Below are 108,168 nucleotides of genomic sequence, written 5' to 3' on the forward strand. Positions count from 1 at the left end.
ACACTAATCCACAAAAATCAAAAGGTGTTTTTTTATTTGCTTCTTTTCCAAACATTTGTTCTTCAAATTGTGGAACACCTTCAAAGAATGCAGGAGCAGTATCTCTGTTCGCACATTTATCCAATTCAATTAACCATCTAGGATCAATTTTAAAGTTTTCAGGGTCTTCAGCGTAACGATCGATCACTTTTCGATATACTGATACGACTGTCGCAATGTAATGAATAGATTTCATACGACCTTCAATCTTTAATGAATCAATACCAATGTCCATCATTGTAGGGATAGATTCAATTAATTTCAAGTCTTTTGGACTCATTGCAAATGGTGTAATGTCTTTACCATCGAAATATGGCTCTAAATCGCCATCATTTTCTACTGAAATTAGATCATAATCCCATCTACAACTTTGGCAACATCCACCTCTGTTAGAGTCTCTTGCAGTCATATGATTACTTAATGTACATCTTCCAGAATAAGCAATACACATAGCTCCGTGAATAAAGGTTTCTATTTCTATATCAACTTTTTCTTTCATTTCTCGCATTTCTTCTGCACTTGTTTCACGCGCAAGTACTACTCTTTCAAGACCTTCTTCTTTCCAATACTGTACAGCACGGTAATTAGATAAAGATTGTTGTGTGCTCAAATGAATCTCTAGATTAGGTGCCACTCTTTTACATGTTTCTATAATAAGTGGATCAGCTACAATGATTCCATGTGCTCCAGTTTCATTTAAATTTTTTAAGTAGTCTTCTAGCCCTGGTATATTTTCATCATGAGCAAAGATATTAGTTGTGACATATATCTTTGCTCCATATTTAGCAGCAAATTCTACACCTTCTTTAATTTCATCCATAGTGAAATTATCGGCATTTGACCTTAATCCATATTCTTGACCACCTAAAAAGACTGCATCTGCTCCGTAATGGACAGCAATTTTCAGTTTTTCTAAATTGCCTGCTGGTGCTAGTAATTCTGGTTTCTTTATTTTGGTCTTACGACTAGCTCCAATAGGTTCTAAAACCTTCATTTTTATCATTCCTTTAATTTAACTTAATAAACAGTTTGTTTAAACATGAATCCTTGATCCATAGGACGATGATCTTTTTGAACTTCTTCAATTGGTTCGAGTAACATAAATTTTTCATCTTCATACAATTCAGGGTCTTCATTAAATAAATCAATGGCTTGTCTGTATTGTTCAGTCACAATATTAATATATTCTTCAGATTGAAGAACACCATCAATTTTAAAAGAGTCGATTTGAGCAGTTAACAAATCTTCTAAATCTTCTATTAAACAAATATCATTAGGACTCATAATATGTGTGCCATTACCATCTTCATAAATTGGATATTTATTACTTCTCTCTTCATCATATAAAAGCATATCTTTATTTTCATTTCTATTTTCAATTTTCATTACTTGATCTTGATACATAAAATAATTTCCAAGTAATTTTCTTTTTGATTGGAACATGCAAGTCATACCGTGGACTTGAACTTCAATTTCAACATTGCTTTTTTCTTTAATTTCTAATACTTCATCAATACTTAATTCACGAGCCAGAACAGCACGTGAAGAGCCTCTATCTCCCCAATAATTACATTGGAAGTGGTTCGTTACAATAGTTTCAGCACTCCAGTTTAATGGGATAGGATTTTCACGATGTTTCATTGACATAACAACGGCAGGATCGCCAAATATAATTCTATCTGCTTTCAATTCATGTAATAAGTCAATATAAGCTTCTAAGTCTTTTATGTGCTCATTATGAAAAATACCATTTACAGCAACGTATGCTTTTTTGCCATGTGCATGAATTAATTCTATAGCTTCTCGAAGTTCAGGTTCTTTAAACTCACCAGCAAGTCTTAAGCCGAATTTTTCTTCACCTATGACAAATGCATCAGCACCTAACTCTATTAGTTTCTCGATATGTTGGACCGATTTAGGTGTCACTAATAATTCTGTCATTTCGTATTCTCCTTTTTAGAAATAGCCATACCATCACCTATGTTTATCAATGTAGTATTAAAGTCAGAACGATTCATTAACCATTGATTATATTGTTGAACTTTCTTAACCATTTGTTTAACATTTCTATTTCTAACAATATCTATATCACTAACAAATCCATGATATAAAATATTATCAGTGATGATAATGCCATCATCATTAAGAAATGGTTCATATATTTCAAAGAATTTCTTTGACTGCGCTTTTGCAGCATCAATAAATATTAAATCAAACTTTTGATTATTAGGTAATAATTCGTATCCCACTGAAGCATCAGCAAACACAACTTGAACTTGTTCTTCAAAATCATATTGTTTAATATTTGTTAATGCTTGTTCATACATTTCTTCACTTCTCTCAATAGTCCAAACTTTAATATTAGGATGACATGAAGCAAAATGCATTGCGCTATAACCAATTGCTGTTCCTATTTCAAGAATATTACGTACATCTTTAATTCTAATCATTTGTTTAACAAATTCTGTTGATATTTTGTCCATTATTGGAACGTTATGCTCTGTAGCATATGCTCTTAGTTCATCTATATTTGATGAATCTTGAAAAAGCAATTGTTCGATATATTCTATATCTTTTTCCATGTTACAACTTCCTTACACTTGAATATAATAAAAAACCCAACTAGTGCTTTGACTAGTTAGTAATTTCAATCATACCATTAATATGTTTTCATAAACATTAGATATTTTACCATATTTCCAGATAAATAGTAAGTATAATTACAAAACAAGAACGCTTATAAATCTTACAATAGCGTTCTTGTTTTACATTTTACTATTTTTCTCTATTCTTTTCTTGTTCTTTTAATGTTTCCGCAAATAATATTTTACCACTTTTCGTGATTGTATAATAATAATATTCTGTATCAGGTGGGTTAATTGTAGAACTTGCAGTTTCATCTGACACGTTACTAATTGGTCCAACTGGAAAACCTTTGTATTCATAGGTATTATATTTAGAATTATTTTTGTAATCTGCATCAGTTAAAGTTTCATTTGGTTCTTTTTTTGTTGCATAACGTACCGTTTCGTCTGAATTTAATGCAATTTGTGGATTATTTTCTATTCTATTCAAGAGTAAAGAAACATACCTAGATTTATCTGTAATTTTTTTCATTTCTAACTCAACCATTGATGACAATGTCAAATACTCATGGAAAGTAATTTTCTTTTCTTCATAATTTGCACGATATTTAAAACCGCCGTTGTCATTGTAAACTTTATATGTGCTATTATAAGTCTCTTTGAGCATAGCTTTCGTTAATTCATCAATTGATACATCATTATTTGAAAATTGATACGTAGATGGCGCTAAATAGCCTTCTAATGGATAACGGATATCTTTATTTAGTACTTCATCAGTAAGCATTTTAGGATATTTTTTCTGTAATTCTTTAATATAATCTTGATCACGCATTTTCTTCAGAAAGTTTTCACGAGTAATTGAAGTATTCTCCTCTATTATACCTGCAATAAGTTCAATATTAGAACCTTCCCTAATTTCAAATTGAACCGCCGTTTTTTGAAATACCTTTCCAGATTCTAAACTTTTAGCTATTTCTTTAGGTGACATAGAAGGTGAAAATTTATATTCTCCAGCTTGAAAACTCGAAATATTATTTAATTTTAAATAATATTTGAAAATAGTAGCATTTCTTATGATTTTCTTGTCAGATAGTTGATGGCTCAACGATTCAATGTTTGTATTTGGGTTCACATTAACGATTATTTGTTCATTGCTATCCGCATTTACTGGTCTCACATTTACTCCTACAACTATTAACCCAACAATAGTTATTAATAAAAATAATAAAAAGAGGATACTGATTATAGTTAAACTAATATACTTCGATAATAATCTAGCATCTTTATATATACTATTTTTTCCCATATGTAACTCCTTATGTAAATTAAATACCCCTAATGATTATATCACATTAGGGGTAAAGTGTACTATTACATATTAATTTTTAAGCTTCATCCATTTCAGTATTAACGATTTCTTCAATCATGTCCCACTCTTCGTCAGTTTCAACAGGTAATAATTTACCGCCTTCACCGTCGTCATTAGCTTCATTAATCATAGGGATTAATTCGATTTCTTCTTCATCATCAGTGCCTTCTTCAGCTAAAATGATATATTCTTTCTTGAATTCAGGATGATAAAACTCTAAAACTTTACGATATAGAACTTCATTTTCATTTTCGTCGATTAAAGTTAATAATTCTTCCTCATTGTTGATTTCTAAGTGTTCTTCATGGTTATGTTCAGTCATTATTCATTCTCCTCATCTTTATTTAATAGAATCTAAATATCCTTGTAAAATAAATACAGCGGCCATTTTATCTATAACTTTTTTTCTTTTTTTACGGGAAACATCTGCTTCTAATAATGTGCGTTCTGCTCCGACTGTGCTCAGTCTTTCATCCCACATCACCATTTTTAATTCTGGTCTTTCTTGTTCAAGTAAGTCCTTAAAATGAATTGATGCCTCACCACGGGGGCCAATAGAGTTATTCATATTTTTAGGCAATCCAATAATTACAGTATCAACATCATATTGATCTATTATTTTAATTAATTCATCAATTCCAAACTCTTCTTTTTCTTCGTTAATACGGAGCGTATCAATTCCTTGAGCTGTCCAACCCATCGCATCACTAACAGCTACACCAATTGTTTTACTTCCTACGTCTAAACCTATTATCCTATTTTTAAGCATTGAGTTCATTTTCTTGCTTTAAATAATTCGATACTAATTCTTCCATAATATCATCTCTATCTAAGCGTCTAATTTGATTTCTTGCTTCGTTATGTCTAGGAATATAAGCTGGGTCGCCAGACAGTAAGTATCCAACTATTTGGTTAACTGGATTATATCCTCGTTCTTCTAAAGTGCGATAAACATTTTGTAGTACTGTTTTGACATCTTCATTCGGAAAATCATCATAGTTAAACTTCATTGTTTTATCAAAATTATTCATCTATTTTTACACTCCCTAACTCCATTAACTTAGTATTGATTATATCATATTCTATTAACACTTAAAATTATAGAGTTTTAATGTAGTTTTTAACAAACTGTAAAGCTTCTGTTACTTTTGATGGATCTGTTCCGCCCCCCTGAGCCATGTCAGGACGACCGCCACCTTTACCATTAGTTATTTGAGCAGCTTCTCTAATAATATCTCCAGCTTTAACTTTATCTGTTAAGTCTTTCGGTACTGAAGATACTAATGAAACTTTTTCACCATTAACACTTGCTAATAATAATACAGTATCTTGTATTCTTGATTTATAATCATCCATTATTGATCTTAACACTTTAGCATTTTCCGCTTCTACTTGTACAGATAATACTTTAATACCGTTAATTTCTTCTACACTATCTTCAATATTACCTGATTTTAATTCAGTAATTGTTTTATTTTTTTGTTGAAGCTCTTTATCTAAGTCTTTATTTTGTTGTTGTATTTGATCAATTTTTTCAATTGTTCTCGCTTGATCTTTAACTTTAACATGTTTCATTACATCTTTTAAAATTTCTTCTGTAGCTTTTAATGTTTCATAAGCTTTTTTACCAGTAACTGCTTCAATTCTTCTTACACCTGCACCAGTACCTGATTCTGAAAGAATTTTAAATAAACCAATTTCGCTAGTATTTCTAACATGTATACCACCACAAAGTTCGATTGAATAAGATGACATTTCAACAACTCTAACTACATCTCCATACTTTTCACCAAATAGAGCCATTGCACCTTTATCTTTAGCTTGCTCAATTGGCATTTCTTGAATTGAAACGGGAATATTTTCCCATATTTTTTCATTAACAATTTGTTCGATTGTTTCAAGCTCTTCTGCTGTTACTTGTCCAAAATGTGAGAAGTCAAAACGTAGCCTTTCACTTTCAACTAATGAACCAGCTTGATTTACATGTGAACCTAGCACTTCTTTTAATGCTGCATGCAATAAATGCGTTGCTGAATGGTTTTTAACGATTGATTTACGAGCTACCTTATTAACAACCGCTTCAACTGTTTTACCAATTTGCACTTGTCCAAATGTAATACGTCCAGCATGTAAGTTTTGACCATTTGGAGCTTTAATAACTTCTGTTACTTCAATTTCAAACTCGTCATGGCTAATAACACCTTTATCTGCTACTTGCCCACCAGAAACAGCATAGAATGGTGTTTCTTTTAAAATGAACTGGATATCTTCTCCACTTTCAGCATGATCGACTAATTGTCCGTTTAAAATAATATCAGTAATTTCTGATTGAATTTCAGATTGTTCATATCCAACAAACTTGCTTGGCGTCGTAATTTTACCTAAAACTTCATTTTGAACTTGCATGGATTGAGTTTTTTGACGTGCTGCTCTTGCTCTTTCACGTTGTTGACGCATTTCATCTTCAAATCCATCATTATCAATTGTGATACCTTCCTGAGCTGTAATTTCCTCAGTAAGTTCAATTGGGAAACCATAAGTGTCGTATAGTTTAAATGCATCTGAACCTGAAAGTATATTATCTTTTTGTTTTGCTGAATTCATCATTGTATTTAGAATTGCTAATCCATCTTCTAGTGTTTCGTGGAAACGATCTTCTTCAGATTTAACAACTTTTTTAATGAAATCACTTTGTGCTTTTACATTTGGATAATAAGGTTCCATAATTTCTGCAACTATATCTACTAATTTATATAAAAATGGCTCATTAATATTAAGTGTTTGACTAAAACGTACTGCTCTTCTTAGTAATCTTCTTAATACATATCCTCTACCTTCATTTGCAGGTAAAGCACCATCTCCGATAGCAAAGCTTATTGTTCTAATGTGATCGGCTATAACTTTAAACGCAATATCTTGTTCTTTAGATTGTAAATATTTCACTCCACTAACTGCTTCAACTTGTTCAATAATTGGAATAAATAAATCTGTATCATAATTTGTTGGTACATCTTGTGCAATTGAAGTCATACGTTCTAGACCCATACCAGTATCAATATTTTGATTTGGTAATGGTGTATACGTATGGTCAGCATTATGATTGAATTCACTAAATACTAAGTTCCATACTTCAAGATAACGTTCGTTCTCTCCACCTGGATACATTTCTTCAGCTGGATCTTCCTTGCCGTATGTTTCGCCTCGGTCATAGAAAATTTCTGTATTTGGTCCAGATGGTCCTTCACCTATATCCCAGAAGTTACCTTCTATTCTTATAATTCTGCTTTCCTCTAAACCAATCACTTCATGCCATAAATCATATGCTTCAGTATCTTCTGGATGAATGGTTACATATAATTTTCCAGGATCCATAGCCATCCATTTATCACTTGTTAAGAATTCCCATGCATATTCGATAGCTTCTTTTTTGAAGTAATCGCCAATTGAAAAATTACCTAACATTTCAAAGAAAGTATGGTGTCTTGCTGTAAAACCAACATTCTCAATATCATTTGTTCTGATTGCTTTTTGTGCATTAACTATTTTTGGATTTTTGGGTACTTCTCTACCATCAAAATATTTTTTTAATGTAGCAACACCTGAGTTAATCCATAATAAAGTATCATCATCAATTGGCACTAAAGGTGCTGAAGGTTCTACCATATGTCCTTTTTCAACGAAAAAGTCTATATACATTTGTCTAATTTCACTTGCTTTTAAATTTTTCATTATATTCACTCCTCAAATAAAATAAAAAACGCCCATCCCTCGTAAAAGGGACGAACGTATCGCGGTACCACCCTAGTTATGACAAAATGTCATCACTTTAAGTTTATTCAATTTCTATAAAAGAAGTAGCGTTCAATATATATTGTCATGTTTCGCACCAACCAACATGTCTCTTGTAGCAATATATGATTTACTCGGCTTCTTTATTAGTATTCTATTAGATTATAAGCACTGCGTTTTTAGATGTCAATTATTTCATAAAATCATATGGTGTTTTATCTTTCATATTAATCATCGGATCAATTTCATACATAGTCTCTTCAGTTAAAATCAAATTTTTCATTTGTATAGGCTCGTTTGTATTTTCATTATCTTTGTCATCTTGAAAATACATTTTTAATTTAGTATCGAATGAAGTCATCCGACCATGCCCTAGTGTTTGTATACCTTGGTTAAATGCTTTCTCTTCACCACAAATAACTAATGATTGTTTAGCACGTGTAAGTCCTGTGTATAAAATGTTCTTCTGCAACATTCTAAAGTATTGTCTGACGATAGGCATAATAACAATTGGAAATTCAGAACCTTGTGATTTGTGTATAGAACAACAGTAAGCATGCGTTATTTCTGATAAATCTTGTTTAGTATAAGTAATTTCACTTCCTTCATAATCTACAATTACGACATCTTTACCAAGTGCGTTTTCTTCTGCTTTATACACACCGATGACAACACCTATATCACCATTAAACACATTGTCATCTGGACGATTTATAAGTTGTAGTACTTTATCATTTTCTCTATATTCAATATCACCATACTCTAAATACCTAGTCGATTCATCTTTAGGATTCAGTATATCCTGTAACAGCTCGTTTAATTTATTAATACCAGCTGGGCCACGATAAATTGGCGCTAACACTTGAATATCTTGCATATTATAGCCTTTGTTGACTGCACCTTGTACAACTTTTTCTACGACTGTTGCAATTTGATTACTGCTACATGGAATAAATGATCGATCATGATGTTTCTCATTAATTGAAACTGTCATACCATTTTTAATTTTATGAGCTAAATCAATAATTGAAGACCCTTCTTGTTGTCTATATACCTCAGTTAAATTAACTCTTGGTATTACTTCAGAATCAATCAAATCTTTAAATATTTGGCCAGGACCAACTGAAGGTAATTGATCTTCATCTCCAACGAAAATAATTTGAGCATAATCAGGTACTGCTCTTAAAAATTGATACATTAACCAAGTATCTACCATAGACATTTCATCCAATATAATTAAATGTGCATGTATATCATTATCTAGCACATCATCAGGCTGAGTATCTTTGCTCCACCCTATTAATCTGTGAATCGTCATAGCCTCTAAATCAGTTGATTCACTAAGCCTTTTAGCTGCACGTCCAGTTGGGGCAGCTAATACTATTGGAAAATCAGATCCTTCTTGATAATCGTCATAATTTAAACTAACACCGTGAATTTCAGAATATAATTCACATATTCCTCTTATAACGGTTGTTTTACCAGTACCAGGACCTCCAGTTAATAGCATCATTTTATTGTTAATTGCAGTTTCTAATGCTAATTTTTGTCCATCCGCATATGATACATCATTCATTTCTTCTATTTGCCCAATATGTAGTTGTAAATCACTTTTTTCAATGTCTTTCAATTCATCTTGATGTTGATATAGGCGATGTATAATTTGAACACTTTTAGCTTCCGAATAATATAAAGAAGGTAAAAAGCAGTTATTATCTTCGATTATAAGCTTTTTATCTTCATTCATTTCAATTATCACGCCATTTAATTGATCTTTATTTACCACTTCTGATTGATTATGATTTAACAGTTCGTATGCACCATTTATGAGAATATCTATCGGTAAATACGTATGACCATTTTGTAAGGACTGTTGATCTAAGAAATAGCTTAATCCAGCAATAAGTCGATCATGATGGTCTTTAGATATACCAACTTGTTCAGCAATTTGATCAGCTCTTTGGAAACCTATACCATTTATATCCATAACTAATCTATAAGGTGTTTGTTTAAGAACATTCAGTGTTTCTTCTTTATAGACTTGATATATAGACATTGCTAATTTAGGACCAAATCCAAGTTCATTAAGTTTAATCATAATGCGTTCTATAGCTTGATTTTCTCGTATAGATGCTGCAATCGTATCTCTTTTTTGTTTATTAAGCTTTGGTATTTCTTTCAATACATCTGGTTCATCAATAATTTTTTGAAGTGCATCTTCACCTAGTTTATCAACTATTGTTTCAGCAGTCTTTTTGCCTATACCTTTAAATAAATCACTAGATAAATAATGGATTACACCTTGTTTAGTTTGAGGTAGTTCTTTTTCAAAAGTTTCTGCTTGTAATTGCTTACCATATTTTGGATGGTTTGTAACTTTACCTTTAAAAAGATATGTTTCTCCTTCAACAATTTGAGGAAGATAACCAACAATTGTGACTTCTTGGTCAAAATCTTCATTTGAGTCCATCACATCTACTTTTATAACGGTATAGTAGTTATCACTATTTTGAAATAAGATTCGAATAACTTCACCTTTTACATGTGAAAGATCAAATAAAGATAAGTTTTCCAATGTTAGTCCTCCTCTTCTTGTAATTGTTCAAACATATTTATCGCATGACCACTTAGTAAATGATCTGGCTGAATGTTGACTGCTTTTCTAAAATAAATCAATGCTTCTTCTGGATCTTCATTTTTCATATACTTAGCTAATCCTAAATTGTATAATGCATCAACATGATTAGGGTCTTTTTCAAGTACATTTTCTAATTGTGAAATTGCTTCTTCAAACATTTCCAATTGGCAAAGTGTTAAACCATATTGAAAACCTATTTCTACATCATCAGAATTCAATTCATTTGCTCTCATAACGTAAGGCAATGCTTCAGTATGCGCACCTAACTCATTAAAACACATACCTAACATAAAGTTAGTATCAGAGTCATTTAACCCTTTTTGTATAGCAAATTGATATAGTTTAATCGCTTCGTCAAACCTTTGTTGATTGTAATATAAATTTGCAAGACTATAATATGCTCCACCGTGCTCTTCATTTACTGTTATTGCCTTTTGGAAGAACTTCTCTGCCTTTTCAAGTTCATCCGCTTCTGACAAAATAGTACCTGCATTAATATAATTTGTTGCTTCATTTGGATTCTCTTCAATATTTTCAAATAAAAATTTGAGTGCTTGATCAAATTTTTTATTTTCTATTAATTTTACGATTTCATTTTCACTATGCATGATTTAACTCCTTTAAATATCATTAATTGTAATTATAACAAAAATAAATAGAGGTGCATCAGAAAAGATAGCACCTCTATGAATTTATACCATATAATCTAATTGTTTTTCAGTTTTGTAAACTTCATCAATAGTTGCGCCACCTAGACAAACTTCGCCATCATAAAGTACAACTGCTTGGCCGGGCGTGATTGCACGGACAGGTTGATCAAATGTCACTTTAATTTGATTGTCAGAAATTTTTTCAACTGTAACGTCTGTATCTTTTTGTCTATATCTAAATTTAGCTGAGCATTTCACAGGTTGTGAGAAATCTATGTCATTAACAAATGATATATCAGATGCAATTAAGTAATTACTATATAAAGCATCATGATGAAAACCTTGTTCTACATATAGAATATTTTCTTTTAAGTTTTTGCCAACTACAAACCAAGGATCACCGTCTCCGCCAATACCGAGTCCATGTCTTTGTCCAATAGTGTAATACATTAAACCTGTATGTTCACCCATATCAACACCATCTAAAGTTTGCATTTTACCATTTTGTGCAGGTAAATATTGAGATAGAAATGTTTTAAAGTTTTTTTCACCTATAAAACAAATACCAGTTGAATCTTTTTTCTTAGCAGTTGCTAAATTTTGTTCTTCTGCTATTCTTCTTACTTCACTTTTTTCTAATTCGCCAATTGGAAACATTACTTTAGATAATTGTTCTTCAGTAAGTTGATTTAAGAAATACGTTTGATCTTTATTATTATCTACTCCACGCAACATTTCTACTTTATCACCTTCACGATTTACTCGTGCATAGTGTCCTGTCGCTACGTAGTCAGCACCTAATTTCAAAGCATGATTTAAAAATGCTTTGAATTTAATTTCTTTATTACACATAACATCCGGATTAGGCGTTCTTCCTTTTTTATATTCATCTAAGAAATACGTGAATACTTTATCCCAATATTCTTGTTCAAAGTTCACCGCATAATATGGTATATCTAATTGGTTACAAACTTCTATTACATCGTTATAATCTTCAGTTGCTGTACATACACCATTTTCATCTGTATCGTCCCAGTTTTTCATAAATATTCCTACAACATCATAACCTTGTTCTTTCAATATATGTGCTGTTACAGAACTATCTACGCCCCCGCTCATTCCTACGACTACACGGGTAGATTGATTATTCATTTTCTTCCTCCTTAAATTGATTATATATTTTCATAATTGCATTTACGATATAGTTAATTTCTTCTTCTGTTGTTAATGAGCTAAAGCTAAATCTAACTGATTGCTTCACTCTTTCGTCCTCACCATACATAGCCTCTAATACATGTGAAGGTAAAGTTGATCCCGCTGTACAAGCTGAACCACTTGAAACGTATATATTAGACATGTCTAATAAAGTAAGCATCGTTTCAACTTCGATAAATGGAAAGTACAAATTCGTAATATGACCTGTTGTTTCAACCATGCTACCATTTAATTCAAATGGTATTGCTCGTTGCTGTAAGCCGACTATTAATTTTTCTTTTAAGTTCATTAAGTGAATATTATTCTCATCCATATGTTCATATGCATCCGTTAAAGCTGTAGCCATTCCACAAATATATGGAACATTTTCAGTACCAGCTCTTCTCTTAAGTTCTTGTTCTCCACCATGAATAAAGGTATCTAGTTGTAATCCTTTTTTTACTAATAGTGCGCCGATTCCTTTAGGACCACCAAATTTGTGTGCCGTAACACTTAACAAATCTATAGGCATTTCATCAAATTCAATTGGCATATGACCTATTGCTTGAACTGCATCAACATGAAAGGTAATATGACGCTCTTCCAAAATTTCAGCTATTTCATATAACGGTTGTACAGTACCAACCTCGTTGTTTACTAACATAATAGAAACTAATGTCGTTTCAGAAGTAATCGTTTGTTTTAATTCTTCTAAATCTATACTTCCTTCAGCATTCACATTTATATATGAAACATAAAAGCCATCACGTTCAAGTTCTTCAAAAACATGTAATACAGAATGATGCTCTATTCTACTCGTTATAATATGGTTGCCCAAATGTTTTCTTTTTTTCGCGATTCCTTTAATTGCTGTATTATTAGACTCTGTTGCACCGCTTGTAAAGATAACTTCATTTGGAGTAGCACCTAATATCGATGCAATTTCTCTTCTAGCTTGATCTAAATACTTCCTTCCATCTCTTCCAATAGAATGAATTGACGATGGATTGCCATAGTGTTCAGATAGTATTTCTGTTATTTTCTCTGTAACAATCGGTTTAACTGGAGTAGTTGCTGCATAATCTGCATATACTTTCATGTTGAACGTCCTTTCTTAGTTTTCAATGTACCTATTCTAGCACCAATTTAAGAAAATGACTAGAACTCTGTTTCTCTATTTCTTTCGTCGGTATATTGCTCTAATTCATTTAATTGATTTTTAATAGAATCAGCATTTAATGGATTCTCAATTTTAAGATTTTCATGTACCAAATCTAGATTCTTTATTGTCCAAATTTGATCTTTAAGCTTTTCTTTAAAATATTTATCATGTGAAATGATAAGTGTTGATCCTTGAAAAGATTGAATTAATTGTATGATTTTTTCTTGCATTTCAATATCAAAATAGTTAGTTGGCTCATCTAATATGAGTATATGTGGATTTGAAAAATACAATTTAACAAACTGTATTCTACATTTTTCACCCATTGATAAATTGGCAACAACATCATTAATTCTATTTTCATTAAAATAAAAATTCGCTAAAATTGTTCTTGATTCCGCTTCTTTCATTTCTTGAATAGACATTATTTCTTCTAACACAGTATTTTTCATATTTAAGTTATTAAAATCTTGTGAAAAATAACCTATTTCTAATTCAGGATGTACGATTACTTCTCCCTCATCAGGTGTCAGTTGACCTAGTATCAACTTGATCAAAGTAGATTTACCTGAGCCATTTTGACCTTCAATGATAACATTTTGATTTCGCTTAATATGAAAAGAGACATCATTAAAAATAGGCTTTTCATTATATGAAAATGTCACATTTTCAAATTTAACTAAATAATGAGATTTGAAGGCGTGATGTTGCATTGAAAATGTTTTTCCTTCCTCTTCAGGATCTGATAAATTGGTTTGTTCAAGTTTTTTATTCATTTGATATTCTTTCGATTTAAACTTTTTCGCAAGCTTGCTAAGTTGTTTTTGTTGATAAGGATTTCTTACTGAAGCTTTTTGTGAAGCTTTTTGATACCATTCTTTATATTTTTTAATTGTTTCTTCAATTGCTCGTTGCTCTTTTTCTTGTTTTTCGTATTGTTGCTTAATCGTTTTATATTCTAAATCTTTTTGTTGCTTGTAATTGTCATACTGACCTGAGTATTTTGTTGCACCACTACTACTCAGTTCCAAAATTGCGTCTGGTGTTTCATTTAAAAAAGTCTTATCGTGAGAAACAAATAATATTGCACGTTTTTCTTGTTTAAATGCATTAGTTAACCATACTTTCATTTCTTCATCCATATGGTTAGTTGGTTCATCAATTAATAATAATCGTGCTTTATCTAATTTAACTTTCAAAAACGAAACTTTTGTTTGCTCACCACCACTTAAAGTAGAAATTAATTGATCAAAGTGCCTTTCTGTTAATCCTAACTTTTTACCTTCAATTGTAATGTTTTGCTCAATTTCGTAACCGTCTAATTCAATATATCTATTTATATTATCCAAATCACTTAGATTTTCTCTTAACGATGATAATTGTGGATAAGTTAACATAATATACTCCATGACATTTAAAGTTCCATATTTAGTTAAATCTTGTTCCATCATTGCTGTTTCAATATTTTCTTTATGATGGATTTTATTTAAAAGTGTAGATTTTCCGATACCATTTATGCCGACTATTGCCAAATGTTCATTTTCTTCAATAATAAATGTTAGTGAAGGTATGAGCAGTTTATTGTCAATCTCTAAAGACTTTTTTGCAAATAAAAATAGCATAATGTTGCCTCCTTATTCCATGCATTACACAGTAAGACACACCATTACACTATTTTAAAATATAATGGTAGCATCAAAATGTAGACATATTTATCCAATCATCATTGTGTAACACAATGGTATTTTTACGTTTTAACATGACGTCGTAAAAATTATTGGATATCCATGCCTATTATTGATGCCACCTCTCTTTAAATTTGGGTTTATTATAACTATAACTATGAAAATAGTCAACTTTTGTTGAGCAGTTAAATAGTGCAACAAGATTACGCTTGATATACTTGCCAATATACAATTAAGTAAGGAGAGTCATATAAATGAAATCTAATTTCCCAGTCTCTGCATTGAACCTTGTCCCATTAAGAAAAGGAGAAACAGAGCAAGACGCTATTAAAAACATGGTCACATTAGCACAAAATGTAGAGAAGTTAGGCTATGAAAGATACTGGATTGCTGAGCATCATAATGCACCTAACCTTGTAAGTTCAGCTACAGCTTTACTCATTCAACATACTTTAGAACATACTGATACAATACAAGTTGGTTCAGGTGGAATAATGCTACCAAATCATGCACCACTCGTTGTAGCAGAACAATTTGGCACAATGGCAACGATGTTTCCTGAAAGATTAAATTTAGGATTAGGACGAGCACCTGGTACTGATATGATGACAGCCTCAGCATTGAGACGTGACTCACATAAAGGTGTTTATACTTTTGGAGATGACATTAAACAATTACTACAATATTTTGGTCCAGAAGAAAATCAATCTTATGTTAGATCTTATCCAGGTGTAGATACAAACATACCCATTTATGTACTAGGATCTTCAACTGACTCTGCTCATTTAGCAGCGCGTTTAGGATTACCTTACGTTTTCGCAGCTCACTTTGCGCCAGAGCAAATGTCACAAGCTATAGAAATATATAGAGATTTATTTGAACCAACAGATTATTTAGACAAACCTTATGTAACAATTTGTTTAAATGTTATTATAGGAGAAACAGATGAAGAAGCAACATTCCTTTCATCAACAATGCATTTAATGTTTTTAGGAATTGTTAGAAATTCACGTTTACCTTTACAACCACCAACAGACCAATTAGAAAATATATGGTCACCACAAGAACAATACATGTCACAATCTAAGACAAACACTTCGTTTATTGGTAGTGAAGAAACAGTTAAACAACAATTTTTAGACTTCCAAGAAAAATATAACGTAGATGAAATAATGGCAGTTAGTTATATTTATGATTTAGATAAACAATATAAATCATTTGAATCATTCAAAAATATCGTTGATGATGTATATGGAGAATAATTAAGAGTAGACAAATTAAAAGAGTCCGGGGCCACAAAGCCCTGGACTCTTTTAATTTATTTCAAGTTACTATTTATGAATTCCTGAATACTACTATTAAATAATACACCACTATTATGACTATCTGGAACGCCACCATAATGTAGTCCAATTACTTGATTATGAGCATTAAATATTGGAGATCCTGAGTTACCACCATATGTACTTAAGTCATATGTTAAGTCACTACCTGAAGCAGACAATACATTACCTTTACTTTCCCATAATGTTGCGATTGGTTTATCTCCAGGATAACCTGTTACTGTAATGTCATCGCCTTTTTGAACAGTTGATGTGTTAGCTAATGTGGCTGGTTGTACCGCATCACCTATAGATTGTCCTTCACTATTTTTACCAACTGTTACGACAGCTAAATCTTCTCCACCTGGTGCTGTTTTATAATCAGTTGCTGTAAATGTTCCAGCTGGGTAATTTCCATTTCCATTTGCTGCTGGAGAAAATTTTAATACTGAAGCATCTCCATTTGTAGCATTTACAACGTGCTTATTTGTCAATACAGTATTTTTACCGATTACAACTCCAGAGGCTATCGATGTTCCACCAATTTCAGTAAAAGCAATTGATTGATAATGTGCTGATGTTGTATTAGTTATTTGTTCACGATCATTTTTAGGTAATATGACTCTTGATGAAGGATCATCTGTTTTGGCATTTGCTTCTAAAGGTAATCCTACAAAACTTAATAATAAAACTGCAACTACGGTTAATATGTAAGCTTTAATATTTTTCATATAATCTCCCCTTTTTTGTAGTGTACAACTATCTTAATATGAATATTAAATCAAAGGAGAAAATTACACTACTTAACCAAATTTCATGCCTAACTGTCATTACAATTCTTTTTAAAGTACAGTTAGGCATGAAATTAAAACAGTTAGGAATTTTTTCCATAAAAAAAGTAGAAATTCAAAGGAAACTGAATTTCTACTTTTTTATATCCCTTTCTGGTATTATTCTGCATACTGTACCAGATTTAATTGTTAAATGATTATATATAGAACATATACCCTTCTAATTCATCTTGATTTGTATAGTTTGCTAAATATTCTAAAGTTGTATTGTCTAATACTTCTTTAACAGCATCACGAATACGAATCCACAATTGTTGTTGTGCTGGTGGTTCATCTTCTATACCTTCAACTGGTGTAATTGGTCCTTCTAACAATCTAATCACATCACCAGCTGTTATATCTGATGGTGCTTTTTGTAATTGATAGCCCCCTTTGGCACCTCTTACACTTTTAATAAGACCAGCATTACGTAATGGTCCTACTAATTGTTCTAAATATAAATCACTTAAATCATTTTCTTCTGCGATAGACTTTAACGATGTACATCCTTGACCGTAACGCTTAGTCAACGATATCATAAGTGTTAAGCCATATCGGCCTTTAGTTGATATTTTCATGTACTACACCTCTTATTTTCTTTAAAAAATATTGTTAACTTATTTTATCATTTTTTATACAATTTGAGTAATTAGAAAGGTTGATCACAAATGAAAAACGAACCATTAGCATATAGAATGCGTCCTAAAACGATCGACGATGTTATAAGTCAAGAGCATTTAGTAGGTCCTAAAGCCATTATTAGAAGAATGGTCACTACTAAAAGATTAACTTCTATGATTTTTTATGGACCTCCAGGTATTGGTAAAACAAGTATTGCTCAAGCTATAGCTGGCAGTACTCAATATAAATTCAGACAACTAAACGCCGTTACTAATACGAAAAAAGATATGCAATTAGTAGTTGAAGAAGCGAAAATGTCTGGTCAAGTCATCCTTTTATTAGATGAAATTCACAGACTTGATAAGGCGAAACAAGATTTTCTCTTACCTCATTTAGAGTCTGGCAAAATCGTTCTTATTGGGGCAACAACATCAAATCCCTATCACGCCATAAATCCAGCAATAAGAAGTAGAACGCAAATCTTTGAACTTTTCCCATTAGAAGAATCTGATATTGTGATTGCTTTAAATAGAGCTTTGGAAGATGCAGAAAACGGTTTGGCAACATATGCACCCGAAGTAGATGATGATGCTATTCAGTATTTTGCAAAAGCTAGTTATGGGGATGTTAGAAGTGCTTTAAATGCATTAGAACTAGCTGTATTAAGTGCTGAAATACTCGATGAAAAGCGTCATGTTACAATTGAAGATGCTCAAGTGTGCATTCAAAAAAATGCTTTTCAACATGATAAGGATGGCGACCAACATTATGACGTTATGAGTGCATTCCAAAAATCAATAAGAGGTAGCGATGTTGATGCTGCTTTACATTATTTAGCTAGACTAATTGAAGCAGGCGATTTACCTACCATTGCAAGACGTTTACTTGTTATTAGTTATGAAGATATTGGCTTAGCTTCACCAGGTGCAGCTGCAAGAACGTTATCTGCTATTGAGGCAAGTGAACGTCTAGGCTTTCCAGAAGCACGTATACCACTTAGTCAAGCTGTAATCGAATTATGTTTATCTCCTAAATCGAACTCAGCGATTGTATCTATAGACGAAGCTTTATCTGATATTAGAAATGGCAAAGCTGGTTTAGTTCCTAAACATTTAAAAGATGGACATTATCAAGGCGCTAAAGAATTAGGAAATGCCATTGGATATAAATATCCACATAACTATGAAAATAGTTATGTGGAACAACAATATTTACCTGACACCCTAAAAAACAAGCAATATTATCATCCTAAACTAACATCCAAATCTGAACAAAAATTTGCTGAAATATATAAAAACTTAAAAAAATGAGGCTGGATATGTCCAGTCTCATTTTTATTTCAAAGTCTTTATTATTTATCTTTGACTCTTTTTACTGGTATATCTTTTAATATATTATTAACGACATAACTCGCACAAATTAAACCTACAACACTAGGCACAAACGCATTTGATGATGGAGGCATTTGAGCTTTTCTCACTTTTGCATTTTTATCTCCAACAACTTCTTTAACATCTTCACGAATCATAATTGGACTTTCATCACTAAAGACTACATTAATTCCTTTATGAATTCCCATCTTTCTTAATTTAAGACGTATAATTTTCGCCATTGGATCAGTATGTGTTTTAGAGATATCTGCGATTTCAAATTTAGTTGGATCTGTCTTATTAGCAGCACCCATACTTGAAATAACGTCTATACCTCTTTCTAAACATTCTTTCATTAAGTGAACTTTATACATAATAGTATCACTCGCATCTACAAAATAATCAATATCATACTCATTGAATAACGCTTCATATGTTTCTTCTGTATAAAACATGTGAAGTGACGTTACTTTACAGTCAGGATTGATTAATTTGATACGCTCTTCCATTAAATCAACTTTAGATTGGCCAATTGTAGTTGTTAAAGCGTGTAATTGTCTATTTACATTTGTTATGTCTACATCATCTTTGTCTATTAATATTATATGTCCGATATTTGTTCTAGCTAATGCTTCGGCTGCAAATGATCCTACGCCGCCAACACCAAGTACAACAACTGTTTTACTTTTCAGTAGGTCTAAACCTTCTTTTCCTACAGCTAATTCATTTCTTGAAAATTGATGTTTCATAGTTTAATTAACTCCTTTACACAAAAATACGCAAGACATAAAGTCTTGCGTACCGATAGAATCCAATTGTGCCGTAATATTAAGTGCTCGATCATTTTGGCCTGCTATATACAGGTGGGTGCCCTGTTTCTTATTTTGCATGTCCTCCTTACGAGGCGTATGCGCTATTAAGAAAACCAATTAAGCTCCCTTGATCAAAAGTGTTAGGTCAAAATATAAAAAGCTTATTACGAACACTTCAGATGACTACCTTATAAATTTATTTTATCATAACTCTTCTAAATAACAAGTATTTAAACTTTTAATTATTTTTCATCTAAATCAAGTTGCAAATGTAATTCATGTAACTGACTATCAGATACTTTACTTGGTGCATCTGTTAATAAACATGAAGCACTTGCAGTCTTAGGAAATGCAATTGTATCTCTTAAGTTTGTTCTGCCTGATAAAAGCATTACTAGTCTATCAAGACCCAATGCGATACCACCGTGTGGAGGCGCACCATATTTAAATGCTTCAATTAAGAATCCAAATTGTTCTTGAGCTTGTTCTTCAGTAAATCCAAGCGCTTTAAACATTTTTTCTTGAAGTTCAGATTTATGAATTCTAATAGAACCTCCACCTAATTCAAAACCATTAAGAACAATGTCATAAGCATTAGCTTCAACATTAGTTGGGTCTGTTTCCAACATTTCTTCATGCTCTTTTTTAGGAGCTGTAAACGGATGATGAGCAGCTACATAACGATTTGAATCTTCGTCATATTCAAATAATGGCCAATCTGTTACCCATAAGAAATTATATTTGTTAGGATCGATTAATCCACGTTCTTTACCAAGTTTGTTTCTTAATTGTGCTAAACTTGCTGCAACAACATCTTTCTTATCTGCTACAAATAATACTAAATCTCCAGCATTTGCTTGTGTATTACTTAATAATTCAGCAGCATGTTCTTCGCTAAAGAATTTACTAATAGGTCCATTTAATCCTTCGTCTGTTACTTTCAGCCATGCTAATCCTTTTGCTCCGTAAATATTTGCGAAAGCTTGTAATTGATCAATATCTTTTCTTGAATAATCATTTGCTGCACCTTCTACAACAATTGCTTTAACTTCTCCACCATTTTCAACAGTAGATTTAAATACTTTAAAGTCCATTTTGGCTGCAAGTTCAGATAAATTTATTAATTCCATACCAAATCTTGTGTCTGGTTTATCAATTCCGTATCTATCCATCGCTTCAGCATAAGTCATACGTGGGAATGGAGTAGTAATATCAATACCTTTGACATCTTTCATAATACGTTTCATTAAACCTTCATTCATTTTGATAACATCTTCTTGATCTACGAAACTCATTTCAATATCAATTTGAGTAAATTCAGGTTGTCTATCTGCTCTTAAATCTTCATCTCTAAAACATTTAACAATTTGATAGTATTTATCAAATCCACCAATCATTAATAACTGTTTAAATATTTGAGGTGATTGAGGTAAAGCATAAAATTCACCATCGTGAACTCTTGAAGGTACAAGATAGTCTCTAGCCCCTTCAGGTGTTGATTTTGTTAATACAGGTGTTTCAACTTCATAAAATTCACCTTCATCTAAATAATTTCTGACTGAACGTGTAATTTGATGTCTCATTTTGAACGTTTGAGCTAAACTTTCTCTTCTTAAATCTATATAACGATATTTCAAACGTACGTTTTCATCAATATCATTCATATCTGTAATAGAAAATGGTGGTGTTTCTGACTCATTTAAAATAATGATATCAGATACTTGTACTTCTACTTTACCCGTTTTGATTTTGTCATTAACTGACTTTTCATCTCTTTTAGTTACTAGTCCTTTTACTTGAATAACGTATTCAGAACGAACCTTTTCAGCAACATTCAACGCTTCTTGAGAGAAATCAGGATTAAAGACAATTTGTACGACACCTTCACGGTCACGTAAATCAATAAAAATTAATCCACCTAAGTCACGTCTTTTTTGAACCCATCCATTTAAAGTAACTGTTTGTCCAATATATTCTTCCGTAATTTTTCCAGAGTATGTTGTTCTCTTATCCATTATGATTCCACCTTTAAATAATTCTCTAATTCTGATAATGACACAAGTGTCTTCTCACCTGTCTCCATATTTTTCACTTCAATTTCTTCTTTTTCTAATTCATTGTCACCAATAACTATTGTATTTCTAGCATTCAATCTATCTGCTTGTTTCATTTGGCCTTTTAACTTTCTGCCAAGATAATCTTTATCACAACTTATACCAGCAATTCTTAGTTTGTTGATTAGTTGAACTGAGAATTGATCAGCTTTTTCACCCATAGTCGCAATGAATAAATCAATCGTATCTTCTTGTTCTATTTCAATTCCTTCTGCTTCAAGTGCAAGCAATAATCTTTCAATACTCAATGCAAATCCTATACCTGTCTCTTTTGGACCGTCTAGTAGTTCTAATAAGCCATTATATCTGCCACCACCACATAACGTAGTAATTGCCCCAAATCCTTCAGCATTACTCATTACTTCAAAAGCAGTGTGTGTATAATAATCTAATCCTCTAACAAGATTCGTGTCAATTTCATAGTCAATACCTATTTCATCTAATAAGTATTTAACATCATCAAAGTATTGTTTAGAATAATCATTTAAGTATTCTGTAATTTTCGGTGCATTTTTAACCGCTTCTTTATCTCTATCAACCTTACAATCAAGGATACGCATTGGATTAGTGTATAATCTACTTTGACAATCACTACAGAAAGTATCAATCACTGGCTCAAAGTGAGCTTGTAATGCTTTCGTATAATCTGCTCTCGATTCAGCATCACCAATACTATTTATAACGAGTTTCAAATCTTTTAATCCAAATGATTTATAAATGTGAACAAGCATAGATATGATTTCAACATCTATTGACGGATTTTCTGAACCAATTGCTTCTACACCAAATTGAACAAATTGGCGATAACGTCCTTTTTGTTTTCTTTCGTATCGGAACATTGGACCATTATAATATAATTTTACTGGTTGATTAGGTTCGCCTTGCATTTTATTTTCAATGTAACTTCTAACGACACCTGCAGTGCCTTCAGGTCTTAATGTAATACTTCTATCACCTTTATCTTTAAAAGTGTACATTTCTTTTTGTACTACATCAGTTGAATCACCTACACCTCTACTAAATAACTCAGTACTCTCAAAGATAGGCGTTCTAATTTCTTTATAATTATATAATCTCATTAATTCGTGCAATTTATTTTCAATGTATTGCCATTTATAAGTATCTTTTGGTAATAAATCTTGTGTTCCACGTGGTATATTTATCATAAAAATTCCTCCTTTAAAATATAAAAAGTCCCTTGTATGTATTTACATACAAGGGACGAATTCTCCGTGTTGCCACCCTAATTAGTATTCAATTAGTTTGAATACTCACTTAACAACATGTTAACGGGTGTTAACCGATCTTACTTTCATAAGATTCCCTCTTCTTGTGTTCAAAAGTACACTCGGTATCCTTATAACTCTCAGCAACTGTTATAATCTCTGTCCTCTACCTGAATTGTATACTATTCAAGAATATACGGTATATAAGATATTTAATAATTTATATTAATATTAAACCCATAAGTAGAATCAGTCAATATCTAATTTGAAAAGTAAACTTTCAATCCATCTACTATTCCAGATTCAACTATATGTCGATATTTTCGATCTACTATTAAATCTTCATCAGTTGGATTACTAATATATCCTAATTCTAATAATACACCAGGCATTTTAGTTTGACGAATAACTTGGAAGTTTTCGTTTCTAACGCCTCTATCTGAAAGAATTGATTTTTGATTAATGGATGTGTGTAACGTTTTTGCAAAATCTTGTTGACTATCATGATGATAATAAACAGTTAAGCCATGAGGTCCAGATGAATCAAGAGCATCATTGTGAATGCTTATAAATACATCCCCATCTTCTTGTCTGTCTTTTAATTTAATGTACTCATCTTTATCTCTTGTCATTTTAACTTTTGCGCCTTCATCTTCTAGCATCTTTTTAAGTTCTTTAGCTGTTTTTAAAGTAATTTCTTTTTCAGTTACATTTTTATTTTTAGAACTCGACGCACCTTGATCACTACCGCCATGACCAGGATCTAACACAATAACTTTATCTTTTAACGGTTTTAAAACTGGATTTACATCTTCTTTTATATCTAAATTAGTATGCCATCCAGCTATCCAGCCTTTTTCATTATTATCATTTTTAACTTCAAACCATTTATCTTGTCTATCCGTAATTTCAAAATCATCACCTTTTTTGACATCAAAAATGATTGGATAATATGCTGCTGGTCCAGTCCTTAGCTCATTATCTTCTTTCATGGTTAATGTCTTAGGTTCACCTTCATTAGGTATTATTAAATTTATAATAATAATCAATAATACTAATAGTAAAACAGCTGCACTTATAACTGGTACTGGCTTTATCTTTCTTTTTTTAAACCATAAATTAATTCGGTTCATTGAATGTTACCATCCTTACTCTCAAAAATAATTGTAATAGGTCCATCATTCGTTAAAGCCACTTCCATATGTGCGCCAAATTCACCTGTTTTTACTTTAATATTATATGCTTCTAATTGCTCATTAAAATATTCGTATATTTTTAAAGCTTCGTCTGGACTTTTCGCATTCGAAAATCCTGGTCGATTCCCTTTCTTAACGGAAGCATAAATCGTAAATTGTGATATAGATAATATTTCACCTTCGACTTGATGAATATCTAAATTCATTTTTCCATCACTATCTTCAAATATTCTAGTTTTTGCAATTTTCTTAGCTAGAACTTCTGCATCTTTATAAGTTGATTCTTCTCCTACACCAACTAATAATAAAAAACCTTTATTTATTGCATTTTGAGTATTATCAGATGTTACTTTTGCTTGGCTGACTTTTTGCAAAACAACTTTCAAAAACATTCACCTCTTAATTCCATACACGACTAACTGTATAAATATCACCTAATTGTTTAATGCGATCAACGATTCTATAGACATCATTGACATTTTTAACCATAACACTAATGTTTATAACAGCATTTTTATCTATATCAGCTTTTCCAGAAACTTTTACTAATTGTACTTTAATTGCATTAACAACTTGTAATACTTCATTGAGTAAACCATTTCTGTCATATCCGGTAATTTCTAAATCTACTTGGTAATTCTTTTGTTCATTGATGTTCTTAACCCATTCGACATTTATTAAGCGTTCTGTTTCGTTTACAATGTTAGGACAATCTTTGCGATGTACTTTAACACCATGACCTTTTGTAATATATCCTATAATTTCATCACCAGGTATTGGATTACAACATTTTGAAAGTTTGATTAGCATATTATCTAAACCTTCAACATAAACACCGGTTTCAGTTCGAATATCTTCTTTAATCGGGATTGATTTACTCACTTCTTGAACTTGGTTAAGTGATTGTTTTTTACGTTCTTGTCTAATTTTCTCTGAAAGTCTATTCACAGCTTGTAATGAAGTAATACCTCCAAAACCTACTGTTGCATATAAGTCAGATTCATTTGAGAAATTGTATTTGTCATTTACGATTTTGATATTTTCTGAAGTAAGTACTTCATCAACATTAAATCCTTGTTCTTTAATTTCTGCTTCTATCATAAATTTACCTTTTTCAATATTGGCAGAGCGATCTTGCTTTTTAAAGAAACTACGAATTTTACTTTTTGCACTTGAAGAACGGACAATCTTTAACCAATCTCGACTTGGTCCATAAGAATGTTTGCTTGTCCTAATCTCTACAATATCCCCAGTTGATAATTTATAATCGATCGGTACTATTTTTCCGTTCACTTTTGCACCGATCATTTTATTGCCTATCTCACTATGTACAGAATATGCAAAATCAATTGGCACTGCACCATATGGTAATTCAACAACATCACTTTCTGGTGTGAATACATAAACTTTATCACTCTGTAAATCATACTTTAATGACTCCATAAATTCTTCTGCATCTGGAGACGTGTTGTCTGTTTCAGCTATTTCTTGTAACCAGCTCATTTTTTGTAAATATTCTTCTGATTTATTGCTTAAATTTTTTCCTTCTTTATAAGCCCAATGCGCTGCAACACCATGCTCAGCTATTTCATGCATTTCATATGTTCTAATTTGAATTTCTAGAGGGTCACCATTCGGACCAACAACTGTTGTATGGAGTGACTGATACATATTTTGTTTGGGCATAGCAATATAATCTTTAAATCTACCAGGCATAGGTTTCCATAATGTGTGTACAAGTCCTAGCACTGCATAACAATCTTTAATAGATGGCACAATTACTCTAATAGCCAATAAATCAAAAATTTGTTCGAATTGTTTTTTTTGCTTAACCATTTTTCTATAAATGCTGTAAATATGTTTCGGTCTACCACTAATATCGCCAGAAATATTCATAACTTCCATTTCTGAACTAATATCTCTAATAGCATTTGAAATATATGTTTCACGTTCACTTCTTTTCTTTTTCATGAGATTAACAATTCTGAAATATTGAACACTGTCAATATATCTTAATGAGATATCTTCTAATTCCCATTTAATTGTATTAATCCCTAACCTATGTGCAAGTGGTGCATAGATTTCTAACGTTTCTTTAGCAATTCTTTTTTGCTTTTCTTTAGGCATTGCCTTTAAAGTTCTAACATTATGTAGTCTATCAGCTAATTTAACTAAAATTACACGGACATCTTTAGCGATAGCTATAAATAATTTACGATGATTTTCAGCTTGTTGAGTTTCTTTCGATTTATATTTAACTTTTTTTAATTTAGTAACACCATCAACGATTATTGCAACTTCTTCGTTAAACATTTCTACTAAGTCATCATACGTATAAGGTGTATCCTCAATAACATCATGAAGGAATCCAGCAACAATTGTCGGACCATCCAATTTCATCTCTGTTAAAATACCAGCAACTTGTATAGGGTGCATAATGTAAGGCAAATTATTCTTTCTAATTTGTCCTTGATGCGCTTTAAAAGCCAAATCATAACTTTTTTCAACTAGACGATATGCATCTGCAGATAAATAGCTTTTAGCTTTATATAATACATCATCAGCACTATAAGGATATTCTTTATTCATAGGGACACCACCTCATCATATTAAATCTCTTTAATATTACTATTATAGCAATTTTTAATAGTAATACGCCACCGTTAATTGTGACTATTTTATTTTATTTTCGTAGCTATCCTTATCAGCAAGTTTGCTAGAATCTGCTTTTAACGCAACGCTTATCAGCACTATACAATAATTATAAATAAAAAACTGCCAACAAAGTTTGAGTTTGTCGACAGTCAGAAACAAAATATTCACATAGTGACTATTTTGTTATTATTTTATTCATCATAAGAAATTAGGGAAACAACATCATAACCTTTAAGTTTATCAATACCATTTAAATATTTTAATTCAATTAAGAAAGCTATTCCTACTACTATACCACCTAATGATTCTACTAGATGTATAGCAGCCTCAATTGTGCCTCCTGTTGCTAATAAATCATCTGTAATTAATACGCGTTGTCCTGGTTTAATAGCATCTTTGTGCATAGTTAATACATTAGATCCATATTCTAAATCATATTCGTAACGAATCACTTCACGAGGTAATTTACCTTCTTTACGTACTGGAGCAAAACCAATACCCATAGCATATGATACTGGACAGCCAATGATAAATCCTCTAGCTTCTGGTCCAACTACTAAATCCACTTCTTTATCATGTGCATATTGAACGATTTGGTCTGTAGCATATTTGTAAGCTTCACCATTATCCATTATTGTAGTGATGTCTTTAAAATTGACGCCTTCTTTCGGCCAATTCTGTACTTCTGAAACATATTGCTTTAAATCCATTATATTTCCTCCTCAGTGTTGCTTAACAACGATTGAACCCAGTTAATTAGAGACTGACTGTCATTGTACAACAATGTCTTTTCTATTTCTATTTGTTGTTTCCTTGCTTGATATAACGGTGCGTTTTGTATTTCATTTTTTTCCGCATCTTTATTTATTTCAATTATACCATTTTTTATTGTAATAAAGTTCAGCTCATAAAAGCAATTTAAAATGAATTTTAATTGATTAGGTTTAATTTTTAATGTTTCACATATCTTCATACCATCAGTTTGAATGTTAGTTTCTTTTTTGCTATATAACGCTTTGTATACCGCTTTAAACTTCTGTTCATTAGGTATGCCCTCAAAATAAGAATTTGATTGTCCTTTAAATACTAAATAATATTTTTCAGCCTTTATTCCATTCAATGTACGCTTAAACGCTTCAATATCATCTGGTAAATCTCTTAAAACACACGTTTCGATTTCATTATCAAAAGTTTCACCATAATGAATATACTGATCATTCACTTTTTCTTCTGATTGATTAATAATAAATAAAGCATTCTCTTGATTGATTTTTAATAAATCATGTTTATTTTTGCTTCTATAATCAAAAACAGTATGGTCATTACTTAATTCTAAATCTTTAAGTATTATTTGAGGTGACTGATGACTGTTCCATTCATTAACATTTAAGCTTCCAGCAACATTAATCAATGTATCATTTGATATATCATGGACCAATTGTCCAAAATTCCAATGTAAAGCTGCTATATTTTTATCAGTTAAAGTTAGTTTAAGATGTTTCTCACCTTGTCCGATTCCTTTTGCAGATTTAACTTGCACATTCTTTATAGAAAACAATGGTGCAGCTATATCTGTTCCAAACGGTCGTAATCTTTCTAAATCAAAAATATTATCTACAGTTATATCTGATGTTTCTATCTCAGCATCAACAATTAATTGTGGCAATAACGGTTTACCATCAGCTAGCTTAGCCATTTCTTCATTCAAAGCTTTTTTTAAAGGTTCTACCGCATCAATTTCTAAAGTCATCCCTGCTGCCATATGATGGCCACCGAATTTTTGAATAAGTTCTCCATGTTTTTGAAGAAATTCAAACATTGAAACTTGTTCGATACTTCTTGCAGAACCTTTAGCATGATTCTTATCTATATCCACATTGAGTACGATTGTTGGTAAATGATATTTTTCAACTATTCTTGAAGCGACAATACCTAGTACGCCTTCATTCCAATTTTCTTTTGCAAGAATTAGAAATTGTTCATTTTGTTGTTTTTCTATTTCAGCTAACTCCATCGCTTCTTCAGTAATCGTTTCAACTATAGATTTTCTTTCTGTATTAAATTGATCCACTTCTTCAGCAAGGAAAGTTGCTTCATCATAATCTTCACTCATAAGCAATTCACCAGCTAACCTAGCATCATCAAGTCGGCCAACAGCGTTTAATCTCGGTCCAATAATAAAGCCTACAGTTTGTTCAGTTACTTCGTCATGATAATCAGCAACTTCTAATAAAGCTTTAATTCCAGAAGATGGATTCTCATTTAATACTCTTAATCCTTGTTTTACCATATACCTGTTCTCGTCTGTTAAGCTCACTAAATCGGCAATCGTACCGATTGCGACTAATCCAAGAAATGATTCTGGCAAATCATTTTTAAGCGCTTTTGATAGTTTATATGAAACACCGACACCAGCTAAATACTCAAATGGATAATTAAAATCTGGATGCATCGGATGCACGATTGCATATGCATTAGGCTTTGTTTCGCCAAACTCATGATGATCTGTAACAATAACATCTATGCCTAATTCATTTGCTATATCAATTTCATGATGTCCTTGAACACCATTATCTACAGTAATAATTAAAGTCACGCCTTCATCATGTGCATTTCTAAAAGCTGCTTCACTTGGCCCATATCCTTCTGTAAATCTATTTGGAATATACCATCCAACTGTTGCACCAAGTGATTCTAAAGTCTTCACAAGAATAGTAGTTGAGGTTACACCATCAGCATCATAGTCACCATAGACTAATATTCTTTCGTCATTTTCTATTGCTTTATGTATTCTTGTAGTTGCTTTTTCCATATCACTTAACAGCATAGGATCATGGAATAAAACTTCTTTAGATAATAACTTTTCAATTTCATCTTCAGTTGTATAACCTTTAGAAATTAATGTTTTTTCTAACAGTGGGGAAATATTAAATTTTTTTATTATTTGTTGATCAATACCTTGATTACTATCAGATACAAGCCATTGATAACGCGCTTTAGTCATAACAAATCTCCTCATTTCTACTCAAAACATTATACATGAAATATCTTACTTTCTCTACTAAACAATTTAAGCATAACAAAAGCAAGCATCTACAACCAATGATTACGATTCATAAAATATATTCAATTTTTAGCATAAAAAAGCCTGCCCTCTTTTGAGGACAGGTTTCAACAATGATTAAACTAATATTTTTTCGTCGTTTGATTTTTTCTCTTCATAAACAACTAATTTACCATTCTCTGATTTCTTAAGTTGTCGTTTTTTCAATATACCCCATAATGGGACTGCAACGAATACAGATGAGAATACACCTGAAACTAAACCAATTAATAAGGCTAGTGAGAAGTTGAAGATACTTGAAGAACCAAGTATTAATAATGCTACAACAACTATTACTACTGTTAATACTGTATTAATCGATCTCGTCATTGTTTGTCTAATTGAAGAGTTAACAATCATATCAATTGTTTCTGGTTTTGTAATGACTTTAACTTTACGTAAGTTTTCTCTTACACGGTCAAACGTAACGATCGTATCGTTAATCGAATAACCAATAATTGTTAGTACTGCAGCGATGAATGTTATATCAACTTCAAGTCTGAATAAGCTGAATACTGCAACAATCATGAACACATCATGTAGTAAGGCTAATACGGCTGTTGTACCCATTCTCCATTCAAACCTGAATGTTACGTATAAAACAATACCTATAGCCGCGTAAAGCATAGCTTTTAGTGCGTTCATTGCCAACTCTTGGCCGACAACTGGTGATACAGTACTAACGTTCGGATCATGTCCTAATTTATCTCCAAAGTCTGATTTAACCTTTTTGATTTCAGACTTATCTAAAGCATCTTTAAATTGGACTGTTGCCATCTTATTACCTGATCCACTCGTTGTAACTTGTGAAGGTTCTAATCCCATATCTTTAAATTGTTTAGACACTTGTTCAGTTTTGATTGCTTGATCTGATTGTAAATCAACTCGAGTACCACTTGTAAAGTCGATACCTAAATTCAATCTAAATATAGATACAATAATCGCACCAACAATGATCGTGATAATACTAAACGTTAATAATGGTTTAGCTAACTTAACAAAGTTAACTTTATCATATGGTGTTTTTAAGTCGTGAATATCCAATCTTTCACTTATATCATGTCTATCTTTCTTAGAAACACCAAACCAATTATATTTTTTCTTAAAGTAGTTTGAGTTAACAAGTAATGACAATAAGATTCTAGTAAAGAATACAGAAGTAACGAAACTCATTAAAATCGCTAATAATAACATAGTTGCGAAACCTTTTACGGAACTTTCACCAAATACAAATAATACTAATGCCGCTAAAATTGTTGTTAAGTTAGCATCAAGTATTGTAATGAATGAAGAACCAGAACCTTTTTTAAAGGCTTGTTGTAATGTCCTTCCTATACGCAACTCATCTTTAATCCGCTCATACATAATAATATTAGCATCGACTGCCATACCTACACCTAAAACTAAAGCTGCAAGTCCAGGGAGTGTTAACACACCTGAAATAAAGTTGAAAGCTAGTAATGTTAAGTACACATAAGCACTTAGCGTTATTACAGCAACAATACCTGGTAATCGATAATAAATGAGCATAAATAAGAATATAATGCCTACACCAATTGAAGAAGCAAGCACTGTTTCATTTAATGCATCTTTACCAAATTGAGCACCAACAGATGTAGAATAAACTTCATCTAGTTTAACAGGTAATGAACCTGAATTTAATAAATCAGCAATTTGTTTAGCTTCTTTAACACCTTTTTCTCCATCGAAGCCACCAGAAATTTCTACATTTTCTGAATTAATTGGCTTACTAACAGATGCTGCTGAAATATACTTAGGCTCTTTACCTTCTTGCTCTTTTTTAGCCTCTTTAGCGTAACTATCTCCTTTTTCATAATCCATCCAAATAACCATTAGATTAGGATTCATTTTAGAGACTTTTTCAGTTACTTCTTTAAATTTCTTAGCATCTTTCAATTTCAATGTAACTGCAACTTCGTTTGTATTATCTTTAAATCCTTGTTTAGCGCCACCTTGAACTAAATCTTTACCAGATAATAAAACTCTGTCTTTAGCATCTCTGATTGTTAAATTTGCTTGTGTAGAAAGTACTTCACGAGCTTCATCTTGGTCTTTAATACCAGCTAATTGAACGCGTATTCGGTTACCTTCTTCAACTTGAATCTTCGGTTCAGAGACACCTAATACGTTAACACGTGACTCTAATGTTTTTGCAGTTGATTTAACAGCTTCAGTATCTATCTTGTCATCCTTATCTAAAGGATTAACTTGATATAATACTTCAAATCCACCTTGTAAGTCTAAGCCTAAATTTACATTCTTTGTTATATCTTTTGTAGTTGATCCTATTAAACTAAAAACCAACACTGCAAGAAGTAAAAAGGCTACAATTCTACTCCGCTTTTTCACGATAACACCTCTTACGTAATTTGATTCACTATATATGTTATAGCATACATTAGCAGTGATTGAATAGCCATATCATTCATATATCAAAAAAAGACATGGATAACCATGTCTTTTAACATTAAATATGATAAATAATAATAAACCAATTTTCTTAAAAAGTAAACAATTTTATGAAGGGTCTACTTGTTTAATAGCTGGTTTTTCAAATGTGATTTCTTGACCTTTATCATTAACAGAAACAACAACGATTGATTCGTCAACTGCTCTAACTGTTCCTTTAATTCCACCGATTGAAGTTACTTTTTGACCTACTTCTAAACGGTTTAATAATTCACGATGCTCTTTTGCTCGTTTTTGTTGTGGTCTAATCATTAAGAACCAAACAAGTGCAAAAATTAAAATAATAGGTAATAGTTGTACTAATACTTCCATATTCAAGCTCCTTTAAAAGTTTTTGGGGTTATCTACATTTAGTCCATACTGTTCAAAAAATTCATCTTTAAAATCAAGTAATCGATCTTCTCTTATTGCTTGGCGTATATTCTCCATAAGTTTTAATAAGAAATACAAATTATGATATGTAGTAAGACGAATTCCAAATGTTTCATCTGCTTTAATCAGATGACGCAAATATGCTTTAGTATAGTTTCTACAAGTGTAGCAATCACACTCAGGATCTAGTGGTGATAAATCCTGCTGATATTTAGCGTTCTTAATCACGACTCTACCTTGAGAAGTCATGCATGTACCATTTCTTGCTATACGCGTTGGTAATACGCAGTCAAACATATCGATACCTCTTATAGAGCATTCAATCAATGCATCTGGAGAACCAACTCCCATTAAATATCTTGGTTTATTAAATGGCATTAATGGCGCAGTGTGTTCAACCATTCTGTACATTACAGGTTTCGGTTCACCTACTGATAAGCCACCAATTGCATAGCCAGGAAAATCAAGTGAAACTAAATCTTTAGCACTTTGCTCTCTAAGATCCTTGTATTCTCCACCTTGGATTATGCCGAATAAAGCTTGATCTTCTGGACGTTGATGAGCTTCAAGACATCTTTCAGCCCATCTAGAAGTTCTTTCAATAGAATTTTTTACATATTCATATTCAGAAGGCATAGGAGGACATTCATCAAATGCCATCATTATGTCTGAACCAAGATCATTTTGAATATGCATAGCTTTTTCAGGACTTAAAAACAATTTAGAACCATTTAAATGATGTCTAAAATGCACTCCTTCTTCTTCAATCTTTCTCATATCACTTAAACTAAATACTTGAAAGCCTCCAGAATCAGTAAGTATCGGTCCATCCCAATTCATAAACTTATGTAATCCACCCACTTTAGAAATGATATCACTTCCAGGTTGTAACCACAAATGATAGGTATTACTTAAAATGATTTTAGCTTCCATTTGTTTAAGTTCTTCAGGACTCATTGTTTTAACCGTTGCTTTTGTTCCGACAGGCATGAACATTGGTGTTTCAAATGAACCATGTGGCGTATGAACAATTCCTAATCTTGCACCAGACTGTTTACAAGTCTTTATGTGCTCATATGTTACTGCAGGCATGTTGTTACTCCTTTTCTATATTAATATCATTGCATCTCCAAAACTAAAAAATCTATATTTTTCATCTACTGCATGTTGATATGCATGAAGTATATTTTCTCTTGTTGAAAGTGCTGATACAAGCATTATTAAAGTAGATTTTGGTAAATGGAAATTTGTAATAAGTCCATCAATTGCTTTAAACTCATATCCAGGATAAATAAAGATATCTGTCCATCCACTTGCTTCTACAAATTCATCATTTTTAGATCGAATCGTTTCTAAAGTTCGTGTAGATGTTGTGCCAACCGAAATGATTTTATTACCTTCTGATTTAACTCTATTTAATAAATCAGCAGTCTCTGCTGTCATCTGGTAATATTCAGAATGCATTTCATGATCATCAATATTATCAACACTTACTGGTCTAAATGTACCTAAACCAACATGTAAAGTAATGAATGCAATATGAACACCTTTCGCAGCAATTTCTTGTAATAAATGTTCAGTAAAATGTAATCCTGCAGTTGGTGCTGCAGCAGAACCAACTTCTTTTGCATAAACAGTTTGGTATCTATCTTGATCTTCCAAGCGTTCTTTAATATATGGAGGTAGAGGCATTTCGCCTAGTTCATCTAATCTTTCTTGTAGAATTCCTTCATAGGAAAGTTTCATAATTCTTCCGCCTTGCTCTAATTCTTTAACGCAAGTCGCAATTATTTTCCCTTCACCGAAAGACACAGACTGACCTACTTTTATTCTTTTTGCAGGTTTAATTAATACTTCCCATTCATTATCTTCATGTTGAGTAAGCATTAGCATTTCAACCTTTGCACCTGTTTCTTCTTTTAAACCAAACAATCTAGCTGGCATCACTTTAGTGTCATTTAAAACTAAACAATCGCCTGGCGCAAGTTGGTTTACAACTTCTTTAAATGTTAAATCTTCTAATTCACCTGTTTTTTTATTACATTTAAGTAACCTACTGCTTTCTCGATCTAACAGTGGTGTTTGTGCAATTAACGATTCAGGTAAATCAAAATCGAAATCTTCAATATTCACAAACTTTGCCTCTTTCCTAATGCTTTTTATACTCGAAGTGATCATAACTAATTGCAGTAGCACGACGACCACGAGGTGTTCTTTCTATAAAGCCTTTTTGTATTAAATACGGTTCGTAAACATCTTCTAATGTAATACGTTCTTCACCAATTGTTGCAGCTATTGCATCTAATCCAACCGGTCCACCTTTATAATTATTCAAGATACATTGCATAATTTTATAATCTATATGGTCGAGACCTTCTTTATCAACTTGCAATAAATCAAGCGCATGCTTCGTTATATCTATTGATATAGACTGATTACCTTTAACTTGAGCAAAATCACGAACTCTACGCAATAATCTATTTGCTATACGTGGTGTACCTCTACTACGTTTAGATAGTTCATTGGTACTTTTATCGTCTATCTCAACATTGAAAACTTCTGCAGTACGTTTAATAATTTCTTCTAAGCTTTTATCATCATAATATTCTAATCTCAAATGAACACCGAAACGATCTCTTAAAGGCGCTGATAAACTACCTACTCTAGTAGTTGCACCGACCAATGTAAATGGCGGCAAATCAATCCTAATACTTCTCGCTTCTTCACCTTTACCTACAACAATATCTAAGAAAAAATCTTCCATAGCAGGATACAAAACTTCTTCAACTACTCTACTCAGACGATGTATTTCATCTATAAATAACACATCTCCAGGTTGTAAAGCAGAGAGAATTGCAGCTAAATCTCCTGGTCTTTCAATTGAAGGACCACTCGCAGTTCTTAAGTTTACATCCATCTCATTAGATATAATATGAGCTAAAGTTGTTTTACCTAACCCTGGTGGTCCATAAAGTAGACAATGATCTAAAGGCTCTTCTCTTAATTTTGCAGCTTTAATAAAAATATCTAAATTAGATTTAATATTATGCTGACCTATATATTGACTTAAAGTGTCTGGTCTTAACGACAATTCATTTTGGATATCATCGTTATGTTCATGCTCATCCATTAATCGCTCATCCAAAAAATCACCCCATTTACTGAATAAGTAATGCTAAACCTCTTTTAACACATGCATCGACTGTATCAAATGATTCTTTTTCTAGACCTTTTTTAACTTTACTTAATTCACGTTTTGAATAACCTAAAGCTTCTAAAGCTAATAAAGCTTCTTCTAACAAGTCGTTATCTGAATGACTATTATTAGAAAATAGCTCTGACTCTTCGGTAATTATTAATTTTCCTTTTAAGTCTAATATAATTTGTCTTGCTGTTTTCTTACCAATTCCAGGGAATTTAGTTAAATAAGCTTCGTTCTCATTTTCAATAGCAATTGCCACTTCATTTGGTGTGCTAGATGCCAAAATAGCTAAAGCTGATTTAGGTCCTATCCCAGTAACTTTGATCAAACTTAAAAACATATCTTTCTCTTCAAGATTAACAAATCCATACAATAATTGAGCGTCTTCACGAACAATTAATTGTGTATATACTTGTGTTTCTTGATCCAGTTTTGACTGAAAACGATATGAATTTGGTGTTTGAATTTCATACCCTATACCATTCGTTTCTACAACAATATGTGACGGATATAACTGTGTAACTTTTCCCTTAATATATGCATACATTTAAATAACTTCCTTTACATGCTCATTCCGATGACTTCTACTTCATCTACATACGGACTTTCTTTTATTGCATCCATTAGTTCATCTAATGATAATTCAATATTTGTTGCATTTAATGAAATTGTAATAGTTGCTCTATTTTTCATTGGTAAGCTTTGATGAATCGTAAGAACAGAGCCTTTAACTTCAGCAATTTTATTTAAAACTGTAGCAAGCATACCAATTTCATCTTGCACATATAAAATTAAAGTTAAATTCCTCGTCTGTTCTTCCAATCTATCTATAGGAAATATCGTATCTTTATATTTATAAAACGCACTTCTTGATAAATTAAATTCTTTAACTGCATCATAAATTGTTAGATTGTTATTTTTTAATAACGCATTTTTAACTTTAATAGTTTTTTGAACAGATTCTGGTAAAACATCTTCTCTAATTAAATAAAACCTTTTTGTTGATTCATTTGATTTTTTCAATTGGAACACGCCCTATTCGACAAATTCAAATTCTCCACCTAATATTCTAACTATATCACCATTTGATGCTCCACGTTCTCTTAATGCATCATCAATACCCATTGAACGCATTTGTCTTGCAAATCTTCTTACAGCTGCATCACGATTAAAGTCAGTCATCTTGAATAATCTCTCTATAGAGTTACCAGATACTACATATGCTCCATCATCATCTCTTGTAATTACAAAATGATCTCTAGATTTCTCATGTTTATATACAACTCTATGAACACCAGTTTCTTCTTCAACACTATCAAAATCCATGCCTTCTGTTTCATCCAGTAAATCTGCAATTTCATACAATAACTGGTCAACATTTTTTCTAGTAACAGTACTTATTGGAAGTATTTTGACATCTTCTTCTAACTGTTCTTTAAACATGTCTAATTGTGTCTCTGAATCAGGTAAATCCATTTTATTAGCTACAACAATTTGTGGTCTTCTAGAAAGATTCTCGTTATATGATTTTAATTCTCGATTAATTGTAACATAATCATCATATGGATCTCTTCCTTCCATTCCACTCATATCAATAATATGAACGATTACTCTCGTTCTTTCAATATGTCTTAAAAATTGATGTCCTAAACCGACACCTTCTGATGCACCTTCAATTAAACCTGGTAAATCGGCCATTACAAATCCTCTACCATCATTTGTTTGAACGACACCAAGATTTGGTTTAATCGTTGTAAAATGATATGCACCAATTTTCGGTTTAGCTTTAGATACTATAGATAGTAATGTAGACTTACCAACACTTGGGTAACCTACAAGCCCTACATCTGCCATTAATTTAAGTTCTAATGTGACTTCTAGCTCTTCGCCTGGTTCACCATTTTCACAGAAATCTGGTGCGGGATTACTAGCAGAAGCAAACCTTGAATTACCTCTACCACCACGTCCACCTTTTGCGACTGTAGCGCGTTGACCATGTTCAACAAGGTCAGCTAAAACTTCTTCATTTTCAATATTTTTAATAATTGTACCAGGTGGCACTTTTAATATTAAGTCATCTGAGCCACGACCATGCATGTTACTACTTTGACCATTTTCACCTTTTTCTGCTTTAAACTTACTTTGGAATCTAAAGTCTAATAAAGTACGTAAACCTTCATCTACCTCAAATATAACGGAAGCACCTTTACCACCGTCACCACCAGCTGGACCACCAAATGGAACATACTTTTCACGACGAAAAGCAACTAAACCGTTACCACCATCACCAGCTTTCAACGAAATCTTGACCTGATCTATAAACATGTTTACACCTCTAATTCATTTATATTGATAAAAAATTCTATTTCTTTTGCATTATCGTTTCCTGATAAAATTTCAAAATTATAATCGGAAAACATTGTATTTAATTGATTGTCATTTAACGTCAATTCATTAAGAAATACATCCAAAATGACAAATTCTTCTTCTACATTTAAACATAATCTTATTTGAATATCATCTTGTTGACTTTTAATTATTGTTTTTAAATATTGGTAAATTTCCAATAAAATGTTGTCTGCTAATTCTAGATTGTTCTGATAATAGTTATGATTTGAGCATTCAATTTCAAATGTCCATTTAGAGCCTGACGTAGATATTTTGTGTTCAAATACTTCACGCACAAATTTTCTACAAGGTGCATTTAAAAACAACTGTTCTTGCTTTAAATCTTTGTATAACTCATCAAGTAATGAATTAACCTCTTCATCTTTGCCTAACTGTTTATATGTATATAACAATTGGAATTGATTCACAAAATCATGTCTCGACTTTAAATACACATCTAAATTATTCATTTTATCACCTATATTATCAATATTCATAACATTAATTATAACATTATCACTATACGATTAAAAAAAGAAACACCAGAAAAAATTCTGGTGTCTCAATATAGTGATTATTCAGCAGCTGCGTATACAGATACTTTCTTTTTGTCACGACCAAAACGTTCGAATTTAACAACGCCGTCGATTTTAGCGAATAATGTATCGTCTCCACCGCGACCTACGTTTTCACCAGCGAAAACTTTAGTTCCACGTTGACGATATAAGATAGAACCACCTGTTACGTATTGACCGTCAGCACGTTTAGCACCTAAACGTTTTGATTCAGAGTCACGTCCGTTTCTTGTAGAACCTACCCCTTTTTTCGATGCGAAAAATTGTAAGTTTAATTTTAACATGAGTTACACCTCACTTGTAATTTAGTTTAATATATTGTCCATATTCTTCTTCAATTGTCTTCAAAGAAATTATGAGACCTTGTAATAATGTTTGTGCTTGTTCATTTTCTAAGTTTACACTACGTATATGAAAATATCCACCGTCGTCACTGTAATCTATATCAGGTGTTTCATCAGTTAAGCCAATGATTGCATTTGTTGCACCAAAGACGACTGCTGAAGCTCCAGCACAGACTAAGTCTTTGCCATATTCACCTGAATCAGCATGTCCAGACATCTCAACATCTGTAACTTGCCCTTCTTGATTCAAACTAATATCTACATTAATCATTGCTTACGCGTTGATTTTTTCGATAGTTAATTTAGTGTAAGGTTGACGATGACCTTGTTTACGTTTGTAGTTTTTCTTTGCTTTGTATTTGAAAACAGTGATTTTTTTACCGCGTCCTTGTTTTTCAACTTTAGCAGTAACTGAAGCACCTTCAACAACAGGTGATCCAACTTTAACTGAATCTCCACCTACAAATAATACTTGGTCAAAAGTGAATGAATCACCTTCATTTACGTCTAATTTTTCAACCCAAATTGTTTGACCTTCTTCTACTTTAACTTGCTTTCCGCCAGTTTCAATTATAGCAAACATACTTGCACCTCCTAATTTTTTAAGTCACGCCATTCATAGGTGACATTCGTACTTTATATACCTATGATCGAGCGGTTGTATGTAGCCTGAAACTACTCAACTTCAATAGATTACCACCTACAGCCTATGATGTCAATATTCTTTAACTAATTTGTATTTCTTTCTAATAATTTTAGAACAAACGGAAAAATTATGATTAAACAAATTAAATTAAAGAAAACTGTTGGTATAAATCTAAATAGAATAATTTGGATAATATTAATTGAAGCAATTCCTAAAAATCCATAAAAAATCATTACCCATATTTCTAACAACACAACTGAACATATTAAAAGTATTACCATCATTAATATGTCTCTATAAAATACTTTGAATAATTTATCCATCATTATTACAAAAATAGTATAGCCAAATGTATATACCCCGTATATGCCACCAAAATAAATATCAGTGAATATTCCAGTTACGATGGCTAAAATTATTGCTACTTTAGGATTTTTGTACACTGCAATAATTAATAAATATAAAAATGTTAATCTTGGTACGACTATAAATGTTTCATTAAAGACATTTATTGGAGATAGACGCGTTAATATGATATCTAAATAGAATAATATAACGCCAATTAAAGGAATAACGTAAAATCTCATTATTCCTCACCACTTTCTTTTGAAGAAGGTATTGTTTCCGGATCTCTCTTCGCAACGTATACGTGGTTCAAGTCTTTAATGTTTGTAGATGTTTTTATGTATGCAACTTTAGATAATCCATACTCATCATTTTCTACCTTTTCAACTTTCCCAACTAGTAGTCCTTTAGGAAGCTGATCGCCTAAACCGTTTGTAACTACTTTAGATCCTTTTTTTATATTGTATTTATTATCTATATCACTGATAACTAATAAATCTTTATCTTCATCATATCGATTTATCATACCGAAAATATTTTCTTCATCTTGTTGAATATCGACTGATAGTTTACTTGTCTTCACGCTAGTAGATATTAACTCTACTTGTGAAGAAAATTGATTAGCTTTTTTAATTCTTCCAACTAAACCTTCACTCGTAATAACAGCCATATTTTCTTTCATTCCACTTTTTTTACCTTTATCAATAATGATTGTATTCATCCATTGATCAGGACTTCTACCAATAACAGTCGCTGAAATTGGATTAAACTGTGAAATATCTTTCATATCTAACTCTTTTTTCAATGATTTATTTTCTTTTTCTAATCTTGCTTTATCAGCTTTAATTTGGTCTGTACTTTTAACTTCTTCTTTTAATTTGTTGATGTCTTCATCCGATGTGAAGATATTTGAGAAAAAGTCTGATACAAAAGTAACTGGATAAGAGATAATTCTTCCACCAAAAGAAGATGTATCACTCGCATATTGTTCACTAAGCGATGCTGATTGTGCTCTCACTGAATAACCAACTATTACAATTAATAAGACCATAGAAATAAGAAAAAACATTAATTTATTATTTTTAAAAAAATTCGACAATCTAAACACCTCTTAATCTTCAAATGTCTAAATAACAATGATATTACTATTTTAGCTTACAGTTCACTTTAAATAAAGTGAGAGACCGTCGAAATTAAAAATTAATATGAAGTTTTTGGTAATAATTTTATATCTGAGTTCATTTCACTTAAATCATTAATTAAATCTTGCTCAGTTTGATACACATACATTTTCGATTCACCAAACTTATACAAAATATACTCAGTACCACGTTGACCAGCTACATAATCGTCATCGTAACCCATACGCTCTAATCCCGAAACATCCATAAATTCGCTTTTATTTATCCATTTAAATGCATGCTTTGTTTGACTTAAAGGAACATTTTGTAACAATGGATTGTCTTCTACTTCATATGTAGCATTTGCTCGTTGTGGCGCAATTTCTTCAGTTTCTTGATTATCACTATTTTCAAATGGATTCAAATCGCTAATAGCAGGAACATTTCTGTACACAATTACGACTATAATTACAATTGCCAATAATGCTAATAAATTTCTAATTAACCTAAATAACCATCTCAATATTATAGACACCTCTCATTCATATATATTATACAAAAATATAATATAAATCATCATCGGGCTTTGGACTGAACTCTATAATCATTCTGTAGTCTGATGTATTTTTATCAATTCTCATATATAATCTCATTAAGAGGTGAAAATAATGGAATTAATATATATATTCTTAGCTATCTTGTTTTTAATTATCTTTTTCCGATTTTTTGTTGGGTTACTAAGAGTTGTCATAAAATTAGCTATTATTGCTTTAGTAATTTACTTCATATATCAAGGTGTTCTTTACTTTATGTGACCCTTAATGAATATCACTTGATTTTTATTAAAGAAGAAGCCGAGACAATAATTTGTCTCGGCTTCTTCTTTTTATTTATTTAGTAATTTTTTTAACAAGAATAAAGTAAGTGATACTAAAATACCCCACACTATGCCTGCACCAATTGATCCAAGAATAACACTAAATGAAAGTGATGATTCACTATTTGTTAATGTAAGTAATATTGATGAAAGAAATACACCTATAACACCTAATGCCATTATAATTCCATAGTCTTTTTTTACAATCGCTCTTTTCTTTCGTTGAAAAATAGATATTATGAATAACAATGGTAAAACAACTAAAATAAATGTAATGATTTGCAAATCAAAAACTCCTGACTCATTTTTATTTATATTATACCATTGTATCATTCATAAACATCATTAATTTCTATGTCTTCACGCATAATATAATCATTTTCAAAAATACTTATAAATTCTCCATCCCCAATAATGATATGATCAAGTAAATCTATTCCCATTAATTCACAGCAATATAGAATTCGTTTAGTCGTTTTAATGTCTTCTATAGATGGTGTTAAATCTTATCAAGAGTAAATTATGAAAAAAATGGTTTAAATCAATGTTCTTACTTTAAGTACATGTGTTTAACGTAAATGATAATTAGTTAAATATAAAAAGGTTATCCCAATCAATAGGATAACCTCTTTATACTTTACTTTATGGTTTGGTTTCGCCACTTCAAAGAAGAAATGAAATCAGAGCATTGAATGTTCCATTTTCAAACAATATATAAATACCTAGCCCAATGAATACAATTGGTACAATCCAACGTTCATATTTCTCAATTGTTTCCGATATAAAATCGAAGGAAGCTAGACGGTAACTGACATAGCACAAAACTCCAACCATAATTAGAAAGACAATAGTGACAATAAAGATTTCAGACATACTTAAGGTCGTGAAGTACGGTATATAAATGGAAAAGTCATCCGCACTGGAAGCCAATACGATGAAAGTCATCGTCAAAAATAACTGATTAAATTTTCCAGAGGAGAATAAGGATAAAATGCTACTTTCATCTTCATCCTCTTCTCCTTTAATCCATATTTTCACGCCTAGGTAAAGTGGTAAAAGTCCAAGTAGTCCGATAACCCATTGCTGAGGAATTAAATTTACAACCCCCTGTGCAACTAAAAGACTTGCTCCTATCACAATTGCAGTCCCTATATATTGTCCTATCCAAATATGTTTTACCTGACCTTTTTTTATTTGCGAAAACAAAAGAATTAATATGACGAGATAATCAATTCCTGTTGCTACATATACCGCAGTAGCCGTCAGTATCGTCGCGATCATTTTATCATCTCCAATATTTTAGGGATAGGACTTTTCTTCAAAATGAAAAGTCCTTCCGTAAATTGCACACATATAGTACCTATTTATCCTTCACTCTCATCAGTCGCAAACTATTTAATGCTACCAAAATAGTGGCTCCCATATCGGAAAGAATCGCAATCCAAAGGGTTAGCCAGCCTGGAATAACCAATAGTAAGGCAATTATCTTAATTCCGATGGCAAACGTGATGTTCGCTTTGATGATATTTAGCGTTTTCCTGCTAAGTCTTACTGCAAATGGAAGCTTACTTAAATCATCTCCCATTAATGCAATATCAGCTGTCTCGATGGCAGTATCTGTTCCAGCACCGCCCATTGCAATGCCAACAGTGGATGCAGCAAGTGCAGGAGCATCATTGACGCCATCGCCAATCATAGCTACATTACCATGCTCGGCTTTCATTTTTTTAATATAGTCCAACTTATCCTGTGGCATCAATTCGGACTGAATATCAGAAACGCCTACATGAGCACCGATTGCTTCTGCGGTACCTTGATTATCACCTGTCAGCATAATTGTTTGCTTGATTCCTAACTGATGAAGTTTTTGAATCACATTTTTACTTGTTTCGCGGACCTCATCTGCTACAGCAATCACGCCGAGGATTGTTTGGTCCGTTCCAATAATCATGGCCGTTTTCCCTTGGTTTTGTAAAACTTTCACTTTATTTTCAAACTCAAGGCTAAAATCGGAAACATTTAATTCTTTAAAAAGCCTTGGACTGCCAATGTAATAGGTTGTTCCATCTATATTCCCTTGAATGCCCCGACCTGTAATAGAAGTGAAGTCCTTCACTCTAACATCGGAATAAGTAATATTATCTTGCTCTGCTTTCTTCATTATTGCTGAAGCAAGTGGATGTTGTGATCGATATTCTAAAGCTGTAATAATGGAAAACAGCTCTTTTTCTTCCACTTGATCATTTAACACTTTAAAATCTGTTACCACTGGTACACCTTTTGTCAGTGTTCCTGTTTTATCAAATGCGATTGCCTTAATGGCTCCTAATTCCTCTAGATAGACACCGCCTTTAATCAACACACCTTTTTTAGCTGCATTTCCAATTGCCGAGACAATCGAGATTGGAGTAGAAATAACTAATGCACACGGACATCCAACTACAAGTACCGCTAATCCTTGATAAACCCAAGTATCCCAACTTCCACCAAAGAATAAAGGTGGAACGACTGCAACGAGCGCCGCAATAACCATAATGATCGGCGTATAATATTTCGCAAATTTATCTACGAATGCTTGCGCTGGAGCGCGCTCCCCTTGTGCTTCCTCAACCAGATGAATAATCTTGGAGATAGTTGTATCCTCTACGTATTTGGTGATTTTTACTTCAAGTAGTCCCTCTTCGTTAAGCGTGCCTGCAAATACTTCATCATCTACCGTTTTGGCAACAGGGACAGATTCTCCTGTTATAGCAGCCTGGTTGACAGCCGACACACCATTTATAATGATCCCATCCATGGCAATTTTCTCCCCTGGTTTGACGATCATAATATCACCCACGGCAATATCGTCCACATGGATCATTATTTCCTGACCATTCCGCCTAACAAGTGCTTCTTTTGGGGCAATATCCATCAATGAACGAATGGACTGTCTTGCTCTATCCATAGAAAAACGTTCAAGTGCTTCACTGATTGCAAAGAGAATGACAACAATGGATGCCTCTGCCCATTCACCAATGATGGCAGCTCCAATAACTGCAACGGTCATCAGGGTTTTCATGTCGAAATCAAAGCGTATCAAATTTTGAAAACCAACTTTAAATAGTGAATATCCGCCAATTACAATCGAACTTACAAATAACATGGACGTTACAAGGTTATCTTCTCCATTTACAAAGTGAGAAAGGTAACCAAAAGCAATCAGTAATGTGGCAAACAGCAATGTGCTGTGTTTTTTATAAAACGGTATTTTCTCTTCTTTAGGAGCCTTAGTGTCTTCTTTGACCGATTGTATCGATGGATTCGACAGTTTTTCAGGAATTACCTTAAGATTCTCGAAAGCACCTGCTTTTTCAAGCTCTTCAACCGATGCGTTTCCATATACATCAATTTTAGAAGCGCCAAAGTTCACTTTTGCATCCTGAACTCCAGCTAGTTGTTTTACATTTTTTTCAAACTTCCCAGCACAGTTTGCGCAAGAAAATCCCTCCACACGGTAAACATTTTTATCTTCTGTTACCACTGGTTCGACCCTTCTTCTAGCCTTCTCTGGTGCCACTTTAAGATTCTCGAAAGCACCAGCCTTTTCCAGATCTTCAACGGTTGCACTGCCAAAGACATCAATTTTGGAAGCTCCGAAATTGACTTTAGCATCATGCACCCCTGATAGTTCTTTTACATTTTTTTCAAACTTCCCAGCACAATTCGCACACGAGAAACCCTCCACACGGTAAACCTGTTTATCTTCTGTTAATGTTTTTGTTGAACTATCCAATACTAGCAACCTCCCTTTGATGCAAGAAAGCTTTTTCTACAAGCTGTTTAACATGCTCATCATCTAGTGAATAATAGACTAATTTTCCTTCTTTACGGTATTTTGCTATACCTAAATTTTTCAATAATCTTAAATGATGGGATGCCGTAGCCGTTGAAGATTCAATGATATTAGCTACATCACAAACACATAACTCTCCCTCTAAAGACAAAACATAAGCAATTTTAACTCTTGTATCATCTGATAGAGCCTTAAAAACTTTCGCTACATCCATAGGATTCTGTTTAGCAAGGTCTTTTTTAGCCCTGTTTACCTTATCTTCATGAATATAGGTAACTTCACACATATCTTTTGTCATAATTACCCTCCTTATTCAAATGACTGTTTGTTTGATGATTATAATATATCCCACTATAAACAAATAGTCAAATGATTGTTTGAATGATATATAATTAATATTAAAAAGGATTGGTTTCTAATGTTAGAAACCAATCCTTTCGGAGATTTTAACCAAATTTTAAAGTATCTTAAACATAACTGCCCCGTTAGTTTAAGTGCATCCTTTCACAATCTGTCTACAGATTAATAATAAAAACTACTCTTTATTATACAGATCTCCATATAATTTTTGAATTTGGTTCTGTAATTTTTTATTTTCTTTTTCTAATTCCATAACTCTTCTTTTTAAGGTTTTTATAAGGATTTCCTCCGAACGAGAACTTTTCTTGGGTTTTGAGACTACATTTGATGTTATTTGACGCTCACGAAGGGATTCGATTCTTTGCCTAATATCGTGTTCCTTATAAAGCCATGATTTAGAAACATTAGCTTCCTTTGCTATTGAATTAAAATTAATAGCTTTACCTTCAATCGAAAATTTAGAAATCGCTTTGTCTACTTTTTCTCTTGTCTTTTGTGATTTCTGCTTCGCCAAACGTACAATTTCTGTTGTATTTCTAACTTGTTTATTCATTGATAATTACCCCGTTAAACTTCCAATGATTTGTTCTAAACGCTCTTTAACACGGCTATTAGTCTCTATTTGTCTTTGCCATTGTTTATCCTTTGCTATGGTTAATAACTCTTCTGTACGCTCTAACTGTTCTTCGTGCTGTGGTAAGAATTGCTTACTGGTACAGAAGTGAGTGCAATCTAAGCATGCATTCGCATGTGGACAACCACCTGCTATTACTGGCAATCTACAATAACCATTTGGAAGCACTTGTGCATTTATATTTTTCTTGAACCATTGAAGCTCTACATCATCGACTTCACTATCATCATCTAGATTGAGCACATCTCCATTATTGGTAACCAGTTTTTCTTGAAATTTAGTAAATTCATTTTTTAGAGTTTCATCAAAGATATGAGCGTATCTGCTTGTCATTTCTGGGCTTTCATGTCCCAAAAATTTCTGCACAATATGCTGGGGCACCCCGTTGTTAATCATTCTTGTTCCTACTGAATGGCGAAAGGCATGGGCATGGAATCTATAAATCTCGCCTAATTTATCCACTATATTTTGCTCATAAGCTAATTTATTTAATTCGCCTCTAAATGTTTCTTGTTTTAATGGCGATCCATCTTTTCTTGGAAAGAGGTATTCACTATCTGGAAATTCCTCTGAAACTTTATCTTCCCGAACTTTAATAAGTAAAACTACCTCTTTAGATATTGGAACTATATGCTCCTTTTTCATTTTCCATTGATAATACTTTAAAAAGTAATCTCCATCTTTGTCCTCTAATAAACAGCCTTTTTTCAAGGTGCACAATTCACTTATCCTCATTCCACATTCTTGAACAATCATAGTCATCGTAGCTATATATTCGGGTAATTTATCAAGATGACTGTTCAATTGCTCTAGAACGAATTCGTCTATAAAGCGAGGTTTTGCTCTTGGTATTGTCGGATAGTCCTCGGGATAAATTAATAATTTGGAAGGAACATCATCCCATTCTAGCCTATGAAGGGTACTAAATAGTCCTTCCAATATAGAGATCCTCCCAGTTATTGTACTAGGTTTTATCCCCATCATGTTTAGTTCACTTAAATATGCTTCAATTTCCACTCTCGTTAATTGGTGTACTCTCTGAACGTGTTTAAACTTTATGTCCAGAAAATTAAAGAACTCTTTAAGTTTTTGGGCAATATCACTTACATAGGAAAAGCTATCCATGTTCAATCTTAACTTACAATATCTTTTTACAAGCTGTTTAAAATATGTATTCCGAAACCCTTTAAAGTTAATTGTATATTCATATTGTGTTGGGTTAACCTTATCATCTGGCAAAGGTAAGTTTCGTCTATCCCAAACGTCTTTATCCCACTCCTCTCCATCAAAATAAAAATCCTCATAAAACTCAATAAATTGTTTAAGATTAGTAACATAGTAAGAATTAGCTTTTACAGGTGTTTTTTCTTGATTAGCAGTAATCTTATAATTAGTGGTGGTAATTCTAACACCCTGTTTTGTCAAATATGTTCTATACTCCGTCATTGCTTTATCAATAGGAACTTCAGTAATTGAAGTAATGCTGGGATACTTTAAATCTAAAAAATCCAACATTTTATTAATTACTGTTCCTTTTCTAATCCAGACAGTTTTTGCATTCCATATTCCATTGTTTAAATGGTAAAAATAAAAATATTTCAATTCTGTTCTTAACCACAGATTTTTAACACGTTCAAAACGAACCCAACGATTTCTTAAAGCAGGATTCTTACTTAATTCTATGGCAGAAGGATGTGGACATTTTCTTATATCCCAACTATTATTAGCCCAAAACCCTTGCATTTCTTCATTCATTACAGCTATTTTTTTGCTGATCTCACTCTGACTGATAATTTTCCTTTTACTAGAAGCATTCATTTCTTATGCTCCTTTCTCTCAAGGTATTTATTAAACTCATTTTTCATATCCTGATCTGAAAGATGAACGTAGGTATTTAACGTTGTCTGAACATGTGCGTGACCTAATCTCTTTTGAACGAACGCAACATCCCATCCTTCCCTAATTAGCTGCGTTGCGTGAGTGTGGCGAAGCATATGCGATGTAAATTCTATTCCAGTCCTTTTAACTATTCTTCTAACTAGATCAAGAACACTTTGGTACTTTAGTGGTTTCCCAAAATAGCCTTCTTTTAAGGAAATAAAAACATAGTCATGCTCCAATTCCTCACTATACTCATATACCAAGTAATCTGTATAAAGTGACATCAGTTCTTTACTCACATGTATTGTTCTTTCCTTCCTTAATTTAATATAAGCTTCATTAACATTAACATCTCTAGGTGTTAAATGAATTTGATTGTCCCAAGTGGCAATATCTTCAAGCCTAAGCGATAACACTTCACCGATTCTTAAACCACCTTCATACATAAGCATTAAAATTAACTTATCTCTTTTCGTATGACAAGCGTCAATAATTTGCTTAACTTCCTCTGCTGTCAATGTTCTTATCTGTTTCTTTTTAACCCTTAACTTTAAGACATTCTTTTGGTATCTACCCTTATTAACATGATGTAAAAATCCTTTGAAGTTTCTTCCCTTTGCTTGTTTAAATACATCAATTGATTTAAATTCTCCTAATCTACTTAAATAATCAAGAAAACTCATAACGGCATTTAAAATTGTATTCACTGTCGTTTCTTCTCTTATGGCTTCTTTTGGCTGAAGATCAATTACATTATTTGCTGTTGGATATCTCAACCAACCTACGAAGTCTGCTAACAACTCAAAGTTAATATCATTAAGAATAACGCCTCTCTGTTCCATGAACTCATACAGCAACTTTAAATGATAGCAGTATGCTTTAATGGTATTTGGAGACTTACCAGTGTTATCTAAGTATTTAATAAATTTCATTACTGGTTCAATTAGCTGGTATTCTTTATCTAGTAATAAATACAATGGATACGGCTTATTCTCCACTTCCATCCTTTGAACCCTCACACGCGCCCCCCTCTTTAAACACTTTAAGTACTACAAATTATAAACCTTGTTAATTTTTATTTAAAGTAAAATCTCCCTTTAACATCTCCTCCTGAACTACTTTAACTACTATTATTTATTATACTATGGTTAATGGATCTCCGCTCGGATGATTATGAGCTATTACAATGGATGCCGCCGAATGTTTGATTGCCTCTCTTAATAAATCTCTCGGATGTACTACTGCCATATTCAAAGAACCTATAAATATAGATTGTTCATGTATAATTTGATTTTTAGTGTTTAATAGCAACGCAACAAAGTGTTCTTGCTTTAAATATCTTAGTTTCTCCATCAAGTAATTTGCTACATCTTGTGGCTCATTTATTTCAAATTTATCCAATACTGTATTACTATGCATTCTTTTAGCTAATTCAATGACAGCTAAAATAGTAATGGCTTTAGATTCTCCTATTCCATTTACTGTTAATAATTCAGGCAAAGTAAGGTGCCTTAATTCTCTAGTGTTCTCTACTAAATTTAACACTTTATTTGCACATTCTAAACTCGAATATTGTTTACTACCAGAATTGATGATTATTGCCAATAACTCTCTATTAGTTAGTTTATCCGGACCATAAGATTTTAATCTTTCTCTCGGTTTATCTTCGTGTTGTAAATCTTTAATTTTAATGACCATGTAAGCCTCCTAAAAAATAATAATTAAGTTGATGATTAAAAATCAAAACAAATAGTGTAGAAACTGTGATAAAAGGAACTAAAGGAACTTTCTTCATAAGATTTTTACAAGCACAAGAATAAAGTAAGACGAAAATTCCTGCAATAATGAACGTGAACATAAACATTAATAAAAATTGAGAATTGGATAGTATAATACTTAATAAAGAAAATAGTTTTATATCACCGTATCCTATACTTTTATTAGAAATAAAATAAACACAATGAAGTAAAAACAGAATAAGAATTGATAATAAAAAACCTTTCAACGACATATCAAAAAGCACTAAAGCTGTTATAAACATTATAATTAATACATGGTTAGGAATAATATAGTGCTTCATATCATAAATAGATAAAGGGATTAAAAATATGACTAAGAAATAATATAATAGAGGATCAAACGGTGTATTGCATATTAGAGGTATTAAAAAAAGTGTTCCTAGTATAAGTTCACATAAAAATAAATCTAGAGATATCCTACTCTTGCAAAATCTACATTTACCTTTTAAACATAAGTAACTGATAATTGGAATAAGATCTCTAAACAAAATATTTTTACAACAATTCTCACACTTAGAACGACTATGAAACATATTATAATTTATGTTTGTTGTACTTGTGAGTTGATACATATAACTAGCTAAAATTGCCCCCAACAAAAAGAGTAAAGCCATTATTTCATTCTCCTTTTTTGATATATATATAAATATACCAAAACAACTCGTTAAACGTATAACTACAGTTTTTGAACTTATGAGTATGCCATTATAAACATTAAAATATTATTCATAAAAAAACTTGAAAAACTCTATGTAATAACATGAGTTTTTCAAGTTTTGTAATATTTATAAAAGTTAAAAACCTAATCCTAAAGCAACGAATATTCCAGCCATACATATAACAACCCATAGTACTAATAACTTCCATATAAATTTCACCCATTTAGTATAAGAAATTCCGGCAACAGCCAATCCACCCATTAAAGAGGCGGAAGTTGGGAATATACTATTACTCACTGCGTCTCCATATTGGAAGGCAAGTACTGCCATCTGTCTATTAATACTTAATAAATCAGAAATCGGGACCATAAGTGGCATAGTTGTCATTGCTTGGCCCGATCCTGATGGTATAAAGAAGTTTAAAATCATTTGAATAACGAACATCATACCAACCGTAATACTAGCTGGTAAATCTTGAATGGTGTTTGTTAAATAATACACTATAGTATCTATAATTTTACCATTTTCTAATACGACAACAATTGCTTTAGCAAATCCTACAATTAAAGCACCGAACAAAATAGATTTCATTCCTTCTACTAAAGCATCAAAAGTTCCATTAAACCCTAGACCACCGATAAACCCTGCTAATAAACCTGCTAATAAGAAATTAGCACTCATTTCATTAAAGGACCATCCGAATGTAAAAATACCAAATACGTTAAAACAAATTGCAGCGACTAGCAAAATTAAACAAAATGATTGTCGTTTTGTAAATCTGCCAATCTTAGGTTGGTCAGCAATATTATGTTGTTCTTCTTGTTCTAATTCATATACTAAACTTTTCTTTGGATTTTTCTTAACTTTTCGAGCATATAACATTACATAAATGATGCCAACAATCAATACACATATATAAATGATCGTTCTAAATTGCCAGCCTGAAAACAGAGGAATTTCAGCGATTTTTTGTGCGACTCCAACCGTAAATGGATTGAGCATGCCTCCTAGAAATCCTGCTGCTGCCCCCATTATAATCATTGCTGTACCAGTCATCGCATCATACCCAACTGCTCTTGCGATTGCTATACCTATCGGAACAAATATAATAGTTTCTTCAGCCAATCCAATAGAAAAACCGAGTAATGAGAAAATAAACATCGTTAGAGGAATCATAAATTTGCCGTTTTCCCCTAACTTGTTCATTGCAGCATTTACACCATTTGTAATAGCGCCAGTCTTATGTATAATACCAAAAGCGCCACCTACTAGAAATATGTAAAAAATAATATCCGCGCCACTAATTAAACCTTCAGGAATCGATCTAAAGATTTCTAAAAATCCAGATGGTTGACTGTCTACTAAATGATAAGTACCTGATACAACTTCTTCTCGATCATTTACAGTTTTACGTTCAAATTCACCTGAAGGTATTACATAAGTTAGCAAGCAACTTATCGCAATAATAAATAGTAAAATCGCATATGTATGAGGATTTTTGAATTTTATTTTCTGTTTATTGTTTTCTTTCATATAATCTCCCCTTTAGTAATATATATTACTCATACCCTATTTTTCAGAATATAATGAATTTTTACACAAAAAAAAGATAACGACATTTTTCATTTTGTCGTTATCTTTTAACTCATTTATTATTAAACAAACAATTTTCTTACTTCACTTATAAAATACAAACTACCGGTTATAACAAGTAATTCACCATCATATTCATCGATAAAGCTATTATAATTTTGAATCTTTTCAATGTGATCATGTTCTAAGTAATCATAAACTGCATCTATTGGTAATGCTTTTGGAAAATCAAATGTCGTTACATAGAATCTGTTCGCTACGTCTTCTAAACTGTTTAACATTTTTCCAATAGGTTTTCCTTCAATAGCTGCAAACAATACGTCAATTTTTTTATCAGAATAATACTGATTCAAAGTATTAACTAACGCATCTATACTTTCTTTATTATGAGCACCATCAATTAATATGAGAGGCTGATCTTTAACTTTTTCAATACGGCCTGACCAAGTCGTATTCTCAATGGCATCTATCATTTTATTAAAGTCTAATTGTATAATCCCTCTTTGAAACATTTCAATGAGCGTTGTAATTGCAAGTGCAGCATTTTCATGTTGATGTTGACCAATCATTTTTAGTTGAATATTTTCAAGTTCATAACTTTCATATCTGTAAGTAAATTCAGCATCATCAGAAATAACATGAATATCTCTATCTAATTCTAAACCTTTATTATAATTAGTTTCTACAACTTCACGCACAAAATGTAGCGCATCTTTAGGTTTAATTGAATAAACAAGAGGTACACTTGGTTTAATTACACCAGCTTTTTCCCTAGCAATATCTATATAAGTTTCACCTAATATATTTGTATGGTCTAAACCGATACTTGTTAATACTGTCATAATTGGTTGGAATACATTAGTTGAATCATTTAAAGCTCCTAATCCTGCTTCAACTAAAACAAAATCAACAGGGCGTATAGATCCAAAATATACAAACATAATTAATGTGATAATTTCAAATTCTGTAGCTGGTCCTAAATCAGTTTCAGTTTCAAGTCTTTCTGAAATTGGTTTAACTATTTGAACTAAGTCAACTAATTCATCGTTAGTTATCGGAACACCGTTAATGCTTATTCTTTCATTAAATGTAACGATATATGGTGAAGTAAAAGTACCAACTTCATAATTATTTGCTACAAGTGCATTTCTTAAATAACTGACTGTTGATCCTTTACCATTCGTACCTACTACATGAACTGCTTGAATATTATCTTCAGGATGGTCCAGTTTACTGAGCATCCACTTCATTCTTTTAACACCTGGTTTAATACCAAATTTAGTTCGTTCGTGTATCCAGTGTAAACTATCTAAATAATCCATTAGCTTTCCTAGCCTTTCAATTGTTCAATTCTAGCTAGTACACCATCATATTTTTCTTGATAATTAACTTTTTTATCTTTCTCTTCGTTAATAATCTTTTCAGGTGCATTAGCAACGAACTTCTCATTGCTCAATTTTTTATTAACACGATCTAATTCTTTTTGCCATTTATTAAGTTCTTGCTCAAGTCTTTCTATTTCTTTGTCCATGTCAATTAATCCTTCTAATGGTAACACCACTGTAGCACCAAATACAACTTCAGTCATCGCTTTTTCAGGTATTTCTATAGAAGTATCGATAATTAACTCACTTGGATTACAAAAACGCATTAAGTAATCTTTATTATCTAAAAGTTGCTCTTTAACTTTTTCGTCTTTTGCTTCGATATGAATTGGCACTTCTTTAGACATCGGTGTATTCACTTCACGTCTAGCTTGTCTTACAGATTTAATAATTTCAACTAACAGTTGCATTGAAACTTTACTGTTTTCATTTGATAATTCTGGTTTAACTTCTGGCCATGAAGCGTTTATGATTGTTTCTCCTTCATGAGGTAGAGCTTGCCATATATGTTCAGTTACAAATGGCATTAATGGATGTAACATTCTCATTGTTTGATCCAGTGTGTAAGCTAATACTGAACGCGTCATTTGTTTTTTAGACTCATCTTCACCATTCATTGGTATTTTACTCATTTCAATATACCAATCACAGAACTCATCCCAAATAAAGTTATAAAGTACGCGACCAACTTCACCAAATTCATATTTATCACTTAAATCTGTAACATTTGCTATAGTTTCGTTTAATCGTGTAAGAATCCATTCATCAGCAACAGATTTTTCACCTGATAAATCTATATCTTCAAACTTAAATGATTCACCAATATTCATAATACTAAAACGAGAAGCATTCCAAATCTTGTTGATAAAGTTCCAAATAGCTTCAACTTTTTCAGTAGAATAACGTAAATCGTGTCCAGGTGATGAACCAGTAGCTAAGAAGTATCTTAAGCTATCCGCACCATATTCGTCTATAACATCCATTGGGTCAACACCATTACCTAATGACTTACTCATCTTACGGCCATCTTCAGCTCTTACTAAACCGTGTAACAAGACATCATTGAATGGTTTTTGTCCAGTAAATTCAAGCCCTTGGAAAATCATTCTCGATACCCAGAAGAAAATAATATCATAACCTGTAACTAATGTGTTAGTTGGATAATAACGTTTAAAGTCTTCATTGTTTTCGTCTGGCCATCCTAATGTAGAAAATGGCCATAATGCAGAACTAAACCATGTATCAAGAACGTCTTCATCTTGAGTCCAATTTTCAATATCTTCTGGCGCTTCTTCTCCTACATATGTTTCACCTGTCTCGTTATGATACCAGGCTGGAATTTGATGACCCCACCATAGTTGTCGAGAAATTGTCCAGTCGCGGATGTTTTCCATCCATCTATTAAATGTACCTTCAAATCTGTCTGGAACAAAATTAATACGATTTTCAGTATCTTGGTTATCTAAAGCTTGTTTAGCTAGAGGTTCCATCTTCACAAACCATTGAGTAGATAAGTAAGGCTCAACTACTGCCCCACTTCTTTCTGAATGGCCAACTGAATGCTCATGTTCTTCAACTTTAATTAACTCTCCAGTTGCTTTTAAATCTTCAATTAATTGCTTACGGCATTCAAAACGATCTAAACCATTATATTTACCAGCAAGCTCATTCATTGTACCGTCTTCATTCATAACGTTAATTTTTTCTAGTTGATGTCTTTCACCAATTTCGAAGTCATTAGGATCATGAGCAGGTGTTACTTTCATTGCTCCACTACCAAATTCAATATCAACATAATCGTCACCAATGATTGGTAATTCACGACCAATAATTGGTAAAACAACAGATTTACCTATTAAGTGTTTATATCGATCATCGTTTGGATTAACAACAATTGCAGTATCTCCAAGCATCGTTTCAGGACGTGTTGTTGCTATTTCAATAGCACCTTCTCCTTCTTTAAACGGATACTTAATATGATAGAAATGCCCTAATATATCTTCATGTATAACTTCTATATCAGAAATTGCTGTTTTAGTTTGTGGATCCCAGTTAATAATTCTTTCTCCACGATATATCAAACCTTTATTATACATATCAACAAACACTTTTTTAACTGCTTGTGATAATCCTTCGTCTAATGTAAAACGTTCACGACTATAGTCTAAACCTAAGCCTAACTTAGACCATTGTGCACGAATAAAGTCTGCATATTCTTCTTTCCATGACCAAGCATGTTCAAGGAATTTTTCTCTACCTAAGTCATGTCTAGTCAATCCTTGTTCTTTTAATTTGCCTTCAACTTTAGCTTGGGTTGCGATACCTGCATGGTCCATACCAGGTAAATACAAAGTATCATACCCTTGCATTCTTTTCATTCTAGTTAAAATATCTTGTAAAGTTGTATCCCATGCATGACCTAAATGTAGCTTACCAGTTACATTTGGAGGCGGAATAACAATCGTATACGTTTCTTTGTCTTTATTTTCACTTGGTTTAAAACAATCATTTTCTAACCAATGTTGATAACGGCCTTCTTCAACCTTTTTAGGGTTATATTTAGGTTCCATTTCCATTATTTATCACTCCTTTTTAATATAAAAAAACCCGTCCTAAATGAATAGGACGGGTTAAACCGTGGTACCACCTAAATTCAATATAATTTCTTATATTGCACTTTAACGATTATCGCTCGCACACGCATTAATCTACTTAGTTTCAATTAACGTTCAAATTAAGGCTACCTTCAATCATCATTAATATGTATTCACACCAACCATACACTCTCTTCAAATAATCAATGATTTACTCTTCCTTGTTAAATATTTAATTACTTTAATAATATAAGCACTTTCAATATAAGTCAATATTGAAAGTACTAATTACCGTATTTCTTAGACCTTATGCTTAAGAAAACCTTTATTAATGGTGAAATAATTAGAAGTATAAAAAATATCCTAAAAATATGATAGCTTGAAATCATTGCGACATCTCCACCAGTTTCAAGCGCAACTACTATAATTTGTGCCATTCCCCCTGGAGCAGCACTTAAAAACAAGTCATTAATATTGTCATCAATAAAAAGATCAAAAATAAACACAAGTATAAAAGCACCAAGTATTAACGAGACATTTTGGAATGCTATTGCAAACACAGTCTTTTTAGTCAGATTATTTATTAAATCAGATATTTGAACCCCTATTCTTATTCCGAATAACACTTGAGCAATTATAATCAACTGATAATCTAAAGAGAAAACCTGTTCAGTATATAAATTCCAAGTAAGAAGAACAAAAATTGGTGCAAGTAAATGAGGAACAGGAAACTTAATCTTGTAGAATAATAAAAATAAAATAATTATTCCTACAATCAACGTAATATATCCCGTTAAATCTAAAACTGAAAATATGGAAGGTGCTGCATCAATTTGTCTAGAACTTGAACCATTACTACCATATATTGAAGAAATAATAGGAACTAAGATTACAACAAACATAATTCGTGATGTTTGAGTAAGTGTAACGATGAGTAAGTCTGCTTTTTTATTCTCTTCCGCCATAACAACCATTTGGCTTAGAGCTCCAGGGATTGCACTTAATAATGCTGTTTCAAATGAAACATTGGCTATCTTTTTAAAGACTATAGATATAATTAAAGCGAGTAATATGATAAATACTGACATTAATACAATCTGCAACCATTCATCTTTTATATCATGAAGTACATCAAGTGTAAAAGTAGAACCCATTTGAACTCCTAAAATGAGTAATCCTATATTACCTAACCAATTCGGCCATTTAATCGAGCGTTTCATCAATTTTATAACGATAATGCTAGCAAATATCGGACCAAATAACCAAGGTAAAATCATATGAATGCTTTGGAGTATAAAGCCAAGTATTATAGCTAGCAAACTTACAATTATTATGTTCTGTTTATTTCTATGCATCAATTAACACCTCATGTAAAATTATACCATTATTAAAAATATAAATTGAGGTTATAATTGTTATTTTGTAATTCTAGATAGTGCTGTATCAAATGCTTGAATTGTTTTTTCTATATCTTCTTTAGTATGAGCTGTTGATAAAAAAGTACCTTCGAATTGTGATGGTGGCAAGAATACACCTTCTTGAGCCATTTCTCTATACATATTACTAAACATTTCTAAATCTGATGAATTAGCTTCATCAAAATTAGTAACTGGACCTTTATTCAAGAAATAACCTATCATTGAACCAGCACGATTAACTGTTATTGGTACTTCATGTTTAGAAAACACATCTTTCAGACCTTTTTCAAGTAAATCTCCTAATTCATTAAAATAGCTATAACTATCTTCAGTTAGCTCACTTAAAGTTGCAAAGCCACTCGTCATAGCCAATGGATTTCCTGAAAGTGTTCCTGCTTGATAAACATTACCAACTGGCGCTATTTCTTCCATAATTTCTCTTTTACCACCGAAAGCACCTACCGGTAATCCTCCACCAATAACTTTTCCTAGACAAGTTAAGTCAGGCGTAACACCAAAATACCCTTGTGCACAATTGTATCCTACTCTAAATCCTGTCATAACTTCATCAAAGATTAATACAGAACCATATTCTTTAGTAATATCACGTAAACCTTCTAAGAAACCTTCTACTGGTGGTACTACACCCATATTACCGGCAACAGGTTCTACAATAACACCTGCGATATCATCACCAAATTGTTCAAAAGCCACTTTTACAGCATCAATATCATTATAAGGAACTGTTATTGTATTTTTCGCAGTGCCTTCAGGTACGCCTGGAGAGTCTGGTAATCCTAAAGTTGCTACCCCAGAGCCAGCTTTGATTAGTAATGAATCACTATGTCCATGATAACAACCTTCAAATTTCAATATTTTATTTCTGCCAGTATAACCTCTTGAAAGTCGTAATGCTGCTAATGTTGCTTCTGTTCCTGAAGATACCATTCTTACCATCTCAATAGATGGAACACGTTCAATTACGAGTTGTGCCATTTTATTTTCAAGCTCTGTAGAAGCACCAAATGAAGTTCCTTTATCTACCGCTGCGTGTAAAGCTGTTTTAACTTTTTCGTGAGAATGACCTAAAATTAAAGGCCCCCAACTTAATACGTAATCAATATATTCATTACCATCTACATCATATATTTTTGACCCTTTACCGTGATCCATAAATATCGGCGGTGTATCTACAGATTTAAATGCTCTAACTGGACTATTTACGCCACCAGGCATTAAATCTACTGCTTCTTTATATGCTTCAATTGATTGTTCGTATCTCATATTAATAGTCTCCTCCATCTAGATATTTACAAATATCTTTTGCGAAATAAGTAATAATCATGTCTGCTCCAGCACGTTTCATTGAAGTCATTTGTTCCATAACAATTTTCTCTTCATCTATCCAGCCATTTAGTGATGCTGCTTTTGTCATACTATATTCGCCACTTACGTTATACGCAACAATAGGTAAGTCAGAACGGTTACGCACATCTCTTATAATATCTAAATAACTTAAAGCAGGTTTAACAATCATCATGTCGCAACCTTCTTTAATGTCACTTTCTAATTCTCTAAATGCTTCTAAGCGATTGCTCGGGTCCATTTGATATGTTTTACGATCACCAAATGAAGGCGCACCTTCTGCAGCCTCTCTGAAAGGACCATAAAAACTAGATGCATATTTAATACCATAGCTCATAATCGGCATGTTAATAAATCCTGCTTGATCAAGTCCTGCTCTTATTTCAGCTACAAATCCGTCCATCATGTTACTTGGTGCAATAATGTCTGCTCCAGCTTTCGCTTGTGAAACAGCTGTTTTAACAAGTAATTCTAATGACTTATCGTTATCTACATCGCTTGTAGCTTCATCTATCACACCACAATGACCATGATCTGTGTATTCACAAAGACAAGTATCTGCCACAACTAATAAATCTGGGAACTTACTTTTAGATAAACGAGTCGCTTTTTGAATAATGCCATCATCGATAAATGCACCAGTACCACAAGCATCTTTCTCATTAGGAATTCCAAAGAACATTACACCTCGAATACCTAGGTCATATGCCTCTTTTAATTCTTCTTCTAACAGGTTTAAACTCAATTGATAAATCCCAGGCATTGATGAGATTTCATTTTTAATATTATCTTCTTCAATCACAAATATAGGATATATTAAATCAGATTTATGAACATACGTTTCTTTTACCATATTTCTCATTGATTGTGATGATCTTAATCTTCTATGTCTATCAAATTTCATAATTTTACCTCTTTCAAGATTGTATTTATCATATCTTCTAAAGTAGATTCTAAAGCTATTTTAGAAGTTTGATGATATGTATTTAATTTTTGTTGAGTGATTTCTCCAATTGCATATACTTCTACGCCATGACCAATTTCTTTGTAGGTTTCAAAATAACTTGAAACTGCTGAAGAACTTGAAAATGTTATATGCGTAACTTTATTGTTTGTAATTAGTTCATGCACCTTATGAACATTATCAGTATTTGTTACTGGCTCATATATATTCAGCCTTTGAACTTGATTACTCCATTCAGATAACTGAGTTGTTAATTTATCTCTTGCTTGTTTACTGAATGGTATCAATACAGATTGATTATAAAGTTTGTCTTTAAAATCATTTAACATGCCTTCTTGCGTAAATGTTTCCGGCATTGTATCAACAGGTATATTAAGTTTTTCAGCTATTTTTTTCGTTTTAGAACCAATTACTGCAATATGATTAACTTGTATCTTTGGTAAATATGGTTCAAAAATTTTAATAGCATTTACAGACGTAAAAATAAGCCAATCATAGTGGGGTTTTAAACAAGACTGTTCAAATTGGATAGGGACAATATCTATAAATGGATAATGTCGAATCTCTACGTCTTCACGTTGAACAGTTCTTGTACTCGTAACCACTATAATCGGCTTCATTTTAACTACTCCTTATTATGCTTCTTCATTTAATTTCTTAATAATTTCATATGCACCTTGGGATTTTAATTCTTCAGATACTTGTTTACCGATTTCTACTGGATCGGTACCTACTTTTGTAGATTCATATCTTTCTTTACCATCAGGTGACATAATTAATCCTGTAAATGAAATTTCATTGCCATCTTTTGTTGCATAACCTGCAATTGGAACTTTACAACTTCCATCCATTTCATTTAAAAATGTTCTTTCGCATGTTACACACGTTTCCACTTTTTCATCATGCACAGATTTTAGAATATCTAATAATTCTTTGTCATCACTTCTACATTCTATACCTAATGCACCTTGACCTATTGCTGGAACCATTGTATCCTCTTGTAAATATTCAGTAACGATATCTTCGCTCCAACCCATGCGCTTTAATCCTGCAGCAGCAAGTATTATAGCATCAAAATCCTCAGTTTCTAATTTCTTCAATCGTGTATCGATGTTCCCTCTAATCCATTTGATTTCTAAGTGAGGATATTTAGCTAAAATTTGGGCACCACGTCTTAAAGAACTAGTACCAACAATACTGCCTGGCTTTAATTCTGCAAGTTTAACATGATTATTAGCAATATATGCATCAAAAGGAATTTCTCTCTCAGGAATACATCCAAGCGTTAATGCTTCCGGCAATTCGCTAGGCACATCTTTAAGTGAATGAATAGCAAAGTCTATTTCATGATCAAATAATGCTTGTTGTATTTCTTTTACGAATAAACCTTTACCACCAACTTTAGACAATTGAACATCGACGATTCTATCGCCTTTAGTTACGATTTCTTTAATTTCGATATCTAAATCTGGATGCTTTTCTTTCAATTTATCTATAAATTGCTGACTTTGTGTCATTGCTAATTTACTTTTTCTAGAACCTACAATAATTTTACGCATAACTTCCTCCATTATTGTTTAATTAAACCACTGATGAAATCCCGAAAACTTTGAGACCACCAAATAATTTATCATACACACTAAAAATATCATAATATTCGCTATTACTAACGTTTTAGTATTGATTGATTTTCTTACTCTTAAATATAAATAAACACCATAAAGTAGTAAAACAATTAAAGAACCGATCACTTTCATATCTATCCATATCTCACTACCAATTATAATTAAGCCCCATTGTATACCTAATATTAAACTAATAAGTAACACTAAAAATCCTATTAAAGAAAATCTAAAAACATTTTGCTCTAGTTGTTCAATACTACCCATTCTAAAGAACTTTTGATTGAACTTTTTCTCTTTTAGATTTTTTCTCTGGAGTAAATATAAAATTGCATGTGATGTACTCAATGCAAACAGAACATAGCTTAATATAGCTAAAGAAATATGTATTAATAGTAATTCATTCATAATATTAGATGCCGTATTTTCCGTATCATATTGCTCAGGTCTAAATGTATGAATAACTAAAAATACAAATCCAATTAAATTAATAATAAAGACTGTTAAATCCGTTGATTTAAAATAGTTTAAAACTAATGAAACTGTAATAATCATCCATGTATAAAAATAAAATCCTTCAAATATCGTCAAGATTGGAAATTGTTTTGTTGTAACAATATACATGCACAAAAAGATTGTTTGAAAAATCCAAACAATCCCCAGTGCATAATACCCAAGCTTTCTTACTTTAGAATTTTTTTGTATAAAGTCATAAAAATAGCACCCTAAACAAATCATGTAAATAACTAAGACAATTTCATGCAAACGTACCGCAATTACATCTTGCATAGCATCACCATATATTTTGATTAAGTTTCAACTGTGTTAGGAGACAATTGACTTCTTTTTATTTCTTTCTTTGTATCATTTAATCGATCTACTTCATTCGTAATATTAAAGATTTCTTGGAATAATTCTAATTTTTCTGCTGATTTTTTATCAGTTGATAATTCTTTAGCTTGAGTTATCGGATCTTTTAATAATTGATTTACGATACTTTTCATATGCTTAGATATAACTTTTCTTTCTCTTTCAGTCATATCAGGTAGTTTTCTTTCGACACTTACCATTGTTTCTTCTTGTATATGTGATGCTTTACCTCTAAGTGCTGTAATTATCGGCACAACGCCTAGCATATTCACCCATTCTTCATGCTTATCAATTTCTTTAGCAATAAGCAATTCTATTTCACGAGCTGCTTGCTCACGTTCAGCTAGATTTGCATCTACAAGGCCGTTTAAATCATCCACATCATAATTAAACATTAGTTCTAAGTCATTCACTTCAGGATCTATATCCCTTGGCACAGCAATATCAATTAATACAAGTGGTTTATTTTTTCTAAAGCGCTCAACATCTTTCATCATATCTTTAGTTAATACATAATGTTCCGCACTCGTAGAACTAATGACGATATCAGCTTCCATCAACGAACATTGTAGTTCATTCATGCTTTTAGCTACACCTTTATATTGCATAGCTAATGCTTCAGCTTTTGCAACAGTTCTATTTAAAACAGTAATGTCATTTACACCACTACCATTCAAATTAGCTACTGCTAACTCAGCCATTTCTCCTGCTCCAATGATTAATGCTTTCTTATTATCTAGTTTGCCAAGTACTTTTTTCGATAATTCCACAGCTGCATATGAAACTGATACGGCATTAGAAGCTATGTCTGTTTCGTGATGACCACGTTTAGCCAATGTTATAGCTTGTTTGAATAATCGATTAAACATAGTACCTGTTGTAACCTCAGTTTGTGCAATTTGAAACGCATCTTTCATCTGTCCTAAAATTTGCGTTTCACCTAGAACCATTGAATCTAAACCAGATGATACTCTGAACAAATGTTCCACTGCTTCATTCTCAGTTAACACATTTGTATAAGATTTAATCGTATCTAACGATTGGTCAAACCAATCAGCTAAGAAAGACTGAATATAATATTTACCAGTGTGTATTTGATCTACAACAGCATATACTTCAGTTCTATTACATGTCGATAAAATGACACATTCTAAAATTGATTTTTTATTACTAAGTGTTACGAGTGCATTCTCAATTTCTTGATCATTAAATGATAGTTTTTCTCGCATCGCAACATCTGCAGTCTTATAGTTTACGCTTACTACAACAACATGCACTTCTAACGCCCCCATTAATTTATGTCCAATGTCTAAATTATAACATTTCTAATTTAGGAATGTGAGGATTTTGTTTAAATAAATTGTGACAATAATGCCCATATATTGTCTGTCTTATCTTTATTTAATGAAGAATAACTTATTAATTTATCCTCAGAATCAACCTCTAATGTTTCTCGTATGATTTTTAAATGTTTTTGAACTTTACCTTTTGGTATCTTATCCTCTTTCGTTGCGATAATAATTGTAGGTATTTCAAAATGTTTTAAATAATTATACATCAATACATCATCTTGAGTCGGTTTGTGTCTTATATCCACTAATTGAATGACACATTTTAACTCATTTCTAGTCGTTAAATATTGTTCTATCATCTTACCAAACTGTTCTCTTTGTTTTTTACTCACTTTTGCATATCCATATCCTGGTACATCAACAAATACAAGTTGTTCATCTATATTAAAGAAGTTTAAAGTCTGTGTCTTCCCAGGTTTAGATGACGTTCTAGCAACTTTTTTTCTTGATATTAATGTATTAATAAACGTTGACTTACCAACATTAGAACGCCCACTTAGAGCAATCTCTGGCAAACCAGTTTCAGGATATTGCTTTGGATCAACTGCACTTATAATTATATCTACGTTATTCGGATTAATTTTCATTGTTTTCTCCTACAAATTTGTTTCTTTTATTATATCTTATATTGGCTACATTTTAAACAAACCACAAAGATTAAAGGCTGAGACAATATATTGTCCCAGCCTCTAATAGATTAATAAAGTTTATGCTGATGTTTTTTCATCATTTATTAAGTTACCTTCACTATCAAATAAGTTAGGTAATTTATTATCTCTAATTGTATCTTCAGTAATCACTACTTTACTAACATCGTTGCTTGAAGGAATATCAAACATAATATCAATAAGAGCTTCTTCAATTATAGAACGTAATCCACGTGCACCAGTTTTACGTTCTATAGCTAGTTCACTAATAGCTGTTAATGCATTTTCATCAAATTGTAATTCAACGTCATCTAATTCAAGCATTTTAGTATATTGTTTTACTAATGCATTCTTAGGTTGAGTTAAGATGTTTTTCAATGCATCAACATCTAATGTTTCAAGATTAGCTACAATAGGAATTCTGCCGATAAATTCTGGAATTAAACCATAAGATTGTAAATCTTCAGGTCTAATTTGTGATAGTAATGACTCTTCATCACTAATTTCTTCACCAGAACTACTAAATCCAATGATTTTTTCACCTAATCTACGTTTAATGACTTCATCGATTCCATCAAATGCACCACCAAGAATAAATAGTATATTTGTTGTATCTATTTGAATGAATTCTTGGTTTGGATGTTTTCTACCACCTTGTGGCGGAACACTAGCTGTTGTACCTTCAAGAATTTTAAGCAATGCTTGTTGAACACCTTCACCAGAAACATCTCTTGTTATAGATGTGTTTTCAGATTTACGTGCGATTTTGTCAATCTCATCAACATATATAATACCCTTTTCAGCACTTTCAACATCAAAGTCAGCTGCTTGGATTAATCTTAAAAGTATATTTTCTACGTCTTCACCTACATAACCAGCTTCCGTTAAACTAGTTGCATCTGCTATTGCAAATGGAACGTTTAATGATTTGGCTAATGTTTGAGCAAGTAATGTTTTACCACTACCAGTTGGCCCAATTAATGCGATATTACTTTTTTGTAAATCAACACCATCTTCACTTTCTGAAGGTTGTTGAACACGTTTATAATGGTTATAGACAGCTACTGCTAATGATTTTTTAGCATTTTCTTGTCCGATAACATAATCATTTAATTGCTCCATAATTTCTTTAGGTGTAGGAACTTCAGTAAATTGTTCTGGCTCTTGTGACTTCAATTCTTCTTCAACTATTTCAGAACAAAGCTCTATACATTCATTACATATATAGACACCACTACCAGCTACAAGTTTTTTAACTTGATCCTGCTCTTTACCACAGAAAGAACATTTTAAGTTTTCTTCACCATCGTTAAATTTAAACATTTTTACACCCCTATTCTTTTTAGACTATACTAAATGTTTTTTACTTTTTCAAATTAAACGAACTAAAAAAGAATAGTAGCAGAAAAATTCTGCTACTATAATTAATTTATACCGAATAACAATTATTCTCCAACTGATTCAGCAACTAATAAGTCGATAACTTTTTGAATTTTAAGGTCGTTAACTAAAATATCGTTATTACCTAATGTTGATTTAATATCTTCAACAGATAATCCAAATTGTTCGCTCATTTTAGTCAATTCTGCTTCAACATCTGAATCAGAAACTTCAATGTTCTCAGCATCAGCGATAGCTCTTAAAGTTAAATTAGTTTTAACACGTTTTTCAGCGTCTTCTTTCATTTGTGCTTTAAGTTCTTCTTCTGATTGGCCTGAGAATTGATAGTATAATTCAAGGTTTAAACCTTGTTGTGAAATACGTTGTTCGAATTCTTGCATCATACGATCTAATTCTGTGTTAATCATAGCTTCAGGAATTTCAACTGTAGCGTTATCAGAAGCTTTAGTAATTGCTTCTTCTTTTTCAGTTGCTTCTGCTTGATTTAATTTAGCATCTGCTAAATCTTTACGTAATTTTTCTTTATATTCATCTACTGTTTTAACTGATTCGTCAAGCTCTTGAGCTAACTCATCATCTAATTCTGGAATTTCTTTAGATTTTACTTCGTTAATATCACATTTGAATGTTGCTTCTTTACCAGCTAATTCTTCAGCATGGTATTCTTCAGGGAATGTAACAACAACTTCTTTGCTATCGCTAGCTTTAAGACCAATAAGTTGTTCTTCAAATCCTGGAATGAATGATCCAGAACCAATTTCAAGATCATAACCTTCAGCTTGTCCACCTTCAAATGCTTCGCCGTCAACATAACCATCAAAGTTAATGTTTACAACGTCACCTTGAGCGATTTCGCCTTCTTTAACTGTTAATTCAGCTTGACGACTAACTGCTTCTTCTAAAGCTTTATCGAATTCTTCGTCAGTTACTTCACGATCTTGTTTTTCTATAGCTAGGCCTTTATAGTCACCTAATTCAACTTCTGGTTCAACTGTTACAGTAGCTTCAAAGATAAGTTCTTTACCTTTTTCCATTTGTGTAACGTCGATTTCCGGACGATCAACTGGGTTGATTTCTGCTTCTTCAACTGCATTACCATATGCTTCAGGTAAAATGAAATCTAATGCATCTTGGTATAATGATTCAACACCAAATCTTTGTTCAAATAATGGTCTTGGCATTTTACCTTTACGGAAACCAGGTACATTAATTTGTTTAACAACTTTTTTGAATGCTTTGTCTAAACCTTTATCTACTTCTTCTTTAGGAACCGTAACAGTTAATAAACCTTGGTTACCTTCCTTCTTTTCCCATGTTGCTGTCATGTATAAAAACCTCCGTGATTAACCTAATTTTATAAATTTTCAACTCTTTAATTATAACATAGCTTTCTGATGTTTCAACTATAGTGTTTACATTCATTATAATTTTTCAATAAAATCTATGAATTTGTCCCAATCTGCTTGATTAACACTATTGTAGCTAGCGTCTATAATAAAACGTTCTGATAAAAGTTTCAAGTAACATGCAATTAAAGTTTCATCTTCTAGCTCGCTAAAATCAATTGGATACATTACGATAGCATGTTGATTCAATAAACTTTTAGCTAATTCAATCGATGAAGGACTATCAATTTCAAGTTGATCTATTACTTTAGGTATTATATTTTTGTTTAAATTTGTTCTTTCAATGCCATCTAATTCTATAGGATTAACAGTTAAAAATTCGTTTAATTTTTCAAATTTTACTTCAGCAGACCATTCACTTAATCTTAAATACTCTAAAATCAAACTTTGTACATTTGGATGCAATGTTTCATTCTCTATAATCTGAGCTAAAGTCAAATTAAACACACCTAAATGATTATCAATTAAGTCGATTAAGAGATTAATTTGTTCTTCAAATTGCGTTTCTTTAAATGCTCTCAAAATTTCTGATGCTTTTAACTGTCTTTGATTAAGTTTGTCTTTTGCCATATCTTGAATAGGAAGTAGTGCCATCCTAGTAGAATGTTCAATATTTTCATCTTTAATTTGATTAATGATTTCAACTACTGTTTGATATTGTTCTAAATAATATAGGCTTTCTACAAAATAAATAACAATCTTATCATAATAGTCATGCCCTTGATTTAGCAATATACTTGCTTCTTCTCTCAATTCTAAATAATGACCACACGCTTTTAAAACTTCACATTTTTTTAATGATAGGTCTTCATCCATTGCAAAATGTTGTTCATATAATTCGAACACTTGATACGCTTCATCAAATTGTTCCTTTTGTATAGCAGTATTAATATTTTGTATGAGTTGGTTTTTCAGTTTTGGAAATGGAATGATTTCACTCAAGGTTACTCACCTCTTCTGTATATACCATCTATAATAAGACTACTCCATGTTTCATAGTTTTCATTATTAGATAACTCCGATTGGTTGACCCAATTAATTTTCAATGTGTCAGTTTCGATAGCTTCGACACTTTCTTTTTGGACTTTTAATTTAAACACTACGCCAATATGAACTTTACCAACTTCATTCTGATCATCATTGATAAATCCGATTAACTCCATATTTTCTACATCTTTTTTACTCAAACCAACTTCTTCTTCAAGTTCTCTTGCAGCATTTTCTCTTATCACTTCTTCAACATTAGTAGCATTAGGAACATCATTCATATGTCCACCTACACCTATTGAACTCAATCCGTGAAGTCTACCTTCTCCACCACCAGTTAACCTTTCATAAACTAACACTTCGTTATTTTCATTTTCTAAAATACAATATGAAATCAACTGTTTATATGATGGATCTTCTTCCATGTCTCCACGTCTTTTAGTTTCGTATTGATTAATTGTTTCGTAAATATATTTTGTTTCTTCATCTTGGATAGATTTAAATCCATCGAATTGATATGTTTCATTATTAAAAATTGTATTTCTTGGTACCACTGTTATCATTTCATCAAATTTAGACATAATAATCTCCTTATTCTTATTTCTACACTATTTTATCAAAGCGTTTATAAAGCGTAAAGGAGTTGGGTCTGTTCGTTCTTTTTTTAATAACATCTTATGATATTGTTCGTGCAAGTTTTCCTCTTTTTTTTATACAATCTTACGATTTTGTTTGTGCATGTTTACCTACCTTTTATACAATCTTACGATTTTGTTCGTGCATGCTTGCCTAGAGGTATGGTTCGAGCCTGTAGTCTCTCACGCATACTATTCCCTCAGGCGTCAGCACTTACAAAATCATCGTAATAACTAACCATATTTATATAGAAAAATGATTGCTCTAAGTGCTACTACGGATAGTGGACAAATTGAACTTGAATTTATAAGTTCAGTTTGTTTTTTTGTTTTAATAAGTAGATTTGTTGAACATAGAATCAACTCTAGGATAAATTCCACCTATACTATAAATATTTAATTAATATTTGGTATTTTTTAGAGTTGACTCCTGTGGGGTAAGCACGAGCAAAAAAATGCCAACAAAGTCTAAGAGTAACCAAAATGATTTTTACAAAAAATAAGAGCAGAAATTCAATGAAGAATTTCTGCTCTTATATAGAATATATTATTTAGCTAATGCGTCTTTAGCTTTAGTAGCTAATTCAGCAAATGCTTTTTCATCTGAAACAGCGATTTCAGAAAGCATTTTACGGTTGATGTCAATACCAGCTAATTTAAGACCATTCATTAAACGGCTATAGCTGATGTCGTTTTGACGAGATGCTGCATTAATACGTGCAATCCATAATTTACGGAATTCACGTTTTTTCTGACGACGGTCACGGTAAGCATAGTTACCTGATTTCATTACTTGTTGTTTAGCAACTTTATATAATGTATGTTTTGATCCAAAGTAACCTTTAGATAATTTTAAAACTTTTTTACGACGAGCTCTCGTCACTGTTCCACCTTTAACACGTGGCATTATAATTCCTCCTTAAAATGGACCATTAGTCCGCTATGTTTATTATTTTACGTACGTTAACATTTGTTTAACTCGTTTAGTATCTGATTTAGAAACTAATGAAGCTTTACGTAATTTACGTTTCGCTTTAGTAGATTTGTTTGCAAATAAGTGTGAAGTAAATGATCTAGAACGTTTTAATTGACCTGAACCAGTTCTTTTAACACGTTTAGCTGCTCCACGATGAGTTTTCATTTTAGGCATTGAGATTTCCTCCTATTATTTCGGTTTATTTGTCGTTTGAAATTGGCGCTAACATTAAGAACATTGAACGCCCTTCCATTTTAGGTCTTTGTTCAACTGTTGCTATATCCTTACAAGATTCTGCAAAGCGTTCTAACACGCGTTGACCAATTTCTTTATGCGTAATCGCACGTCCTCTAAATCTAATAGATACTTTAACTTTATCTTCTTTAGATAAGAATTTTTGTGCATGTTTCAATTTAGTTTCAAAGTCATGTTCTTCGATAGTTGGACTTAATCGAATTTCTTTTACACTAACAATTTTTTGTTTCTTACGCATTTCTTTTTCTTTTTTCTGTTGTTCGAATTTATATTTACCGTAATCCATAATTCTTGCAACAGGTGGTTTAGCATTTGGCGCTACTACTACTACATCTAAATCTACTCTTTCAGCCATTTCAATGGCTTCAAATTTTGATTTAACACCAATTTGTTCCCCATCTTGGCCAATAAGGCGAAGTTCTTTCGCACGAATTTTGTCGTTTATTTGAGTCTGATCTTTAGCTATGGTTGACACCTCCTAGAATTTTACGAAGTCGTCCAAGAAAAAAAGAACGAATGCACAATGCACCCGCTCTCCTCCATAAACATTAAAGGTTTATTGTACCTGCTAACTGCTTTACGCGTCACTACAGGTGAGAAGCGGGTATGCCTCTACTTGGTCCGTTTCGTATTCAACAAAACTAATCTTACCAATTATAAACCTTTATGTCAATCTTTATTTAATATTTTTTCAAATTCTTTCATATCGATATCTTGACTTAAATCAACTTGTTTAAGTGGTATCATTTTTGTTTTATATTTCACTTTATGGAAAATAAAGAATGCTAAAAATACTGGAATACCCATATATGTGATGAAGAATCTTCTTGGTTCAAACTCACCAGTTTGTATGAAGTCAACATCTTGACCGACAATTACAATTGCACAAAGTGCAAACGCAAATAACGGACCAAATGGGAATAGCTTTGCAGTATATTTCAATTTTGATTTATCATAATTTTGTAGATCAAATGCTCTTCTAAATCTAAAGTGACTGATTGCTATACCTAGCCAAGCAATAAATCCTGTCATACCTGATGCTGCGATAATATACTCATACGCCCCACCACTTAAATGCTCTATAGCAAATATCAGAACGACAACTACTGCAGTAGCCATAAGTGCTGTATAAGGCACCCCAAATTTATTTGTTTTAGAAAATACTGGCGAAGCAAGTTTATCTTTACTCATAGAGAATAACATTCTCACAGATGCATACATACCAGAATTACCTGCTGATAATACTGAAGTTAATATTACTGCATTCATAAATGAAGCAGCAAATGCTAAACCAGCATTTTCAAATACCAATGTGAATGGTGATTTTGCTATTTCATCGCCACCCATTAAGTTTGGATTAGTATAAGGAATAATCATACCAATTACAAATATTGCTAAAACATAGAATAATATTATTCTCCAAAATACTTGTTTAATTGCTTTAGGTACTGCACGTTCTGGATTTTCAGACTCACCTGCAGTAATACCTATTAACTCTGTACCTTGGAAAGAGAATCCTGCTACTAAGAACACACCTAGAACTAGCAAGAATGTATTAACATTGGAATCTCCGAGGAACGGTGCATCTCCAGCTACAAAGTTTTCGAATCCTAAATACTCTCCACCTAGTAATCCGAATATCGTTAATAACCCAATCCCGATAAAGATTATAACTGTAGCTACTTTAATGAAAGCAAACCAATATTCACTTTCTCCATATACACGTACAGATAATGAATTCAGACCAAATATAATGGCCATAAATATGACACTCCATAACCATGATGGAATAATTTCTAACGGTTCCCAATAGCTGACAACTTGTGAAGCAATTGTAATGTCAGCAGCAACAGTAATAACCCAGTTGAACCAATAATTCCATCCTAATGCAAATCCTAATGAAGGATCTACAAATCGTGTTGCATACGTACTAAAAGATCCTGAAACTGGCAAATATGTTGCCATTTCTCCTAAAGAAGTCATAAGGAAGAACACCATTAATCCTACGACAGCATATGCTAATAATGCTCCACCTGGTCCAGCATCTCTAATCGCACCACCAGAAGTCATAAATAAACCAGTACCTATACAACCTCCAATGGCAATCATAGAAATATGTCTATCTTTAAGCTTTCTTTGAACATTGTTCGTTGATTTTTCTTGAGCCATTGTTTTTTCCCTTTCTTTATTCCACAATCGAGCCACTAAAAAAAGTCGCATATCATTAAGATATGCGACCTATATATGATCATTCCATACAAATTGGTAGCACATCACTTAGTGTGACAGTCCAGTATTTATTCAACACTGGCCCAATAAATAGTATTATGGATACTATTTATTTCGGCAACGTCCCCTTTCATCATTTCAACATACGCGCCATTACGCTTCTGAATAATTACTTTTGAACATCGCAACCTCTAACTCATTACTGAGGAATATTTAATTAAATTTCACTATTAAAACTATACCCGATGAAACGAGTAATTTCAATAGATTATTACTTTTTCAATCTAATTTCATCAACTAAGCTCCAAATAAATTCATCTTTTTCAACTGTATTAGAATCTTTAGAACCGTACTGGCGAACATTCACTTCTTGATTTTCCATTTCTTTGTCACCAACAACGAGCTGATAAGGTATTTTTTTCATTTGAGCTTCACGAATTTTATATCCCATTTTCTCATTTCGATCGTCAATATGAACACGTACACCTTGAGATTTCAAATCTTCTTGAATTGTTCTAGCGTAATCATAATGTAAATCAATATTTACAGGAATGATTTCCACTTGTTTCGGTGCTAACCAAATTGGGAATACACCTTTTGTTTCTTCTATTAAGAATGCAGTAAATCTTTCCATAGTAGAAATAACACCTCTGTGAATTACGACTGGTCGATGTTCTTCACCATCATTACCGATATAAGTTAAATCAAATTTTTGAGGTAATAAGAAATCAAGTTGAGCTGTTGATAAAGTTTCTTCTTTACCCATTGCTGTTTTTACTTGTACGTCTAATTTCGGACCATAAAAGGCCGCTTCCCCTATAGCTTCTTCATAAGGTAATTCCATTTCATCAATTACTTCTTTAAGAACAGTTTGTGCTCTATTCCACATTTCATCATCGTCAAAATACTTTTCTTTATCTTCTGGGTCACGATAACTTAATCTAAATGTATAATCTTCGAATCCAAAGTCATCGTATACATCAAGAATCATATTTACAACACGTTTAAATTCTTCTTTAATTTGATCAGGTCTTACAAAGATATGTGCATCATTTAAAGTCATACCTCTAACACGTTGTAAACCAGATACTGCACCACTTGCTTCATATCTATGCATCATTCCTAATTCTGCAATACGTATTGGTAATTCTCTGTATGAATGACGGCTATTTTTATAAATCATCATATGATGTGGACAGTTCATAGGTCTAAGAACTAATTCTTCATTTCCTAGATCCATTGTAGGGAACATGTCTTCGTGATAATGATCCCAGTGACCAGATTTTTTATAGAAATCAACGTTTGCCATAATTGGAGTATAAACATGGTCATAGCCCATTGCTACTTCTTTATCTACAATATAACGTTCTAATTCACGTCTAATAACTGCACCATTAGGCAACCATAATGGTAGTCCTGCTCCAACATCTTGGTTAGTAGTAAATAATTCTAACTCTTTACCAATTTTTCTATGGTCACGTTCTTTTCTTTCTTCTAAAACTTTCAAATACGCTTTCAATTCTTTCTTATCGAAAAATGCAGTGCCATAAATACGTTGAAGCATCTTATTATTTGAATCGCCTCTCCAATAAGCACCAGCTGTTGATAATAGTTTGAACTCTTTAATTTTTGAAGTTGATGGTACGTGAACGCCACGGCATAAATCAGTGAATTCACCTTGAGTGTATAAAGTTACATTTTCATCTTCAGGTATAGCATCTATTAATTCCAATTTATATTCATCATTTTTAAAGAAATCTTTTGCTTCGTCGCGTGTTACAACTTTACGTTCAATCTTAAAGTTTTCATTTACGATTTGCTTCATTTCTTTTTCTATAGTTTCGAAGTCGTCACTAGAAATTTTGTGTTCAGTATCTACATCATAATAGAAACCACCTTCAATAACAGGACCAACACCAAACTTTACATCACCGTATAATCTTTGTAATGCTTGAGCCATTAAATGTGCTGTAGAATGTCTTAATACTTCTAAAGCATCATCACTACCTGGTGTAACGATTTCTAGCTCCCCATCATTTTCCAAAGGTCTTGTTAAATCTACTAGTTGATTATTAAATTTACCGGCAACTGCTTTTTTTCTTAATCCTGGACTAATAGATTGAGCAATTTCTTCAGTTGTAGTGCCTTGTTCAAACCCTTTCACATTACCATCTGGAAATTTAATGTTTATTTCACTCATAACGACTTCCTCCTCATTTTTTCTATTAAAGAACATAAAAAAGAGACCTCATCCAAAGGGACGAAATCTCTCGCGGTACCACCCTCATTAACGCACTCAAAAACTGAGCACGATAACTCTACATAAGATAACGGTCTTGAGCCGTATGTGGATTAACACATCATGTATGAGGGAGTAACAATTTATATTGCATTATCTCAATTCCAGCGATATGAGACTCTCTGTAAATGCTTTATAGACGTCATGTCCTCTAAATTTTTATATTCATTTAAGATAATTCAATTATACAACTCTATTTTAAAATATCAAGTTAAATTTAAGCTCTATAATTTTTACCTTCTAGCTCGTAATCTTCAGTTATTGTTTTGATTCTTTCCATAATACGACTCGCTTTTGTAATTTCTGCACCTTGTCTCGTCTTACTTAAATGAAACTCTAATTCATCAAAGTTAAAATTTGAACTAAAAAATGTCGGCAATTTGTGAACCATTCTATAATGTAGCAATGGTCCTAATATTTCATCTCTTACCCAAGGTGTTAATTCTTCCGCACCAATATCATCTAACATCAATACTTTTGCTTCACGAGCAGATTCAAATCTATCACTAAAGGATCCATCGTTAAATCCATTTTTCAACACTCTAATAAATTCTGGTAAATAAATTATTGTAGATGGCTGTTTTTTTAATTTGAGTTGGTTAGATATCGCACCTAGAATATATGATTTACCTGTACCAAAAGGACCATGAACATAAAGACCTTTTGTATCTTCTCCAGCAACAATTTTATTGCATATTTCCATGGCTTTTTTAATAATAGTCATCCTCGACTCATTATCAACATATATATCTTTAATTGTTGCCTTTAAAGTTTCTTCTGGCATTTGGAATGACGTGACAAGATTTGATTCAAATTTACGTTCATCATATTCAATTTTATTTGGACAAGGTAAATACCTTGTTTTTATGTGATCATTTTCAATATATAATTCTGGTACATGCCCTTTTACAAAATTTATACATTTACTATAACTCGCACATTTTTCACAGCATTTAGATTGGTCTTTATAAGCTTGTAACTGGTCTAAATCAGTCTCAATTATTTCATTTGTTAACTCTGACTGGTGTTCATCTAAAAATGCTTTAACTTCTTTATGATTGAGTGTATCTTTTTTTATCTTTTCCAATCTCTTTTGAAAATCTTTATTTTGTTTTAAATGTTGACCTAATGGTTCCATTAATGATCACCTTCTTTCCAAAAAGCTTCCATTTCTTTTTGAAGCTCTTGTTTTCTTTTTTCAAATGCAGCGTTCGATTCGTTATTTTTCTGTTGTTCATCTTTTGGTTTTTCAGATGACTTTTGTTTCAACAACCATTCAGGTGTTTTTTCAATTGATTTTAACTTAAATGAGTTATTCGATGTATTAATACGCTCTTTTTTCTTTTCTTCAGTTTGTTTATCAAGTTTTTTAATATGATGATACGCCTCTTCAGCAGAAGTTAATTTTAGTTTTTTCCAATTTGAAGCAATTTCTTCAATATATGCTTTCGGTAGCTGCATGTTTTTTGTAAACATTACATATTGTAACAATATATTCAATACGCCAAACGGTAATTTCTCTCTTGTTATAATATCTTCAACAACCCTTTTTTGGGCAGTCGTAGGTTCTGATTTTGTAAATGATGACAACATCTCAATCGGACTAGTTGTATCAAGTAATTCAAACCATGACAACAGAGAATCTACTTCCTGCTGTGAATCATTTAGTTCAGATTTGGGTTTTTCTCGTTTTAGTTCTAACGCAGGAAGTTCACCTTCGTGCTCAATTTGATATATGGAACGTGCATGTTTTCTTAAATCTTGTAGAGAAATCGTTTGATTTTCTGTTATTGATTTTAAAATAATTGATTTCATTTCAACTGGCGTAATGCCATATAAAGTTGCTATTTGAATAATGACTTCTTTAGTTTGTTTGTTCAATATTTCTTTAGAAATCAAATGATTATTCAATAATAACTCCAACATTTCAAAATCAAATTGCACATCCGATAAATCAAGCCCTTTACTTTTAGTGTCTAATTTAATTTGAATATCATCTTGATGTTCTAATTCTGATAACTTAGGAATTTTAAACACATCAGTGAAACTTTTCGTCACTTCATTATATTCTGTTGTTGATATACTTTTATCTTTGTATCTATTTTTTAATGAAATATATCTCGCTTTACCGATTTGTTGGTATAAAAATACCGATAACAATGGGTCATTGAAAAACTGTTCTGTTGTTGCTGGTTGTTCTAGCATATATACAAATGTTTGTTCTTGTTGATTAGTCTTAAAGAAAGTTTTTAATAAACCAATACCTTCTAACAAATCGAGTGAATCTCTAAAACTAGATAAATTAATTTTCAAATCATTCATTATCGTGTAATGGTTATATGCTTCTATTTCATTATGATAGTTAAATTGTGATAAATATAAATAAACACCAATTGCATCTGTTCCAATTAATGGCGTGTATAAGCTGATTAATATATCTTGATGAACATGTGTATAATTATAATTTGATTTAACATAAAAACCATCACTTGGTTTTACGCCATTAAAATATTCCGCCATTAATACTCACCTTACTTTCGGTCTTTCAATATACCTTGCATTGATTTTAATAATTGATCGACATCTTTAAATTCTCTATATACTGAAGCGAATCTTACATATGAAACTTGATCCACGTCCATTAAATGTTCCATAACTTTTTCCCCAATATCATTGGAAGATACTTCTGTAATACCTTCAGATCTTAATTCTTTTTCTACTTGATTCGTAATATCTTCCAACTTTTGATAAGCAACCGGTCTTTTCTCACATGATCGAACCAATCCATTTAATATTTTATCTCTATTGAAAGTTTGTCTAGCTCCATCTTTTTTAACGACTATTAGTGGCGTAAGTTCTACCCTCTCGAAAGTTGTGAAACGAAAGCCACATGATTCACATTCTCTTCTTCGTCTAATTGCAACTAAATCATCAGCATGTCTAGAGTCTACTACTTTAGAATTTTCGTATTTACAGTTTGGACATCTCATTCGTTTCACCTCTTATATACATTTAATTTCATACATAAATTATACAGTAGTTTCGTATATTTTTAAACGCTCACTATTTTACATAGGGTATACAATAATACATTTATCACTTAAAAGAAATTATTTTAATAAAAAGAACGTAATGTGGAATTAGTTTTACCACATTACGTTCTTCTCGTAAATTATATTAATTATGAAATTTTTTGTTCTCTAACTTCTGATAAAATATTTGCAACTTGTTCAGCTAATTCTACAACTCTCATTGAATAGCCCCACTCATTGTCGTACCAAGCTAATACTTTAACTTTATTTGAATCGATTACCATTGTAGATTGCTCGTCAACAATTGCCGAATGAGGATCTGTATTAAAGTCTATAGATACAAGCGGTTCATCATTTACATCCATAATACCTTTCAATGGACCATTACTTGCTTGACGTAATGCATCGTTAACCTGTTCAACTGTCACATCTGTCTTTAAATCTACTACTAAATCAACAAGAGATACATTGGAAGTTGGAACTCTCAAAGCCATACCGTGCATCTTACCTTCAAGTTCAGGAAGTACGAGTGCTAAAGCTTTAGCAGCGCCTGTTGAAGTTGGGATAATACTATCAGTACAAGAACGAGCTCTTCTTAAATCTTTATGCGGATTATCTAGATTTTTTTGATCATTAGTAAAAGCATGAACAGTTGTCATTAATCCATTTTCAATGCCAAAAGTATCATTAAGTACTTTAGCAACAGGACTTAAACAATTTGTTGTACAAGATGCGTTAGATAATATGTCATACTTATTCAAATCAATCGCATTATCATTCACACCTCTTACGATAGTTTGAACTTGACCACCTTTAGAAGGTCCAGTTAATATAACTTTTTTAGCACCAGCATCAATATGAGAAATTGCTTTATCTCCATGATTGAATTTACCAGTTGCTTCGATAACGATATCGATATCTAAAGTTCCCCATGGCAATAATTTAGGATCTCTTTCAGAAACTAGTAGTATTTTATGACCATCTATAACAATACCATCTTCAACCGCTTCAATTTCTCCATCTAATTTACCGTGCGTTGAATCATATTTAATTAAATGTGCAATTGTTTCTGGTGGATAAGAAGCATTGATAGCTACAATGTTTAAAAAATCAGATTTAAGTGAACCTCTCAATACCATTCTTCCAATTCTTCCTAAACCATTAATTGCAATATTTTTCGTCATAGTCGAGAACCCCTTTTAATGTGATATACTATTTATTGCAATTAGTATATCACATTAAAAGTTTATTGAAAACGTTTTCTAATATGTTTTTTAAAAATTTATCATTAGTTTAATGTAAATAAAAATAAGCAATAAAAATGCTAATGTATCAAAAAAACACTCTCAGTCCATTAATTCCAAACAGGCTGAGAGTGTTATATATATTTTATAAGAATTATTACTTTAACGACCTATATATTAAAGTTGTTTGTGAGTAATGTTTCTATATTTTGAGTTAAATCTACTAATGATCCATTATTGTCTATAATAACATCTGCCATTTCTTTTTTTTCTTCAATAGGCATTTGTGATTTGATTCTTGATAATGCTTCTTCATCAGTTAATTGATTACGCTGTTTCAAACGAACTATTTGTGTTTCCTTTGTAGTATAAACCAACCATGTTTCATCTACTGTATCTTGAAGATTGTTCTCAAATAATAATGGTATATCCATAATGACATTTTTATCTTTTTTTAACCCTAACTGTTTTTCTTCTTCCATAATTTCTCTAACAATAGGGTGAACAATGTTATTAAGTTTTTTCCTCATGTCTTCGTCTTTAAAAACGATTGATCCTACATACTGTCTATTCATTTCACCATTTAATATTGCTTTTTTACCAAATACTTCTTCTACTTGTCGAAGCCCTTTACTACCTGTTTCAACAGCTTTTCGACTTGCAACATCAGCATCAACAATATAAAATCCACGTTCTTTTAACATCTTTGAAACGGTTGATTTACCCGTTGCAATGCCTCCTGTTAAGCCTATGACTTTCGGCATTTTTTCACCTACTTTTGACAATTTGGACAATAATGTGTATTTCTTGTCGCTATAACTTTCTGGAGTACTGGTCCACCACATTGACCACATACTTTTTTACCATATATTAAATGTTTCTCTTGCATCGTTCCTTTTTCACCGTCTGCATTATAATAGTCTGATATACTCGATCCACCATTATCTATTCCTTCTTGCAGGACGTTAACCACTTCTTTAAACACTTTCTCTCTCTCATTTACTGTTAAATCTTTTATAATTCTCGTAGGTAAAACACCTGCTCTTAATAAAGCTTCACAAGCGTATATATTCCCACAACCTGATATAACAGTATGATCCAATATAGCAACTTTTATTGGTTTATTAATAAATTTCTTTGACATAATTTTTTCCAGATAATGTTCATAAGCTTCTTTTACAAATGGTTCAGGTGCTATTTTCAGTACAGAAGGATACTCATTCAACTCATCTAACGCTCTCAATTCACCAAATCTACGAATGTCTGTATAAATAAGTTTCAATCCATTATCTAATGCAAAAATTACATGCCAATGCTTTCTATGATTTTCTATTTCTATATTAGATAGCTCAGGAACAGTAAAAAATGCGCCAGTCATTCCAAAATGACACATAATGATTTTACTTTCTGATTCTTTTTCAATTTCCATAAAAATATATTTACTTCTTCTATATACATTTATGATTTTAAATTGTTCTGTTCGTTCCTTAAACAATTCTAAAGTTGTTCCTTTTATAATTGTTTCTTTCCCAACTTCTTTTCCAATTTTCACTTTATCTGAAAAAGTTACATTTTGAATAGTTGCACCTAGTATTCTAGGTGTAATCACTCTTTTAACACTTTCAACTTCTGGTAATTCCGGCATATTCAATCTTCTTTCTATTACTTATTTTGCATCGTACCATGTTTCTCCATAACTTGATTCTACACTTAATGGCACTGATAACTCGAGTGCATTATCCATGATATCTTCAACGAATGGTTTAAATGTTTCTAATTCGTCTTTCGGAACTTCAAAAATCAATTCATCGTGTACTTGTAATAACAATTTAGCTTTAAATTCTTTTTCTTTCATTTTATTAGAAAATTGAACCATTGCTAATTTTATAATGTCAGCTGCGCTACCTTGAATTGGTGTGTTCATTGCAGTTCTTTCTGCAAAACTTCTTAAATTAAAGTTTCTATTCGTAATATCAGGTGTGTATCTACGTCTATGAAGCAATGTTTCCACGTAACCTTTTTGCTTAGCATCTTGAACGATAGTATCCATATATTCTTTTACTTTAGGAAAACTATCTAAATAATCATCTATGAATTTTTTAGCAGCTTTTCTTGTTATACCTAAACTTTGGCTAAGTCCATAATCACTTATACCATATACAATTCCAAAGTTTACTGCTTTTGCTTGTCTTCTCATATTTGAGGTTACTTCCTCTTTTTCTACGTTAAACACTCTCATCGCAGTAGTTGTATGGATATCTTCATTAGCAGTAAAAGCTTCTTTCATATGTTCGTCACCTGTTATATCAGCCAACACTCGCAACTCGATTTGTGAATAGTCAGCAGCAAAAATAACGTGATTTTCTTTACTTGGACGAAATGCTTTTCTGATTTTTCTACCTTCTTCTAACCGTATCGGTATATTTTGTAAGTTAGGTTCTATTGAGCTTAATCTACCAGTTTGAGCCAAGGTTTGATTAAATCTAGTATGAATCTTACCTTCTGAAGTTATCATTTTTTGTAAGCCTTCAATGTAAGTCGATTGTAATTTAGCAAGTTGTCTATAAACTAAAATATCTTCAATAATTGGATGTTCATTTCTCAATTGTTCTAATACATCAACTGCTGTAGAATAGCCTGTTTTTGTTTTTTTAATGATAGGTAATTTTAAATCTTCAAATAAAACTACACCTAGCTGTTTAGGTGAATTTATATTAAATTCACTTCCAGCATGATTGTGAATCTGTTCAATCAATTTATCGATACGAACTTTTAAATCTTCTTGCATTTCAACTAATGTATCTTTATCTACAGTTATACCGATATATTCCATTTCAGCTAATACTCTTGCTAATGGTAACTCTAAATCATCATGTAGACTAAGTTGCGCTCTTTCTTTCAGTAGCTCGACCATTTTTTCTTTTGTCTCAAATATTGCAGTTACTTTTTTAGCAATACATTCAAAAAGTACTTCACGTTCAGGAACATGTAGCTTTTTACCTTTACCATATATACTTTCATCATTTGGTACATAATAAATGCCAAACTCAGAAACAACTGAGTACACATCATCGATTGTTCTAGATGGATCCAATATATAACTAGCGAGCATTGTATCAAATTGAATATTTTCAACTTTAATACCTAATCTTTCACATAAAATAATTGTCTTTTTAGAATCATATGCTGAGAATTTCACATTCCCATTTTCTAACCAAGCGTGTAAGTCTTTATTTTGTTCGAGTTCTTCAAGTGAAATGACATACGTTTTATCATTGGCATGAATTGCAAATCCAAGAATATCAGCCTTTAAATAATTGTTTTCGTTTGTTTCAAAATGTATAGCTGCTTCTTTAATATTTGCAAAATCAAAATCGTTTAAATGATCTTGATATTCTATGATGCGATCGTCTGATGCTTCAGTACTCGCATCCATTTGGTCAAGTAACTGTTTGAATTCCAAAGTTTTGAATAATTTAATTTTTTCCTCATCACCATTATCCGTTAACTTCAAATCATCTATCGTTACTTCAATTGGACTATCTCTATTGATTGTTGCCAGTTCTTTACTAAGCTTTGCATTATCTTCATTATCTATAAGTTTTTCTTTCATTTTAGATTGTTTTAATTCATCTATATTATTATAAACGCCATCAACAGTATCATATTGTTTCAACAATTTAATCGCAGTTTTCTCGCCAATTCCCGGCACACCAGGGATGTTGTCAGACTTATCGCCCATAAGTCCTTTCATTTCTATAATTTGCTTTGGTTCTAGTCCATCATATTTTTCTGAAATAAATTCAGGAGTATAATGATCAATATCAGTTACACCTTTTTTTGTATAATAAATCGTTACGTTTTCACTAGCTAATTGTGTTAAGTCACGATCACCCGTAATAATGATTGTCTTTAAGTTTTTTTCATCAGCTTGTTTTGATAGTGTACCGATAATGTCATCTGCTTCATAATTTTCTAATTCATAATGTTTAATATGATAGCTTTCTACTAACTGACGTATATATTGTAATTGGCTTCTTAGTTCATCTGGCGTCTTCTCTCGTCCACCCTTGTATTCACTGTACATTTTATTTCTAAACGTAGTCTTCCCTGCATCAAATGCAACCATAAAGTGTGTAGGTTCTTCTTCTTTTATAATTTTATCTAAAATCATTGTAAAACCATATATTGCATTAGTATAAACACCAGCTTTATTAGTTAATAAAGGCAATGCAAAAAACGCTCTAAATGATAAACTATTACCATCAATCAGTACCAATTTTTCCAATGTAGGATACCTCCATTATTATATTGATTTTATTTTATCATACCTCACACTATAATCAGATTGTTTCGCATAAAATAAAAAAAGCGAAATACATATGTATTTCGCTCAATCATCAAAATGAAGGGGTCTATATTTATTCTATCTATCAATAATTAATTCAGCATGAATAAATTGTAAAGATTCTATAAAGATTATTTATTAAATAGCTTCACAATAAAATCAGAACCTTTACCGACTTCTGATTCTACTTTAATTTGTCCATTATGTGCTTCAATGATATGTTTTGTAATTGATAATCCTAATCCTGTTCCACCTGAATCTCTACTTCTTGCTTTATCCACTCTATAAAATCTTTCAAATATTCGTCTTTGTTCATCTACTGATATACCAATACCATTGTCTTTAACTGAAATGACTTGGCCATCTCCATCATTTTTGATTGTAAGAACAATATGACTAGATTTTGGTGAATAACTAATTGCATTTGTTAATAAATTAATCAAAACTTGAGTGATTTTATCTTTATCTCCAAATGAAATAACATTTTCGTCTATTTTGTTTATTATTTCTATGTCTTTCTTCATAGCAACATTGGCAACTGTATTTATTGTATGTTCTCCTATTTCAGTGAGAGATATTTGCTCTTTAGGAATTTCATCATTTTGTTCAATTTTTGATAAATCAAGTAAATCTTGAACTAACGACTGAATTCTATTAGACTCCTCAAGAATAATATTTAAGAACATATCTAATGATTCTGGATCATTTTTAGCACCATCTAACAATGTTTCTGCAAAACCTTTTATAGATGTTATTGGTGTACGTAACTCATGAGATACATTGGCAACAAAATCTTTTCGCATATGTTCTAATTTTTTTAATTTTGTTATATCATGCATAACGACAACCAAACCTAATAAGTTACGCTTTCTTCTAGATAACACAGGTATAACTGATACTTCAAAAAATTTATTATGAACATTATTAATAGTTATTTCAACTTGTTCAAACACCGGTTCTTCTAACTTTAATGATTCATTCATCATTTGAGAGATTTCAGCGTTTGGCATTACATCTTTAAATAATTGACCTTCTGCATTACCAACACGGTCAAATAAATCATGATATGTTTTATTCGCAATAACGATAACACCATCTCTATCTACCATCAATGTTGCACTAGGTATATTTTCTAATGTAGTCTCTAATCTATTTCTTTGTAATTTTTGCTCATTATTTAAATCATCTAAAGTTCTAGCAAGCTCATTTGTATTAATAAATAACTCTTTCGTTTCTTTAACATTACTTTCTGGAACTCTAACACGATATTTTCCTGAAGCTAATAATTTTGTAGCATAAGTTACTTCTTTTATTGGATGTATATAAGAAGTATTAATATATCTAACTACAAAATATATAAGCGGTAACATAAAGCATAGAACGAGTAATAAATACTTCCATATATCTTTTTGAATAATAGATATAGCATCCGTTTGCTTAGCTATAGCTATAGTATAGTCATTGTATTTTTTAGCATATAAAATTTCAGAATCAATTTTGTCAACTGAGAAATATTCATCAAAAGATTTTGCATCTGAAATTGCTTTCTTCTTTTCTTTTTTAAATAGTTTTGTATTATTTTCTGTTGAGTTATAGATTACTTTACCATTTTTTTCTAGATAAATATCTTGCTCAAACACATCAAGTATTTCGTTAATTTTTTGTGGTTCTTTTTTAGCGATGTTATATATTTTTTGAGATTCTGTTTTTAATAATTTTTGCTGTTGTTTAGAAATTAAATCATAACTAGAATTATGAAGGAAAAACCCTAATATAAGAAAACTTACAACAGTGACCGTTGTAAGTATAATTAATAACTTATTATAAAATTTAATCATTGTTCTTTGGTCTTTCTAACTTATAGCCTAAACCCCTAACTGTTTTAATAAATTGAGGTTGCTTAGGATTCTCTTCAAGTTTATCCCTCAAATGGCTAATATGTACATCAACTATTCTAGAGTCGCCAGCAAATTCATAATTCCATACTGAATTTAACATATGTTCACGTGTTATAACTCGTCCTTGTCTTTCAATTAAATAAAGTAATAGTTCAAATTCTTTAGGTGTTAATTCTAATAATTCGTCATTTCTATAAACTTCGAAAAAGTCAGGTCTGATTCTAATAGAACCTAAAATAATATCTTCATCGTCATCTGAGTTTTGAGTTTCAATTTGACCGACACGTCGTAAAATTGCTTTAACACGAGCTACCACTTCACGGGGTGAAAATGGCTTCGTCATATAATCATCTGCACCTAATTCTAGACCTAATACTCTATCAAATTCGTCATCCTTGGCAGTAAGCATTAAAATTGGAACTTGATTTTTGTCAGAACGAATCGTTTTACATACTTCAATTCCATCTTTTTCAGGTAACATTACATCTAATACTAATAAATCAGGCTTTTCTTCGTTAACCATTTCTAATGCTTGAACACCATCGTAAGCTACGATTACTTGGTATCCAGCTTGTTCTATATTATATTTCAGCAATGTAACGATAGATTGTTCATCGTCTACAACCAATACTTTTTGTGACATGCAAGGTCCTCCTTAAGCGATTTAATATAATTATAACTTAAATTATTAAAAAAATAATGCATATTTAGAGAACTTTACAAAAAGTTAACACTTTCTAAACATTAAGGCTGATTCTTTACCGAATCAGCCTTATTCCTATTATTTTATTGTAAAATATCTCTAACAACTTTAACTGATTCAGCAGATTCATCTAATAGTTCTTTTTCTTCATCAGTTAAGTCTAATTCAAGGACGCTTTCTATTCCATTTTTACCTAATACAGTAGGCACACCTAAATATATATCATTATATCCATATTCGCCTTCTAAATATGCAATTGAAGGCAATACTCTTTTTTGATCTTTCAAGATTGCTTCAGTCATTTCTATTAAAGCTGCACCAGGTGCATAATAAGCAGAACCATTCCCTAATAGGTTAACGATTTCAGCTCCACCTTTTCTAGTTCTATCTACAATCTCATTAATTTTATCTTGTGATAATAAATTTTCTAATGGTACACCACCAGCTGTAGAATATCTAATTAAAGGTACCATTGTATCACCATGACCACCTAATACGAATCCTGTAACGTCTTTTACAGATAAATCTAAAGCATCTGCTACAAATGTTCTAAATCTTGCAGTATCAAGGACACCAGACTGACCGATTACTCGTTCTTTTGGTAAACCTGATTCTTTATAAACTGTATAAGTCATTGCATCAACAGGATTTGTTAATACTATAATAACTGTATTAGGTGAATATTTAACGATTTGTTCTGTTACTGATTTCATTACATTTTGATTTGTTTGAACTAAATCGTCACGTGACATACCTGGCTTTCTCGCAATACCAGCCGTAATAATAACAACATCTGAGTCTTTAGTATCTTCATAGTTTGAAGTACCTATTACTTTTGAATCAAAAGATAATACTGGAGCACTTTCTGCTATATCGAGTGCTTTTCCTTTAGTAGGATTTTCTGACTGTGGCATATCCACCAAAACAATGTCGCCTAATTCCTTTTGAGCTGCAATGAAAGCAGCAGTTGCACCAGTAAATCCTGCACCAATTATTGATATCTTCTTCCTTGCCATAATATTCATCTCCTTATAAATAAAAGGAAGGTTATAAATAACCTTCCTCAATTAATGCTTTATTTATGGTAAATTTTTAATTAATTCATCAGCAAATTCTGAAGATTTAACTTCAGTCGCGCCATCCATTAAACGAGCAAAGTCATATGTTACTACTTTAGAAGCAATTGTTGCTTCTACAGATTGAGTTACTTTATCTGCAGCTTCTTGCCATCCTAAATGTTCTAACATTAATACACCACTAAGTAAAACTGATGAAGGGTTTACTTTGTCTAAACCAGCGTATTTTGGAGCTGTACCGTGAGTAGCTTCAAATATTGCATGTCCAGTTTCATAGTTAATATTCGCTCCTGGAGCAATTCCAATACCACCAACTTGAGCTGCTAATGCATCTGAAATGTAGTCACCATTTAAGTTCATAGTCGCTACAACATCAAATTCAGCTGGGCGAGTTAAGATTTGTTGCAAGAAGATATCAGCAATTGAATCTTTAACAATTAACTTACCTTCTGCTTCAGCATTTGATTGTGCTTTGTTTGCTGCATCTTTACCTTGTTCTTCAACAATTTTATCATATTGTTGCCAAGTAAATACTCTATCACCGAATTCACGTTCTGCTAGATCGTAACCCCATTTTTTGAATGCACCTTCAGTGAATTTCATAATGTTACCTTTATGTACTAAAGTAACATTTCTACGATTGTTATCGAATGCATAGTTAATAGCTGCTCTTACTAGTCTTTCAGTTCCTTCTTTTGAAACTGGTTTGATACCTATACCTGAAGTTTCTGGGAATCTAATGTTTTTAGCACCCATTTCATTTTGTAAGAAGTCTACTACTTTTTTAACATCATCTGTGCCTTCTTGGAATTCAATACCAGCATAAATATCTTCTGTATTTTCACGGAAGATAACCATATCTGTATCTTCTGGACGTTTAACTGGTGAAGGAACACCTTTAAACCAACGTACAGGACGTAGACAAGTGAATAAATCTAACTCTTGACGTAAAGCAACGTTTAGTGAACGAATACCTCCACCAATTGGAGTTGTTAATGGTCCTTTAATTGCGATTAAATATTCTCTAATTGTATCTAAAGTCGCTTCAGGTAACCATTCGCCAGTTTCATCGAATGCTTTTTGACCAGCTAAAACTTCTTTCCATTCGATTTTCTTCTCACCATTATATGCTTTTTCTACTGCAGCATCTAATACTCTACTTGCTGCATTCCAAATATCTGGACCAATTCCGTCTCCGATAATAAATGGTACGACCGGGTTATTTGGAACATTTAATACGCCTTGATTTGTTGTGATTTTTTCTGCTGTCATTATATTATTCCTCCATCTAATTTGTGTTATTTATATTATATTAACTATATTATCGTTTTTCAATCGCTTCGTATTTACGATCACGCGCGCCAGTGTATTCAGCTCTTGGTCTCATTATTCTATTTGTTCTATATTGTTCAAGAATATGAGCTGTCCAACCTGACATACGACTAACTGCGAAAATTGGTGTAAATAAGTCATGATCAATACCCATACTATGATATACAGTAGCACTATAGAAATCTACATTAGGTAATAATCCTTTTTCTTCTTTCATTATTTCAGCAATGCGTAATGAAATTTCAAATAATTCTTTTTGACCTGATTCATCTGTTATACGACGACTCATTTCTTTTAAATATTTAGCTCTTGGATCTCCATTTTTGTAAACTCTATGTCCAAAGCCCATGATTTTTTCTTTATTTGCTATTTTTTCTTTAATATAATCGTCTGTTTTATCGACTGTACCAATTTCAGTTAACATTTTCATAACTTGCTCGTTAGCGCCACCATGTAATGGTCCTTTAAGAGCTCCAGCTGCTGCAGTTACACCTGAATACATATCAGATAAAGTTGAAACTGCAACTCTTGCTGTAAATGTAGATGCATTAAATTCATGGTCTGCATGTAAAATTAAAGCTTTATTGAAACCTTCAACTTCAACATCAGTTGGAATTTCTCCTCTTAACATATATAAGAAGTTTGCTGCATATGTTAATTCTTTTTTAGGTTTAACAACTTGCTTACCTTGTCTCACACGTGAAAATGAAGCTACTAATGAAGCTATTTTCGCTTGGATTCTAATTGCACGTTCATAATTAGATTCTTCGTCGAATACTTCTGCTTTAGGATCAAAATGAGCAAGATAAGATAACGATGTACGTAATCCTGTCATTGGGTGTATTTTATCCGTTGCATAATCTTCAAAGTGACTATACATTCTTGGATTTAAAGTCATATAATCAAATAACTTCCCATCTAATTCTTCTAATTCTGCTTTATTAGGTAATCTTAAATTCCAAAGTAAAAACATTACCTCTTCAAATAATGCATTTTCAGTTAGATCATCTATTTCATAACCTGCGTAAGTTAATTGATTATCTATAATTGAACTAATTTCAGTTTCAGAAGCAATGATACCTTCTAAACCTTTTGCTACTTGTGCCATAATAATATCCCCCTTACTAAATAATTGCCCATATATGTAATGGCTTTCATATTACATTATATATAATTTCTGTTGATTTGTGAATGCGAAGACCTTTGAAACTTGAAAAAAGTTAGTAATTGAAATTAAATTAAATTAAACAAATGTAAATTTATCGTTTTTATAATATTCATATAATAAATTAAATATACCTCCAAAACGTGAACAACAAAGGATTTTTAAGATAATTATATCTTATCACATTTATCAGATTTAGTCCTTTTTACACTTTAACCATTCATTTTTATTATTATATATGATAAAAATTATAAATCATGATTTAAGTAAAATTTAACCATTAATATACTTAAGTTTTTAATTGCTATTTTCTGACAGCAAGTGCATAATAAAAACATAAAATTTTGAATATGAAAGAAGGAAATAGGTTTTATGTCTAATAATTTACAAAGGGAGTTGAGTAATAGACACGTACAGCTTATTGCTATAGGGGGAGCAATCGGTACTGGTTTGTTTTTAGGCGCTGGAGAAACAATTCATTCTGCCGGTCCATCAATTCTGCTTACCTATATTATTATAGGATTAATACTATTTTTATTTATGCGAGCTTTAGGTGAAATCTTACTGTCAAATACTGATTTTCATTCATTCGCAGATGTAACTCATACATATATCGGACCATTTGCTGGATACATAACAGGATGGACTTACTGGTTCTGTTGGATCGTAACAGGCATGGCTGAAGTTACAGCAGTTGCAAAATACATAAGTTTTTGGTTTCCAAATATACCAACATGGTTAACAGCATTATTTACTATACTCGTTTTAATGTCCTTGAATTTAATGACTGCTAAACTATTTGGAGAATTAGAATTTTGGTTTTCGATTATCAAAATCACAACAATTGTAGCACTAATAATTGTAGGAACTATAATGATTGTTATGGCGTATGAAACACCTTATGGTACTGCATCTATAACACATATATGGGATCATGACGGATTATTTCCAAATGGTATGAATGGATTCTTTATGTCATTCCAAATGGCTACATTTTCTTTTGTTGGAATTGAATTAATAGGTGTCACTGCAGGTGAAACGAAAGACCCTCACAAAACAATTCCGAGAGCAATAAACAGTGTACCTATTCGTATTATGATTTTTTATGTAGGTTCACTAATTATCATCATGTCTATTGCGCCATGGGATAAAATTGATCCTGCAGAAAGTCCATTTGTTAAACTATTTGGCCTCATAGGGATTCCAATAGCTGCAGCAATTATTAACTTTGTAGTTCTTACAGCTGCAGCATCATCTTGTAATAGTGGAATCTTTTCAAATAGTAGAATGCTCTATGGTTTATCTCAAAATGGACAAGCTAATAAAAGATTTGGCGAAACAAATAAGACAGGTGTTCCTTATAAAGCTACACTATTCAGTTGTTTTTTATTAATGATTTCTGTAATTCTAAACTATGTTATAAAAGATGCTGGAGAAGTATTTAAATACGTTACATCAGTTTCAACCGTTTTATTTTTAGTTGTATGGTCGCTGATTATTATTGCTTATATTAAATATCGTAAGATTTCCCCTGAGTTAAATAAAAGTTCTAAATTCAAATTGCCAGGTGGCGTACCAGTAGCATGGATAACATTAATATTCTTTATCTTTGTATTCATTTTATTGATGACAAACAAAGTTACCTTAATCGCTATCTTAATCACTCCAATTTGGTTTATCCTTTTAACTTTGATGTATTTTATTCAAAAGAAAAAAGTATTTAAATAAGATAAAGAGCTTGGACACAATGTCCTAGAGATATAAAAAAGAGTAGAAATTCATTGTTGAAAGTGAATTTCTACTCTTTTTATATATAGGTTATTCACACTTCTTTAGGCTAGTGTGAATATAGCTATCCTTGCTTACACTTCTTTCGACTTGTGTAAATATAACTACCCTTGCTTACACTTCTCTCGACTTGTGTAAATATAGAGGACCTAAGACAAAGAGGATGGGACAAATTAATTGTCTCATCCTCTTTTAAAGTTAATCTATATATTAAAGTACGTTAGCGTATCCTTCATATATTTTATGTTGTTTAGGATCTAATGTAATTAAAGTACCGTCTACAATTTTTTGACGAGCATCTTCTACTCCAACTATTGTTGCAACGCCTAAGTTAAGTCCAACTACAGCTGCGTGTGAAGTTAAACCACCTTCTTCAGTTACAATCCCTTTTGCTTTTTCTAAGTAAGGAACCATTTCTGCATCTGTAGATTGTGTAACTACGACTGATTCACTTAAATCTTTTCCTTTTAAATCTTCAGCTTTATTTACAACTACTGCTTTACCTACTGTTGAATTATGACCAATACCTTGACCTTTAGCTAATTCATCCCCAACTAAATGTATTTTCATTAAGTTAGTTGTACCTGATTCTCCAGTAGGAACACCTGCTGTAATAATGATTAAATCACCATTATCAACTAAACCAGTGTTTACTGCTGTTGATACTGCATTGTTTAATAACTCATCCGTATTTTGCTCACCTTTTTTAACAACCGGTAAAACGCCCCATACTAATGTCATATGACGAGCAGTTGTTTCGTTTGGTGTTACAGCAATGATATGTGAATGTGGTCTATATTTAGAAATTGTTTGTGCAGTTGCTCCACTTTCTGTTGCAGCTACGATTGATTCTACATTCAAGTTTAATGCTGTATGTGCCACTGATACACCTATAGCATTTACTAAGTTTGTGTCTATCATTTTTGAACGATCTGACAATAATTTTTTGTAATCTTGTGCATCTTCAGCAGCTACTGCGATATTTTGCATAGTACGTACAGCTTCTTCTGGATATAATCCAGCTGCAGTTTCACCAGATAACATTACTGCATCTGTACCGTCATAAATAGCGTTGGCTACGTCACTTGCTTCAGCTCTTGTACAACGAGGATTTCTTTGCATTGAGTCTAACATTTGTGTAGCTGTAATAACTGGTTTACCTAATTTATTACATTTCTTAATTAATTGTTTTTGAACCATTGGTACAGCTTCTGGTAAGATTTCAACACCCATATCACCACGAGCTACCATTAATCCGTCTGAAACTTGAAGAATTTCATCGATATTTTCAATTCCTTCTTCATTTTCAATTTTAGGAATAATTTTAATTGTATTGTTTTCTTTTTCTTCTAAAATTCCACGAATATCTAAAACATCTGAAGGACGTCTTACGAAACTTGCAGCTATGAAATCTACATTTTGTTCAATACCAAAACGAATATCGCTAGCATCTTTCTCAGTAATACCTGGAAGATTTACTTTAACACCTGGTAAGTTAACACCTTTTTTATTTTTAAGTTCTCCTGTATTCTCTACATGACAAACGACTTCACCTTTAGTAACGTCTATAGATTTAACAGTAAGTTCTATTAAACCATCATCAAGTAGAATTGTTGAACCAACTTCAAGGTCTTCAGCTAATTTCTCATAAGTTACTGAAAATGCTTCAGGCGTACCTTCAACTTCTGTTGTTTTAACTGTAACTTCACTACCTTTAGTAAGTTCAATTAAACCATTTTTCATATTATTCGTTCTGATTTCTGGACCTTTAGTGTCAAGTAAGATACCAATATTTTTGTTTAATTTTGCACTTACTTTTCTAATTGTATCTATACGACCTTTATGTTCTTCGTGACTGCCGTGAGAGAAGTTCAATCTAGCGACGTTCATCCCTGCAAGCATTAATTTTTCTAACATTTCTTCTGATTCTGATGCTGGACCTATCGTACATACAATTTTTGTCTTTCTCATTTTAAAATGACCTCCATAGTTTTTACTTGATTTAAATAGATAATTGATGCGCTAATTCATACATTTTGTTATCGATATTATGTTCTGATTGGAATATTCCATCAAAGTGAGTACATGTTAACTCATTTTGTTGAATGCCAACTGCTTTAGCACTTTCACCTTGCATAAGTAATTCGACAGCGTATCCACCTAATCTTGATGCTAATACTCTATCCATACCTGTAGGTGTACCACCTCTTTGAATATGACCTAAACATGAAACGCGTGTATCAATGTTGATATATTTTTTTAATTCTTCGCCGCATTGATTACCTGTCATAACACCTTCAGCACATACAATAATTGAGTGTTTCTTACCACGATCCATGCCTTGTTGGATTTTTTCAGCAATTTCTTCTATGTCCGCTTTTACTTCTGGAATTAAAATTGTTTCAGCTCCAGCAGCTAATCCTGACCATAATGCTAAATCCCCAGCATCTCTACCCATAACTTCGATAATAAAAGTACGTTCATGACTTGATGCCGTATCCCTAATTTTATCAACAGACTCTATAATTGTGTTAAGAGCTGTGTCAAAGCCGATTGTGAAGTCAGTACCATTTATATCATTATCGATTGTACCTGGTACACCAATTGTTTTAAGGTTTTTTGCTTCTTCACTTAATCTTTGTGCGCCTCTATAGCTACCATCGCCTCCGATAACAACCAAGCCTTCTATACCTCTTTTTTCAAGATTTTCGATAGCTTTAGCACGAACTTCTTTTTCTTTAAATTCTGGACACCTTGCAGAATAAAGGAATGTTCCACCTCTTTGAATCATGTCACCTACTGAGCCTAATTCAAGTTTTTCAATATTATCATTGATTAAACCTAAATATCCTTGGTAAACACCATAAACTTCAATATCATGATAAATAGCTTTACGAACAACCGCACGAATAGCTGCGTTCATCCCTGGTGAATCTCCACCACTCGTTAATACTGCAATTTTTTTCATAAATATACAGACCTCTCTTGTTATATGTTTGTTAATTTAAAAATAACACAAATAATTGCTTGATTCCATTAAAACTAACGTTATTTAGATATGTAAACGTCTTCTTAAACAAAGATTCTAAGTTTTGTAATATTCGGAATCTTGAAAACGCTATACATTTATTTCTATTATGCATATATACTCATAACAAAGAAAAAGAAAAGTCTTTTAAATAAGACCTTTCTTTTCCATGTTTGTTATTAATCAATATAACTTCCTATATTACGATACTTTTTAAACCTGTCTTCAACTAAACTTTCTGGAGATAATGTTTTTAACTCAGACATATGTTTGGTAATTGAAGTCTTTATAAGTGTTGCTTGATTTTCTAAATGTTTATGTGCTCCACCAAATGGTTCTTTAACCACTTCATCTACAACCCCTAATTCAAATAAATCAGGAGCAGTAATTTTCATCGTTTCAGCTGCCATTTGTGCTAAACTTGAATCTTTCCATAATAATGCAGCTGCACCCTCAGGAGAGATTACAGAATACGTACTATTTTCAAGCATAAGTAAACGGTTCGTAACACCTAAACCAAGTGCTCCGCCGCTTCCTCCTTCACCAATTACGATAGAAATAACGGGTACAGTTAATGAAGCCATTTCAATTAAGTTTTTAGCAATTGATTCACTTTGGCCACGTTCTTCAGCAGCTTTACCTGGATACGCACCTTTTGTATCAATAAAGGTTATAATAGGACGGTTGAATTTTTCTGCTTGTTTCATTAATCTCAAAGCTTTACGATACCCTTCAGGATGTGCCATACCGAAGTTTCGGTAAATATTATCTTTCGTATCTTTACCTCTTTGATGACCAATAACTGTTACAGGTAATCCATTAAAATAAGCTAATCCACCTATTAATGCTGGATCATCTCTAAATGTACGATCGCCATGTAATTCTATAAAGTCATCAAATATATATGGAATATAATCTAGCGTTGTTGGTCTTTCTTGCAACCTAGCAACTTGTACTCTATCCCAAGGCTTTAAGTTTTTATATATTTGTTCTGTTTCTTTAGACAAAGTTGCTTCTAATATTTCAATTTCATCTAATAAATTAACACCATGCTTTTCTTGATAAGCTTTTAGAGATGCTATCTTCTCTTTAATCTCTTCTAAAGGTTTTTCAAATTCAAGCATTATCTCTCACCTCGTTGTGATGCATCTTAAGAACAGTACTTAATGTTTTGTACATATCTTTTCTATGTACAACTTTATCAAGTTGCCCATGATCTAGTAAAAATTCTGCCGTTTGGAAATCATCAGGTAGTTTTTCACTTATAGTTTGTTCAATGATTCTTCTACCTGCGAATCCAATTAATGCTTTTGGTTCTGCAAAATTTAAATCCCCTACAGATGCGAAACTAGCTGAAACGCCTCCTGTAGTTGGATGTGTCATATAAGAAATAAAAAGTAAACCTTTATCACTATGACGTTTGATTGAAACGCTTGTTTTAGCCATTTGCATAAGTGAAATTATACCTTCTTGCATCCGTGCACCACCACTTGCTGTAAATAATACAAATGGTAAATCATGATCTGAACAATAATCTACTATTCTACAAATTTTCTCTCCGACTACTGCACCCATACTACCCATTCTAAATCTGGAATCCATAACGCAAATACCATAAGGGATACCATCTATTGTTGTAACACCTGTCACAACAGCATCATTAAGACCTGTTTTTTGTCTATCTTTTTCAAGCTTATCTTCATATCCAGGAAATTCTAAAGGATTTGAAGCAGTCATACCGACATCGAATTCTTTAAACGCGTCTTCATCACTTACAGTTTTAATTCTGTCGTGAGCACTAAGCGCAATATGATGATCACAATTAAAACAAACATTTAAATTTTGTACGAGTTCTTTCGTATACATAATTTTTTTACATTTTGGACATTTAGTCATAATACCTTCTGGCACGTCATTATCTTTACTGTTTTGAACAGTTACATATTTTTTCTTTTTTTGGTTTCGATTGAACAAGTCTTTAAACATGTCACTATCCCCCTGATCTTATTTACAATTATCTCTTTCAAATCTATCACTATATTGAGAGAGTAGTTTCCAAATCATATACATAATTTGATTATTATTAGAAGAAACAAGTTCTTCTTTTGAATTTGTTTCGATGCTATTATGTTCTTCACAAAAATTTTCAATCATCCATTTAAGCTCATTTATTTCATCTAATTGAGATTCATTATGGATCAAAAACCTACCAATCAAATCAAAAAGTTGGTGTTGGTACATATCACTTAGAAATGTACCTTCACCTCTCCTAGTATGTATTACACCGAGAAGCTCTAATGCTCTAAGAGCTTCTCTTATACTTGAACGCCCGACATTAAGTGTCTCACTTAAAAATCTTTCAGAAGGTAGCTTTTCGCCCACTTGAATATTTTTTTCAACAATAATTGATTGAATTTGTTCGACAATCTTGATTAAACCTTTTTGCTTATTTTTATCCAATGTGGTGCCTCCTTCCCAAACTATGACAAGTCAGCTAATTCGTATGTTTTTCGCTCAATTTCATCTAAATCGACTTCAATACGTGCTACGCCTGATTCCATACCGGCTTTAGCTACAGCTCTTGCAACATAAGGTGCAACTCTTGCATCAAATGGACCAGGTATTACATAGTCTGAATTTAATTCATCTTCTGAAACTAAGTTAGCAATGGCTTCTACAGCCGCTTGTTTCATTTCTTCGTTTATATGTGTTGCTCTAATATCTAAAGCACCTCTAAATATACCAGGGAATGCTAATACATTATTAATTTGATTTGGAAAATCTGAACGTCCTGTGCCTATAACTTTTGCACCAGCTTCTTTGGCAATATTAGGCATAATTTCAGGAACCGGATTGGCCATAGCAAAAATAATTGGGTCCTCTGCCATAGTTTCAACTAATTCTTTTGTTAATGCGCCTTCTACTGAAACACCAACAAAAACATCAGCTTCTTTAATAACATCTTCTAGTTTTCCTTCGATTTTGTCTTTATTAGTCCATTTAGCTACAAAATCTTTTGTAGGATTCATTCCATAAGGACGATCTTCATAAATTGCACCTCTAGAATCGCACATAATCATGTTTCTTACGCCATAACTATATAATAATTTTATAATTGCAATACCAGCAGCACCAGCGCCATTTAAGACTACTTTTATATCGGATAATTTTCTGTCAGTAATTTTGAGTGCATTTATTAATCCAGCCACTGTGACGATTGCAGTACCATGTTGATCATCATGAAATACAGGTATTTTAGTTTCTTTTTTAAGTCTCTCTTCAATTTCAAAACATCTAGGAGCTGAAATGTCTTCTAAGTTAACGCCGCCATAGTTAGGTTCTAATAGTTTAACTGTGTTTACAATTTCATCAACATCTGTCGTGTTTAATGCTATTGGTACGCCATCTACGCCTGCAAAGCTTTTAAATAATACTGCTTTACCTTCCATAACTGGAATACTTGCTTCAGGACCAATATCTCCAAGACCTAATACAGCAGTACCATCAGTAATAACTGCTACAGCATTTGATTTCATTGTATAGTCATATACTTTACGTACATCTTCATGTATATCTTTACATGGCTCAGCAACTCCCGGTGAATAAGCAAGGCTTAATTCCTCTTTATTAGTAACTTTAACCTTTGCGTAGACACCTAATTTACCTTGTTTTTCTTTGTGCATATATAGAGCATCGTCTCTTAGTGACAAAATGATCATCCCTTCATTTTATGTATCTATCCCTTTATTATACATGAAATTTTATTATTTAAATTAAAAAATTCTTCACAGTGGTCAGACCACCATGAAGAATACTATATCATAATTTATTTAATTAATAAAGACTATAAAAGTCGTACATTTTCATAACCTACTATATTTATAAATTCTTCAAAATCACCTTTATTCAAATTTAAATATCCAAGTGATTTTGAGGTAAAATCATCATCGTTAAAGTATGTTACTTTAATTTTACTTTCCTCTGATTTTGTTACCCATTCATCCAGACTTGTCACATTTCTAACCACAACTTCTTTAGTAGTTGCTAACTTTTCTTTTTTAAAGTCTTCTAACGTTTCTATACTATTAATAATGATTTGCATCTTTCCATTTCTTTTCTCAAACTTACCTTGAATAATAATTGGTACGTTTATAATTTCAGTTGTTTCAATTAGTTTATATGCATCTGGAAAAATAACACCTTCCACTTCATTTATACCATCAATTATATTTACAAAAGCCATATTTTGCCCTTTTTTAGTCCTAATTTTTCTTAATGAAGCAATCATGACTAACATAGGTACTTTTTCATTTTGTATTCTAATTGGATAAATAGATAAATATTGGAGTTGTTTGAATAATGATAGAATAGGATGTTCAGTCGCATAAAATCCTAAATATTCTTTTTCATATTCACTTTTCATAAGACTAGGCATTTCTTCAACTTCTTTGAATTCTTTTTTTACATTTAAGCCTAGTTCTGCAAGTAAATTATTGGCATCTCCAACTGACTCACTACTTTCATAAACATCGTCAATTGACTGTAACATGGTAGCTCTTGTTTGACCGAAAGTATCTAATGCACCTGAATAAATAAGTGATTGTATCATTTTTTTATTTTTCACTTTATTAGGAAGTCTATGAACAATATCATACATATCTTTATATTTACCATTTGTCTTTCTTTCATCGACAATACTTTTGACACTTTGATAACCAACACTTTTTATTGCCCCAAGTGACGTGTAAATTCCGTCTGAAGTTGCTTTATAAAACCACTCACTATCGTTAATGGATGGTGGATAAATTTTAACACCTATTCTTTTCAATTCAGTTACCATTTGTTCAGTTTTCACTTCATTACCTACTACATTGGATAGTATAGAGGCATAAAAATAAGTCGGATAATGAACTTTTAAATATGTCATGATATATGCAATTTTACTGTAAGCTACAGCATGAGCTTTCGGATAACCGTAATCAGCAAATTTAAGAATTAAATCAAATATTTTTATTGCTGTTGATTCCTCGTACCCACGTTCTAAGCTTCCGTTAACAAAATGCTTTCTTTCATTTTCTAGTACTGCTCTATTTTTCTTACTCATCGCACGTCTTAGAATATCCGCTTCACCATAAGAAAATCCAGCAAATTTGCTTGCAATTTGCATAATTTGTTCTTGATAAATAATAACACCATATGTTGATTTCAATATACCTTCTAAATCTGGATGTAAGTATTCAATTTGTTCATTCTGTCTACGCCGTTTTATATAAGTGGGAATTTCTTCCATTGGGCCAGGTCTATAAAGAGAAGTTACGGCAACAATATCCAAGAAATGATCAGGCTTTAATCTTTTTAATACACTTCGAACGCCTTGTGATTCAAGTTGGAATATTCCTGTAGTTTCCCCTCTTGATAAAAGCTGAAAAACTTTAGCATCGTCGAAAGGTATTTCTTCAATATCTATATTTTTATTTTCTTGATATTTAACTTGATTAACGACTTGTTGAATAATAGATAAGTTTCTTAATCCAAGAAAGTCAATTTTCAGCAAGCCTATTTTTTCAGTTTCTGTCATTGTCCACTGTGTTAAAACACCCGTGTCACCCATCATAGTAGGAACAAATTGATGTAATGATTGGTCATTTATAATAATACCCGCTGCATGAGTAGACGTATGACGCGGTAATCCTTCAAGTTGTTTACTGAGTTCAAACCATTTTTCATGTAAATGATTTTGATTAACAAATTGCTTAAATTCTTCACTCTCATAAGCTTCGTTCAGTGTAATACCTAATTTATGTGGTATCAGTTTAGATATATAATTTAAAGTCGCATCATCAAACTGTAAAATTCTTCCTACATCTCTTGCCACCGCTCTTGCTTGTAAATGACCATATGTAACAATACCTGCTACTTTATTGTCTCCATATTTATTTTGTACATATTGAATTACTTTATCTCTTTTAGTATCTTGAAAATCAATATCAATATCTGGCATTGTTACACGCTCTGGATTTAAAAAACGTTCAAATAACAGATCAAACTCTATCGGATCAATCGTCGTTATATTTAAAATATAACTAACTAATGAACCTCCTGATGATCCACGTCCTGGTCCGACTAGTACATTTTGTTCTTTAGCATATTGAATCAAATCACTAACAATTAAAAAGTAATCAGCATAGCCCATTGAGACAATAATGTTATATTCGTATTTTAATCTTTTTTCATATTCTTCATTGAATTGTGGGTATCTTTCTTTATTAATCATTAACAATTCCCAAAGGTATTCATTACTTGTTTTATGCTCTGGTGTGTCAAATTTAGGTAATAAATCTTGATGATATGTAATTTCAACGTTACATTTTTGCGCTATCTCATCAGTATTTTCAATATATTCATTTGAAACATCTATATTCGGTAATTCTTTTTCAGATAAGAAATGTCTGTTTATATTCTTGTTAAAATCACTAATCGTTAATTTTTCATTATTTTTAATCGCTTTTAAACCAATCAAACTATCTCCGTCATCTTGATTCAAATATAATGCAGATTGTATATACACTTTTTTATGTGTTAATTCCGCACTAGAATTATGAGATAAATATTTATCATCATCATTAATTTGAATTGCTTGGAATAAATAGGCATTATCTGGGCTAAGTTGTTTTGCTATAATGATTAACCCATCAGAATAAGTATTCAACCACTCAACAGGCGTTGAAAACCGCTCTTTAAGAGAAATTGCTGATGATAGTTTAATTAAATTATGATAACCAATATTGTTTTTTGCTAATAAAACGCATTCAACTTGATTAAGTTGATCATCTAAATATACTGTTAATCCAATAATCGGCTTTATATTTACCTTTAAACATTCATCATAAAATTGTAATGCACCGTGCATAACATTTAAATCCGTTAAAGCTAGCGCTTGATAATTTTCATCTTTACCTTTTTCAACGACATCTGAAATTCTGATGCTTGAATTTAATAAATCATATGATGAATGAATATTTAAATGACTTACCATGCGCTACACCTCCTAAATTTCAGATTTAATATCTGCAGTTAATGCATCAAACTCTTCCCAACTATATACGGAGGCACCTGAAGCATTTGGATGTCCACCACCATTATACTTAGCAGCTATGTGATTGATTGTAATTCCTTTTGAACGTATTCTACATCTAATTTCTTTACCTTCATCGACAGCAAATACCCATGCTTTAAGTCCTTTAATATCTGCAACTGTATTTACAAATAATGAAGCTTCGTTAGGTTTTAAATTAAATTTTTCAAGAATGTCTTTCGTAATTTTTATAGAACAAAAGCCTTCACCATCATAATTGAAGTTTTGTAATATATAACCTTGAAAGTGTAATAACTCAGGTTCACGTTCACTTAATTGATTGAGTAGTCTATTACGTTCAAACTCTTGCGTCATCAATTGTGCTGCAACTTCCATAGTATGTGGTGTTGTGTTATCAAACAAGAATCTTCCAGTATCTCCAACAATACCTAAATATAAAACTCGGCTTGCTCGCTCACTTACATTTGAGTCATTCAAATTCCATGAATGATTTAAATCAAAGATTATCTCACTAGTCGATGATGCATTTGTATTAACGAAATTAATATCACCATATGAATCAACTGGTGGATGATGATCTATTTTAATTAGTTCTGAACCTTTGTTAAATCGTTCATCATCAATTCTAGGTGAATTAGCTGTATCACATACAATCACTAGTGCACCATTATAAGTATCATCAGATATTTCATCTAAATCACCTATAAATTCTAAAGTAGGTTCTGATTGCCCTACTGCATATATATTCTTTTCTGGAAAAGTATCTTGTAATATATATTTCAATCCTAACTGTGAACCGTATGCATCAGGATCCGGTCTCACATGTCTATGTATTATAATTGTTTCATATTGCTTAATTTTATTTAATATTTCTTCCATTGTTATCCTTCTTTCTTTATATTTACTTATATTTTATTAATTGATATAATTCGATTTGGTAGGAGGAATAAATCATGTCACCTGAAATTATGTCCACATTTGTTGCTTTAGCAGTAACAATTATGATTCTAGCTTTAATATTTGCAATTTTAAATCTTGCGCGTTCATTTAGAACAAAACGCGATGTTAGAAAAGCCTATCATAAAGCTCGCTCTAGATTTTATTTCGGTATATTTATGATAGCATTTGCAGTTGATCAAGTATTTTTATTTCCAACTTTAGTAACGTATATCATTGTAATCGTATTATTATTCTTTGGTATTTTGAATCTTACTTATGGTTATAAAGCAAGCAAATACTTTAAAGGCAACTTACCCATTGAAAATAAAGCTTGGGAAGAGTTCGAACAAAAAAAGCATAATTAATTTCTTTAAAAGCGTTGTATTTATAACGCTTTTTTATTTTTCGAAAATTTGACACATAAGTAAAGCTTTGGCAACTGTTGCACTTCCACTAACCATAGTCACTTCAAATTTAGCAAATAATCTTCCGATATCTAAAGTAGAGATTTTCACTTCGACTTCATCATCTATTTGAACAGTCTTTATATAATAAATATCTATATGTTCAATCATAATTTCAGATTTTTTCATTTTTCGTATTTCATAACGTAATGCTTCTTCAATGACAGCAATATATACAGATTTCGTCATCATACCAAATTGATTTGTAAGTTGTGGCGATATATTTACAACAACATTTCCATTAACCATCGTTATTTGTTTCGCAATTTGGTCATGAATTGTTTCTCCAATTTGTGGTTGTTTACTCATTAACTGCATAGTCTTTAATACATCTTCTCTTGATATAATACCAATCAATTCTTTAGAACTAGAAACAACTGGTAACAATTCTATACCTTCCCAAATCATGAGATGCGCACAGGTTGCAATCGTTGTATTCAAATGTGCAACTATAGGTGATTTAGTCATTAATGGTTTAATACTTCTATCTAGTTCTTCATTCACAATGTCTTTACTTGTCAAGATACCCACAACTTTCGATTCACTGTCAATTACAGGAAAACGTGTGTGAGAAGTAAGTTGGGATAATTCATTCCAATCTCTTACTTTTTGCGTGTCATCAAGATGAGAAGTTGATTCTATAGGTATCATAATATCTTCGACCATTAGAATTTCTTTCTTAATCATTTGATCATAGATGGCTCTATTAATAACATTTGCTACTAAAAAAGTGTCGTAATTTGAAGAAATAATTGGTAGTTCAAATTCATTAGCATATTCAATAATTTCTTCATTTGCTTCAAACCCACCAGTAATTAGTACTGCCGAACCTCTCTTTAAAGCTTCCAATTGAACATCAGCGCGGTTACCCACTATAAGCAATGTATTTTTAGTTAAATATTTTACTACATCATTTAACTCCATTGCGCCAATAGCAAATTTGGATAATGTTTTATACAACCCTTGCTTTCCGCCTAATACTTGACCATCTACTATTTTAACAATTTCGTTAAAAGTTAAATTCTCAATTTGTTCTCTAGACTTACGCTCAATTCTAACAGTACCAACTCTATCAATTGAAGCTACGAGCCCTTTGTTATCCGCTTCTTTTATTGCTCGATAAGCAGTACCTTCTGAGACATTTAAATCTTTGGCTATCTGCCTGACAGAGATTTTATGTCCAACAGATAACGACTCAATGTACTTTATAATTTGTTCATGTTTCGTCATGTTTATACCCTCTATCAAATTTAATGAATTACTTTCTATTATACATTTTTGAGTGGTTAAATGATATGTTTACAAAAGAAAAGTGGTTGCGTTTATATGCAACCACTTCTAATCTCTATTTTATAATTCGACGTATTCTCCTGCTTTTAGAATACTTACTTCAGATGACGTAACAGCCTTTTCAAACTCTTTAGGATCTTGCTTAATATAATCAAATGTATCGTAATGTATTGGTACTACTTTTTTAGGTTTAATAAATTCATTAATTGCATAACTTGCATCATCAATTCCCATCGTGAAATTATCGCCAATTGGAATGAAACATAAATCAACTGGATGTCTATCTGCAATTAATTTCATATCGCTAAATAATCCTGTATCTCCTGTATGGTAAATCGTTCCAGCTTCAGTTTCTAATACAATCCCTGCTGGCATACCTAAATACACAATTTCACCATTTTCTTCTGTAATACTATTACTATGAAATGCTTGAACGTATTTAACTTTACCAAATTTGAATTCAACATTGCCTCCAATATTCATTGGATGTAAGTTTTCAAGATTATATTTATTTGATAAATAATCAATTGCTTCTGGGAAAGCAATTACTGTTGCACCAGTTCTTTTTGCAATGCTAGCAGTATCACCTAAATGATCTCCATGACCATGAGTTAAAATAATATAATCGACCTCTACTTCATCTGCTGTTAAATCTGACATTGGATTTCCAGTAATAAATGGATCCACAATCACTTTTTGTCCTTTACTCTCAAAATAGATTACTGATTGTCCATGAAATGATACTTTCATGACTTTCCCTCCTCATATTGTCTTTTCCATATGTTATATACCCTAAATTTGAATTTATGAATCAAGAAGTCTAAAATAATAATGTAAGAAAGAGAAGCGGGAGGCATAATAATGAAACATAATGAAATTACAACATTTTTAAAAGAAAAAGGTGTAGATGCGGCATGGATAACAACTCCATTAAATATTTTTTATTTAACGGGTTATTTATCTGAGCCTCATGAACGATTATTTAGTTTATTAATTACTAAAGATGGTGACGAAACTTTATTTTGTCCAAAAATGGAAGTAGAAGAAGCTAAGAACGCTGGTTTCAAAGGCAATATCGTTGGTTATTTAGATACTGAATCACCTTTTGATATAATCGAGCAACAATCTTATAAAACATTTGCAATAGAATCTGAACATTTATCTGTTAAAAGACTTCGTGAAATTGAAAAAGCTTTTAACGTAGAAACAATTGTCGATATTGATCAAGTATTAAAAGATATTAGAAATGTTAAAACAGATAATGAAATTGAAATGTTACAAGAAGCGGCTAAATATGCAGATTTAGCTATTCAAGCTGGTGTTGAAAAGTTAGAAGAAGGTATTTCTGAAATAGAAGTATTAAATCATATCGAAACAACGATGAAACAACATGGCATTTCAAAAATGAGCTTCGATACTATGGTATTGTTTGGCGACCATGCTGCTGCTCCGCATGGTACACCTGGAGATAGAAAGTTAAAAGACAATGAATATGTGTTATTTGATTTAGGTGTAATTTATAAAGGTTACTGTTCAGACATAACTAGAACAGTTCCATTCGGTACACCATCAGAAAAAGCTAAAGAAATTTATAATGTTGTACTTAATGCAAACAAACAAGCTATAGACATGATAAAACCTGGTGCTAAAATTTCAGACTGCGATAAAGTAGCAAGAGATATTATTAGTAATGCAGGTTATGGTGAATACTTCCCTCATAGACTAGGACATGGACTCGGATTAAGTGTTCACGAATTCCCTGACATCTCTAGTACAAATAAGGATGAATTCCAAGAAGGTATGGTATTAACAGTAGAACCAGGTATTTACGTTCCTACAGTTGCCGGCGTTAGAATTGAAGATGATATTGTCGTAACTAAAGACGGACATAAAATTTTGACTGGATATAAAAAATGATCAAAGAAGCTTGCGTAGAAACAATTACTCAAATAAATAACGCTATTAAAAACGGTGCTAACAGAATAGAACTTTGTGATAACCTTTCAGTAGGTGGCACAACGCCAAGCTATGGAATGGTAAAAATAGCAGTAGAACTTTGTCATCAAAACAATGTCGAAGTTGCAGTTATGATTAGACCACGTGGCGGAGATTTTAATTATGATTACTTTGAATACGAAATAATGAGACAAGACATCATACAATTAAAAGAATTAAATGTTGATGCCTTTGTATTTGGTTGCTTAGACGAAAACAAACACTTAGATGAATGGAAAATGCAGTCTTTAAAAGAAGCATGTGGTGTAATACCAGCCGTTTGTCATATGGCATTTGATTCCATCAATCCGTACAACCAACTTAAATCATTAGATTGGTTAATCAACCAACAATTTACTCGTTTATTAACACATGGCGGTCCAAGTGACACTTCAATATTCGATAACGTAAACCATCTCGGCAAATTGTTAATCCATTCAAAAGGAAACATAACAATCATGCCAGGTGGCGGACTAAATAAAGATAATTTATCAGCATTAACAGAAGATATCCCATTTGATGAAGTCCACGGTACGAAAATAGTATAAGTATCAATATAAATCCGCATTTCATTAAAGTATGAGATGCGGATTTTAGTGTTTTAAAAATGGAGAGCTATATAGTTAGTCTTGGTTTTAGAACTAGCACTACGCTTACTGGCAGAATTCTGAATTGTGCTCCTTAACAGCACCTCTTACGGACATTTCTCGGAATTATGGAATATGTCCATATAATTGTGTAATAAAATAAGAGCCATATATAGCTCACTTTAGTACAATGTAATCGACGAAGAAAAAATTGTAGAGGTGACTATATATGACTCAATTAAATATTAACGTAGACTTTGAAGAATTGGCAAGTGCTATATTTGAAAGTAACTTAAA

General features: G+C 31.9%; 96 protein-coding genes, 1 other RNA gene, 1 pseudogene, 1 riboswitch and 3 other annotated features (1 of these 102 running past the window's edge). Of the genes and pseudogenes, 7 read left to right on the forward strand and 91 right to left on the reverse strand.

Annotated features, from left to right (window positions below; all coding sequences use genetic code 11):
• From LQ668_RS00935 to sal(C), 13 genes are all read right to left on the reverse strand, one after another.
• A protein-coding gene (locus LQ668_RS00935; RefSeq protein ID WP_115337372.1) for a peptidase U32 family protein crosses the window boundary here: on the reverse strand, positions 1-1,033 show its 5' portion. 236 nt of this gene lie to the left of the window's left edge; only the first 1,033 of its 1,269 coding nucleotides appear in the window; the start codon lies at positions 1,031-1,033; its stop codon lies off the left edge, out of view.
• 23 nt (positions 1,034-1,056) lie between these two features.
• Complete coding sequence (locus LQ668_RS00940; RefSeq protein WP_107509073.1) at positions 1,057-1,980, reverse strand: peptidase U32 family protein; 924 nt, start codon at positions 1,978-1,980, stop codon at positions 1,057-1,059.
• Positions 1,977-2,621, reverse strand: a complete 645-nt coding sequence (locus LQ668_RS00945) for an O-methyltransferase (RefSeq protein ID WP_107509072.1) — start codon at positions 2,619-2,621, stop codon at positions 1,977-1,979. Before LQ668_RS00945 ends, LQ668_RS00940 begins: the two co-directional genes overlap by 4 nt.
• A gap of 193 nt (positions 2,622-2,814) precedes the next feature.
• Positions 2,815-3,930, reverse strand: coding sequence for an endolytic transglycosylase MltG (mltG, locus tag LQ668_RS00950; protein WP_078356479.1), 1,116 nt, complete (start codon positions 3,928-3,930; stop codon positions 2,815-2,817).
• 79 nt (positions 3,931-4,009) lie between these two features.
• The gene (locus LQ668_RS00955; protein WP_107509071.1) at positions 4,010-4,315 is read right to left on the reverse strand and encodes a DUF1292 domain-containing protein; all 306 of its coding nucleotides are present in this window, start codon (positions 4,313-4,315) and stop codon (positions 4,010-4,012) included.
• Positions 4,316-4,333: 18 nt separating this feature from the next.
• Complete coding sequence (gene ruvX, locus LQ668_RS00960) at positions 4,334-4,762, reverse strand: Holliday junction resolvase RuvX (protein WP_078356477.1); 429 nt, start codon at positions 4,760-4,762, stop codon at positions 4,334-4,336.
• Positions 4,755-5,024 carry an IreB family regulatory phosphoprotein gene (locus tag LQ668_RS00965; RefSeq protein ID WP_078356476.1) on the reverse strand — a complete coding sequence of 90 codons (270 nt, stop codon included), beginning with the start codon at positions 5,022-5,024 and terminating at the stop codon, positions 4,755-4,757. The genes ruvX and LQ668_RS00965 overlap by 8 nt, the downstream gene beginning before the upstream one ends.
• Positions 5,025-5,091: 67 nt before the next feature.
• The gene (gene alaS, locus LQ668_RS00970) at positions 5,092-7,722 is read right to left on the reverse strand and encodes an alanine--tRNA ligase (RefSeq protein WP_115337371.1); all 2,631 of its coding nucleotides are present in this window, start codon (positions 7,720-7,722) and stop codon (positions 5,092-5,094) included.
• Positions 7,723-7,972: 250 nt separating this feature from the next.
• The gene (recD2, locus tag LQ668_RS00975) at positions 7,973-10,357 is read right to left on the reverse strand and encodes an SF1B family DNA helicase RecD2 (RefSeq protein WP_107509069.1); all 2,385 of its coding nucleotides are present in this window, start codon (positions 10,355-10,357) and stop codon (positions 7,973-7,975) included.
• Between the two features lie 2 nt (positions 10,358-10,359).
• Positions 10,360-11,028, reverse strand: a complete 669-nt coding sequence (locus LQ668_RS00980; protein WP_107509068.1) for a tetratricopeptide repeat protein — start codon at positions 11,026-11,028, stop codon at positions 10,360-10,362.
• Between the two features lie 84 nt (positions 11,029-11,112).
• Positions 11,113-12,222, reverse strand: a complete 1,110-nt coding sequence (mnmA, locus tag LQ668_RS00985; protein ID WP_078356472.1) for a tRNA 2-thiouridine(34) synthase MnmA — start codon at positions 12,220-12,222, stop codon at positions 11,113-11,115.
• Complete coding sequence (locus LQ668_RS00990; protein WP_107509067.1) at positions 12,215-13,363, reverse strand: cysteine desulfurase family protein; 1,149 nt, start codon at positions 13,361-13,363, stop codon at positions 12,215-12,217. The genes mnmA and LQ668_RS00990 overlap by 8 nt, the downstream gene beginning before the upstream one ends.
• A 59-nt stretch (positions 13,364-13,422) precedes the next feature.
• Positions 13,423-15,048, reverse strand: coding sequence for an ABC-F type ribosomal protection protein Sal(C) (gene sal(C) / locus LQ668_RS00995; protein ID WP_107509066.1), 1,626 nt, complete (start codon positions 15,046-15,048; stop codon positions 13,423-13,425).
• Between the two features lie 317 nt (positions 15,049-15,365).
• On the opposite strand from sal(C), the gene LQ668_RS01000 reads away from it, so the two are divergent.
• Positions 15,366-16,373, forward strand: a complete 1,008-nt coding sequence (locus LQ668_RS01000) for an LLM class flavin-dependent oxidoreductase (protein ID WP_115337368.1) — start codon at positions 15,366-15,368, stop codon at positions 16,371-16,373.
• A gap of 56 nt (positions 16,374-16,429) precedes the next feature.
• Here the strand turns inward: LQ668_RS01000 and LQ668_RS01005 are convergent, their stop codons facing one another.
• Positions 16,430-17,164 carry a trypsin-like serine peptidase gene (locus tag LQ668_RS01005; protein WP_078356468.1) on the reverse strand — a complete coding sequence of 245 codons (735 nt, stop codon included), beginning with the start codon at positions 17,162-17,164 and terminating at the stop codon, positions 16,430-16,432.
• 257 nt (positions 17,165-17,421) lie between these two features.
• On the reverse strand, positions 17,422-17,841 hold the full coding sequence (cymR, locus tag LQ668_RS01010) for a cysteine metabolism transcriptional regulator CymR (protein ID WP_078356467.1): 420 nt from the start codon (positions 17,839-17,841) through the stop codon (positions 17,422-17,424).
• A gap of 90 nt (positions 17,842-17,931) precedes the next feature.
• On the opposite strand from cymR, the gene LQ668_RS01015 reads away from it, so the two are divergent.
• Positions 17,932-19,194, forward strand: coding sequence for a replication-associated recombination protein A (locus LQ668_RS01015; RefSeq protein WP_078356466.1), 1,263 nt, complete (start codon positions 17,932-17,934; stop codon positions 19,192-19,194).
• A gap of 41 nt (positions 19,195-19,235) precedes the next feature.
• Here the strand turns inward: LQ668_RS01015 and LQ668_RS01020 are convergent, their stop codons facing one another.
• From LQ668_RS01020 to LQ668_RS01135, 24 genes are all read right to left on the reverse strand, one after another.
• Positions 19,236-20,003, reverse strand: coding sequence for a tRNA threonylcarbamoyladenosine dehydratase (locus LQ668_RS01020; RefSeq protein WP_078356465.1), 768 nt, complete (start codon positions 20,001-20,003; stop codon positions 19,236-19,238).
• Between the two features lie 55 nt (positions 20,004-20,058).
• Positions 20,059-20,251: non-coding RNA, 6S RNA (gene ssrS, locus LQ668_RS01025), on the reverse strand.
• 57 nt (positions 20,252-20,308) lie between these two features.
• On the reverse strand, positions 20,309-22,081 hold the full coding sequence (gene aspS / locus LQ668_RS01030) for an aspartate--tRNA ligase (protein WP_107509064.1): 1,773 nt from the start codon (positions 22,079-22,081) through the stop codon (positions 20,309-20,311).
• Positions 22,081-23,346 carry a histidine--tRNA ligase gene (hisS, locus tag LQ668_RS01035; RefSeq protein ID WP_078356463.1) on the reverse strand — a complete coding sequence of 422 codons (1,266 nt, stop codon included), beginning with the start codon at positions 23,344-23,346 and terminating at the stop codon, positions 22,081-22,083. Before hisS ends, aspS begins: the two co-directional genes overlap by 1 nt.
• Before the next feature lie 320 nt (positions 23,347-23,666).
• The gene (locus LQ668_RS01040) at positions 23,667-24,539 is read right to left on the reverse strand and encodes an N-acetylmuramoyl-L-alanine amidase family protein (RefSeq protein WP_078356462.1); all 873 of its coding nucleotides are present in this window, start codon (positions 24,537-24,539) and stop codon (positions 23,667-23,669) included.
• Positions 24,536-24,988, reverse strand: coding sequence for a D-aminoacyl-tRNA deacylase (gene dtd / locus LQ668_RS01045; RefSeq protein WP_078356461.1), 453 nt, complete (start codon positions 24,986-24,988; stop codon positions 24,536-24,538). Before dtd ends, LQ668_RS01040 begins: the two co-directional genes overlap by 4 nt.
• Before the next feature lie 13 nt (positions 24,989-25,001).
• Positions 25,002-27,191: a RelA/SpoT family protein gene (locus tag LQ668_RS01050; RefSeq protein WP_107509063.1), complete on the reverse strand. Its 2,190-nt coding sequence runs from the start codon at positions 27,189-27,191 to the stop codon at positions 25,002-25,004.
• A gap of 257 nt (positions 27,192-27,448) precedes the next feature.
• Positions 27,449-27,967, reverse strand: a complete 519-nt coding sequence (locus LQ668_RS01055) for an adenine phosphoribosyltransferase (protein WP_078356459.1) — start codon at positions 27,965-27,967, stop codon at positions 27,449-27,451.
• A complete protein-coding gene (gene recJ, locus LQ668_RS01060; protein ID WP_107509062.1) occupies positions 27,967-30,261 on the reverse strand; it encodes a single-stranded-DNA-specific exonuclease RecJ in 2,295 nt (764 codons plus the stop codon). Before recJ ends, LQ668_RS01055 begins: the two co-directional genes overlap by 1 nt.
• A 177-nt stretch (positions 30,262-30,438) precedes the next feature.
• Positions 30,439-32,730 (reverse strand): protein translocase subunit SecDF, encoded by a 2,292-nt coding sequence (gene secDF, locus LQ668_RS01065; RefSeq protein ID WP_107509061.1) that lies wholly within the window; start codon positions 32,728-32,730, stop codon positions 30,439-30,441.
• A 168-nt stretch (positions 32,731-32,898) separates the two neighbouring features.
• Positions 32,899-33,162, reverse strand: a complete 264-nt coding sequence (gene yajC, locus LQ668_RS01070; RefSeq protein ID WP_016911527.1) for a preprotein translocase subunit YajC — start codon at positions 33,160-33,162, stop codon at positions 32,899-32,901.
• Between the two features lie 12 nt (positions 33,163-33,174).
• Complete coding sequence (gene tgt, locus LQ668_RS01075) at positions 33,175-34,314, reverse strand: tRNA guanosine(34) transglycosylase Tgt (protein WP_078356456.1); 1,140 nt, start codon at positions 34,312-34,314, stop codon at positions 33,175-33,177.
• Positions 34,315-34,329: 15 nt separating this feature from the next.
• Positions 34,330-35,355, reverse strand: coding sequence for a tRNA preQ1(34) S-adenosylmethionine ribosyltransferase-isomerase QueA (gene queA / locus LQ668_RS01080; RefSeq protein ID WP_107509060.1), 1,026 nt, complete (start codon positions 35,353-35,355; stop codon positions 34,330-34,332).
• A 16-nt stretch (positions 35,356-35,371) separates the two neighbouring features.
• Positions 35,372-36,352 (reverse strand): Holliday junction branch migration DNA helicase RuvB, encoded by a 981-nt coding sequence (ruvB, locus tag LQ668_RS01085; RefSeq protein ID WP_404932019.1) that lies wholly within the window; start codon positions 36,350-36,352, stop codon positions 35,372-35,374.
• 28 nt (positions 36,353-36,380) lie between these two features.
• Positions 36,381-36,971 carry a Holliday junction branch migration protein RuvA gene (ruvA, locus tag LQ668_RS01090; protein WP_107509059.1) on the reverse strand — a complete coding sequence of 197 codons (591 nt, stop codon included), beginning with the start codon at positions 36,969-36,971 and terminating at the stop codon, positions 36,381-36,383.
• Positions 36,972-36,985: 14 nt separating this feature from the next.
• Positions 36,986-37,447 (reverse strand): ACT domain-containing protein, encoded by a 462-nt coding sequence (locus LQ668_RS01095; protein WP_078356452.1) that lies wholly within the window; start codon positions 37,445-37,447, stop codon positions 36,986-36,988.
• Positions 37,448-37,459: 12 nt separating this feature from the next.
• Positions 37,460-38,749, reverse strand: a complete 1,290-nt coding sequence (gene obgE, locus LQ668_RS01100; protein ID WP_078356451.1) for a GTPase ObgE — start codon at positions 38,747-38,749, stop codon at positions 37,460-37,462.
• A gap of 2 nt (positions 38,750-38,751) precedes the next feature.
• A complete protein-coding gene (locus LQ668_RS01105) occupies positions 38,752-39,282 on the reverse strand; it encodes a Spo0B domain-containing protein (protein ID WP_119634246.1) in 531 nt (176 codons plus the stop codon).
• A gap of 104 nt (positions 39,283-39,386) precedes the next feature.
• Complete coding sequence (gene rpmA, locus LQ668_RS01110) at positions 39,387-39,671, reverse strand: 50S ribosomal protein L27 (protein ID WP_016911519.1); 285 nt, start codon at positions 39,669-39,671, stop codon at positions 39,387-39,389.
• 10 nt (positions 39,672-39,681) lie between these two features.
• Positions 39,682-40,002 carry a ribosomal-processing cysteine protease Prp gene (locus LQ668_RS01115; protein WP_016911518.1) on the reverse strand — a complete coding sequence of 107 codons (321 nt, stop codon included), beginning with the start codon at positions 40,000-40,002 and terminating at the stop codon, positions 39,682-39,684.
• 3 nt (positions 40,003-40,005) lie between these two features.
• Positions 40,006-40,314 carry a 50S ribosomal protein L21 gene (gene rplU, locus LQ668_RS01120; protein WP_016911517.1) on the reverse strand — a complete coding sequence of 103 codons (309 nt, stop codon included), beginning with the start codon at positions 40,312-40,314 and terminating at the stop codon, positions 40,006-40,008.
• A 12-nt stretch (positions 40,315-40,326) separates the two neighbouring features.
• Positions 40,327-40,401, reverse strand: a sequence feature (ribosomal protein L21 leader region).
• 59 nt (positions 40,402-40,460) lie between these two features.
• Positions 40,461-40,964, reverse strand: coding sequence for a rod shape-determining protein MreD (gene mreD / locus LQ668_RS01125; protein WP_078356449.1), 504 nt, complete (start codon positions 40,962-40,964; stop codon positions 40,461-40,463).
• Positions 40,964-41,821 carry a rod shape-determining protein MreC gene (gene mreC, locus LQ668_RS01130; protein WP_078356448.1) on the reverse strand — a complete coding sequence of 286 codons (858 nt, stop codon included), beginning with the start codon at positions 41,819-41,821 and terminating at the stop codon, positions 40,964-40,966. The genes mreD and mreC overlap by 1 nt, the downstream gene beginning before the upstream one ends.
• A gap of 101 nt (positions 41,822-41,922) precedes the next feature.
• Positions 41,923-42,366 carry a DUF4930 family protein gene (locus LQ668_RS01135; RefSeq protein WP_107509057.1) on the reverse strand — a complete coding sequence of 148 codons (444 nt, stop codon included), beginning with the start codon at positions 42,364-42,366 and terminating at the stop codon, positions 41,923-41,925.
• A gap of 145 nt (positions 42,367-42,511) precedes the next feature.
• On the opposite strand from LQ668_RS01135, the gene LQ668_RS01140 reads away from it, so the two are divergent.
• Positions 42,512-42,658 carry a hypothetical protein gene (locus LQ668_RS01140; RefSeq protein ID WP_191092288.1) on the forward strand — a complete coding sequence of 49 codons (147 nt, stop codon included), beginning with the start codon at positions 42,512-42,514 and terminating at the stop codon, positions 42,656-42,658.
• 71 nt (positions 42,659-42,729) lie between these two features.
• On the opposite strand, the gene LQ668_RS01145 is transcribed toward LQ668_RS01140, so the two are convergent.
• The 42 genes and pseudogenes from LQ668_RS01145 to LQ668_RS01350 form a co-directional block, all read right to left on the reverse strand.
• Complete coding sequence (locus tag LQ668_RS01145; protein WP_078356446.1) at positions 42,730-43,005, reverse strand: hypothetical protein; 276 nt, start codon at positions 43,003-43,005, stop codon at positions 42,730-42,732.
• A gap of 44 nt (positions 43,006-43,049) precedes the next feature.
• Positions 43,050-43,214: pseudogene (locus tag LQ668_RS01150) on the reverse strand (JAB domain-containing protein); the annotation flags it as partial.
• A gap of 169 nt (positions 43,215-43,383) precedes the next feature.
• A complete protein-coding gene (locus LQ668_RS01155) occupies positions 43,384-44,001 on the reverse strand; it encodes a CadD family cadmium resistance transporter (RefSeq protein WP_099482189.1) in 618 nt (205 codons plus the stop codon).
• Positions 44,002-44,080: 79 nt separating this feature from the next.
• Positions 44,081-46,495 (reverse strand): cadmium-translocating P-type ATPase CadA, encoded by a 2,415-nt coding sequence (locus LQ668_RS01160; RefSeq protein WP_107509056.1) that lies wholly within the window; start codon positions 46,493-46,495, stop codon positions 44,081-44,083.
• Positions 46,488-46,853, reverse strand: a complete 366-nt coding sequence (locus LQ668_RS01165) for an ArsR/SmtB family transcription factor (RefSeq protein WP_000159127.1) — start codon at positions 46,851-46,853, stop codon at positions 46,488-46,490. The genes LQ668_RS01160 and LQ668_RS01165 overlap by 8 nt, the downstream gene beginning before the upstream one ends.
• 237 nt (positions 46,854-47,090) lie before the next feature.
• Positions 47,091-47,468 carry a DUF6262 family protein gene (locus LQ668_RS01170; RefSeq protein ID WP_001041908.1) on the reverse strand — a complete coding sequence of 126 codons (378 nt, stop codon included), beginning with the start codon at positions 47,466-47,468 and terminating at the stop codon, positions 47,091-47,093.
• Positions 47,469-47,474: 6 nt separating this feature from the next.
• Positions 47,475-49,367 carry a site-specific integrase gene (locus LQ668_RS01175; protein ID WP_107509055.1) on the reverse strand — a complete coding sequence of 631 codons (1,893 nt, stop codon included), beginning with the start codon at positions 49,365-49,367 and terminating at the stop codon, positions 47,475-47,477.
• Positions 49,364-50,449 carry a tyrosine-type recombinase/integrase gene (locus LQ668_RS01180; RefSeq protein ID WP_107509054.1) on the reverse strand — a complete coding sequence of 362 codons (1,086 nt, stop codon included), beginning with the start codon at positions 50,447-50,449 and terminating at the stop codon, positions 49,364-49,366. Before LQ668_RS01180 ends, LQ668_RS01175 begins: the two co-directional genes overlap by 4 nt.
• Positions 50,450-50,567: 118 nt before the next feature.
• A complete protein-coding gene (gene radC, locus LQ668_RS01185) occupies positions 50,568-51,128 on the reverse strand; it encodes a RadC family protein (protein ID WP_237687670.1) in 561 nt (186 codons plus the stop codon).
• Entirely contained in the window at positions 51,118-51,843 is a 726-nt protein-coding gene (locus LQ668_RS01190; protein WP_078356444.1) for a prepilin peptidase, read from the reverse strand. The genes radC and LQ668_RS01190 overlap by 11 nt, the downstream gene beginning before the upstream one ends.
• A gap of 180 nt (positions 51,844-52,023) precedes the next feature.
• Entirely contained in the window at positions 52,024-53,421 is a 1,398-nt protein-coding gene (locus LQ668_RS01195; RefSeq protein WP_107509053.1) for a YfcC family protein, read from the reverse strand.
• 122 nt (positions 53,422-53,543) lie between these two features.
• Entirely contained in the window at positions 53,544-54,803 is a 1,260-nt protein-coding gene (locus tag LQ668_RS01200) for a bifunctional folylpolyglutamate synthase/dihydrofolate synthase (RefSeq protein WP_107509052.1), read from the reverse strand.
• 8 nt (positions 54,804-54,811) lie between these two features.
• Complete coding sequence (locus LQ668_RS01205) at positions 54,812-57,442, reverse strand: valine--tRNA ligase (RefSeq protein ID WP_107509051.1); 2,631 nt, start codon at positions 57,440-57,442, stop codon at positions 54,812-54,814.
• Positions 57,443-57,484: 42 nt separating this feature from the next.
• Positions 57,485-57,697 (reverse strand) — a binding site (T-box leader).
• A gap of 47 nt (positions 57,698-57,744) precedes the next feature.
• On the reverse strand, positions 57,745-58,815 hold the full coding sequence (locus tag LQ668_RS01210; protein WP_078356440.1) for an AbrB family transcriptional regulator: 1,071 nt from the start codon (positions 58,813-58,815) through the stop codon (positions 57,745-57,747).
• Between the two features lie 60 nt (positions 58,816-58,875).
• On the reverse strand, positions 58,876-60,162 hold the full coding sequence (gene hemL / locus LQ668_RS01215) for a glutamate-1-semialdehyde 2,1-aminomutase (protein ID WP_078356439.1): 1,287 nt from the start codon (positions 60,160-60,162) through the stop codon (positions 58,876-58,878).
• 1 nt (position 60,163) lies between these two features.
• Complete coding sequence (hemB, locus tag LQ668_RS01220; protein ID WP_078356438.1) at positions 60,164-61,147, reverse strand: porphobilinogen synthase; 984 nt, start codon at positions 61,145-61,147, stop codon at positions 60,164-60,166.
• Positions 61,144-61,827 carry a uroporphyrinogen-III synthase gene (locus LQ668_RS01225; RefSeq protein ID WP_239775855.1) on the reverse strand — a complete coding sequence of 228 codons (684 nt, stop codon included), beginning with the start codon at positions 61,825-61,827 and terminating at the stop codon, positions 61,144-61,146. Before LQ668_RS01225 ends, hemB begins: the two co-directional genes overlap by 4 nt.
• A 15-nt stretch (positions 61,828-61,842) precedes the next feature.
• Positions 61,843-62,766 (reverse strand): hydroxymethylbilane synthase, encoded by a 924-nt coding sequence (gene hemC / locus LQ668_RS01230; RefSeq protein WP_078356436.1) that lies wholly within the window; start codon positions 62,764-62,766, stop codon positions 61,843-61,845.
• An 18-nt stretch (positions 62,767-62,784) separates the two neighbouring features.
• Positions 62,785-63,618: a cytochrome C assembly family protein gene (locus tag LQ668_RS01235; RefSeq protein ID WP_107509049.1), complete on the reverse strand. Its 834-nt coding sequence runs from the start codon at positions 63,616-63,618 to the stop codon at positions 62,785-62,787.
• Between the two features lie 20 nt (positions 63,619-63,638).
• Complete coding sequence (gene hemA, locus LQ668_RS01240; protein WP_107509048.1) at positions 63,639-64,976, reverse strand: glutamyl-tRNA reductase; 1,338 nt, start codon at positions 64,974-64,976, stop codon at positions 63,639-63,641.
• 74 nt (positions 64,977-65,050) lie between these two features.
• Positions 65,051-65,638, reverse strand: a complete 588-nt coding sequence (gene yihA, locus LQ668_RS01245) for a ribosome biogenesis GTP-binding protein YihA/YsxC (protein WP_078356433.1) — start codon at positions 65,636-65,638, stop codon at positions 65,051-65,053.
• A gap of 120 nt (positions 65,639-65,758) precedes the next feature.
• The gene (gene clpX / locus LQ668_RS01250) at positions 65,759-67,021 is read right to left on the reverse strand and encodes an ATP-dependent Clp protease ATP-binding subunit ClpX (RefSeq protein WP_078356432.1); all 1,263 of its coding nucleotides are present in this window, start codon (positions 67,019-67,021) and stop codon (positions 65,759-65,761) included.
• Between the two features lie 122 nt (positions 67,022-67,143).
• Complete coding sequence (gene tig / locus LQ668_RS01255; protein ID WP_107509047.1) at positions 67,144-68,424, reverse strand: trigger factor; 1,281 nt, start codon at positions 68,422-68,424, stop codon at positions 67,144-67,146.
• Between the two features lie 96 nt (positions 68,425-68,520).
• Entirely contained in the window at positions 68,521-69,447 is a 927-nt protein-coding gene (locus LQ668_RS01260; protein WP_078356430.1) for a hypothetical protein, read from the reverse strand.
• Between the two features lie 2 nt (positions 69,448-69,449).
• Positions 69,450-70,073 (reverse strand): NUDIX domain-containing protein, encoded by a 624-nt coding sequence (locus LQ668_RS01265; RefSeq protein WP_107509046.1) that lies wholly within the window; start codon positions 70,071-70,073, stop codon positions 69,450-69,452.
• A 601-nt stretch (positions 70,074-70,674) separates the two neighbouring features.
• Positions 70,675-71,034, reverse strand: coding sequence for a 50S ribosomal protein L20 (rplT, locus tag LQ668_RS01270; RefSeq protein WP_016910906.1), 360 nt, complete (start codon positions 71,032-71,034; stop codon positions 70,675-70,677).
• A gap of 42 nt (positions 71,035-71,076) precedes the next feature.
• A complete protein-coding gene (rpmI, locus tag LQ668_RS01275; RefSeq protein ID WP_078356428.1) occupies positions 71,077-71,277 on the reverse strand; it encodes a 50S ribosomal protein L35 in 201 nt (66 codons plus the stop codon).
• 25 nt (positions 71,278-71,302) lie between these two features.
• Positions 71,303-71,833: a translation initiation factor IF-3 gene (gene infC, locus LQ668_RS01280; RefSeq protein WP_078356427.1), complete on the reverse strand. Its 531-nt coding sequence runs from the start codon at positions 71,831-71,833 to the stop codon at positions 71,303-71,305.
• Between the two features lie 23 nt (positions 71,834-71,856).
• Positions 71,857-71,982, reverse strand: a sequence feature (ribosomal protein L20 leader region).
• A 45-nt stretch (positions 71,983-72,027) separates the two neighbouring features.
• Positions 72,028-73,527: an amino acid permease gene (locus tag LQ668_RS01285; RefSeq protein ID WP_239775856.1), complete on the reverse strand. Its 1,500-nt coding sequence runs from the start codon at positions 73,525-73,527 to the stop codon at positions 72,028-72,030.
• 89 nt (positions 73,528-73,616) lie between these two features.
• Positions 73,617-73,789: riboswitch (Lysine riboswitch) on the reverse strand.
• 69 nt (positions 73,790-73,858) lie between these two features.
• Positions 73,859-75,787, reverse strand: coding sequence for a threonine--tRNA ligase (thrS, locus tag LQ668_RS01290; protein ID WP_078356425.1), 1,929 nt, complete (start codon positions 75,785-75,787; stop codon positions 73,859-73,861).
• 316 nt (positions 75,788-76,103) lie between these two features.
• Complete coding sequence (dnaI, locus tag LQ668_RS01295; protein ID WP_119634158.1) at positions 76,104-77,024, reverse strand: primosomal protein DnaI; 921 nt, start codon at positions 77,022-77,024, stop codon at positions 76,104-76,106.
• On the reverse strand, positions 77,024-78,406 hold the full coding sequence (locus LQ668_RS01300; protein ID WP_078356423.1) for a replicative helicase loading/DNA remodeling protein DnaB: 1,383 nt from the start codon (positions 78,404-78,406) through the stop codon (positions 77,024-77,026). Before LQ668_RS01300 ends, dnaI begins: the two co-directional genes overlap by 1 nt.
• Positions 78,407-78,417: 11 nt before the next feature.
• Positions 78,418-78,876 (reverse strand): transcriptional regulator NrdR, encoded by a 459-nt coding sequence (gene nrdR / locus LQ668_RS01305; RefSeq protein ID WP_078356422.1) that lies wholly within the window; start codon positions 78,874-78,876, stop codon positions 78,418-78,420.
• A 191-nt stretch (positions 78,877-79,067) separates the two neighbouring features.
• Entirely contained in the window at positions 79,068-80,102 is a 1,035-nt protein-coding gene (locus LQ668_RS01310; protein WP_078356421.1) for a glyceraldehyde-3-phosphate dehydrogenase, read from the reverse strand.
• A gap of 230 nt (positions 80,103-80,332) precedes the next feature.
• Positions 80,333-80,926 carry a dephospho-CoA kinase gene (gene coaE, locus LQ668_RS01315; protein WP_078356420.1) on the reverse strand — a complete coding sequence of 198 codons (594 nt, stop codon included), beginning with the start codon at positions 80,924-80,926 and terminating at the stop codon, positions 80,333-80,335.
• An 8-nt stretch (positions 80,927-80,934) separates the two neighbouring features.
• Entirely contained in the window at positions 80,935-81,807 is an 873-nt protein-coding gene (mutM, locus tag LQ668_RS01320; protein WP_078356419.1) for a DNA-formamidopyrimidine glycosylase, read from the reverse strand.
• A gap of 21 nt (positions 81,808-81,828) precedes the next feature.
• Positions 81,829-84,450, reverse strand: a complete 2,622-nt coding sequence (polA, locus tag LQ668_RS01325; protein WP_107510174.1) for a DNA polymerase I — start codon at positions 84,448-84,450, stop codon at positions 81,829-81,831.
• A gap of 191 nt (positions 84,451-84,641) precedes the next feature.
• Positions 84,642-86,348 carry a two-component system histidine kinase PnpS gene (pnpS, locus tag LQ668_RS01330; RefSeq protein ID WP_119634159.1) on the reverse strand — a complete coding sequence of 569 codons (1,707 nt, stop codon included), beginning with the start codon at positions 86,346-86,348 and terminating at the stop codon, positions 84,642-84,644.
• Complete coding sequence (locus LQ668_RS01335) at positions 86,341-87,051, reverse strand: response regulator transcription factor (protein WP_107509858.1); 711 nt, start codon at positions 87,049-87,051, stop codon at positions 86,341-86,343. Before LQ668_RS01335 ends, pnpS begins: the two co-directional genes overlap by 8 nt.
• Positions 87,052-87,194: 143 nt before the next feature.
• Positions 87,195-88,127 (reverse strand): malate dehydrogenase, encoded by a 933-nt coding sequence (gene mdh, locus LQ668_RS01340; protein WP_107509859.1) that lies wholly within the window; start codon positions 88,125-88,127, stop codon positions 87,195-87,197.
• A gap of 63 nt (positions 88,128-88,190) precedes the next feature.
• Positions 88,191-89,459 (reverse strand): NADP-dependent isocitrate dehydrogenase, encoded by a 1,269-nt coding sequence (icd, locus tag LQ668_RS01345; RefSeq protein ID WP_078356414.1) that lies wholly within the window; start codon positions 89,457-89,459, stop codon positions 88,191-88,193.
• A gap of 49 nt (positions 89,460-89,508) precedes the next feature.
• Entirely contained in the window at positions 89,509-90,627 is a 1,119-nt protein-coding gene (locus tag LQ668_RS01350) for a citrate synthase (protein WP_107509860.1), read from the reverse strand.
• Between the two features lie 429 nt (positions 90,628-91,056).
• Here LQ668_RS01350 and LQ668_RS01355 point away from each other — a divergent pair, with 429 nt between their 5' ends.
• Entirely contained in the window at positions 91,057-92,412 is a 1,356-nt protein-coding gene (locus LQ668_RS01355; protein ID WP_107509861.1) for an amino acid permease, read from the forward strand.
• Positions 92,413-92,682: 270 nt separating this feature from the next.
• On the opposite strand, the gene pyk is transcribed toward LQ668_RS01355, so the two are convergent.
• The 8 genes from pyk to LQ668_RS01395 all read right to left on the reverse strand — a co-directional run bounded on the left by pyk (position 92,683) and on the right by LQ668_RS01395 (position 103,475).
• A complete protein-coding gene (gene pyk, locus LQ668_RS01360; protein ID WP_078356411.1) occupies positions 92,683-94,443 on the reverse strand; it encodes a pyruvate kinase in 1,761 nt (586 codons plus the stop codon).
• A 31-nt stretch (positions 94,444-94,474) separates the two neighbouring features.
• Positions 94,475-95,440 carry a 6-phosphofructokinase gene (gene pfkA / locus LQ668_RS01365; RefSeq protein ID WP_107509862.1) on the reverse strand — a complete coding sequence of 322 codons (966 nt, stop codon included), beginning with the start codon at positions 95,438-95,440 and terminating at the stop codon, positions 94,475-94,477.
• A gap of 239 nt (positions 95,441-95,679) precedes the next feature.
• On the reverse strand, positions 95,680-96,624 hold the full coding sequence (locus tag LQ668_RS01370; RefSeq protein ID WP_107509863.1) for an acetyl-CoA carboxylase carboxyltransferase subunit alpha: 945 nt from the start codon (positions 96,622-96,624) through the stop codon (positions 95,680-95,682).
• The gene (gene accD, locus LQ668_RS01375; protein WP_107509864.1) at positions 96,617-97,486 is read right to left on the reverse strand and encodes an acetyl-CoA carboxylase, carboxyltransferase subunit beta; all 870 of its coding nucleotides are present in this window, start codon (positions 97,484-97,486) and stop codon (positions 96,617-96,619) included. The genes LQ668_RS01370 and accD overlap by 8 nt, the downstream gene beginning before the upstream one ends.
• 18 nt (positions 97,487-97,504) lie before the next feature.
• The gene (locus tag LQ668_RS01380; protein WP_078356407.1) at positions 97,505-97,960 is read right to left on the reverse strand and encodes a FadR/GntR family transcriptional regulator; all 456 of its coding nucleotides are present in this window, start codon (positions 97,958-97,960) and stop codon (positions 97,505-97,507) included.
• A 20-nt stretch (positions 97,961-97,980) separates the two neighbouring features.
• Positions 97,981-99,210: an NADP-dependent malic enzyme gene (ystJ, locus tag LQ668_RS01385; protein WP_078356406.1), complete on the reverse strand. Its 1,230-nt coding sequence runs from the start codon at positions 99,208-99,210 to the stop codon at positions 97,981-97,983.
• Between the two features lie 134 nt (positions 99,211-99,344).
• Positions 99,345-102,536, reverse strand: coding sequence for a DNA polymerase III subunit alpha (locus tag LQ668_RS01390; RefSeq protein WP_107509865.1), 3,192 nt, complete (start codon positions 102,534-102,536; stop codon positions 99,345-99,347).
• A 12-nt stretch (positions 102,537-102,548) separates the two neighbouring features.
• Positions 102,549-103,475 carry a DHH family phosphoesterase gene (locus LQ668_RS01395; protein ID WP_078356404.1) on the reverse strand — a complete coding sequence of 309 codons (927 nt, stop codon included), beginning with the start codon at positions 103,473-103,475 and terminating at the stop codon, positions 102,549-102,551.
• Positions 103,476-103,549: 74 nt separating this feature from the next.
• Here LQ668_RS01395 and LQ668_RS01400 point away from each other — a divergent pair, with 74 nt between their 5' ends.
• On the forward strand, positions 103,550-103,900 hold the full coding sequence (locus LQ668_RS01400) for a YtpI family protein (protein WP_078356403.1): 351 nt from the start codon (positions 103,550-103,552) through the stop codon (positions 103,898-103,900).
• 33 nt (positions 103,901-103,933) lie between these two features.
• Here the strand turns inward: LQ668_RS01400 and LQ668_RS01405 are convergent, their stop codons facing one another.
• The gene (locus tag LQ668_RS01405; protein WP_078356402.1) at positions 103,934-105,229 is read right to left on the reverse strand and encodes a DRTGG domain-containing protein; all 1,296 of its coding nucleotides are present in this window, start codon (positions 105,227-105,229) and stop codon (positions 103,934-103,936) included.
• Between the two features lie 120 nt (positions 105,230-105,349).
• Positions 105,350-106,039, reverse strand: coding sequence for a metal-dependent hydrolase (locus LQ668_RS01410; protein ID WP_078356401.1), 690 nt, complete (start codon positions 106,037-106,039; stop codon positions 105,350-105,352).
• Positions 106,040-106,150: 111 nt separating this feature from the next.
• On the opposite strand from LQ668_RS01410, the gene LQ668_RS01415 reads away from it, so the two are divergent.
• The gene (locus LQ668_RS01415) at positions 106,151-107,206 is read left to right on the forward strand and encodes a M24 family metallopeptidase (protein ID WP_088368987.1); all 1,056 of its coding nucleotides are present in this window, start codon (positions 106,151-106,153) and stop codon (positions 107,204-107,206) included.
• Entirely contained in the window at positions 107,203-107,832 is a 630-nt protein-coding gene (locus LQ668_RS01420) for a copper homeostasis protein CutC (protein ID WP_239775857.1), read from the forward strand. The genes LQ668_RS01415 and LQ668_RS01420 overlap by 4 nt, the downstream gene beginning before the upstream one ends.
• The last annotated feature ends 336 nt before the right edge of the window (positions 107,833-108,168 follow it).

Source organism: Mammaliicoccus sp. K-M42 (assembly GCF_022386375.1).
In the GTDB taxonomy this organism is placed as follows: Bacteria; Bacillota; Bacilli; order Staphylococcales; family Staphylococcaceae; genus Mammaliicoccus; species Mammaliicoccus fleurettii.

What these genes read in the sequence shown, in the direction of transcription:
- LQ668_RS01210 (WP_078356440.1), bottom strand. Translation starts at nt 58,815, where the DNA reads ATGCATAGAAATAAACAGAACATAATAATTGTAAGTTTGCTAGCTATA.
- pyk (WP_078356411.1), bottom strand. Translation starts at nt 94,443, where the DNA reads ATGAGAAAGACAAAAATTGTATGTACGATAGGTCCAGCATCAGAATCA.
- mreD (WP_078356449.1), bottom strand. Translation starts at nt 40,964, where the DNA reads ATGAGATTTTACGTTATTCCTTTAATTGGCGTTATATTATTCTATTTA.
- LQ668_RS01205 (WP_107509051.1), bottom strand. Translation starts at nt 57,442, where the DNA reads ATGGAAATGGAACCTAAATATAACCCTAAAAAGGTTGAAGAAGGCCGT.
- tgt (WP_078356456.1), bottom strand. Translation starts at nt 34,314, where the DNA reads ATGCCTGCAGTAACATATGAGCACATAAAGACTTGTAAACAGTCTGGT.
- pfkA (WP_107509862.1), bottom strand. Translation starts at nt 95,440, where the DNA reads ATGAAAAAAATTGCAGTATTAACGAGTGGTGGAGATTCACCAGGGATG.
- aspS (WP_107509064.1), bottom strand. Translation starts at nt 22,081, where the DNA reads ATGGATAAGAGAACAACATACTCTGGAAAAATTACGGAAGAATATATT.
- LQ668_RS01165 (WP_000159127.1), bottom strand. Translation starts at nt 46,853, where the DNA reads ATGACAAAAGATATGTGTGAAGTTACCTATATTCATGAAGATAAGGTA.
- clpX (WP_078356432.1), bottom strand. Translation starts at nt 67,021, where the DNA reads ATGTTTAAATTTAACGATGGTGAAGAAAACTTAAAATGTTCTTTCTGT.
- hisS (WP_078356463.1), bottom strand. Translation starts at nt 23,346, where the DNA reads ATGATAAATATACCACGTGGAACACAAGATTTATTACCAAAAGATACT.
- LQ668_RS00965 (WP_078356476.1), bottom strand. Translation starts at nt 5,024, where the DNA reads ATGAATAATTTTGATAAAACAATGAAGTTTAACTATGATGATTTTCCG.
- dnaI (WP_119634158.1), bottom strand. Translation starts at nt 77,024, where the DNA reads ATGGAACCATTAGGTCAACATTTAAAACAAAATAAAGATTTTCAAAAG.
- accD (WP_107509864.1), bottom strand. Translation starts at nt 97,486, where the DNA reads ATGTTTAAAGACTTGTTCAATCGAAACCAAAAAAAGAAAAAATATGTA.
- rpmI (WP_078356428.1), bottom strand. Translation starts at nt 71,277, where the DNA reads ATGCCTAAAATGAAAACTCATCGTGGAGCAGCTAAACGTGTTAAAAGA.
- LQ668_RS01005 (WP_078356468.1), bottom strand. Translation starts at nt 17,164, where the DNA reads ATGAAAAATATTAAAGCTTACATATTAACCGTAGTTGCAGTTTTATTA.
- LQ668_RS01105 (WP_119634246.1), bottom strand. Translation starts at nt 39,282, where the DNA reads ATGAATAATTTAGATGTGTATTTAAAGTCGAGACATGATTTTGTGAAT.
- LQ668_RS01410 (WP_078356401.1), bottom strand. Translation starts at nt 106,039, where the DNA reads ATGAAAGTATCATTTCATGGACAATCAGTAATCTATTTTGAGAGTAAA.
- radC (WP_237687670.1), bottom strand. Translation starts at nt 51,128, where the DNA reads ATGGTCATTAAAATTAAAGATTTACAACACGAAGATAAACCGAGAGAA.
- ruvB (WP_404932019.1), bottom strand. Translation starts at nt 36,352, where the DNA reads ATGGATGAGCATGAACATAACGATGATATCCAAAATGAATTGTCGTTA.
- LQ668_RS00980 (WP_107509068.1), bottom strand. Translation starts at nt 11,028, where the DNA reads ATGCATAGTGAAAATGAAATCGTAAAATTAATAGAAAATAAAAAATTT.
- rpmA (WP_016911519.1), bottom strand. Translation starts at nt 39,671, where the DNA reads ATGTTAAAATTAAACTTACAATTTTTCGCATCGAAAAAAGGGGTAGGT.
- rplU (WP_016911517.1), bottom strand. Translation starts at nt 40,314, where the DNA reads ATGTTTGCTATAATTGAAACTGGCGGAAAGCAAGTTAAAGTAGAAGAA.
- pnpS (WP_119634159.1), bottom strand. Translation starts at nt 86,348, where the DNA reads ATGATTAAATTTTATAATAAGTTATTAATTATACTTACAACGGTCACT.
- LQ668_RS01420 (WP_239775857.1), top strand. Translation starts at nt 107,203, where the DNA reads ATGATCAAAGAAGCTTGCGTAGAAACAATTACTCAAATAAATAACGCT.
- cymR (WP_078356467.1), bottom strand. Translation starts at nt 17,841, where the DNA reads ATGAAAATATCAACTAAAGGCCGATATGGCTTAACACTTATGATATCG.
- yihA (WP_078356433.1), bottom strand. Translation starts at nt 65,638, where the DNA reads ATGAAAATTAATCCGAATAACGTAGATATAATTATAAGTGCAGTTGAT.
- nrdR (WP_078356422.1), bottom strand. Translation starts at nt 78,876, where the DNA reads ATGAGATGTCCAAACTGTAAATACGAAAATTCTAAAGTAGTAGACTCT.
- icd (WP_078356414.1), bottom strand. Translation starts at nt 89,459, where the DNA reads ATGACAGCAGAAAAAATCACAACAAATCAAGGCGTATTAAATGTTCCA.
- mnmA (WP_078356472.1), bottom strand. Translation starts at nt 12,222, where the DNA reads ATGAATAATCAATCTACCCGTGTAGTCGTAGGAATGAGCGGGGGCGTA.
- LQ668_RS01400 (WP_078356403.1), top strand. Translation starts at nt 103,550, where the DNA reads ATGTCACCTGAAATTATGTCCACATTTGTTGCTTTAGCAGTAACAATT.
- LQ668_RS00940 (WP_107509073.1), bottom strand. Translation starts at nt 1,980, where the DNA reads ATGACAGAATTATTAGTGACACCTAAATCGGTCCAACATATCGAGAAA.
- yajC (WP_016911527.1), bottom strand. Translation starts at nt 33,162, where the DNA reads ATGGAAGTATTAGTACAACTATTACCTATTATTTTAATTTTTGCACTT.
- LQ668_RS01175 (WP_107509055.1), bottom strand. Translation starts at nt 49,367, where the DNA reads ATGAATGCTTCTAGTAAAAGGAAAATTATCAGTCAGAGTGAGATCAGC.
- LQ668_RS01225 (WP_239775855.1), bottom strand. Translation starts at nt 61,827, where the DNA reads ATGAAGCCGATTATAGTGGTTACGAGTACAAGAACTGTTCAACGTGAA.
- LQ668_RS01405 (WP_078356402.1), bottom strand. Translation starts at nt 105,229, where the DNA reads ATGACGAAACATGAACAAATTATAAAGTACATTGAGTCGTTATCTGTT.
- tig (WP_107509047.1), bottom strand. Translation starts at nt 68,424, where the DNA reads ATGACAGCAACATGGGAAAAGAAGGAAGGTAACCAAGGTTTATTAACT.
- LQ668_RS01235 (WP_107509049.1), bottom strand. Translation starts at nt 63,618, where the DNA reads ATGCAAGATGTAATTGCGGTACGTTTGCATGAAATTGTCTTAGTTATT.
- LQ668_RS01190 (WP_078356444.1), bottom strand. Translation starts at nt 51,843, where the DNA reads ATGGCTTTACTCTTTTTGTTGGGGGCAATTTTAGCTAGTTATATGTAT.
- LQ668_RS01265 (WP_107509046.1), bottom strand. Translation starts at nt 70,073, where the DNA reads ATGTCTAAATTTGATGAAATGATAACAGTGGTACCAAGAAATACAATT.
- LQ668_RS01415 (WP_088368987.1), top strand. Translation starts at nt 106,151, where the DNA reads ATGAAACATAATGAAATTACAACATTTTTAAAAGAAAAAGGTGTAGAT.
- LQ668_RS01335 (WP_107509858.1), bottom strand. Translation starts at nt 87,051, where the DNA reads ATGTCACAAAAAGTATTGGTTGTAGACGATGAACAATCTATCGTTACA.
- LQ668_RS00945 (WP_107509072.1), bottom strand. Translation starts at nt 2,621, where the DNA reads ATGGAAAAAGATATAGAATATATCGAACAATTGCTTTTTCAAGATTCA.
- LQ668_RS01055 (WP_078356459.1), bottom strand. Translation starts at nt 27,967, where the DNA reads ATGGATTTAAAGCAATATGTTTCAGAAGTACAGAATTGGCCGAAAGAA.
- alaS (WP_115337371.1), bottom strand. Translation starts at nt 7,722, where the DNA reads ATGAAAAATTTAAAAGCAAGTGAAATTAGACAAATGTATATAGACTTT.
- recJ (WP_107509062.1), bottom strand. Translation starts at nt 30,261, where the DNA reads ATGACTAAAGCGCGTTATCAATGGCTTGTATCTGATAGTAATCAAGGT.
- LQ668_RS01115 (WP_016911518.1), bottom strand. Translation starts at nt 40,002, where the DNA reads ATGATTAATGTAGATATTAGTTTGAATCAAGAAGGGCAAGTTACAGAT.
- LQ668_RS01040 (WP_078356462.1), bottom strand. Translation starts at nt 24,539, where the DNA reads ATGAACCGAATTAATTTATGGTTTAAAAAAAGAAAGATAAAGCCAGTA.
- LQ668_RS01140 (WP_191092288.1), top strand. Translation starts at nt 42,512, where the DNA reads ATGGAATTAATATATATATTCTTAGCTATCTTGTTTTTAATTATCTTT.
- LQ668_RS00990 (WP_107509067.1), bottom strand. Translation starts at nt 13,363, where the DNA reads ATGAAAGTATATGCAGATTATGCAGCAACTACTCCAGTTAAACCGATT.
- ruvA (WP_107509059.1), bottom strand. Translation starts at nt 36,971, where the DNA reads ATGTATGCATATATTAAGGGAAAAGTTACACAGTTATATCCGTCACAT.
- LQ668_RS01020 (WP_078356465.1), bottom strand. Translation starts at nt 20,003, where the DNA reads ATGAAACATCAATTTTCAAGAAATGAATTAGCTGTAGGAAAAGAAGGT.
- LQ668_RS01200 (WP_107509052.1), bottom strand. Translation starts at nt 54,803, where the DNA reads ATGGATTATTTAGATAGTTTACACTGGATACACGAACGAACTAAATTT.
- LQ668_RS01170 (WP_001041908.1), bottom strand. Translation starts at nt 47,468, where the DNA reads ATGAATAAACAAGTTAGAAATACAACAGAAATTGTACGTTTGGCGAAG.
- LQ668_RS01195 (WP_107509053.1), bottom strand. Translation starts at nt 53,421, where the DNA reads ATGAAAGAAAACAATAAACAGAAAATAAAATTCAAAAATCCTCATACA.
- hemC (WP_078356436.1), bottom strand. Translation starts at nt 62,766, where the DNA reads ATGCGTAAAATTATTGTAGGTTCTAGAAAAAGTAAATTAGCAATGACA.
- LQ668_RS01395 (WP_078356404.1), bottom strand. Translation starts at nt 103,475, where the DNA reads ATGGAAGAAATATTAAATAAAATTAAGCAATATGAAACAATTATAATA.
- LQ668_RS01370 (WP_107509863.1), bottom strand. Translation starts at nt 96,624, where the DNA reads ATGCTTGAATTTGAAAAACCTTTAGAAGAGATTAAAGAGAAGATAGCA.
- LQ668_RS01000 (WP_115337368.1), top strand. Translation starts at nt 15,366, where the DNA reads ATGAAATCTAATTTCCCAGTCTCTGCATTGAACCTTGTCCCATTAAGA.
- LQ668_RS01390 (WP_107509865.1), bottom strand. Translation starts at nt 102,536, where the DNA reads ATGGTAAGTCATTTAAATATTCATTCATCATATGATTTATTAAATTCA.
- LQ668_RS01350 (WP_107509860.1), bottom strand. Translation starts at nt 90,627, where the DNA reads ATGGCACAAGTAGCAAAAGGTTTAGAAGGTATCATTGCTTCTGAAACT.
- LQ668_RS01155 (WP_099482189.1), bottom strand. Translation starts at nt 44,001, where the DNA reads ATGATCGCGACGATACTGACGGCTACTGCGGTATATGTAGCAACAGGA.
- hemL (WP_078356439.1), bottom strand. Translation starts at nt 60,162, where the DNA reads ATGAGATACGAACAATCAATTGAAGCATATAAAGAAGCAGTAGATTTA.
- hemB (WP_078356438.1), bottom strand. Translation starts at nt 61,147, where the DNA reads ATGAAATTTGATAGACATAGAAGATTAAGATCATCACAATCAATGAGA.
- LQ668_RS01300 (WP_078356423.1), bottom strand. Translation starts at nt 78,406, where the DNA reads ATGGCGGAATATTTTAATGGCGTAAAACCAAGTGATGGTTTTTATGTT.
- mdh (WP_107509859.1), bottom strand. Translation starts at nt 88,127, where the DNA reads ATGGCAAGGAAGAAGATATCAATAATTGGTGCAGGATTTACTGGTGCA.
- mltG (WP_078356479.1), bottom strand. Translation starts at nt 3,930, where the DNA reads ATGGGAAAAAATAGTATATATAAAGATGCTAGATTATTATCGAAGTAT.
- LQ668_RS01355 (WP_107509861.1), top strand. Translation starts at nt 91,057, where the DNA reads ATGTCTAATAATTTACAAAGGGAGTTGAGTAATAGACACGTACAGCTT.
- thrS (WP_078356425.1), bottom strand. Translation starts at nt 75,787, where the DNA reads ATGAGTGAAATAAACATTAAATTTCCAGATGGTAATGTGAAAGGGTTT.
- LQ668_RS01015 (WP_078356466.1), top strand. Translation starts at nt 17,932, where the DNA reads ATGAAAAACGAACCATTAGCATATAGAATGCGTCCTAAAACGATCGAC.
- LQ668_RS00955 (WP_107509071.1), bottom strand. Translation starts at nt 4,315, where the DNA reads ATGACTGAACATAACCATGAAGAACACTTAGAAATCAACAATGAGGAA.
- ruvX (WP_078356477.1), bottom strand. Translation starts at nt 4,762, where the DNA reads ATGCTTAAAAATAGGATAATAGGTTTAGACGTAGGAAGTAAAACAATT.
- LQ668_RS01310 (WP_078356421.1), bottom strand. Translation starts at nt 80,102, where the DNA reads ATGACGAAAAATATTGCAATTAATGGTTTAGGAAGAATTGGAAGAATG.
- coaE (WP_078356420.1), bottom strand. Translation starts at nt 80,926, where the DNA reads ATGCCGAAAGTCATAGGCTTAACAGGAGGCATTGCAACGGGTAAATCA.
- obgE (WP_078356451.1), bottom strand. Translation starts at nt 38,749, where the DNA reads ATGTTTATAGATCAGGTCAAGATTTCGTTGAAAGCTGGTGATGGTGGT.
- mutM (WP_078356419.1), bottom strand. Translation starts at nt 81,807, where the DNA reads ATGCCGGAATTACCAGAAGTTGAAAGTGTTAAAAGAGTGATTACACCT.
- LQ668_RS01285 (WP_239775856.1), bottom strand. Translation starts at nt 73,527, where the DNA reads ATGGCTCAAGAAAAATCAACGAACAATGTTCAAAGAAAGCTTAAAGAT.
- LQ668_RS01050 (WP_107509063.1), bottom strand. Translation starts at nt 27,191, where the DNA reads ATGAATAAAGAATATCCTTATAGTGCTGATGATGTATTATATAAAGCT.
- rplT (WP_016910906.1), bottom strand. Translation starts at nt 71,034, where the DNA reads ATGCCACGTGTTAAAGGTGGAACAGTGACGAGAGCTCGTCGTAAAAAA.